We start from the raw sequence: 94,393 nt of genomic DNA, 5'->3' as shown, positions 1-94,393 counted from the left end.
GGGCTGTCTCTTATACACAAATCCCTGACGAATTTGTCGGGGATTTTTTTGAACTATTTTCCCGTCTGTTGATCTCTTCTGATATCTCTCTTTTCGGGTTTTTAGTATGGTGCTTTCTGATTGTTTTTCATGGGCTAAACACACTTTCGGGCTTGCGCAACTGGGTGACCCGCGGCGTACCCGCCGTCTCGTGACTGTAGCCGCCTCACTCACTCAACACCCCGGACTTTCTATCGTGAAATCATCCCTGTCTCCCGCCGAAGTTGAAGGCGCTTACCGCCTGTTGCGTAACCCCTGCGTCTTTCCTGACGCTATCGCTGAGGCAGGATTTATTGCCACGGCCAAAGCCGCCCGGGAGCATCCGCTTCTCCTCGCACTGGAAGATACAACGACCATCAACTTCAGCCATTCCAGCGCCTGCGATGAACTGGGCAACACCACCACCAGCCCGAAAACACGCGGCCTGCTTGCCCATTCGGTACTGCTCTACGCCCCGGACGGCGCCCGGATGGTGGGCCTTATCGACCAGCAACGTTGGAGCAGGGAGACCGCCACCTATGGCAAAAAACATCAACGAAAAGAGCGGCCTTATGAAGAAAAAGAGAGCTTTAAATGGCAGTTGTCATCTCAGTTGATGGCGCAGCGCCTGGGCGATATTCAGTCAAATGTTATCTCTGTGTGTGACCGTGAAGCGGACATCTGGCAGTACCTGAATTACAAAACCAGCCAGGGGCAGCGCTTCGTGGTCCGGGCCGCGCAAAACCGGCGACTGGAGGATGGCGCAGGCAAACTGTTCGACCTGCCTGAAAGGCTGACGCAGGCGGGAAGTCATACGCTGAATGTGGTTCAGAAAGGGGGGAGAGCGGCGCGCCAGGCACAGATGTTCGTCAGCTACAGCGCGGTGAATATTGCCGCACCGGACGGGTCGGGCGAACAGTTGCCGGTGACGTATATCTGCTGTCGGGAGGAAGAGGAAAGTGGGGCCTGCTGGCATCTGCTGACGTCAGAAAAAGTGGAGAGTGCGGAGCAGGCACGCATCATCATCAGCTATTACGAGCGCCGCTGGCTGATAGAGGAATACCACAAAGCATGGAAAAGCGGGGGCACCTGTGTGGAATCGCTTCGTATGCAGACACGGGATAACCTGGAGCGGATGGTGGTCATCCTCGCGTTTATCGCCGTGAGGGTACTGGCGTTGCGCCAGGGCGGGCTGAGTGAGGAAACGCTGAATGAGCCCTGCGAGCAGGTGCTGAGCCCAATAGAATGGAAGCTGCTGTGGGTAAAACAGGAAGGAAAAGCCCTGCCAAAGAAGGCGCCGAACCTGAAATGGGCGTATCTGGCACTGGCGAAAATGGGTCGATGGTATGACAGCAAACGAACAGGACGGGCGGGCTGGGTAGTGATGTGGGAAGGCTGGTTCAGGCTTCAGGATGTCGTTGAGGGGTACAAACTGGCGAAGTCTCTTGATCAGGAGATCTGATCAAGAGACAGCTGAAAGGGAGAGGGAGCAAGTCATCCCCTCGCCCCTTTGGGGAGAGGGTTAGGGTGAGGGGAAATCAGCGACAGACTATGCCGCATCTCCACGCACAACAGGTGCCAGCGCTGAAGCCAAATGCTTCGCCTCCTGCACCAAAGAATCACGGGAAATCTCGCTGATAGATTTTGCGCCGGTCAGCGTCATCGCCACTTTCATCTCTTTTTCGATCAGGTTCAGCAAGTTGGTGACGCCCGCGCCGCCATGCGTTGCTAGCGCATACAGATAAGCGCGGCCAAGCAGCACGCTGTCAGCACCCAGTGCAAGCATGCGCACCACGTCCAGACCATTGCGAATACCGCTGTCGGCCAGGATCGCGATATCGCCTTTTACTGCATCAGCAATGGCGGGAAGCGCACGAGCAGAAGAGAGCACACCATCCAACTGGCGACCACCGTGGTTTGACACCACGATACCGTCAGCGCCAAAGCGAACAGCATCGCGGGCATCTTCTGGATCGAGAATGCCTTTGATGACCATCGGGCCGTCCCAGAATTCGCGGATCCACTCCAGGTCTTTCCAGGAGATAGACGGGTCAAAGTTGTTCGCCAGCCAGCCAATGTAATCTTCCAGCCCGGTCGGTTTGCCCAGATAAGTCGAAATATTGCCTAAATCGTGCGGACGGCCATTTACGCCCACATCCCATGCCCATTGTGGGTGCGTGACGGCCTGCCAGTAGCGGCGCAATGCTGCATTCGGGCCGCTCATGCCAGAGTGCGCATCACGGTAGCGTGCGCCGGGCGTAGGCATATCCACGGTAAACACCAGCGTCGAACAGCCTGCGGCTTTGGCTCTTTCCAGCGCATTGCGCATAAAGCCGCGGTCACGCAGAACATAAAGCTGGAACCACATCGGGCGCTTAATGGTAGGTGCGACTTCTTCAATCGGACACACGGAAACCGTTGAGAGCGTAAACGGAATGCCTTTCGCATCGGCAGCCCCCGCCGCCTGCACTTCACCACGACGCGCGTACATGCCACACAGGCCGACCGGAGCCAGCGCCACCGGCATCGACAGTGTTTCGTTGAATAGCTTTGTTTCAAGGCTGAGGTCGGCCATGTTTTTCAGCACTCGCTGGCGTAGCGCGACCTGTGATAAATCCTCTACGTTGCGACGCAGGGTATGTTCGCTGTATGCCCCGCCGTCGATGTAGTGAAACAGGAACGGCGGCAGAATACGCTGAGCGGCGGCGCGATAGTCGCTGGCGGCAGAAATGATCATGGCTTGTTCTCCCTTATGGTTCGTCAGGATCGCCGGGCAGGCGGGTGATACGAGCCTGTCGGGCCCGGTCTTCATCAAACTGTTTAATGGTGGTGTGAACGAATCCCAGATGCGCCATCATCGCCTGGCGAGCAGATTCCGCATCGCCTGCCAGAATTGCATTCAGCACGGTCTGGTGTTGCTCGGTTAGCCCGGCAAACACAGGAGGCACGAGGTACATCCGCTGACGGCTCTTAATCACCGAGGATTGCAGCAGCTCGAAGAAGCCGCGCATGGTCTGAAGCAAAACGACATTGTGAGAGGCTTCGGCGATAGCCAGATGAAAACGGACGTCACCCTGTGCGGCGAGATCAGGATCTTCACTTTGTGAGGCTTCAAAGCAGAGCCGAAGTTTCTCTTTATCGGCATCGGTGGCTCGCAGCGCGGCATGCCACGCGGTACTGGCTTCGATGGCGTGACGGGCTTCGAGAATATCGAAGGTGTAATCCGGATCATCTGCCAACAGGCTTTTCAGCGGCTGCACAATGTTTTGTTCAGACCAGGGCTCGTGCTGCCAACGCACAAACGTGCCGCCGCCGCGACGGCTTAACAGCAGCCCTTCGCTCACCAGTCTTGCCAGCGCTTCCCGTAACGAATTACGAGACACGCCAAGCTGCACAGCCAGCTGGCGCTCGGCAGGCAGCCGCATACCGGCTTCCAGTTGCTGTTCTTCAATCAGCTTGCGCACACGGGTTGCCACCTCGTCTGCCAGACAGCGCGGAGCAGTGCTCATGTAAAATTGGTCCTGCCAATAGGGCGATGTGAGGATAATGCAGATGAATGGTTAACCATATATTGCTATCAGGCAACGTGAATATTGCCTGTGATGTGAGTTCTGTGAAGGGGAAGGCAAAATGGATAGGGATTGGTAGGGCCAATTTTGCTGGCCTTCTCCGTGTCGAGAGAAGGCCAGCGGCTGATCAGGCTGATATCAGTTCGGTTGATTCTGGTGCCACGAGCAGTAAATCATTGCGTAGCAATTTTCCTTCTGCAAGGCATTGACCAATGACATCAGCAATGGTGCGTTTGAGTGTGCTGCTGGTTGCTTTAAAACCCAACATTCTTGAGACTGAGGTGACTATCTCATCCTCGGTCGCCCCCAGATTGTGGGCGACAATGGCCAGCACCCCTTCTGCAATTTCCCGGGGATGTATCATTTCCGGTTTTCGCAGTCCTGCTGATGAAACATTTTGACGATTACGAATTTGGATTTCAGTTTCCTTATAGAGTAAGAAATCACCGTCAAAGGATATCAATCCTTTTTTGCAGGCGATGGCAGCGGCATTTCTGACCGTGGAGTCAATTCTCGCACCGGCACGCTGGAGTCCCCATGCCGTACGTAACCGCACTATTACCTCATTGATATGTACTGGTGATTCCTGAAGAACAATTTTTTCAATCAAATCTGACAATATGCCAACAGGGGTTTCATGAAGCTCATATCCGGAGCTCGCGACTGGTTCCGACTCACTGTAGTCTGCGGAAATATTCTCTTTTGGCTTCGCACTATCCAGGCCAATTTCAACAACATCTTCACGTTCTACAGTGACAATTTCCACCGGTACCGCACGCTGAGAGGCGTATCCTTGCTCTACACGTTGCGCGAAAGCTTTTTTAGCACTCTCAATAGCACTTAACACTCTCTGCAATTGTTCATCAGGGCGCTGGAACCAATCGGTACTCCAGATGCGATGAATGATCCAACCGTGATCTTCGAGAACAGCCTGACGAAGCCGATCGCGTTCGCGGGCAGAACGAGAGGAGTGATAAGCGCTGCCGTCGCACTCTATTCCTATCAGATACCGACCTGGCATCTCAGGATCGGCAATAGCAAGATCAATGAAGAATCCCGCGATGCCGACTTGCGCATGGACCTGATATCCTTTTTTCTGCAATGCCGAGGCGACTTGTTCTTCAAAAATACTGTCCATGGGTCTGCCAGACTGGTGCGCCAGGGAGAGTCTGCCAGTACGGGCATATTGCAGGAATAATTTGAAGGCGAAAACGCCGACACCTTTAGCCCTCTCAAGATCGATATCTTCATCTGTGATTGAGGCAAAAACCTCGCACCGCCGTTTGGCTCGGCTGATTAAAACGTTGAGACGTCTCTCACCTCCTTGCGACCCTAACGGACCGAATCGCATCGCGAGATATCCCTGCTTATTTCTCGCATAACCCACGGAGATCATGATGACATCACGCTCATCTCCCTGAATATTTTCGAGATTTTTGATGAAAAAGGGTTCGTTGGGATGGCTCACGAAGAACTCTTCACACTGCGGATTAAGCCTTCTGAGAAGTTCGAGCTCATCCTGAATGGCTTTTCGTTGCGAGACGGAAAAGGTTGCAACACCCAGCGACTGGCCTGGATTTTTTTGCGCGTGAAAGAGGATAGCGGCGGCTATTTGTTTTGCTTCAATCAGATTGGCATTACTGCCGCCTGAATCGAAGATACCCTCAGGAATATGATGAAACAGGAGTCCCATGCCCGCTTCCTGCGTATAAGGACTCGGTACGATAAACAGTTTATTTTCGTAGAATTGATTATTTGAAACGGCAATCAGTGACTGATGGCGGCTACGATAGTGCCAGCGTAGCATTCTCTGTGGTAATCCTCTTGCCACAAACAAACCGAGGATACTCTCAATATCAGCAACCTGGGACGAATCATCATCGTCGTTGCTGACCTCTGTCATACGTGAGAAAAAGCTGGTGGGGGGGAGTTGGCGCTCATCACCCACAACAACCACTTGCTGGCAACGTGCAATTGCGCCAATTGCGTCTACAGGTTGAATTTGACTAGCTTCATCCATGACCAATAGATCGAACTTTTGTTTTCCAGGGATAAGAAACTGTGCCACAGACAATGGGCTCATCATGATGACGGGTTTTAATGCCTGAATGGCAGGGCCTGCTTTCAACATTAGCTGCCTTATCGGCATATGGCCTCGTTTGCGCGCCATTTCAGCTCTCAGCACACCAACAGGGCCTGCGGCTCCTGTTTTTGACGGAATACGTCTGTGATGGGCTCTGACAACTTCAATGCTGGATGCTTTGATACGCCTGCGATCGAGGTCAGCAAAATAGCTGACTTTACGCGAGTGGAGCTCACCATCAAAACGTGCAAGAGAAGGCTCTTCTGCCACCATGAGACGAAGCAGAGATTCGTAGTAAGCGTATTCCACTGAAGATTGGCCTTGATGCAATGGCAGGCGACCATCTGCAAGTTGATCAATAACGGCTGTCAGTCCTTGCTGACATCCTTTAACAACACGGTGTTGCCACATAACCCATTTAGAGAGTTGTTCTGAGGAGAGGATCCAGGTTGATAGTTTCTCCCTCAAGTGCGTTATAGAGGGCGAGTTTTGTGCCCCAACATTGAATAAGCACTCCATCGTTGAAGCCAGGTCTCTGGCCAGCGTTCTGATATCCTCCTGGAGGTTGTTGCTGCGCTCGCACAGTGTGGTGGCTTGCTGGAGCAATGCCCCGCGATCGTCGATGGTTGCCGCGATGAAACGTAACTCTGGATTCTCTTTGATCCATTGATAGCTGATTTCAAGTGCCTGCCAGTCTGACTGAGGACCCTGCCAGAGCTCGGCAAACGCGGTTATCGCTAAATCCTGATGCGATGCGACGGAAGCCTTCAGGTATTGAAGACTGATGATTTCTTCAACTAGTAAGAGCCGTTCATCAAGATGCTCTGCGGGATCCCGGAGGACCTGATGGGACGTTGCCTCAATACGGACGAGTTTGTGACTCATCATACTGATAAATGCCAACGGAACTCTGTTGAAGGAAAAATGATTATCGAACCATTGCTCAGGCGAAATACCATGTGCTTTCCACAGGATCTTTAATGCGGATTGAACCTGCTCTGTGGTTTCTTTTAGCTGATTTGTCAGGTGCCTCAGCATGTCTCGATCTGACAGACGACTGGCGAGTTGGCGGGCTTCTGGTCCGACATCTTTCAATGTCGCCATCCACTCAACTACGGCCTTAAGTATGTCGCAATCGCTGTTTTCTCCACGCCAGTGATGGCTAAATGCATTCGCGCCAAAGTCGTTAGCTTCGGTAATTTTTTTCCTTAAGGCCTGGGCTTTGATCAGGTGTTCGAGCGTTTCAAGTTGTTGAGCCAGAGGTAGAGAAGGATCGCGAAGGAGACTGCGCACTACTGTCCGAGACTGCCGCCACTCCGCGTTCATAAAGCGTAACAAGCCTGTATGAACGGCCAGATTATGTCGAACCTGGCTAACGTCTATGTCCCAGGCGGTTTCAACGACCTGAGGCTCCATTTTAATTTTGATTTCTTTCAGTTGGATAATGTCATTAACCAGCCCGGACGCTTGTTCAACGCCATACTCCCAGACAGAGGCGATGAAAGCTTCAGGGCTTACATCTGGCGCATCAGCGACTCGTGAACTCAGTTCCAGCAGACGCGAGATATCTTTTAGGGAGTGGTAAATGGGTTGCGTTCCGAGCTCCTGCGTCAACCGCTCAACCTCAGCCTGAATTTTGGGGAGCAATACAATCAGCTGAGTTGCGCTTGAAAAGGCTGAGGGCTGCAGGTTATCCGGAACCGTTTTCAACTCATCACGAAGGGCCAGCAGGGGGGTGTCTGCCTGACCCGGATGAATTTTACTGTTAATGTCATCAAAGCATTCAGCGTAGTTTTTGCCTAAATCAATCATTGCTCTGATATCTGGCAATGAAGTTGACCACGCTGGGGACGCAAGGGCTAAGGGCGACAGGGCCGGCGCCTCGTGGATCTTTTTCGCGAGGGAGAGCAGCGTTCCTGCATCCGATAAACTATCAGGTTCAGGTGTCGCGGCGACTATTTTGGCTGTCGATTTGAGATCGTCACTCAAAATAAGCAGATGATTATTCAGTGTTTCCAGACGGGGGAGAAGTCTGTCAACCTCACCGGGTAATATTTCCTCCAGACCTACGCCGTACCACGGATGTTCACTCGGAAGGCCCATTTCCTCCAATCTTTCAACGAGTTCTTTGACTAATGCTAAGCGCTTTGCCAGGTCGCTGCTATTCCAGTTCTCAAATTGTTCCAGTTTAAGGTCAATAGGAGCCTGGCCTTGCTGTCGCAGACGAACTAATTGCCCCATAACCTGGAAGGGAGTCAGGCCTGAGGGGGAATACACTTTATGTAATCTGGCAGGGTGCGCGTTAAGCGAATCTCGGGCCTCGGTTAAATTTTCAATCAACTCGTCCGGATACTCGCCACGGGGGGAACCCAACTCCCAGACACGTTTTAATTCCTCCAGAAGCAGACGTTTATTCGCTTTATTGCTGTGCAATTCAAGACAGGCATCGCCAACGCCAGATTGGTCTAACCGACGTTTAACCACGTCGAGTGCAGCCATTTTCTCGGCGACAAAAAGAACTGTTTTTCCATCAGCTATGGCCGTTGCAATAATATTGGCAATAGTCTGAGATTTGCCGGTACCCGGTGGTCCCTGAATGACCAGGTTTTTACCCTGGCGCACATCATGAATGGCAAGTGTCTGCGAGCTGTCACTGTCCATAATGTGAAGCATCTCCTTCGGAGAGATCAGTGGATCAATCGGGCAATCTTCAGCAAGTAAATCCTCTTTTTCATCAAATCCATCTTCCATAAGTGCACTAATGATTTTTTTGTCGATAAGCGACTCATCGTCAGGCCAATTCTCAGGATCGAGATCTCTGTACATTAGAAACTTCGCATAGGAAAACAGGCCTAACGTTATATCGTTAGTTTTCACTTCCCAACCTGCTTTTAACGAAACCGCTTGAGCCACAGTGTCAATATATTCACTTACATTAATCTCATCGTTTTCATCAAGATGCATTTCCGGGAGGGTAATATGGTGAATACGTTCAAGGAAAGCTTCGAGAGAGAGGTTAGGTATAATTTCATCGGCACGTACTTTTAACTTAAACCGCTCTCCGGCATTGCCTCGCTCAAGCGTTACGGGGATAAGAATAAGGGGCGCATAGCGAATATTATCTTTGTTAATAGGATCAACCCATTTCAGCATCCCTAATGCCAGATACAGGAGGTTAACGCCTTGCTCTTCTTCGAGGGTTTTTGAATCGTGATAGAGATCGAGCAGGCGTTGTTGCAAGCCCTTGGGGGTTAACCTGGTTTGCAATCTGGTATCAAGATGCTGAGATTTTATGTCCAGACTGTCTTCATCGAAATGATAGACTGAATCATCTTCTTCCTGCTCCTGGTTTTCCGGGGTGTCAGTCTCTGCCTTGCCGGTTTTTCCATGCAGAAAGGTAAACGCTTTTTTTTCACTGACTAACAAACGGTAAATTTGTTCCGAGCGCTCATCGATAACATCAAGAAATCGAGAACTTTTGGAGCGCGGGATATTAAGTAGTCGGTTCCTGGCGCTAAGGTCAAGGAGTTCGGAGCGGGCTTTTTCTAGTTTTTGCGCTAATGAGAGACTGCTATCCTGGAATACAGGGGTTTCATTTGTTGTCATACGATCCATAGCCTGATCAATAATAAATTGATGAACTTTATGAGATATATACTCATAAGCATGCCGTGTGAATTGATTTTATATACAGAAAAGATGCGTTAACTCTACGCTCTATCATAGGCGTTGTGAATGAAATTTCACAATAAATATCATTGAGGTAGAGTGGATTTCAGGCATAAAATAGCCCAATATATTTACATGAATTATATATTGGGCTATTAACATTGTTGCAGTTGAATATTGACGATTACCTATTGCAAATTTTTAGTAATTAAAACTCCGTCTTCGAAAAGCCAGTCATCTCTTTCAGGCCCATTTCACGGCCCAGCGCGGTCATTGGGTGGATAACCACCAGGCCACGGACGCTTTTCTTCAGCTTGCCCATATCAGCCTGCTCTTTTTTGGTGATGGCGCGGCGGTACGGCATATCAGCCAGTTTCTGTGCTTCTTTGCTCAGCTTCTGGCCATACACTTCACGCAGGCGTGCGATTTCTGTTTCCAGCGTCGCTTTCTCTTTTTCCAGCTCGGCATACTTCTCTGCGTCATCCACCAGGGAGAGTGCTGGCTGCAGGTGACGAATAGCGTCCAGGCGGTCGCTCAGGCGTTTGATTTCGTTCTTTTCTACTTCTTTCATAGTCTGTGGCTTAGTGATGTAAAAGACGTTTGATACCCCATAGTATGCGCGTTGAGCGTTATTCCTGATAGTTAATTATCGATATTGTTCCGGCGAAGACGAGCGTTGATAGGATTTTATTAAGCCTAATAATATGAAAAATATAGAATTTTTTAGAAGTGTCTGTCTGATCGCATTTTTGCGCTTTAAGTGAACAAAAAGGCACATTTTCCTCAGCAAAAACGAAGCGACCGGACCAGGCTTAAAGAAGGTAACCGAAGAGGAGGGAAGATGATGGCTAAGATGGGTGAGAACATGCCGAAGATCATCGATAAAACGGTGGATTTCATGGCTTCCAGCCAGGCGTTTATGGAGTACCTGAAGAAGTCTTCGCCGCTGAATCACATTCCTGAGCATATCCCCGAGGAGAAGGCTCAGCTCTTTCGTGAACGGCTGGAATACTATCGGGATCTGTATAAACCGGTGTGTAAACGGGAAAGTGAAAACCAGGACTGAGCCGATTACTTCTGAAAGGCTTTTTTCAAGCTGATTCGGGAAATCAGCTCAGTGAGTGACAGCACCATGGTTGAGCGTACAACCTGCTGGTAGCGCTGCTTTTGCATGGCAAAGAGTTCGGCATCGCTGGTCTCAAAAAGCGGCTGCGGCGGCAGGGCGGCAACGCAGTGCAGTTCGCCAAAAGGGCCGAGGATTTCATCGTCCGTAAAGGCGTATTCATTGCCGTCGTGGTTGAGTTCTTCTCGCAGTGCCATCAGCAGTTCCGCATCTTCATACTCTGCACGGCTGATAACGCCCAGGCCGTAGATAAGTTTCAGACGCACAGACAAATCGCCCAGCGGCCCTTCGCCGTCCAGCAACGGTTCCACTGCGTATTTCACCGCGTAATCGTCTTTGCGGAAGACCTGAAGCACCAGCATGTTGACCGCCTCGGTCAGTAACTCGACGGCGGTAATCAGGAAGCTTCGAACGGTTTTGCCAGCATTCAGACGCTCAAGCACACGGTTTTCAAAGGCCTGGGTCTCTTCCATTATTGCCTGCATATCTGACAATCTTTTGTTGAGGTGCTGCTCCACGAGCAGCACCGGGTCGTGCATCATTTGATCGCGTGATATGCGTTAACCGCCTCCGCGACCACGTCGCTGTTGGCATCCAGCCCGGAGACTTGTGCCAACGCGGCCTGTGGGCCTTTCTCTTCGATAAGCTGGGCCAGTTCCAGCGCCTGTGGGTCTTCTTCACTGCGGTAGTGCATCGCACCCGCAATCCCTTTCACCAGATTTGCTTGCGGCAGGCCATATTCCAGCGTGCCGAGCAGCGGTTTAATCAGACGGTCACCCGCGCTCAGTTTACGCAGCGGCTGGCGGCCAACGCGCTCAACGTCATCTTTCAGATACGGGTTCTCAAAGCGACCGAGGATTTTCTGGATATAGGCAGCGTGTTTCTGCGCATCGAAACCGTAGCGCTTAATCAGCACCGCGCCGCTCTCTTCCATTGCGCCTTTCACCACGGCACGAATGTTTTCATCGAGAATCGCGTCGCGAATGGTCTGGAGACCAGCCAGCTTACCGAGGTAGGCGGTTATAGCATGCCCGGTGTTCAGGGTGAAGAGCTTGCGTTCCACAAATGCCATCAGGTTATCCGTTAATTCCATTCCCGGAATGGTTGGCAGGGTGCCTTTAAACTGGGTCTTGTCGACAATCCACTCACTGAAGGTTTCTACCGTCACTTCCAGAGGATCGTTAGTGGCGGAGGCAGAAGGCGGAACAATGCGGTCAACAGCGGAATCCACAAAGCCCACGTGCTCAGCAACCCAGGCTTTGTCTTCTTCGGCCAGCGCTGCATCAACGTGTCCTTTCAGCTGAGTGGTACCACGCACCATGTTTTCACAAGCGATGATGTTCAGCGGCGTATTGTTGCCAGCGGCTTTACGTTTCGCCAGGCCTTTAGCGATGGCCGGAGCAATGCGTTCAAGTACAACCGGGCCAACGGCCGTGGTCACCAGATCAACCTGAGCAATCAGCTCCACCACGTCATCGCCGATGCTGCTGACGGCATTTACGCCAGACACGGTTTCAACCTGCTCGTTCTCGCCAACCACGTGCACCTGATAGCTATGACGGGCATTCAGGGCATCCAGAACCACCTGATTCACATCGGCGAACGTCAGGGTGATACCCGCATCGGCCAACAGTTTGCCGATAAAGCCACGTCCGATATTACCTGCGCCAAAATGTAATGCTTTCATAGTCTTAACCTTCATCAATGTTTTTACCCGAGAGGGCTCGGGTGAGGGACTGCAATTGTTACCCCTCACCCGAACCCTCTCCCTTTCGGGAGAGAGTATCCCCGTCATACTTCAAGCCGCAGATGCGTTGGCTGTCCTCGCTCACCCCAGTCACTTACTAAAGTAAGCTCCTGGGGATTCTCTGCGGAGCCGCCTTTCTGCAACTCGAATTATTTAGGGGATAGTGTCCATTACGCTTTGTTACCCGAAATCAGGGCCAGCACTTCAGCCACGCTGTGGGTCGTCGCCAGGCGCTCGATAACAGATTCGTCATCCAGGGCGTTGGTCAGGCTGGTGATAACGTGAATGTGCTCGTTATTACGCGCCGCGATACCAATCACCAGGCGGGCAATGTCGTCTGGCTCATCACCAAATTTCACGCCGTCCGGGTACTGACAGAATACCACGCCGGTTTTCAGCACACGGTCTTTCGCTTCGATGGTGCCGTGCGGTACCGCAATAGACTCACCCAGATAAGTTGGGGTCAGTTTTTCACGTTCCAGCATCGCTTCAACGTATTCCGGCTCAACGTAGCCGCCTTTCACCAGTTGCTCACCGGCAAAACGAATCGCTTCTTCTTTGCTGAACGCTTTGCAGCCGAGGAAGATGTTTTCCGCGCCGAGTTTGAACAGATGGCTGTCGTCCTGCTCGAAACTGCCTTGCAGCGTTTCACGGACTTTTACTTCGTTGTCTTCGTGACGCTGTGCCGCAACCAGACGCTCAGTCAGGCTGGTGTACAGACCGCTGTCGAGGAAGTTGGTCAGCGAAATGTGCTGGGCCTGAGGCACCTGGCGCATTGCACGTTCGGTCAGATCGCGGTGAGTGATGACCAGGTCAACGTCTGGCGGCAGGTTGTTGATGGCGCTGTTGGTCACAGAGATGTGGGTCAGGCCCGCATCGGCGACTTTCTTACGCAGCACGCCTGCACCCATCGCGCTGGAACCCATACCGGCATCACAGGCAACGATGATTTTACGCACGTGGCTCAGGTCGTTAGTCACATCGCCTGCGGTCAGCGGGGTCGCTGCACCTTTAGACTCAGCTTTCATGTCCTGCATACGACGGGTCGCTGCTTCGATGTCGTCTTCTTCTTTGACTTTGCTGGTTTTCAGCAGGACAGCCGATACCGCGAAGGAGACCGCCATTGCTGCACAGATAGCCGCGATGTTAGCGAAGTACGCGCCTTTCGGGGTCATCGCCAGCACCGCCAGGATGGAACCCGGAGAAGCCGGAGACACCAGGCCGCCGTTCAGTATGGTCAGGGTGAAGACGCCAGTCATACCGCCGAGGATAACGGCCAGGATCAGACGTGGGTTCATCAGCACATACGGGAAGTAAATTTCGTGGATACCGCCCAGGAAGTGGATGATAGCCGCGCCGCCCGCAGACTGTTTCGCACTGCCGCGACCGAAGAACATGTACGCCAGCAGAACACCCATACCAGGGCCTGGGTTGGCTTCAATCAGGAAGAAGATAGATTTGCCGAGCTCATGGGACTGCTGAATACCCAGCGGCGAGAAGATGCCGTGGTTGATGGCGTTGTTGAGGAACAGGATTTTCGCCGGTTCAACAAAGATAGACGCCAGCGGCAGCATGTCATGGACAACCATGAAGTTAACGCCAGCCGCCAGCACTTTGGACAGCACTTCAACCGCAGGGCCAATGCCGAGGAACGCCAGAATGGCGAGGATCATCCCGATGATGCCAGCGGAGAAGTTGTTCACCAGCATTTCGAAACCGGACTTGATCTTACCGTCTACCCAAACGTCAAAGCGTTTAATCGCCCAGCCGCCCAGAGGACCGGCAATCATCGCGCCGAGGAACATCGGCATGTCTGCACCGACGATAACGCCCATGGTGGTGATAGCACCCACCACGCCACCGCGGTCACCGCCAACCAGACGACCCCCGGTATAACCGATGAGCAGTGGCAGCAGATAAGTGATCATCGGCCCGACCAGCTTCGCCAGCGTTTCGTTCGGCAACCACCCTGTTGGAATAAATAATGCGGTGATAATCCCCCACGCGATAAACGCGCCGATGTTTGGCATCACCATGTTGCTGAGGAAGCGACCAAAGCTTTGCACTTTGATCTTGATATCGGATGACATAAAAACACCCCTTCTTATGTTTACTGTCGCGCAGGCCAAAGCCCGAGGTTTGTTGTTAATTGGCGGCAGAGGTAGCCGGACCCTGTTGATGATGCGAAATCTGGCACTGAATCGTTCAACTGTCCAGTTAGCATCCTTTGCTGTGATCTTTGTCACGCTAATATAGGGTGGTAAGCGTTAAATGAGGTGATCTCAATCACAAAATGACTGTGTAAAAAAAGGACTAAGCGCAAAAAACAGTCCCAACAAGTCTATTAATGTGATTTGTCTCGCATTTTTTGGTGATGGGTTTGTTGTTAATGTGTGATTCTGGTCACAAAATATTTTTCCTTCAGACAAAGCCTGATGTGATCCAGGCCTAAATTTGCCCTAACCCGTTGCCACCGCTGTAACTGAATGACAAACGGCACAAGAAATAACCCGCTGTGGGCATAGCGAGAATAGCAAAGCCTTATTATGCTTGAGTGACAGTGGGAGAGGCGGTTCCCACCAGGGCACATTTCCTTTCCTTCTGAGCGTAATAAGAGGCAGCTATGTTTCTTAACTATTTTGCGCTGGGCGTTTTAGTTGTCGTCTTCCTGATTATCTTTTACGGGATAATCATTCTTCATGACATTCCCTATTTGATCGCGAAATCCCGTAATCATCCGCATGCCGATGCCATTCACGTCGCAGGCTGGGTCAGCCTGTTCACGCTGCACGTCATCTGGCCGTTTTTGTGGATCTGGGCCACCTTGTACCAGCCAGAGCGCGGCTGGGGGATGCAACAGGCACAAAACGACACGCTGGCGGATTTGAAGCGGCGAGTGGCGGCCCTGGAGCAAGAGAACAAGCAGTAGCACGCGTCGCGGAGACTGGTTATGGACTTGCTCATCATTTTGACCTACGTCGCACTGGCGTGGGCGGTATTTAAGATCTTCCGCATTCCGGTGAATAAATGGAGTGTGCCAACGGCGGCGCTGGGCGGTGTGTTTCTGGTCGGCGCGTTAATTCTGGGCATGAACTACAACCACCCTTACACCTTTACGGCGCAAAAGGCGGTGATCTCCATTCCGCTCACCCCGCAGGTGACGGGCGTTGTCAGCGAAGTGACGGATAAACAAAACACCTTAATTCGTAAAGGCGAGGTGCTGTTTAAAATCGATCCGACTCGCTACCAGGCTCGGGTCGATCGCCTGAAAGCCGATTTGACGACCGCCACACATAACGTTGATGCGATGAAAGGGCAGTTGGAAGAAGCCATCGCCAACACCACCAGAGTGTCAGCAGAGCGCGACCGGTTGTACAAAGACTATCAGCGTTATCTGCAAGGCAGCCGCGCTCGGGTGAATCCTTTCTCTGAAAGCGATATCGATAATGCCCGGCAGAATTACCTCGCGCAGGATGCGCAGGTGAAAGCTTCCGTGGCCGATCAGGCGCAGATAAAAAGCCAGCTTGAAAGCATGCAAAACGGTGAGCAATCGCAGATTGCCAGCCTGCGAGCTCAGCTGGCGGAAGCCACTTACAATCTCGATCAAACCACTATCCGCGCGCCCAGCGATGGCTATGTCACGCAGGTTTTGATTCGCCCCGGCACGTACGCCGCAGCGCTGCCTTTGCGCCCGGTCATGGTGTTCATTCCTGAACAGAAACGACAGATTATTGCCCAGTTCCGGCAGAACTCTTTGCTGCGCTTGAAACCCGGTGATGAAGCCGAAGTAGTGTTTAGCGCCCTGCCCGGCGAAGTGTTTCCCGGCAAGCTGACCAGTATTTTGCCTGTGGTGCCCGGCGGCTCTTATCAGGCGCAGGGTCAGTTGCAGTCGCTGACCATCGCCCCGGGCACTGACGGCGTATTGGCGGTGATTGAGCTACAGCCGAATGAGGAAGTGGATGCGTTACCAGACGGGATCTATGCCCAGGTGGCGGTCTACTCCGACCATTTCCATCATCTCTCCATCATGCGAAAAGTGCTGCTGCGTATGACCAGCTGGATGCACTATCTGTATCTCGATCATTAACCTGAATTTTTACGTCGCCTGCGCCATACTGATATTTTTGCTGAATATCAGGGAGCAGGCGATGAAACTGATTGGGAGTTACACCAGCCCGTTTGTGCGTAAAATTTCGGTGATCCTGCTGGAAAAGGGGATCACCTTCGAGTTTATCAACGAGATGCCTTATCACGCCGTCAACGGCGTGGCGCAGTACAATCCGCTTGGTAAAGTGCCCGCGCTGGTCACCGATGACGGTGAGTGCTGGTACGATTCGCCGATTATCGCCCAGTATATTGAGCAACTGAATATTGCTCCGGCACTGGTGCCGCGTGATGCCAAAGCCGCCTTGCATCTGCGCCAGCTTGAAGCGTTGGCCGATGGCATTATGGATGCGGGTCTGGTGTCTGTACGCGAACAGGCACGCCCGGCGGCGCAGCAGTCGCCGGAAGAGCTGGTGCGGCAGCGTGAGAAAATCAGCCGTGGGCTGGACGCGCTGGAAAGCTATGTGGCTGATGGCACGCTGAAGGTGGACGAGCTGAACCTGGCGACCATCGCCACGGCCTGCGCTGTGGGTTATCTCAATTTCCGCCACGTCTCTCCGGGCTGGTGCGCCACGCGTCCCCATTTGGTCAAACTGGTCGGGACACTGTTCCAGCGAGACAGTTTTGCCCGCACAGAACCGCCAAAAGCGTAACGCGATCAATAACTCTCAGGGCAAAAAAACAGTACAATTCCTGCACGTTGATTCCCCCTCTCCCGTCGGGAGGGGGCAAACCACAGGCTTATTCATGACCACCGAAACCCCTTCGCTGTTCAGTCAACTTCCCGCCACGGACCGCCTGTTGCGCGATCCGGCGTTTCTTCCTCTTATCGAGCATTTCGGCCACAGCCAGCTTGTCGCGGTATTGCGTCAGTTGCAGGATGAGGCACGCGACAGCATTCGTGAAAACAATGTACTGCCGGAGTGGTGCCAGAACTGGCATCAGGCGGCAGAGGCGCGCCTGGCCGGAGATACGCAGAGCAAGCTGCGTCCGGTGATAAACCTCACTGGCACCGTGTTGCACACCAATCTGGGCCGCGCTTTGCAGTCGGAAGCGGCTGTTGCGGCGGTGAGTGAAGTCATGCGTTCGCCCGTCACGCTGGAGTATTCGCTAGATGGTGCCGGACGTGGGCATCGTGATAGTGCGCTGGCTGAATTGCTGTGCCGTCTGACGGGCGCTGAAGACGCCTGCATTGTGAATAACAACGCCGCGGCGGTGCTGTTAATGCTGGCGGCAACGGCAAACGGCAAAGAAGTGGTGGTTTCACGTGGCGAGCTGGTGGAGATTGGCGGCGCGTTCCGCATTCCGGATGTGATGCGCCAGGCGGGTTGCACGCTGCATGAAGTGGGCACCACCAACCGCACTCACGCCCGCGATTACGTGAATGCCATCCACGATAACACAGCCTTGCTGATGAAGGTCCACACCAGCAACTACAGTATTGAAGGCTTCACCAAAGCGGTTGATGAAGCTGAACTGGCCTCCATCGGGCTGGAGAAAGGCATTCCGGTGGTGGCGGATTTAGGCAGCGGTTCGCTGGTGGATTTGAGCCAGTATGGCCTGCCGAAAGAACCGATGCCGCAGGAGCTGATTGCCAGCGGCGTGAGCCTCGTCAGTTTCTCTGGCGACAAGCTGCTCGGTGGCCCGCAGGCGGGCATTATTGTCGGCAAACGTGAGCTGATTGCGAAGCTGCAACAGCACCCGCTCAAGCGTGCGCTGCGCGCCGATAAAATGACACTGGCGGCGCTGGAAGCCACGCTACGTTTGTATCTGCATCCTGAAAAATTACCGCAGGCATTGCCAACCTTACGCCTGTTAACGCGCCAACAGGATGAGATTCGTGAGCAAGGCGAGCGCTTACTAGCGCCGCTGCAAGCGCACTATCCTGATTTCACCGTGCGCCTTGAGCCGTGTCTGTCGCAAATAGGCAGTGGTTCGCTGCCGGTTGATCGCCTGCCTTCTCAGGCAGTCACGTTCACGCCGAATGACGGACGAGGCAGCACGCTGGAAGCGCTGGCAGAAAGTTGGCGACAGCGTGAATTGCCGGTTTTAGGGCGCATTTATGACGGGCGTTTATGGCTGGATTTGCGCTGTCTTGAAGACGAGGCGCGCTTTCTGGAGAGTGTGTTGAAATGATTATTGCCACCGCCGGGCACGTTGACCACGGCAAAACCACCTTATTGCAGGCTATCACGGGCGTAAATGCCTCTCGCTTGCCGGAAGAAAAAGCGCGTGGCATGACCATCGATTTGGGGTATGCCTACTGGCCGCAACCCGATGGCCGCGTGCCTGGGTTTATTGATGTACCAGGCCACGAAAAATTCCTCGCCAATATGCTGGCGGGCGTAGGCGGTATCGATCATGCCCTGCTGGTGGTGGCGTGCGATGACGGTGTCATGGCGCAAACCCGCGAACATCTGGCGATTTTGCAACTGACCGGAAAGCCGACGATCACCGTTGCCTTGACCAAAACCGATCGCGTTGATAGCGCACGTATTGCCGACGTTCATCAGCAAGTCACCGACGTTTTGCGCGAATACGATTTCAGTGAAGCCACTTTGTTTGAAACAGCAGCCACGGAAATGCGCGGCATCGAGGCTTTACGTGAGCACCTGCTGAATCTGGCAGAGCGCCAGCACGCTGAGCACCAATGTTTCCGCCTGGCGATTGACCGGGCATTCACCGTGAAAGGCGCAGGCCTTGTCGTGACCGGCACGGCGCTGACGGGCGAGGTGAAGGTTGGCGATACGCTCTGGCTGACAGGCGTCAACAAACCCATGCGCGTGCGTGGGCTACACGCGCAAAACCAGCCGACAGAACAAGCACACGCCGGGCAGCGTATAGCGCTGAACATTGCCGGTGATGCGCAAAAAGAAGACATCACCCGCGGCGACTGGCTGCTGGTGCAACAGCCCGCAGAACCGTCAGAGCGCGTCATTGTTGAGCTGCAATGCCACACGCCGCTCACCCAGTGGCAGCCGCTGCATATTCACCATGCCGCAAGCCATATCACCGGGCGCGTCTCGCTGCTGGAAAATAATCTGGCGGAACTGGTCCTGGATACGCCGCTGTGGCTGGCAGATAACGACAGGCTGGTGCTGCGCGATATCTCTGCCAGAAGCACGCTCGCAGGGGCATGCGTGGTGACGCTGAACCCGCCTCGTCGCGGTAAACGTAAGCCGGAATATCTGCAGTGGCTGGCGCAACTCTCTCAGGTGAGCACGGACGCAGAAGCATTCGATGTCCACCTGCAACGCGATGCGCTGCGCCTGAGTGAATTTGGCTGGGCGCGTCAGCTTAATGACGAAGGCTTAGCACCGCTGCTTCAACAGCCGAACCTGCTGCGAGCGGGCGATAGCGTGCTGAGCGGCGCACTGAGCCAGCGCTGGCAGCAGAAGTTGATCAACGCCTTGTCCGTTTACCACGAACAGCATCGCGATGAGCCGGGGCCAGGCCGGGAACGTCTGCGCCGTATCGCGCTGCCGATGGAAGACGAAGCGCTGGTGCTGATGTTGATTGAGCAAATGCGCACGTCGGGGCTTATCAACAGCCACCACGGCTGGCTGCATCTGCCAGATCATAAAGCCGGATTTACTGACGAACAGGCTGTGTTGTGGCAAAAAGTTGAACCGCTGTTTGGCGATGAACCCTGGTGGGTTCGGGATTTGGCGAAAGAAACGGGCAGCGACGAACAGGTTATGCGCGTGACGTTACGGCAGGCAGCGCAGCAGGGGATGATTACGGCGATCGTCAAAGATCGTTATTACCGCAACGATCGGATTGTGCAGTTTGCCGGATTGATCCGCCAACTGGATCTGGCGCGGGGATCAGCCTGTGCGGCCGATTTTCGCGACAGCCTCAACGTGGGCCGCAAGCTGGCGATTCAGATTCTTGAATACTTCGACAGGATTGGCTTCACTCGCCGTCGCGGTAACGACCACCTCTTACGCGACGCGTTGCTGTTCCCGGCGGCAGAAAAATAATCGGCCAAAGGCGGCAGGTGAGAGGCCTGCCGCTTCACGTTATTTCTTCGTGTCGGCGTCAAAAAAGAGAGAGATATTCCCCGTAACCTTCCGCGGCTAAATTCGCTTTCGGGATGAAGCGCAGCGACGCGGAGTTAATGCAGTAGCGCAGGCCACCTTTGTCCTGCGGTCCGTCCGGGAACACGTGTCCGAGATGGCTGTCGCCGTGCTGAGAGCGAACTTCGGTGCGCACCATGCCGTGGCTTAAATCTCTGATGTTGCGAACATTGTCTTCCACCGGGCGGCTGAAGGCAGGCCAGCCACAGCCGGAATCAAACTTATCCAGCGACGAAAAAAGTGGCTCGCCGGAAACAATATCGACGTACAACCCCTCCTCAAAATGCTCATCATATTTGCCGGTGAACGGGCGCTCGGTGGCATTTCTCTGGGTGACGTTAAATTCCAGTTCGGACAGGGCCTGAACGGATTTCGGGTCTTTTTGATACGGGCGGCTCATGGTTATCTCCTGGTTGGGATCGCGTCAGTGAAAACGGAATAAGGCTGACGTGGAGTGATAATCAGATAATCACGGAGAAGAGAACGACGTCAAATTCCTCACAGAAAAGTTAACAATGGCGGCCGGTGTCTGCCGTCCGCAGTGAAACCTTTGTGGCTGTTTTAACGTCAAAAATGCCGGATGGCGCTACGCTTATCCGGCCTACAAAATCTTTCGTAGGCTCGGTAAGGCGTAGCCGCCACCGGGCAGTGAGAGTTAATGCCCTGCCGCAGGAGCGCCCGGAGCGCCTGAACGGACAAACGGCGGACGGGTAAACCAGATAATCAGGATCAACCCCATAAAGCCCCAGCCGAGCACCCAAAAATAATCAATTGTCGACATCATGTACGCCTGCTGCGTGATGCTTTGCTCAATCATCGCAAAGTGCTGCTGCGTTGGGCCACCCATCTTCTGCACATAATCCACCGCCGCCGGGTTATATTGCGACACGCTTTCCGTCAGATTAGCGTGGTGGAAAATCTCCCGACGCTGCCAAATCCAGGTGGTGAGCGACGACGCAAAAGAGCCGCCAAGCACGCGGAAAAACGTCGCCAGGCCTGAACCTTCCGCCACTTCATTGCCGTGCAGGTTCGACAGCACGATGGTGGTCAGCGGCATAAAGAAGAATGCCACGCCAATCCCCATAAACATCTGCACGCCCGCGATAGTGCGGAAATCCACATCAGTGTTGAATTGCGCGCGCATCAGGCACGACATGCCCATCGTCAGGAACGAGATGGAGCACAGCAGCCGCAAATCGACTCTCGTTGCGTAACGGCCAATGATCGGCGTCAGCAACAACGGCAAGAAGCCCATCGGCGCGGCCGCAAGCCCAGCCCAGATGGCGGTGTAACCCATCTGTGTTTGCAGCCACTGCGGCAAAATAATGTTGATGGCGAAGAACGCTGCGTAACCGAGCATCAGCGCGAGCGTGCCAATCGCGAAGTTACGCTCCTTGAACAGGCGCAAATTCACGATCGGGTGGCGCTCGCCCAGTTCCCAAATCACAAAGCTAATCAGGCTAATCGTGGACACCACCGACATCACGATGATAGGCGTCGAAGAGAACCAGTCTTCGTCATTCCCTTTGTCCAGCACCACCTGCAGCAGCCCGACGCCCAGCACCAGCAGCATGATGCCGATATAGTCGATAGGCGACGACTGCGTGGTTTCTTCTCTTCCTTTCAGCTGCGTCCAGACCACTATCGAGGCGAAAATCCCGATCGGCACGTTGATATAGAAAATCCACGGCCAGGAGTAGTTATCGGTTATCCAGCCGCCGGTAATCGGGCCGACAATAGGCGCGACAACGGTAACCATCGACAGCAGCGCGAGCGCCATGCTTCGCTTCATCGGCGGGAAGATGACCAGCAGCAGCGTCTGACACATCGGGAACATCGGCCCGGCGAAAAATCCCTGCAGCGCACGGAAGATGATCAGCTCCGTCATGCTGTGGGCAAAGCCGCACAGGAACGACGTGAGCGTAAAGAACACCACCGAGGCGATGAACAGCCGCAGCTGCCCAAAACGGCGGGTAAACCAGCCGGTTAGCGGCAACGCGATGGCGTTACACACTGCGAACGAGGTAATTACCCATGTGCCCTGATCCGAACTCACCCCGAGATTGCCGGAAATAGTGGGCAGCGCGACGTTGGCGATGGTGGAATCCAGCACCTGCATAAACGTGGCCAGCGACAACGCAAGCGTCGCGAGGAACAAGCTTGGGGGCGTATAGGCCGCCTTCGGCTCAGACATAGCTTCTCTCTTAACGCTGGGCTACGGCGCTGCTGTTGTCATGAAGGATTTTCGCCACCAGTTTATCGGCCGCTTCCATTGGCGTTTCATACACATCGGTGGTGAATCGCGGCTGATCGACGGTTTTTTGCGGCAGAAGATGACCATCAACATCACGGATATCCACCTTCGCGTTCATCGACAGACCAATACGCAGCGGATGCTTTTGCATGTCATGCGGGTCGAGCGTAATACGAACCGGCAGACGCTGAACAATCTTGATCCAGTTACCGCTGGCGTTCTGCGCAGGCAGCAGGGAAAACGCGCTGCCGGTGCCGATCCCTAAGCTTTCAATCGTGCCCTGATACTGCACATCGTCACCGTACAGGTCGGCATTCAGCGTCACTTTCTGCCCTAAACGCATATCCTGCATCTGGCTCTCTTTGAAGTTGGCATCAACCCAAACCTGATCCAGAGGCACGATAGCGAGCAGCGTGGTGCCTGAAGTGACGCGCATGCCGAGTTGCACAGCGCGCTTCGCCACATAACCGCTGACAGGCGCAACAATGGTGCTACGCGCGTTGTCCAGATAGCGCTGGCGCAGGGTCGCCACGGCCGTTTTGATTTCAGGGTGACTGTCGATAACGGTGTCATCCACCATCGCCTGATTGGTTTTCAATGCCTGTTGTGCGGCAACCAAATCGCTTTGGGCGCTGGTGACGGCATCGCGATAGTGCGCCAGATCTTCCGCAGCAATGGCACCGGTTGAGAAGATTTTGGCACGGCGAGCGTAGTCACTTTGCGCGGTTTGCAGGGCGACTCTTTTCGCTTCAACCTGCGCACGGTAGTTATCTGCGGTGCTGTACAAGCCGCGAACCTGACGCACGGTATTGGCGAGGCTGGCCTCAGCCTGCTGAAGCGCAATTTCAGTATCGCTTGGGTCGAGCAGAACCAGCGGCTGGCCTTTCTGCACGTAATCGCCTTCATCCACGGTGACCTGCGTGACCGTGCCGGCAATCTGCGGTGTCAGTGTGACCTGGTTACCGTTCACATAGGCATCATCGGTCGTTTCGTAATAACGAGCGTACAGCAGGTACCAGGCCAGACATCCGGCGGCCACCAGAATCAGGATCAGCAACAGGATCGCAAAATTGCGTTTACGTTTGCTCGGGCGTTTTTCAGGCGCCGGAGCGGTGTTTTCCATGGACATAGCGTGTGGCCTTAATTAGCGATGGGGGGCCGTAAATTCATCCGGCAGCATTTTGATAAGCAGGCCTTGTAACTGCCGGGATTCTTCAGGCGTCAGGTGGGCGGTTAAGTCCGCCAAAATGGTGGTCAGGGCTTCATTCTGAAACGTATTGCACAGCGTTTGCCCTTTTTCCGTCAGGGCCAGGATCACCTGACGTTTGTCCTGAGGATTAGGGTGACGTTCAATCAGGTCATTCTTGACCATCCGTTCAACCATCCGGCTCATCGCCCCGGTGTCCATCTGCAAGCTCTTGCAAATTTCAGCCGGGCTGGTGTTGCCTTTATAGATATTAATCAGAACCTTAAATTGCGGGGCGGTGATGCCGCTGCCAGAAAAATAGTGGCCGATAAGCTGGTCTTTAAACTGGTTTGCCAGATGAAAAAGCAAACCCAGATGCAGGTTTTTGTTTTGGGAAAGTGTTGAGGAATTCATGATAGCTGCCTGGTCAGTAATTAACTTTATGATTACTGCCTGGTCATCAATTGTCAAATTCTGTCAGCGTAAAGCACACAGATTGACAAATCAGAGGCGGGTCGCAAATGCCTGTGCAACGCTGCAGGCCGCTTAAGTTTCTTGCGTGTGGGTTTCAGGAAGGGGAATTCAATACGATGAATACTGTTTCGATTGCTGTAGGGTTTTGTAGGCCCGGCAAGCTTGCGCCGCCGGGCAAGAAAGCAGGAGCCAGAATATGTCAAATTACAGGCGTAGTTATCAGAATGGGGGCACCTGGTTTTTCACCGTCAATCTCAGGAACAGACGAAGTGATCTCCTGGTTCAACAAACAGGATTGCTGAAACAGTCGATTGCACGGGTGAAGTCTCGTAAACCATTTCATATCAACGCTTGGGTTGTCTTACCTGAACATATGCACTGTATCTGGACGTTGCCCGAGCATGATTGCGATTACTCCAGCCGCTGGCGGGACATTAAAAAGGGATTTACCCGAGGGTTGCAAATGTCTGATATCTGGCAACCACGCTTTTGGGAACATACCCTTCGTAGCGAAGAGGATTACCGTCGCCATATGGATTACATCTACATCAATCCCTTGAAACATGGCTGGGTAAAACAGGTGTCGGATTGGCCCTATTCGACCTTTCACCGTGATGTTCGGAATGGGCTTTATCCCTGGGATTGGGCCGGAAGTACCCTTGATATTTCGGCTGGGGAGCGGCCTTATTCGCCGGATGGCGCTGGCGCTTATCCGGCCTACAACACCCTGATACCCCGGAGGTCCGGCAGGTTTGTGGCACGATAAAGCCGGATGGCGCTAGCGCTTATCCGGCCTACAACACCCTGATACCCCGGAGGTCCGGCAGGTTTGTGGCACGATAAAGCCGGATGGCGCTAGCGCTTATCCGGCCTACAAAACCCTGATACTCCGGAGGTCCGGCAGGTTTGTGGCACGATAAAGCCGGATGGCGCTGACGCTTATCCGGCCTACAACACCCTGATACCCCGGAGGTCCGGGAGGTTTGTGGCACGATAAAGCCGGATGGCGCTAGCGCTTATCCGGCCTACAACACCCTGATACCCCGGAGGTCCGGGAGGTTTGTGGCACGATAAAGCCGGATGGCGCTGACGCTTATCCGGCCTACAACACCTTGATAATCATCATATCCCGTAGGCCCGGCAAGCTTGCGCCGCCGGGCAATTCGTCATCACCCCTCATTCACCCAAATACGCATTTCCCCTTCGCCGCGGTTGGCCCAACTGAACCACGGAATAAAGGTCAGGGTTTGCGATGTTGCTGAGGATGGCGAGTGGTCGTAGTGCCACAGCGACTGCTGTTCCGGGTTTGCCGAGCCTTTGCGGAGCCCTTCGGCCTGAATCAGGACTTTATGGGCAAAAAGACCTTTGCCTTCGAAGGCATTAAACGAGGCGTTCTCCGGCAGCCAGAGGTTGTGCAACGCTTCGCCGTTATCAGCTTGTTCCAGGCAATAGACCAGCGGCCCGCGCTGAACGGCAACTTTTCCCGCAACATGGCGTACCAGAGGATTGCCATAAACGCGGCGCACTGGCATGGGCAGCGTGAGCGTCAGGGTATCGCCTTCGTGCCATTCGCGGTTGATATGCAGATAGCCTTTGCGGATATCTTTCTTCACCTCGATACCGTTCAGTGTGACCTGTGGAGCGTCGCACCAATCAGGCAGGCGCAGCGCCAGTGTGTGTTGTACTGGTTTCGGTGAATCAATGGCGAGGGTGACTTTATCCTGCCATGGGAAATTACCGCTGATGCGCAGGCGCAGGGTGTCGTCACCCACCGAGACTTCCGCGCTATTACCGACGTACAGGTTGACGTACAGCGCATCCTCGCGTGGCGTGTAGATGTAATGGCCGAGCGATGTCAGCACGCGCGCGATATTCGGCGGACAGCAGGCGCAGCCAAACCAGCGCTGACGAACAGGTTTCACGTGATCGTAAATGTGATTGAACGGCAGCGTTTTCGGATGCACTTCCAGCGGATTGACGTAGAAGAAGTGTTTGCCGTCCAGCGCCATGCCGCCCAGCACCGTGTTGTACAACGCGCGTTCCATCACGTCGGCATACTGGCTGTCGGCTTCCATTTCCAGCATTCGGCGGGCGAACATCATCAGGCCAATCGAGGCGCAGCTCTCGGCATAGACGCTGTCGTTCGGCAGATCGTAATCGCTGCTGAATGCTTCGCCGCTGCTCTGTGAGCCGATGCCGCCAGTGATATAGAGCTGGCGCTGGGCCATGTTGTTCCACAATCGCAGGCAGTCCTGCCTCTTACTTTCATCCTGACTGAGCCGCGCCAGATGCGCCACGCCGGTCATCAGATAGACAAAGCGCACCGCATGGCCAATCGCAGTTTGTTGTTCAGCAAGCGGTTGATGTGCCTGGCTGTAGGGCTTGTCTTTCACCATCCACGCCGGGCCGTAAGTATTCCAGTACGAGGTCTTTCCGCGCTTTTCGTACTCAATGTCATAGAAATGGGGCTGCGTTCCCCGCTGTTCGACGAAGTACTTCACCAATGTTTGATAGCGAGGTTCTTGTGTGACTTCATATAAGCGCATTAACGCCAGCTCGATTTCCGGGTGCCCGGGGTAGCCGTGCAACTGGCTTTCGCCAGGGCCAAAAACGCTGTCGATGTGATCGGCGAGTTTACACACGACCTCCAGCAGACGGCGCTTGCCGGTAGCCTGAAAGAACGCAACGCCTGCTTCAATCATGTGTCCGGCGCAATAAAGTTCGTGGCATTCGGCCAGATTGGTCCAGCGCTCTTGCGGGGCTTTTACCGTGAAATAGGTGTTGAGATAGCCGTCATCGCACTGCGCGGCGGCAACCAGTTCAATCACCTCATCGGCCGTTTTTTCCAGCTCGGCGTCTGGCTTTTGGCAAAGCGACCACGCCACGGCTTCCAGCCATTTCGCCACATCGCTGTCCTGAAAGACCATGCCGTAGAACTCGCCCTGCTGAAGTCCGGCGGCGATACGGAAGTTTTCAATGGCGTGGCTGGGATCGGCTTCTGCGATGCGATCGTTAAGCGCATCCCACTGATAAGGGATCACGACATCACGAACCAGTTGCTGATACTGGCCCAGAAACGGATCGCTGATTTTGAGCTTATGCAGGTCGACTTCCATCACAGACATAGTGTTCTCCTTAAGACTGAACATGGCGCGCGCGAAGATCGGTACTGATGCGCGACATCATTGGATTATTGAGCTTGCAGGCGCGGATGGTGAAGGCCAGCAGCAGGTGGAAGAGGGCGGGCAGAAGTGTCTCCATCGCCGTCATGCCTTGCAGCGAAGCGGCGGTTTGATTGCCAGCTCCTGGTTGGTAGGCGACGAAAATAAACACCAGGCTGATTATCCCGGCGCTGGAGGCCCAGGCGAGCTTGATGCAGAACAGATTGAAGGCGAAGTTCATGCCTGAAGAGCGCACGCCGGTTTTCCACTCGCCGTAGTCATCGGCAAAAGCCATCAGGCCGAAATGCAGCGGCAGAGTGAAGCCGAGAATCACGCCGTTGCCGAGGATAACCGCCAGCCAGAGCGTCTGCCACGCCGGGCCCGTTGGCAGGAACCACATCATCACAGCCAGCGCGGCCAGCACGATATTGGTGTAGTAGTAGAGTTTAACGGTATCAATGCGTTTCGACAGCGGGCTGACCAGCACGGAGCCAAGAATCGAGGCGAAGGTCACCATGGTGAAAAACAGCGAGGTATACGCGGTGCTGCCTTTCAACACGTAGGTGATGAAATACATGTACCCGCCGCCACGAATGTTGAACACGTTAATCAGCAGGAAGGACATCAACAGCATCAGCAACAGTTGGTCATTGTTGCGCAGCCCGGCGAGGTGTTCGCGCAGGGTAAATTTGCCCATCGCGTCCAGCGGCACACGCTCACGCACCCAGAAGAAGCAGCACAGGAACATCACCACCGCCACGCCACACAGAATGCCGACACCCATTTGATAGCCGTGTGCGGCATCGCCTTTGCCAAGTGTTGAAACCAGCCACGGCAGCCCGACGGAAACCAAAAAGCCCGCCACGCCGCACAGCACAAAGCGCCAGGACTGGCAGCCGAGCACTTCCGAATGGCGAGTGGTCATGGTGTTGATCAGCGCACAATAGGGCACGTTGATGGCGGTATAGCTAACGGAAAGCAGCAGATAGGTACCAAATGCCCAGACGATTTTCAGGTTCATGCTGACATCGGGCACGGTGAAGGTCAGGAAGCCGATTACGCCAATCGGTACGGCGACCCACAATTGCCACGGGCGAAAACGCCCCCAGCGGCTTTGGGTTCGGTCGGCAATCACGCCCATTATCGGGTCGGAAATCGCATCAAACACGCGCAGAACGATAAACATCGTGCCGACCAGCGCGGGCGTCAGGCCAAAGACATCGGTATAGAAAAAGGTCAAAAAATTCATGATAAGGCAGGTGATTACCGTGCCACCGGCATCGCCTAACCCGTAACCAATTTTTTCCCGCAGCGACAGCGTTTCACTGGCGGCCTGACGGGCGATATCGGTTTGTGTAATCGGGGCAGAAGTCATCGAAAACTCCTTACGTAGGTCAGAGTGCGTGACCCGCATCGCGGCGGGCTTCTTGTTGGGTTTGCAAACACCCTGATTCATTCTGCCTGGAATTGCTGGGGCAACAAGGGAAGAGGAAAGTATAAAAAGATAACGATTCCGACCTGGTGGCTAAACTGTGATCGTGATCCGGTGATAATGCATTTTTTGATGAATAATCAAGATGAAAGCGCATTTATGACCAACCATAAAGTGGAAAAGTGAATATCCATGCTCGAATTATCCATAGCGTTTCCGATTCAGGTTCAAAATGGCGGATTGTTTATTTCCCGCGGAGTGGGGAGTCATCCTGCACGTACGCTGGCCTCCTGGGAGTTGATTTTTGTCGAACGGGGTCAGTTGCAAATCCGTGAAGAGGGCGAGCTGTTAACCGTCGCGGCAGGGGAGAGCTTGTTGCTTAAACCCGGGCGACGTCATGTCGGCGAGGGGGAATTTCCCGCAGACCTGAAATTTTACTGGCTCCATTTTGAGTGGCTGGGATCGCGACCCGATCCTGCATTACGGCAGACGTTGTTGACCCTTCCCCAACAAACGCGGGTGAGTGACGCGCAGTACGTCATTTCGTTGTTTCGTCAGTTTCTCAGCGAGCAGGAGAATATTCACCGCAGCATCGCGCTGGAGTGCATCTTATTGCTGATTTTACAGCAGATCAGTGCTTCAGGCTTGCAGGAGCACGCCGACGACAGCCCCGGCGTTGCGCTGGCGTACAAGGCGCAGCAGATTATTCGCACGCAATATCATCTGCCGCTTTCCACCTCACAACTGGCCCGTGAACTTCACTGTAACGCTGACTATCTGGGCCGCGTGTACCGCCGCGTCTTTCATCTTACGCTGACGGAAGCGCTGCACCGCCAGCGAGTGATGGCAGCAGAGAAGCTGCTCATCAGCGACTCCCGCTCACTGAAAGAGGTCGCTGAACAGTGTGGGTTTAGTGATACCGGCTACTTCCGGCAAATCTTCCGTAAACATACCGGGCTAACGCCTGCGGTGTGGAAGCGGCGTTACTGTAAGGAGCATATTAATTCGTGATATGAATATATAATTTAAATATATATTAAATGATTATTAATGCCCGTTGTTTCATAATTTCTAATGATTTTTGTGTTGCCAGCCCTATGGAGTCGTGTAAAACACTATGTCGAATTGATTCTGTATGTGCATGTATTTTTCACACACGCTGGATGGACATATCTTATGTGTACGTCATTTATGATTGGTAATGACCTATTGTTTGATAGCAATTGCATGCGCTTTTGTAATCTAACAAAGGGTGATGATATCTGTTTGCCGGGTGTAAAAGGCCGGTGTTTCAAATGTCTGGTCGTACATTCAAGGGAGGGGCTTGCAACGAGGAAACAGCTTTTTGAAGAAGTGTGGGGGGATTTCGGCTTATGTGTGAGCGACAGTAGTTTACTTCAAACCATTTATGCGTTACGCCGCGATCTGAAAGATTTTGGTATTCACGATCTCATTATTACGCATCCTCGCCTCGGCTACCAAATCAACCCAGCTTATGAAATATTACCTGTACATAAGCCTCCAGGTGATACTCCCTCATTGACAGCTCCAGCTCCAGCTCCAGCGCCGAGGGTTGATGAGCCAGACAGTTTGAAAGTAGAACTCATTAATAAACATAATGAAACTGAGCGAATATCCTCTAAAACTCAAACGGGGATTTCCGCGACTCTGGTATTGCATGGGCGGAAAGTACTGGTGATAATCCTGTTTCTTCTTATCGGGTTTGTCTTTTTTGTGCTCTCTTATCTTATTAGAAAAACTGAACATTATCATTATCGCCAGAATGGTGATGAGGGCGATGTCTATATTATTCAGAGCCCAGGGAGTTCCCTTTCTTCATGTCGATGTGTAAATAATAAGCAGATGGGAACTGTTGATATTCAGGGGTGTATTTGTGAAAGGGTTGATGAAGGGGAGTGAATATTTATTAGATGATAACTTTTGATGGTGTTTGACAATTTATTATTCTCTCGATGATGAATATGCCAGGCAGAATGGTGTTACTGCAGCATAACAATGCGCAGTGACTCTTATTATCTCTATTCTGCAATGAGGTGTTAACATGAAAAGCACAGATATTAATGTAATTGCTTACCCCGCGTGGGAAAATGGTGGTAGCGTCTGGTACAGCGTTTGTATGGTCACTCTCTATAATTGTACTGATGAAGATATACTCAACCCCGCTATCGCGTTCTCGGTGGACAGTTCGCAAAGCTTGTCCTCTTATACGAATTTTTCTTTCACTCAGAGTGGAACTACAGTGACGGGCTTTTTAACCGAACACAATGTCGTTCCTGCTGGAGGGTCTGTTTCTTTTGAAATAGGTGTCAGCAATAATTCTGGGGTTTCCATTGGGAATTTGCCTTTTGACTTTACTGTTAATGGTGAAGATGCGGATCCGCCTGCTGACGATCAGCCGCCGAGCGTACCGACTGGCCTGAACGCAACCTCAGTTGGCGCACAGACAATTAGCCTTAGCTGGGAACCTGCGACAGATAACGTCATGGTGGCTGGGTACCAGGTTCAATACAGTGCGAACGGCATCCCACCGGCGATTATTCAGGTGAGTGGCACCAGTGTGATTCTTTCGGCGCTGGTGCCGGAAACCGCCTGGAGCATTTACGTGTGCGCTTATGATCTCAATAACAATATGTCAGCATGGTCGGAACCTTTGCAGGTCACCACGACCAGCGCGCTTCCCGATCCGGGCCCCTGCACGATTTCTGCGGCACCTTATATTGACTATACCGCCTGGCCTACCCCTCAGTGCAGTAAGTACGGAAGTGAGTCCGGCTTGAAAAATTACATTTTAGGCTTCATTGTTACAGGCACCGTTGACGGTGAACCCCGTCCTTGCTGGGGGGGGCAGTCTGCGCTGTCTGATTCTAACGATCCGAATTCGGAAGCCGTCTATTCAGGCGATGCGACAATAAGCGAATATGGCAAAAGCGACATTGCCGCGCTGCGTGCCGCGGGTGGCGATATTGTGGTGTCGTTTGGTGGCGCATCAGGTCAGCTGATTGAAGAGACCATCACTGATATTCCTGCGCTTGTCTCGCTCTACTCGGGCGTCATTGAAAACTATGCTCTGACCATGATTGATTTTGACATTGAAGGGGCTGCATTGCAGCGTAAAGACATTCTTCAGCGTCATCTCTCGGTCATTTCACAGGTTCAGGCGCTCTATCCTCAGCTCAAAATCTCATGGACTTTGCCGGTAGATGGCCAAACAGATCCCGCATCCCAGGGTTTCAGCAGTTATGGTCGTGATTTCTTGTCAATGATTGCTGAGGCAGGTTTTTCGCCTTCAATGATCAACGGGATGACGATGGATTTTGGCGCCACCAACCCGCCGCCGGATGTTTATACAGGGTGTGTTTATGCGCTGAATGCCATGCAGGCACAGATTGCGGCTTATTTCCCTAAATGGACTGCGGCGCAAATCTGGCGGCGAATGGGGGCAACACCGATGTTCGGCATCAATGACAACGCCACCGACTTCACACCGGAAAACCAGCAACAGCTTCTCGCATTTGCACGCGAAAATAACCTTGGATGCTTGTCTGGATGGGACGCGACACGAGACTACAACCAGGGGTTGGCTATGTGTCATACCAGTACGCATAACAACGTTTATGCCTGTACTTATGAAGGAGACGACTCTTATATCTACAGTAAAATTATTGTTGAGTATCAGCATAATTAATTAGCGGGATCAGGCATAGAGTGATTTGCCCTATGCCTGTATTTCTTGTGATTACCGCAGATTGTTAAAATTCCACGTCAGCGTCAGGCTGTAACGCCAGTCTCGATTGTTATTGTCTGTTGGCACATCGCCGACGGGTTTTGCGGCTTCGACGCTGACGCTGTAATGGCGGTTATCGCCCACCATCACCCCGGCTGCGACTGAACCGAGGCGCTGATGGCGAAAGCCTGGTTGGTTGTACCAGGTTTGCGCTGTGTCGGTGAGCACATAGGGTTGAATGGTCGCAAGCCAGGTGCTGTCTTTGCGCATGTGCAGATAGCGCAGTTCAAGCTGGCCGCCGTAACCGTAATCGCCGCTGGCTTCGCTGTCCTGATAGCCTCGACCAAAATGCTGTGCGCCGAAGCTGACGCGTTCCGGCTCCGGCAAATCATTGTTCGACCAGTCTCCTTCCCATGACGTCGAAAGCTTCCAGTTTTCGGCCATCATCCACGCCGCATCCAGATACCCTTTCCACAGCGTAAAATTAAGGTCTGTTCCTTGTGAAGGCGCGGCATCAGCGCCCAGCCCATCAATGCCCTGGCGCAGCGTGAGGCGGCTGCTGACGCTGGCGGTGTCGAAATTGCGCGCGCCGTTAATGCCTAATTCGAAGGCCGGGTAACGCACGTGCTGGTGCTGAGTGTCGAGGCCGTAAGTTTGCCCGCCGAGTTTTGCCTGCAAATCGTAATCATCACGGCGATCGGTGTAATCGAAGCCGCCAGTGAGATTGAGCTGTTTTTTGCGGGTCAGGATCAGCGGATAGCCAAAGCTGACGCCGCCGTTGTACTGCGTCGATTTTTGTCGCGCATCCACGGTGATGTTGTTTGGCAGCGAGAGCAACGGCGTGAAATCCTGCGGATTTTCGCGGTAATAGCTGCCTTTAAGCTGCATGGTCAGCCCTTCGTCGTTCAAAAACTGCTGCCAGTTCAGGCCGAGGTAAGTCTTGCGCGTGTCTTTATCGAGCGGGATCAGCGTCGCCACGCCAAGCTGATCGCCATAGCTTGTCAGGTTGCTTAACGTGCCGTTGACCAGCGCCAGATTCTGGCCTTTACGTGTGTCGAGCGTGGAAGAGATATCCCAGATGTGCGGCTGCATGCCAGTGACTTGCATCGCGGCAGCACCATAAATGTTCTTCGGCAACTGGGCATTTGCTTCAATGGGCACGCCGGGTGTTTGGGTCATCAGCTGGCTGTAGCGGTCGAAAGTGTCCTGCGTGAGCGGCTTTTCCGCCATGATTTTTTCAGACAACCTTTTCAGGCGAGCGGCGACATCCGGATTGTTGCTGTTGATATCGCTGTGCGCGACGTAACCTTCAACCAGCACGATTTTGATGTTGCCGCCCTGAAAGTTGTTATCCGGCAGCCAGGCGTAGGAAAGTGGATAACCGTCAGCTTTGTAGCGCTGGGTGATATCGTTCACCAGCCCCGCCAGCGTCTTTAGCGGAATGGTTTTGTTCGCGTAGGGGCGAAAAGGTTGCAGCAATGACTTTAGCGGGTAAACGGTGCCGCCAATGAACTGAATATGATTGACCTGGATAGGCGTATCCGGCGTCAGTCTGGACTCCGGTTTTTGGACAGTCACTTTCGGCGCAGGGGTTGCAGGTGCAGGCGGCGCGATATCCGGCGCGGCTTTGGCCGGGTTGCTGGGGTCGATAATGGCGGGCAGAGTATCGGCGCGAGCCAGGCTCAGCAAGAGCAGAGCAGGCAGCGCAAAATAAGCGTGCTGTTTCATAGTGCAATCCCTGTTCTTAGTCCCGTCTTCGCGGGTGGTCACTGCTGTGAAATGTGCCCCCTGGCCCGGGGGCACAGAAAAGACCATCTTAGTTTTGTTTCGGTTTCAGAATGCCGCCGACAAGCGTATTCAGCCCGTTCAGCGGATTGGTGTTGGCGCTACTCTGCGTTGTTGTGCCTGCGCTGGCGGTCACACCTGCCGTAAGGGTATTGACGGTAGTGTTCACGTTGGCGACAAGTCCGTTGTTGTTGGTATTCACCGAGGCGTTGGCAGACACATTGCCGCCGCTGCTGGTGGACGATGAGGCTGGTTTAACGAGGCCACCGGTGTCCGTCACCGTTTGCCCAACGTTCTGAACCACCTGACCAACACCGTTCAACCCTGTGTTACTGCTGCCGACTTTGGTACCCACATCGCTGACGGTCGTGCCAACCTGAGTCAGCAGATTATTAACCGGTGCGCCAAGGCCAGTTGTGGTGCCGACTTCCTGAGTCACACCCTGCACGCCTCCGAGGGTTTTATCTACGACGGTAGTCGTGCCGGTAGTCAGTTTGGTCACGCCAGCGCTGTTCACTGTGCTGGTGAGGCCGGTACCGGTATTGCTGACAAGCTGTCCGGTGCTGTTAACAACATTGCCTGCAACGCCTGTCACACCGCCAAGCGGGGTGCCGGACGTGGTGCTGGCAAGATCGGTGCCGACCGTGGAAACCGTATTCCCAAGCGAGGTTACGGTGGTGGTCACACCTTTCACCGTGGTGCCGATGCCGTTAGGATTGGTTGGGTTGCCTATCCCGGTTGTGACACCCGTCCCGACGGTAGACACGGCATCACCCACGCCGGTGACTGTGGTGGAGACTGTTGAGGTCACCGGGTTATTGGTTGGCAACTGGCTGCCGAGGCTGTCGACTGTGGTGCCGACGGCGGTCACGGTTTTACCCGTATCGCTCAGGACATTGTTCAGCGCTGCCGTAGAGGTGCCTCCACCGGAGCCTGTTCCTCCGCCACCGGTTCCTGTGCCGCCACTGCCGGTACCCGTTCCTCCGCCACCGGTTCCGGTACCACCACTGCCGGTACCCGTTCCTCCGCCACCGGTTCCGGTACCACCGCCGCCAGTGCCTGTTCCTCCACTGCCGGAACCATTACCGCCACCATTATTGGCTGTCGTGCCGCCACCGCTGCCGTCATCGGAGCCTGATCCGCTGCTGCCAGTCGTTGGGTTTGTTTTTGCAGTTGAATGACTTCCGCCTCCGCTACCGCTGCAGGCGGAAAGAGAAAATGCGAGTAGCACCGCCACTGCGATAACGCTTAAGTGGCTAACGTTATTCGAGGCCATAACCATACTCCACTAAATAAAACGCCGGGCGGCGTATTAATGAGTGTATGTGGAAATAGAAGAGCTGCACTGGCCTAAGGAATGAGCAGAGAAAAAATTTCGGGTTTGTTGAAGTTTCATATAATAGGAAGATAACCGCTTCGTTATGGTGTTATTTTAAAACAACAGGTTGCGATTATTGTTTTAGTTAAGTGCAGCTAAATAGTGTGCTTTGTCATGGAGCGGTAATTAAATATCGGAGAAATTTAAGAGTAATCCTAATAAATGAACGAGGGTTTTAAATGAGGAATATATCTTTGTTTTACGCTGCCGATCACGGAAAAAAATGGGCCCTGTTATTCAGAGCCCTTTTATTTAACAACCGCTCTCTTGCCAGGCTAATTCTATTTCCTCGGCAAGAATTTTGACCCCCGCTTCGATTTTATCGGGCTCAGGGACATAATTCATGCGCATGCACTGATGCGTATGCGGCCACGGTTTATCGAGCCCTGGGAAGAAGAAATCACCCGGTACCATCAACACACCGCGCTTTTTCAGACGCTGATAGAGCACTTCAGTGGTGACTGGCAAGTCTTTAAACCACAGCCAAAGGAAAATGGCGCCTTCGGGCTTATGAATCAGGCAACGCTCTTCCGGCAAGTAACGGCGGATAATGGCGATAGTTTCCTGAACGCGCTGGTAATAGAAAGGCTTAATAACCGTTTCTGAAAGACGCAGCAGGTCTTTGCGCTTGATCATTTCGCACATCATGGCTGGGCCAATACCGCCTGGCGACAGGCTGATAATTCCGTTCATGTTGCTGATGGCGCTGATGATTTTCTCGTTGGCGATGATTATCCCGCAGCGGCTGCCCGGCAGGCCGAGTTTGGACAGGCTCATGCACAACACGATATTGGGGTTCCACAGCGGGCGCGCTTCGCTAAAGATAATGCCCGGGAACGGCACACCGTAAGCGTTATCGATAACCAGCGGAATGCCGTGTTGGTTGGCCAGCACGTCGAGCTTCATCAGCTCTTCATCGGTGATCACATTGCCCGTAGGGTTGGTCGGGCGCGAGACACAAATCATCCCGGTCTCTTCAGTGACACGCAGATGTTCAAAGTCCACGTGATACTTGAACTGGCCTTCTGGCAGCAGCTCGATGTTCGGGCGCGCAGAGACAAACAAATCGTCTTCGAGGCCAGAATCGGCATAACCGATGTATTCCGGCGTCAGCGGGAACAGCACTTTACGAGTCGAACCGTCGGCGCGGCGGCCGGCGAAGAGATTGAACAAGTAGAAAAACGCGCTCTGGCTGCCGTTTGTTAGTGCAATATTCTGTGGGTCGATATCCCAACCCAGTTCTTCACGCAGCATCTCCGCCAGCAGGGCCAGCAGCTCTGATTTCCCCTGCGGGCCATCATAGTTACACAGGGCTTCCGTGGCTTTACCGCTTTCCAGCATGTCCGCCAGCAGCTGATGAAAATAGGTGTTCATCTGCGGGATCTGCGCCGGGTTACCGCCGCCAAGCATGATGGCACCGGGCGTGCGCAGGCCATCGTTAAGGTCTTCCATCAGGCGGGTGATACCGGAATGACGGGTGAATTTGTCGCCAAAAGCTGAAAAAGTCATATGCAGGTGTGTAGTTGATCTGGGTTCAGGGGCTAACCATACCCCCTGCGCCAGTGAGGTGCAAACTGCCGGAGCGCGCCTGGTTCAGGCATTTGTGCTGAAGTTTTAAAGTGAGATGGACGATCCCTCTGCAGGCTGAAGAGGGATTTTGTTTTGGTCAGGGTTTTCCGGCCCAGACGACCATGACTTTATCTTCACCGCGTTCACGGACGAATCCATAGCCTTGTGATAAAGAGAGCGTGGTTTGCTTGCCCATCCCAATCGCCGGATGGCGGGCGCGGAACTGACCGAGTTTCTGCCAGTGAGCAACCGTTGCCGCGTTTTTGCCGCTAACATCCTGCCAGTTCATGTCTGAACGCGTGCCCTGTAACGGATCGGAACCGGTGGGCCCAAACGGACGATCAGATTCGTCACCATAGAAAATTTGCACAGCACCTGGGGCAAGCATCAGCAGTTCAGCCGCTTCACTTCCTCCATCACGGAACAGGCGAGTGTCGTGGGAAGAAAGATAACTCAGCACGTTGAAGCTCTGAAGGCTCTCGGCCATGTGCTGCCAGGTCATGTCGACAGTGGCGAAACAATCGACCGCTTTTGCCGCCTGGTCCTGGTAATCAAAGTTGATCATCGCATCGAAACCGTGGCGATAGTATTCACTTTGCATCACGCCGTGGCCCCAGGCTTCACCCGTCATCCAGAAAGGTGAGTTATCCAGGGCTTTGTCTGGATTCGCTTTTTTCCATTCTGCCAGCGCTGCTGTGGCTTGCGTTTTGAGCTGATCCCACGCCGGAAGTTCGACGTGTTTAGCGGTATCAACCCGGAAGCCATCAATGCCGTAATCCCTAACCCATTGGCTCAACCAATGAGTGAGATAATCCCGCGGCGTGTAGCCCGCGATCGCTTTGGCGGCGGTATCAGGTTTGTGCTGATAGAAAACAGGCAAGCCTGACACAGCTTTCGATTCGGTTTTCAGGTCAGGTAAAAAGGCGAGTGACATCCTCAAATCGTCAAAGCCGGGGTTGTCATAATCGCCGATATCGGTGCGAATCCACTGCTTGCCCCACCATTTGTCCCAGGCAGCTTTGTCGCTGAAGTTAATGTAATCATTAAAGCTGTGCCAGCTTTGCCCAGCGCCGGGCTTCCAGTCGGTCCAGTGTTCGCCCAGCGTTTTCTTCAACTCATCGCCTTGCAGATAAAGCGCGCCAAACTGGTATTGCTGCATATCAGCCAGCGTGGCGTAGCCCGTATGGTTCATCACGACGTCAAACAGCACGCGAATGCCGCGCTTATGGGCTTCGTCGACCAACTGGCGTAAATCGTCTTCCGCTCCCATATTGGCGTCGAGCTTTGTCCAGTCCTGCGGGTAGTAGCCGTGATAGGCGTAATGCGGGAAATCGCCCTTGGTACCGCCGCCCACCCAACCGTGGATTTGCTCAAGAGGGGAGCTAATCCACAGCGCGTTGATGCCTAACTGCTGCAGATAATCCAGTTTAGTCGTGAGCCCTTGCAGATCGCCGCCGTGGAATGTGCCTGTCTCCTGCATGCCGTCTTTATGGCGGCCATAGCTGTTGTCGTTGGCGGGATTACCGTTCACATAACGGTCTGTGAGAACGAAGTAGACGGTTGCGTTGTGCCAGTCAAAAGCGGCTGGTTCGGCTGTTTGCGCATTTTCCAGCAACAGCAGCCCGTTGCTGCTGGGATCGGGTTGAAGTGTGATTTTGCCATTGCTGACCACGACGGTTTGTCCGCTGTAAAAATCACGAACTTTGCTGCCTTCTGCAAACGTTTTGCTGACATCCACCGTGAGCGGTTTTCCATCCCAACGAGGGCATTGGCGAACTTCAACTTTTGCCGTATCTGCGGTGGCACTTTCCACACCCAACATCAGCGTTGGCGTGCCCGAGCGGGCATCGAGCGTTAACGTGTATAAACCGTCGCGAAAAAGCCGCCATTGTGGCGGAGTGCCATGGCAAGGTTCCAGCGAAAGCATCTCGTTCAGTTTGACAGTGCCGGAAGGCTGCCAGCACTGCTGGTCAAAATGTAAAGTTAAAGGACGAGTACCCTTCGCGAGCTTTTGCTGACTGACAAACTTCCCGGTGCCTTCCGGCGTAAAGGCGGGGAAATCCGCAGAAGTCCATGCCGCCAGCGCCATGCCGGGCAGCAGAAGAGGAAGCAGAGCGGCAAGTTTCATTCCGATCACCTGTTGTCAGTTTTTTCTCATTTTGCCAGCGTTATGCCAGCGCTAACTCCTCCTTGCAGGGGAATCCAGGGGAGGATGTGAAAGGGTGAGTGATCGGGCTCAAAAATGCCGTTAATTTTCTGCGATAAGCCGTGCAATTTCAGGAATATGAGGCGAAATAAAGCAAATCATGCATGACATCGTTTCAGATTTTGACTATTTCTTTGGGTGCGCCGGTGGGGTATTTTTGATATGATTTGTAATTCATTTCTCGAATTTACGAAAAATACAAGGTGTTGGAATGCATTTATCCGACCAGGAGACCTAATGATATCGACTCCCATTCGACAATATGGGGCTGCGATACTCATGTTACTCACCTGTGCATTTTCAGGTGGCGTGCTGGCAAAGACGCACACAGCAACAACGAGTCATAAAGCCCCGATAATAAAGACAAGCAGTAATAGTAAGGTTAGCAGTAAACAAGAGTATTCTCGCAATAGTGCAAAGAGTCGTTCACTTCCTGATTTGCGAAAATACCCTTCCGGGACACCAAGGAAAAAAGCGTTTCTCCGGACCGTAATGCCTTATATTACCAGTCAAAATGCGGCGATTACTGCCGATCGTAACTGGCTTGTGTCCAAACAGTATGACGGTCATTGGTCACCGTCCGAGCGTACGCGCCTGAAAGGGATTTCCCAGCGTTATAAAATTAGCTGGTCCGGGAATACCCGCAAAATTCCGTGGAACTCGCTGCTGGAACGCGTGGATATCATTCCGGGTAGCATGGTTGCGACCATGGCCGCAGCAGAAAGCGGCTGGGGCACGTCAAAACTCGCGCGTAGCAACAACAACCTGTTCGGTATGAAGTGTGGGCGCGGTAAGTGTCCGTCAGGAACGGGTAAAGTGAAGGGCTACTCTCACTTTGATTCAGTGAAAGAGTCTGTTGAAGCGTACGTGGTGAATCTGAATACGCACCCGGCTTATGCCTCTTTCCGTAAGTCCCGCGCGCAGTTGCGTAAAACGGACCAGGAAGTGACGGCCAGCGCGATGATCCACAAGCTGAAAGGCTACTCAACGCGTGGTTCAAGCTACAACAACTACCTGTTCAGTATGTACCAGGATAACCAGCGTCTGATTGCTGCGCATATGTAATGCAGCATTGCCGGGTGGCGCGATGCTTACCCGGCCTACAAAAACTGTAAGCCCGAGCAATGACTAGCGGCTAATATGCTGAAACGCCTTCCCTCCGGAAGGCGTTTTTGTTTCTGCAATAGGGCTAAACCAGCGCCTCACCGAAGCGTTCACGGTATTCCTTCGGCGTGGTGTCGTACTCTTTCTTGAACACCGAATAGAAATACTGCAACGACGGGTAGCCGCACATCTGCGAAATCTCATTGATTGACAGGGAAGTGGACACCAGCAGGCTGCGGGCTTTCTCCAGCTTTTCGCTGTGGATCACCGCATGAATGGTTTCCCCCACTTCTTCTTTGAAGCGTTTCTCCAGATTCGAGCGCGAGATGCCTACTGCATCCAGCACTTGTTCCACCTTAATTCCCTTGCAGGCGTTATTGCGGATGTAGTGCATCGCCTGAATCACCGCCGGATCGTCAAGCGAACGGTAGTCTGTGGAACGCCTCTCCACCACGCGAACGGGTGGCACCAGCAGGCGCTGCAATGGCAGATTTTCTTCATCCAGCAAACGGTGCAGCAACTTCGCTGCCTGATAACCCATTTGACGGGTACCCTGAGCAACAGAAGAAAGCGCCACACGAGACAGGTAGCGTGTCAGCTCTTCGTTATCGATGCCAATCACGCACAGCTTTTCGGGGACCGGAATATGCAAATGCTCGCAGGCCTGCAGGACATGGCGAGCACGCGCATCCGTGACGGCGATAATGCCGGTTTGCGGCGGTAGCGTTTGCAGCCAATCCGCGAGGCGGTTTTGCGCATGCTGCCAGTTTTCAGGCGCGGTTTCTTGCCCCTGATACACCACGCCGCGGTACTTCTCTTTGGCCACTATCTGGCAAAAAGCGTGTTCGCGCTCCACCGCCCAGCGTTTACCGCTGGAAGAGGGCAGACCATAAAAGGCAAAACGGTGAACACCTTTTTCTTTCAAATGCAGAAAGGCGGTTTCGACCAGAGCATAGTTATCCGTTGCGATATAGTGCACGGCCGGATAGTGCTCCGGGCGATGGTAAGAACCGCCGACGCCAATGATGGGAACCTCAACGTCTGCCAGCAGCGCTTCAATTTCGGGATCGTCATAATCAGCAATGACGCCGTCACCGAGCCACTCTTTGATATTTTCGATACGGGCGCGAAAATCTTCTTCAATAAAGATGTCCCATTCGGACTGCGAAGCCTGAAGGTATTCACCCACGCCTTCAACGACCTGTCGGTCATAGGCTTTATTGGCATTGAACAGCAATGTTATCCGGTGGCGCTTTTCAAACATGTTCAGCTTTCCTGGGAGCAAAGAGGGCGAAACCCGCAGGTCTCGCCATCATATCGGCCTTCACCGCGATCAGGCTCGTCGTTTGGTGGCGGAATCCATCCATACTGCCAGCAGTAAAATGGTGCCCTTCACGATATATTGCCAGAAAGTCGGCACGTCCATCATGCTCATTCCGTTATCCAGCGCAGACATAATAAACGCCCCCATCACCGCGCCAGCCACGCTTCCCACGCCGCCAGCGAGGCTGGTACCGCCAATCACACAGGCGGCGATGGCATCCAGCTCGGCAATGTTCCCGGCAGACGGAGAGCCCGCCCCCAGACGCGAGCTCAGAATAAGCCCGGCAATCGCCACCATCAGGCCATTGATGGCGAACACGGCAAGCTTAGTACGCTCCACGTTTATGCCCGACAGGCGTGCCGCTTCAATGTTGCCGCCGATGGCATAAATGCGCCGCCCAAATGCCGTGCGGGTCGCCATAAACATGCCTGCCAGAAGCAGTAACGCAAGGATCAGCACCGGTGTGGGGACTCCGCGATAATCGTTCAGCATCCAGATAGCACCCAGCGCAATCACCGCCGTCAGCGACTGGCGAGCGACCACGCCTGACGATGCAGGTGTTTGCAAGCCCAGCGCCTGACGGCGCATGCGCCCACGCCATTGCCAGGCCACGAAGGCCATCAGGCCGACGACGCCAATCACGAAGCCAATGCCATCCGGTAAATAGCTCTGCCCGATTTGCGACATGGCCGGGCTGGTGGGCGACACTGTCGTGCCATTGGTGATACCAATCAGAATGCCGCGAAACGCCAGCATACCGGCGAGCGTAACGATAAATGATGGAACTTTGCGATAAGCCACCCACCAACCGTTCCATGCGCCAAGCACCAGGCCCAGTACCAACGTCACCACGATGGTTAAGGGCAGCGGCCAGCCCAGCCAGACGTCAAAAATGGCCGCCACGCCGCCCAGCAGACCCATCATTGAGCCCACGGACAAGTCGATTTCAGCCGAGACAATCACGAACACCATGCCGACTGCCAGAATGCCGGTGATGGCGGTCTGGCGTAGCAGGTTCGAGACGTTACGGGCGCTAAGGTAAGAGCCGTCGGTGGTCCAGGTGAAAAACAGCATAATGGCGATAATGGCCGCTATCATCACAAAGACCTGCAGATTGAGGTTTTTCAGCCCCGCAAAGGCGGCGGGCGCCTGCGCGTTAAGCTTCAGTTCAGACGGGCTGTTTTTCGACATGTCGTTCACTCCTGAGGGCCGCTTCCATCACTTTCTCCTGGGTCAGTTGATGGTTGACCAGGTCCGCTTTCAGTTTGCCTTCGTGCATCACCAGCACGCGGTCGCTCAGGCCAAGCACTTCCGGCAATTCAGAAGAGATGACGATCACCGCGATGCCTTGCTGCACCAGTTGGTTAATCAGTTTGTAGATTTCATATTTCGCCCCGATATCGATGCCGCGCGTCGGTTCGTCGAGGATCAGGATGCGAGGGTTGAGCAACAGGCAACGTGCCAGAATGGCTTTCTGCTGGTTACCGCCGCTGAGTCGGCCAATCGCCAGCTCTGGCGATGAAGTTTTCACTTTTAATCGCTGGAGGGATTGCAGAATGCAGTGTTGTTCCCCGGCATCGTCTAATGCGCTGAGCGGCCCGGTAAACTGACTGAGTGCGGCGAGCGTGATGTTTTTACCCACCGCCATCACCGGCACAATGCCGTCTTTCTTACGGTCTTCCGGCACCATCGCAATGCCGTGGGCGATGGCTTGCTGACAGGAATTGATGGTTACGGGCTTACCGTCGATAAAAATTTGTCCCTCCCAGCGCCCGCGCCACACACCAAACAGGCACTGCACCGCTTCAGTTCGCCCGGCACCCACCAGGCCAGCAATCCCCAGAATTTCCCCGCGCTTAAGTGAAAATGAGATGTCATTAACCCGTTTGATATGGCGATTCACCGGATGCCAGGCGGTAAGGTGCTCCACGCGCAGGATTTCTTCGCCAGGCGTATGCGGTTCGTTGGGATAAAGCGCCGTCAGCTCACGACCGACCATCATGGTGATGATGTCGTCTTCACTCATGCCGCTGGCATCCCGGGTACCGATGTGCTGCCCATCGCGAATCACGCAGATGGTGTCCGAAATGGCCTTCACTTCATTGAGTTTGTGCGAGATGTAGATGCAGGCAATATCGTGGTTTTGCAGGTCGCGGATGATATTCAGCAGCACTGCCGTTTCCTGCTCGGTGAGCGAGGCAGTGGGTTCATCGAGGATCAGCAGGCGCACCTGTTTGTTTAGCGCCTTTGCGATCTCAACCAGTTGCTGCTGCCCCAGACCTAAATCCCCCACTCGCGTATCCGGAGAAATGGCAAGGCTAACCTGCGCCAGCAGCTTCTCGCAGCGCACGGTCATTTGGTCGTAATCGAGCACGCCATAGCGGCTTATTTCGGCACCGAGAAAGATATTTTCCAGTACGGTCAGGTGCTTAACCAGTGCCAGTTCCTGGTGAATAATGGCTATACCCCGGCGTTCGGTATCGCGAATATGCGCGGCCTGCAGCGGTTCCCCGGCAAAGACGATATCGCCGTCAAAGCTGCCATGAGGATAAATGCCGCACAGCACTTTCATCAGCGTTGATTTGCCCGAGCCGTTTTCGCCGCACAGGGAAACGACTTCCCCGGCGTTCAGGCGCAGGCTAACGTTATCGACGGCTTTTACCGACCCGAAAGCTTTGGTAATGCTCTTCATTTCAAGTAAATAAGGCATAACGACTCCACGTAGCGTTCCGCGTAAAAGGAATCAGCCCCCCGTCAGAGGGGCTGCGCGATCACAGCTCGCTTTTCTTGTGGAAGCCGTCCTTGATAACCGTCTGGTCGATATTGGTTTTGTTGACTTCAATCGGCGTCAGCAAACGGGCGGGAACCTCTTTGAGGCCGTTATTCAGCGTCGCATCTGATTTTGGCTGCTGGCCGTTACCCAGCTCTACCGCAATTTCTGCGGCCGTGGTGGCAAGTTGCGTAATTGGCTTATACACCGTCATGGTTTGCGTGCCGGAAATAATGCGTTTTACCCCCGCCAAATCGGCGTCTTGCCCGGAAATGGCCACTTTACCTGCCAGGCCTTGTGCGCTCAGTGCCTGAATCGCACCGCCCGCAGTGGCATCATTGGAAGCGACCACGGCATCAATATTGTTATTGTTCGCAGTCAGGGCGTTTTCCATGATTTTCAGGGCATTTTCTGGCAGCCAGCCATCCGCCCACTGATCGCCAACCACTTTAATTTTGCCGCTGTCGATATAAGGTTTTAAGACCTTCATCTGCCCGGCGCGGAACAGTTTGGCATTGTTGTCCACCGGTGAACCGCCCATCAGGAAGTAATTGCCGGTAGGGACTTTATCGACCAGGCTCTGGGCCTGCATTTCGCCCACTTTTTCATTGTCGAAAGAAATATAAAAATCGATATCTGCGTTATTAATCATACGGTCATAAGCCAATACTTTAATGCCTTCTTGTTTGGCTTCTTTAATAACGTTACTTAATACCTGGCCATTATAAGGAATAATAACAAGGACATCCACGCCGCGGTTGATCATATTTTCAATCTGCGACATTTGGGTTTCTTCATTACCGTTAGCCGATTGCACAAATACTTTGGCACCTAAGGATTCGGCTTTATTGACAAATATGTCGCGATCTTTTTGCCAGCGCTCCAGGCGCAGGTCATCGATAGCCATACCGATCTTCACTTCTTTTGCGATGCCTGCAAAGCTTGTCAGCAGCAGGGAAGCGCAGAGGGTCAGGCAAAGGTTCTTTATCTTCATCATCGTAGGGCCTTTTTGTAAGAATGTCAGTGTGGTGAGATTGGCGATAAAAGAAACAAATACGACGGGTACGGAGCAAATTTTTAGCACGGGGAGAGATTCTGGCAATTACAGATTTTTATCTTCTGATTATGATATTTGGTTTATTTCCTGATTTATGACCGCGATCGGCTTTTACATCGTTTCAGCAATTTGTTTCATCATTTTCATGGAGCCAGGCCGCAACGTTCATTTGAGTTGAAATATTTTGCGAGCCAGCGCACGTTTGCGCATTCTCTCAACCTCAGTGTGAAATAACGTAATTGAGCAACCGCGATTCCAGTAACAGTATTACGGCACAACCTGGTATTCGCCGCGTCTAATGGAGTTCAATTATGCAAGCTTATTTCGACCAACTCGATCGTGTTCGTTATGAAGGCCCGAAATCGCAAAATCCGCTGGCTTTCCGCCACTACAACCCGGACGAGCTGGTGCTCGGCAAACGTATGGAAGACCATCTGCGCTTCGCGGCATGCTACTGGCATACCTTCTGCTGGAACGGGGCCGACATGTTTGGCGTCGGCTCTTTTGATCGCCCATGGCAGCAGCCTGGTGAAGCTATCGCGCTGGCAAAACGCAAAGCCGACGTGGCCTTTGAGTTCTTCCACAAGCTGAATGTGCCGTATTACTGCTTCCACGATGTTGACGTTTCTCCGGAAGGCGCTTCGCTGAAAGAGTACCTGAACAACTTTGCGCAGATGACCGATGTGCTGGCCGAAAAACAGCAGCAGAGCGGCGTGAAGTTGCTGTGGGGCACGGCGAACTGCTTCACCAACCCGCGTTACGGCGCAGGTGCGGCGACCAACCCTGATCCAGAAGTGTTCAGTTGGGCGGCTACTCAGGTCGTCACCGCGATGAACGCGACCCATAAGCTGGGTGGTGAAAACTACGTGCTGTGGGGCGGTCGTGAAGGCTATGAAACTCTGCTGAATACCGACCTGCGTCAGGAGCGCGAGCAAATCGGCCGCTTCATGCAGATGGTGGTTGAGCACAAACACAAAATCGGTTTCCGTGGCACGTTGCTGATCGAACCCAAACCGCAGGAGCCGACCAAGCACCAGTACGATTACGATGCGTCTACCGTGTATGGCTTCCTCAAGCAGTTCGGCCTGGAAAAAGAGATTAAACTCAATATTGAAGCGAACCACGCGACGCTGGCAGGGCACTCTTTCCATCATGAAATCGCCACTGCCATTGCGCTGGGTCTGTTTGGATCGGTCGATGCTAACCGCGGCGACGCGCAGCTGGGCTGGGATACCGACCAGTTCCCGAACAGCGTGGAAGAAAATGCGCTGGTGATGTATGAAATTATCAAAGCGGGTGGCTTCACCACCGGTGGCCTGAACTTTGATGCCAAAGTACGCCGTCAAAGTACCGACAAATATGATCTGTTCTACGGCCATATCGGCGCGATGGATACCATGGCGCTGTCGCTGAAAGTCGCTGCACGCATGATTGAAGACGGCGAGCTGGATAAGCGTGTGGCGCGTCGCTACGCGGGCTGGAATGGTGAACTGGGCCAGCAAATCCTGAAAGGGCAGATGTCGCTGACCGACATCGCGAAGTACGCTGAACAGCATAACCTGTCTCCACAGCATCACAGCGGACACCAGGAACTGCTGGAAAACCTGGTGAATCATTACCTGTTTGATAAATAACCTCTGATTGCCCGGTGGCGCTACGCTGACCGGGCCTACAGGGTTTTGTAGGCCGGTGCAAGCGCAGCGCCACCGGGCATTGACGCTTAAGGAACCCACTCATGTATATCGGGATAGATCTCGGCACCTCCGGCGTAAAAGCAATTTTGCTTAGCGAGCAGGGCGACGTACTGGCTTCACAGACCGAAAAACTGACTGTCTCTCGTCCTCATCCGTTGTGGTCTGAACAGGATCCCGAACAATGGTGGCTGGCGACGGATCGCGCGATCAAAGCGTTAAGCACGCAACATTCGTTAGCGGAAGTGAAAGCTCTGGGCATTGCCGGGCAGATGCACGGTGCCACCTTGCTGGACAAACAACAGCGCGTGCTGCGGCCAGCCATTTTATGGAATGACGGTCGCTGTGCTGAAGAGTGCTCGCTGTTGGAAGCGGCGGTTCCACGTTCAAGGGAAATCACCGGCAACCTGATGATGCCGGGCTTTACCGCACCAAAATTGCTGTGGGTTCAGCGGCATGAACCGGACGTTTTTAACCAGGTTGATAAAGTACTGCTGCCGAAAGATTATCTGCGTCTACGAATGACCGGCGAGTTTGCCAGCGATATGTCCGATGCGGCGGGCACGATGTGGCTGGACGTGGCAAAACGAGACTGGAGCGACGACATGCTGCAGGCGTGCGGGTTGAGTCGTGACAACATGCCCGCGCTGTTTGAAGGAAGCGAGATAACAGGCACGCTGCTGCCGGCTGTTGCTCAGGCGTGGAACATTCCCGCCGTGCCTGTTGTGGCTGGCGGGGGGGATAACGCGGCGGGGGCGGTTGGCGTTGGGCTGGCAGATGCCGGGCAGGCCATGCTCTCGCTCGGCACGTCCGGGGTCTATTTTGCCGTGAGCGAAGGTTTCCTTAGCAAACCTGAAAGCGCGGTGCACAGTTTCTGTCACGCGTTGCCTGGGCGCTGGCACCTGATGTCGGTGATGCTGAGTGCCGCCTCCTGTCTTGATTGGGCCGCAAAATTAACAGGCCTGAATGACGTGCCTGCATTACTAGCTGCTGCGCAGAAAGCCGATAAAAATGCCGATCCGGTGTGGTTCCTGCCCTATCTTTCCGGCGAGCGCACTCCGCACAATAACCCGAATGCCAAAGGCGTCTTTTTCGGGCTGACTCATCAGCATGGCCCAGCAGAACTGGCGCAAGCCGTACTCGAAGGCGTGGGGTTTGCGCTGGCTGATGGAATGGATGTGGTTCACGCCTGTGGGATCACGCCGAAAAGTGTGACCCTGATTGGCGGCGGCGCACGCAGCGCGTACTGGCGACAAATGCTGGCCGATATCAGCGGCATTGCGCTGGATTACCGCACCGGTGGCGACGTTGGCCCGGCTTTAGGGGCGGCACGCCTTGCTCAACTGGCGATGAATCCAGGAAAACCGTATTCAGGTTTATTGCCTCAGTTGACGCTGGAGCAAACACATCAGCCCGATACCGCGAAAGTAGCCGCGTATGCACCCCGTCGGGAAATGTTCCGTAAGCTTTATCAACAGCTAAAACCGTTAATGTCCTGAAGCGACGGTTAGCTGTCCTTTTTTGACCTTCGCGTGACTCCTGTTTGTTGCCAGACTTGTTCTACACTGACCTCAACAGGAGTTGCATCATGTCCCGCACCGCTCTGATTAACATCGATACGCAGCAGTCTTTTGAACAGCGTCCATTTTGGCAGGCCGCTGATTTACCAGCATTTCAGTCAGTCATGTTGCAACTGATTGATGGCTGCCAGCAGCGTGATATTCCTGTGGTCGACATCTTTCATGTCGACAGTCAGGGGCCATTTTCCCTGGAAAGCGGCTTCGTGAAACCGATGTCCTTTTTGCGCCATCAACCTGACGTGACGTTCTTTAAGCATGTTCACAACGCTTTCACCGATACCGGGCTCGACTTCTGGCTGAGAAGCCGCGATATCAATCACCTGATCATTTGCGGATTACGCACCGAACAGTGCTGTGAAACCACGACGCGTGTGGCCTCCGATCTTGGCTATCAGGTCACGTTTGTCACGGAAGCGACGCTGACCTTTCCGATGACCCACAAAGGCGTTACGCTGGATGTTGAAACGCTGCGCCATAGGACGGAAACTGTGCTGGACGGGCGTTTCGCTACCCTCAAAACTGTTGCGGAGACGCTTGAATCGCTATGACCACCGATGTCTGGTTCGTGATGTTGCCGGGTGTGCTATCGCAATCATTTGCATCCTGCCATTCATCGTGCGCAGGACGCATTAACGGCGGTTCCGCAGTATTCATGGTCGCTGGCAGGCATCGCCGAGCGAGCCCATGTCACCCCTCGGCACCTCACTCGCTTGTTCAGACAGCATTTGGGTATCAGCGTCAGGGATTACCTTGAACAGCTCAGGCTGGCGTTAGCAGAACAACGGCTGTTGCAAGGCAGTGGCGTGGAACAAGCCGCGCAGGCGGCGGGGTTCAGCTCTGCCCGGCAATTACACCGGGCACGTCATCGCGCTTTAGCTGACTAACCGGCGAGTGTCGATTTTCTGCACCAGCAATGACAGCAACAGGCTGCCGGCAAGCGTGGCGCTGAAAATCCAGAGGATATCTAACAAAGGCCAGCTTTTGAGTTCCAGGCCGCTGGAACGCAGCGCATGAATCAGCAGGGCGTGGAATCCGTAAATACCTAAGGAGTGCTGAGAGATAGTGCTTAAACCCGGAAGTTCGCGGCCATTTAGCGTATTTTTCACCACAATCAGCAACGTGACCGCGCAGATAAAGACCATCGGCCCCGCGTAAAGATACCAGGTGTCGGCAAAGTTACCGCGCCATTTCAGTTCATGCAGCGTTCCCCGGGAAATCACCCACACCGAAGCGAGGAACAGCCCCGCGCACAGCAGTGTCAGCGGTTTTTTATCGGTATTCATCATCCCCAGCGCCCGGCCCAGCAGGCCATAAAGAACGTAATAAAACGTATCGCCATCGATGTACAGATTCACCGGAAGCCACTCAAATCCGCTTGTTTTGACCGGCACCGTGTTGGGGTTGGCGACTATCCCGAGAACCACCATCAGCGCCAGCAGCATCCAGCCGTTGACGGCTTTAACCTGAATCAGTGGGGAAAGCAGGTAAATTACGAAAATCGCGAAGAAAAACCACAGATGATAGAAAACAGGTTTTTGCAGCAGATTCTTCAGTGAAAGCTCAATGTTGATGTGGGTGAAAAGCAGGATATAGAGCAGCGCAATGGCACTGTAAAACAGCAGACACAACCCGATTCTCAGGAAATGGCGCGGTTGGGCGCTGCGCTCGCCGAAGAACAAATAGCCTGAAATCATGAAAAACAACGGAACGCTGACGCGAGAGGCTGAATTCAGCAGGTTGGCGATATCCCAGTTAAACAGGCTGGTGCTGTGTGAGTGGGTCACATACCAGGTAGTGGTGTGGATCATCAGCACCATCAGGCAGGCAATCCCTCGCAGATTGGTTATCCAGTTAATCTTTCCCGACATCAGTTCCTCAGTATTAGGGTGAACAGTAAGTCTGACCCGCAAACACCGCGCCTGTCTTGTTAGAAAAATCTGATTTGACTCAGGTGTCTTACTGTGGGTCGAACGGATTGGGCAAATCCGTGTCAGAATAATCGTCCAAAAATAAATTATGACAATAACAGCCAACGATTAAGGCCGTAACGAAAAATGATGATGAAGTATTTCTCCCTGTTGCTGGTGGTCGTCGCCCTCGCAGGGTGTAATTCCCCTCAGGCTCCCGAACAAAAGGCGCAACGAGCAAAGATGGACCCGTCTCGCTCGCTGGAAATGGAGCAGCTGTGCAAAGGCCAGGCCGCAAAACGCTATAACACGGGCGCGCAGAAGATTGATGTCACCGGCTTTGAGCAATTTCAGGGCAGCTACGAGCTAAAAGGGTATACGCCCCGGAATGAGAGTTTCATCTGCTCATTTGATTCAGAAGGCCAATTTTTACACCTTTCGATGCGCTGATGGCCTGCGGGAAGGGGGCGAAAAGCACTGCCTTCCCTCAATTTTTCCTGAAACAACGCCCATTCATACTGTATATCTCACAGCCAGCGGGTATACTTGACGCTTCCTTAAATCCACACGTATCCAGCACGAAAATATATGCAAAAGTTTGATACCAGGACTTTCCAGGGCCTGATCCTGACCTTACAGGATTACTGGGCTCGTCAGGGCTGCACCATTGTTCAACCTCTGGACATGGAAGTCGGCGCTGGCACCTCCCATCCGATGACCTGTCTGCGCGCGCTCGGCCCAGAGCCGATGGCCACTGCTTATGTGCAGCCATCCCGCCGCCCGACCGATGGTCGATACGGTGAAAACCCGAACCGTTTACAGCATTACTACCAGTTCCAGGTGGTGATTAAGCCGTCTCCGGACAACATTCAGGAGCTGTATCTCGGTTCCCTGAAAGAGCTGGGCATGGACCCGACCATTCACGACATTCGCTTCGTGGAAGATAACTGGGAAAACCCAACACTGGGTGCCTGGGGTCTGGGTTGGGAAGTGTGGCTGAACGGCATGGAAGTGACGCAGTTCACTTACTTCCAGCAGGTTGGCGGCCTGGAGTGTAAGCCGGTGACCGGCGAAATCACCTACGGTCTGGAACGTCTGGCGATGTACATTCAGGGCGTAGACAGCGTTTACGACCTGGTCTGGAGCGACGGCCCGCTGGGTAAAACCACCTACGGCGACGTGTTCCATCAGAACGAAGTGGAGCAATCCACCTACAACTTCGAATACGCAGACGTCGACTTCCTGTTCTCCTGCTTCGAGCAGTACGAGAAAGAAGCTCAGCAGTTGCTGGCGCTGGAAAACCCGCTGCCACTGCCTGCTTACGAACGTATTCTGAAGGCCGCCCACAGCTTCAACCTGCTGGATGCGCGTAAAGCCATCTCCGTCACCGAGCGTCAGCGCTACATTCTGCGCATTCGCACCCTGACCAAAGCCGTGGCAGAAGCTTACTATGCTTCCCGTGAAGCCCTGGGCTTCCCGATGTGCAACAAGAATAAATAAGAGGCGGCCATGTCTGAAAAAACTTTCCTGGTGGAAATCGGCACCGAAGAGCTGCCACCAAAAGCCCTGCGCAGCCTGGCGGAATCTTTTGCTGCCAACGTGACTGCGGAACTTGATGCCGCTGGCCTCGCCCACGGTAACGTAGAGTGGTTTGCTGCTCCACGCCGTCTGGCGCTGAAAGTGGCCAATCTGGCGGGATCTCAGCCGGATCGCGAAGTCGAAAAACGTGGCCCGGCGGTCTCTGCAGCGTTTGATGCAGAAGGCAAACCGAGCAAAGCGGCAGAAGGCTGGGCGCGCGGTTGCGGTATTACCGTCGATCAGGCTGAGCGCATGGTCACCGACAAAGGTGAATGGCTGCTGTATCGCGCGCACGTGAAAGGCGAAAGCGCCGAAGCGTTGCTGCCGAACATGATTGCCACCTCGCTGACCAAGCTGCCTATTCCAAAACTGATGCGCTGGGGCGCGTCCGACGTGCAGTTCGTGCGCCCGGTTCATACCGTGACGCTGCTGCTCGGCGATAAAGTCATTCCGGCAACCATTCTGGGTATTCAGTCCGATCGTGTGATTCGCGGCCATCGCTTTATGGGCGAACCGGAATTCACTATCGACAATGCCGATCAGTATCCGCAAATCCTGGCTGAGCGTGGCAAAGTCATTGCGGATTACGAACAGCGTAAAGCCAAAATCAAAGCCGATGCTGAAGAAGCGGCTCGCAACATTGGCGGTAACGCCGATCTGAGCGAAAGCCTGCTGGAAGAAGTGGCCTCCCTGGTGGAATGGCCGGTTGTCCTGACGGCGAAATTCGAAGAGAAATTCCTCGCCGTGCCTGCGGAAGCGCTGGTCTACACCATGAAAGGTGACCAGAAATACTTCCCGGTGTATGGCAACGACGGCAAACTGCTGCCGAACTTTATCTTCGTGACCAACATCGAATCGAAAGATCCGCTGCAGATTATCTCCGGTAACGAGAAAGTGGTTCGTCCACGTCTGGCAGATGCCGAGTTCTTCTTCAACACCGACCGTAAAAAGCGTCTGGAAGACAACCTGCCACGTCTGCAAACCGTGCTGTTCCAACAGCAACTGGGTACGCTGCGTGACAAAACTGACCGCATTCAGGCCCTGGCGGGCTGGATTGCCGGGCAGATTGGTGCAGACGTCAACCACGCGACTCGTGCGGGCCTGCTCTCCAAGTGCGACCTGATGACCAACATGGTGTTCGAATTTACCGACACTCAGGGCATCATGGGCATGCACTATGCGCGTCACGACGGTGAAGCCGAAGACGTTGCAGTGGCGCTGAACGAGCAGTACCAGCCGCGTTTCGCGGGTGACGAACTGCCGTCCAACCCGGTGGCCTGTGCTGTGGCGATTGCCGATAAGATGGATACCCTCGCGGGCATCTTTGGTATTGGCCAGCATCCGAAAGGCGACAAAGACCCGTTTGCGCTGCGTCGTGCGGCGCTCGGCGTGCTGCGCATCATCGTTGAGAAGAACCTGAATCTCGATCTGCAAACGCTGACCGAAGAAGCGGTGCGTCTGTACGGTGACAAGCTGACCAACGCGAAAGTGGTGGATGAAGTTATCGACTTCATGCTGGGTCGCTTCCGTGCCTGGTATCAGGACGAAGGCTTCAGCGTGGACACCATTCAGGCCGTACTGGCGCGTCGTCCGACTCGTCCGGCAGATTTTGATGCGCGCATGAAAGCAGTCTCTCACTTCCGTACCCTGGAAGAAGCGGCAGCGCTAGCGGCAGCTAACAAACGTGTGTCGAACATCCTGGCGAAATCCGAAGAGACCCTGAACGACATCATTCACGCCTCTGTGCTGAAAGAAGCGGCAGAAATTAAGCTGGCAGGCAATTTGGTCGTGCTGCGCGACAAACTGCAGCCGTTCTTCGCTGAAGGCCGTTATCAGGAAGCGCTGGTTGAACTGGCAGCCCTGCGCGAGCCAGTGGATGAGTTCTTCGAAAACGTGATGGTTAACGCCGACGATAAAGACGTGCGTATCAACCGTCTGACACTGCTCAGCAAACTGCGCGAGCTGTTCCTGCAAGTTGCGGATATTTCCCTTCTTCAGTAATCCGGCTTTACGCATAAAACGAACCCGCCTGTGGCGGGTTTTTTTATGGGTGTGGTTTCTCAATTCTTTCATTCTTCATGTCTCAATTAACTGTAATGTGATTGATCACATACAACAAAGGGAACAGGAACCTATAGAATTCGGTATCTAAGAGTTTATTTTTATGCTTATTTAAAAAAATGAATAGATGTCAGTGATTGATAATAATTATGTATGTTTTAAAGGAATGAATTATGTCCATTTATGACGTCAGCACCAAAATATTCTCCAATGTTTCTCCTGATGAAATTATTTATGATCTTTGTATTTATCGTATGGGGCCGAACAGAACTAAAAAAATCATCCTTGATGTCAGGCAGCAGCCACTAGCAGATAATTATGAAACGCAAAAGCATAAAACAGAGAATACTGAGGATGCATTGAGTGTTATTTATATGATGGAGGTAATGCTCTACAGTAAAAAAATGTTGAGTACTGAACGGCTTTTTTCAACACCTTTCACGTGGATGTATACTCTGCAGGAATTCAGTACAGGACGTTCCTGGTCTTCAGTCAAACGAGAAAACCCTTGCTACTTTATCACTACCGGAACAACACACCCTGCAAGCGAAAGGTCTAATGTCAAAACGATTAAAATATCACGACCGGAAAGAGGATTTATTGCAAAAGAATATTCACCGGAAAGTCCGCTTGATCCCTTTGCTAAAAAAGAGATAGAAAAAGCGATTCAGGAGCGCTTCTTACAGCAAAGTCATCCGGCACAAGGTGATACCAGTTTATGTGGTCCAGCTGCATTTTTCTATTGCTTGCAACACGACAGGCCAGATGTTTACGCTCAGGCTGCCAGAGACCTCTGGCAGTTTGGTAAAACAAAGATAGGAGAGCTGGAAATTATACCTGGTGATGGCTGCCGTCATCCCTCAGGAACATTTCATGATGAAAATGGACCGAGAATTTATGGAATAGACTGGATGATGTTGGCTGGACTCAGGGATTCAGAGAATGTTGTTTTGAGTTATGACTCGGTAAGTTCTCCTGTAGCAGGGATCACGATGTGGAACACATTAACGTTATGGTTTGAAAAAGCGGGGTACGAGTTAATTTTCAGCAATGTTGGTGCTACTCAGGTGGGTATAGAGGGCATTAATAAGCTTAATGAGTATGCGCGAAAGGGATACAAGGTCGTGACTTTAATTAATGACGGACTCCTGGAGAGAGGAAGTTCAGCATTAACGATCCCAACACACTGGATTGTATGGGATGGTGCCATTACCGAGGACTCAAGAGGGAGCATTCAATTGCAATTATTCTCATGGGGAAATGTTTATGAGCAGATTAAAAAGCCCGCAGATATCTATTTTTTTCTTAATCGATTTTTTGGAGGGATGGTTTTCAAGCCATTAAAATAAAATGATTGTATCATTTAAAAAAATAAATTTATTATTGCCAGTGACTTTAATTTTATCTGCATGCAGTACTAAGGCAGAATTTACCCCGGGTGGCGATGAACTAACAGAGGCTATTGTGGGAGTCCCTTATCTTGGGAAGATAGAAATTCTGGGCGGCAGAGTTATTTATTTGAGAAAAGATGGGAAAGTTAATGGATCGTTGACACCCGAAAATTCGGGGCTCAGGCTTGAATATTGTGATATCCCTGCCTGGCGACTTTCTGAAACATCAGGCGGTCTTAAGGATGCAAATTGTGTTCTGCTAAAAGGAACGCCAGTCAAAGCTGGGAGGATAAAGATCAATCTTCATGGAAAATTCTACGGCAATATGCTTTTCGGTTCGGACTCTTTCAGCAAAGATTTTGTAGTTCAGGTTGCAGATCATTGACAGCGAAACTTTATGGGCTAAAGCATCAATTCGCGGAAGGAATATTATGGCTTCTCAAATTCTAACTAAAAGAACAATCAATATAGCTGAGTTTAAGCGAGACCCCATGGGGGCATTTCTTGCCGGCAAAGGCAAACCTGTAGCCGTTAGTCATAACAATAAATCTGTGTTTTATTGTGTGTCTCCTTACCTCTATAACAAGTTGATGGATGTGCTTGAGGATAATGATCTGGCTCGAATCGTTGAAGAACGTAGAGATGGCGTTGTCGTCAGAATCAGCATAGATGACCTGTAAGTTGATGTGGTGCGCTGAAGCTCACACATGCGCTTGAATGGCGGGAAACCGGCTGGGTATTTGGGGCGATATAAACAAAAACCCCCGCAGAGGCGGGGGCGGGTACAGAGAACATGTTGTCAGTCGATAAGCTGTTGGCTGATAACCGGATTTGCCTGCAACAGGCGCATCAGTCTGAGCTCGGTGGGCGATGGTTTCTCTCGTCGCGATTCCCACTCCTGCACCATCGCCACGCTCACACCCATGGCTCTGGCAAATTCTTCAACTTTCAGGCCGGAGCCTTTACGCAGTTGCTCAAACTCGGTAAAGGCTGTGGGCTTTTGGGTCAGGGCAACACTCTTTGAATCATCTTTAAAAACAATGTGTTCCAGACTGCTCAGCAGTTCAAACATCGGATCTTTATATTCCATTGAGAACTCCTCTGGAAGGTCTGAGGGATCGTTATTATGGTAAAGCTCATTAAGCTTAGTCAGTAAAATGGGTGAGGGATCGTTACGAGAGTGACTATTCGTGCGATCTATTTTTCCTGATGCGTTTCAGCAGCCGTGCAGGCAGGACTAATTATTTGATAAAGAAACGAGAACGTTATTCAGTACTTTTTTTGTAAATTGATAGTAGAAAAATGAGAAAGGGTGGGCATTGCACCCGCCGTTCCGCTATCAGGCTTTCTGGGGGCTTTCGCCAACAGTACCTGGCTGCTGGCGGAGAAAAAGAGGCAACGCCGTAATGGTGATGCATGCAACAAATATTTAACATTTTTTAGGGGCAGGATCACCTGCGATTTTTCCGGTCCTGGATGCAGGAAAGGGTATCTTGCGAGGCGCTCGTGGACTATCCTTGTCAGCGTCAGGCACGTGTGTGCCCGTTTGCGCTTTTTTTGGTTGAAGGAGTAATAAAATGGCGACAGGAAAGTCCTGCTCTCGCTGGTTTGCGCCTGTTGCGGCGTTATTGATGGTTGTTAGCCTGAGTGGGTGTTTCGATAAAGAAGGCGATCAGCGCAAAGCGTTCATCGACTTTTTGCAGAATACCGTGATGCGTAGTGGCGAACGTCTGCCGACGCTGACCACCGATCAGAAAAAACAATTTGGCCCGTTCGTGTCCGATTACGCTGTCATCTATGGTTATTCACAGCAGGTGAGCCAGGCGATGGATGCAGGTCTGCGTCCCGTGGTCGATAGCGTGAACACCATTCGTGTGCCGCAGGACTACATGACTCAGCGTGAACCGCTGCGCCAGGCAAACGGCTCGCTCGGCGTACTGAGCCAGCAGCTGGAAAACGCCAAAATGCAGGCGGATGCTGCGCACTCAGCGTTGAAGCAGAATGAAGATCTGAAACCGGTGTTTGATCAGGTGTACAACAAAGTGGTGACGCTGCCAGCGAACGCCCTGCAGCCTCTGATCCCCGCCGCGCAGATTTTCACTCAGCAACTGGTTCAGGTGGGTGATTTTGTGGCCCAGCAAGGGACTCAGGTTAGCTTCGTCGCGAACGGTATTCAGTTCCCGACCTCTCAGCAAGCCAGCCAGTACAATCAGCTGATCGGCCCATTGGCTTCTCAGCACCAGGCGTTTAATCAGGCCTGGAGTGCGGCGGTTAACGCGACGCGTTAATCGTCATTGCCGGGTCAGGCGAAGCCGCCGCCCGGCATGTTCCTTCCTTCAAAGCACCTGCGGGTTCACGCAGTTCTTCTCGACTTTCCCTTCCAGTGCCGCAATCAGGTTATCCACCGCAGTGGCCGCCATGTTGTAGCGTGTCTCATGCGTCGCGGAGCCAATATGCGGCAGCGCCACCACGTTTGGCATTTTCAGCAGCTCAGAAGAAACCGGCAGCGGTTCCTGTTCAAAGACATCCAGCCCTGCGGCATGAATGTCGCCGTTTTTCAGCGCAGTCATCAGCGCCTGTTCATCCACCACCGGGCCACGTCCGGCGTTGATGAAGATGGCGGATTTTTTCATTTTGCTGAATTGCTCTGCGCCAAAAAGATGTCGGGTTTCTTCCGTGAGTGGCAGGATGGAACAGACAAAATCGGCTTCCTGTAACAAGGTGTCCAGCGAGCAATAGCGAGCGTTGAAGCGCTCTTCTGCTTCTTTATGCTGGCGACGCGCGTTATAGAGCACCGGCATGCCAAAGCCAAAGTGCGCACGTTGCGCCAGCGCCAGGCCGATGCGCCCCATCCCAACAATGCCGATGGTTTTATGGTGCACATCCGTGCCAAACCAGTCCGGGCCGATACCTTTGGTCCATTCGCCTTTTTTCACGCGTTCCGCCACTTCCACCACGCGACGAGCGCTGCTCAGAATGAGTGCCATCAGGGTATCGGCGACGGTTTCAGTCAACGCTGTTGGGGTGTGCATCAACAGAACTTTACGGGCATTCAGCGCATCCACATCGAAATTGTCGTAGCCCACGGAAATGGTCGACGTTGCCCGCAGAGCAGGCATTTTCTCCAGTAACTCGCTCCCAACAGTTTCGCTGGAGCCGAGCAGGCCTTCTGCGGTGGCAAATCCCTGTGCATGGGTGCGAACGGTATCGGGATGTAAATCGGAAACCTGAAGGACAGTGAAGTGATTTTGCAGACGCAGCAGCAAATCGTCAGGCAGCGGTTTATAGAGAACAACGGACGGCTTCATTCAACTTATCTCCAATGATTAGCAGGCTTTGTAATCAGTTAGCCACAGGAAGATAAGATGCACCAGCCCTGATTTTAGGCGGAAAGTTGCCGGGCGAACGTCACCCGGCAAGGTGAAACGGCTCAGGACAGTGGAGTCAGCGTGATTTCTACGCGACGGTTCTGTGCTTTGCCTTCGGCGGTGCTGTTGCTGGCGACAGGATTCGCCGGGCCCATGCCGGTGGTACGAATACGGTTGGCTGATACGCCCTGAGTGATGAGCGAGCTGGCAACAGATTCAGCACGCTGCTGAGACAGACGCATGTTCAGGTCCTGGCTGCCGGTGCTGTCGGTGTAGCCGACCACGTTCACGGCGGTTTTCTCATACTCTTTCAGCACCATCGCCACGCCCGTCAGCGTGTTAGCACCCGCAGGTTTCAGGTTCGCGCTGCTGCTGTCAAAGGTGACGTTATTGGGCATGTTGAGTACGATGCTGTCGCCATTACGCGTAACGCTGACGCCAGTGCCCTGCATTTTTTCACGCAGTTTTGCTTCCTGCACGTCCATGTAATAACCGACGCCACCGCCGACAGCAGCGCCTGCTGCTGCGCCAATCAGCGCGCCTTTGCCACGGTCTTTCTTCGACGACGAGAGCATGCCGATACCGGCCCCGGCCAGTGCGCCAATGCCTGCGCCAATGCCGGATTTACCGGCTTCGCGCTCACCGGTATAAGGGTTCGTCGTACAGCCTGACAGGGCCAGCGCGCCGCTGACCATAGCGGCAATCATGATTACGCGTTTTTTCATCTTCTTTCCTTAATCCTTTTTATTCTTTGCCACGGCGTACGTGGCGGTTGATTATGACGCGGGAAAGTGATGAAAATTCCAAAAGCTTTTTATAAATTTGTAAATAAATCGAACGGCAGTGACAAAACCGCCGTCGCACCACCTGCATCAGTTAACCGGGAGCCTGTTTTGGCCAATTCATCTGCAACAAAAACCATTCTGACCGCGGCCCACTGGGGGCCAATGCTGGTTGAAACCGATGGCGACACGGTGCTTTCTTCCCGTGGCGCTTTGGCGGGCACCTTTGAAAACTCGCTGCAAAGCGTGGTGCGCGACCAGGTTCACAGCAAGACGCGTGTGCGTTACCCGATGGTGCGCAAGGGGTTCCTGGCTTCGCCAGCCAGCCCACAAGGTGTGCGCGGGCAGGATGAGTTTGTGCGGGTAAGTTGGGATGATGCGCTGAATTTGATTCACTCTCAGCATCAGCGCATTCGCGAAACTTACGGGCCTTCGTCGATTTTTGCTGGCTCTTACGGCTGGCGTTCCAATGGCGTGCTGCACAAAGCCGCCACGCTGTTACAGCGCTACATGAGCCTCGCGGGCGGGTATACCGGGCATCTTGGTGACTATTCTACCGGCGCGGCGCAGGCCATCATGCCTTATGTCGTGGGCGGCAACGAGGTGTACCAGCAGCAAACCAGTTGGCCGCTGATTCTGGAAAACACCGACGTGGTGGTGCTGTGGAGCGCCAATCCGCTCAATACTTTGAAAATTGCCTGGAATGCCTCGGATGAGCAGGGCATTCCTTATTTCGACCAGTTGCGTAAAAGCGGCAAGACGCTTTTCTGTATCGACCCGATGAGGTCGGAAACCGTCGATTTCTTCGGCGACTCGATGGAGTGGATTGCGCCACACATGGGCACCGATGTGGCATTGATGCTCGGCATCGCCCATACGCTGGTGGAAAACGGCTGGCACGATACTGATTTCCTCGCGCGATGCACGACAGGCTATGAGCATTTTGCAGAGTACCTGACGGGTGAACGCGATGGGGTAGCAAAAACCGCAGAATGGGCAGCGGAAATTTGCGGCATTAATGCAGATAAAATCCGTGAACTGGCGGAAATATTCCACGAAAATACCACCATGTTGATGTCTGGCTGGGGCATGCAGCGTCAGCAGTTTGGTGAGCAAAAACACTGGATGCTGGTGACACTTGCCGCCATGCTCGGGCAAATCGGGACGCCGGGCGGCGGGTTCGGTCTCTCTTATCACTTTGCCAATGGTGGTAACCCGACGCGTCGTTCCGCCGTACTGGCCTCAATGCAGGGCAGCGTGGCGGGTGGCACAGATGCGGTGGATAAAATCCCGGTGGCGCGAATTGTTGAGGCACTGGAAAACCCCGGCGCACCTTATCAGCACAACGGGATGGACAGGCATTTTCCGGACATCCGTTTTGTCTGGTGGGCGGGCGGGGCGAATTTCACCCATCATCAGGACACCAACCGTCTGATTCGTGCCTGGCAAAAACCTGAGCTGGTGGTTATCTCCGAATGCTTCTGGACTGCCGCGGCACGCCACGCTGATATCGTGCTGCCCGCGACAACGTCGTTTGAGCGTAATGATTTGACCATGACCGGTGATTACAGCAACCAGCATCTGGTGCCGATGAAACGTGTCGTGCCGCCGCGCGATGAAGCGCGTGATGACTGGGACGTTTTTGCCGAACTGAGCGAACGCTGGGAAGCTGGCGGCCGTGAGCGCTTTACCGAAGGGAAGAGCGACCTCGAATGGCTGGAAACCTTCTATGACATCGCCGGGCAGCGCGGGGCCAGCCAGAAGGTGACGCTGCCGCCGTTCAGCGAGTTCTGGCAGGCCAATCAGCTTATAGAAATGCCGGAGAGCGAGCAAAACACCCAGTTCGTTCGCTTTGCCGCCTTCCGTGAAGATCCGCAGGCGAATCCGTTAAAAACCGACAGCGGCAAAATCGAAATCTTCTCCCAACGCATCGCAAGTTATGGCTATGCAGATTGTCCGGGGCATGCGACGTGGCTGGAGCCGGACGAGTGGCATGGCAATGCGCGGGCGGGGCAGCTTCAGTTGCTGTCAGCGCATCCGGCGCATCGCTTGCACAGCCAGCTTAATTACACCGCCTTACGCGAGCGTTATGCGGTTGCCGGGCGTGAACCACTGACGTTACATCCGCAAGATGCCGCCGAACGTGGCATTGCTGACGGTGATTTGGTTCGGGTGTGGAACGGCCGTGGACAAGTGCTGGCTGGCGCCGTGGTGACGGAAGGTATTCGTCCTGGCGTGATTTGCCTGCACGAAGGCGCGTGGCCGGACCTGGATAGACAGGCTGGTGGCATCTGCAAAAACGGGGCGGTCAACGTGCTGACCAAAGATCTCCCCAGCTCGAAGCTGGGGAATGGCTGCGCGGGCAATACGGCGCTGGTGTGGCTGGAGAAGTACAGCGGCCCGGTGTTGCCGCTTACAGCATTCGATCCGCCTGCCAACGCATAATCCAGGTCGGCTGCCGGGTTTCATCCTGCCATGCGCTGTCTTCAATACGAAAACCCTGCGCATGGTAGAAGTTCACCGCCCGGCTGTTCTTCTGATACACCTCAAGGCTTAAATCCGGGTAACGTTCGCAGACCCACGCGAGCAGCGCCCGGCCAATACCTTTTCCGATGCTGTCGGGCGCAACAAACAGCGCGCCGACAAAACGTTGGTCCATCACGCTGATAAAGCCCTTCACCACGTCATCTTCTTCCCACACCCAGGTTTGCGCCGAGGGCAGGTACACGTCGCGCACAATCGGCTCGCTTTCATACCAGTAGCGCTCTTCAATAAAAGGGTGAGCGAAGATAGTGCTCTCAAGCCACAGCGTCAGCAGAGGCCGGGTATCATGACTTTGCCACTTGTGGATCATCTCCACCTCCCGGGTAGCAGAAACAGGTGCTGACGTGATCGTTGACCAGACCGCACGCCTGCATAAAGGAGTAGCAAATGGTCGAGCCGACAAATTTGAAGCCGCGTTTTTTTAGGGCTTTAGAGAGCGCATCAGACGCAAGCGTGCTCACGGGAATATCTGACAGCGCCGCGGCACGGTTCAGTTGCGGCTTGTTATCGACAAACGACCAGACGAAATCATTGAAGGATTCGCCCTTAGCTTCCATTTCCAGAAAGGCTTTTGCGTTGCCAATAATGGCCTGAATTTTCCCACGATGGCGGATAATTCCGGCATTTTGCACCAGCTTCTCCACATCTTCTTCGGTCATCGCCGCGACTTTTACCGGATCAAAATGGTGGAAAGCCTCACGATAATTTTCACGTTTCCTCAGCACCGTAATCCACGAGAGTCCAGCCTGCTGGCCTTCAAGGCAGATCATCTCAAACAGCTGCTGGTTGTCTCGCTGTGGCACACCCCATTCGCTGTCGTGGTAGGCAATATAAAGCGGGTCCTGACTGACCCAACCGCAACGTTCCATCCTGTTCTCCCACTTTTTTGATGTCGATGAAGAAATGTTCAACCTGCCTTGACGACAGAAATAAAATGACAATATTTAGTAATACGCAGTGCGTAAAAAAATCATAACAACAATGCCGGATTCGGCTCTTTCGGAGTCGCCATAATGATAGTTAAGAGATGCAATGGCTACCGGGGTAGGGTCTACCCGGTTTCTGTTTTTGTCGGGATGTTTTTCGCGACATCCGCATTTGCCTGGCAACAGGAATATATCGTTACTGACCCACAAAGTAATACGCCGGAACGTTATACCTGGGATAGCGATCACCAACCGCGTTACGATGATATTCTCGCGGAGCGTATCAGCGCGTCGCAACCTCAACCCGGTGTGGCGATGAATACCCCCGATGAAACGCCAATCGAGACTACTCGCACGCTTAGCGTGGGCTGGAACATTCCGCTCAGCGCGATGTTTTCTACCGGGCCGGTGGCAAGCTGGCATTATGACGGTTCGGCCACGTCCATGTGGAACGAATTTGGCGACAGCGGCTCCACCGCACTGACTGACCCGATGTGGCACGCCAGCGTGAGTTCGTTGGGCTGGCGTTTTGATGCCCAGCCGTTGTGGGGCGTGCATCCCTGGGCGCAAATCAGCTACAACCAGCAGTTCGGCGAGAATCAGTGGAAATCACAGTCGGGCCTGAATCGCACGCCCACTTCAGCCCAGGACGGAAGCTGGACCGATGTCACCGTGGGGGCCGATATGCTGCTGAGCCAACATATTGCGGCTTATGCTTCGTTGTCACAGGCGGACAATATGAACGAAGGCGCTAACACGCTTTACATCATGGGCGTGAGCGCTCGTTTTTAACATTCTCCCGTTCAGAGAACACATTTGTTTTACGTTAAAATTACAATTAACACGCCTCTTTTGGTGATAGTAACCGCTCACTTATCGCTGTTTCATTTTCTGGCAATGTTATTCATTCCTTCTTCAGTGCATTATAATCTGGCGAAAAACTACGGCGTGATTTACCTCGGTTTTGGGATTGGCAGCATTTGCGGGTCCATCATTGCCTCGCTGTTCGGCGGATTCTATGTAACTTTCTGTGTGATTTTCGCCCTGCTAATTCTCTCTCTTGCGCTGTCCACTACGATTCGCCAGCCGCAACGTGAGGTGCTGCAACAGGCACATGCTTAACGTAAAGCTGTAATTTATTGCTCTAACAAACCATGAAATCCGGGTGATTAATTTTGTAAATATTGCCCGGATCACACTTCCTGCTGACACTTTTCCCCCGCGCTATGGTCTACTTGTCGCGCTTATAGACGTTTCCGATAACCGTTTCTGACGCAATAACTTAATCTGCTTGTTGTCATTCCGGCAACCAAGTCGGTTTTTTGATTTCCCTTTCCCAGGGTTTAGCTTGCATGAATTACATAAAATCGCTGACGCAGCAAAGACTTTGCTTATTCCTTGCTGTGTATATCGGCCTGTTTCTTAACGGTGCTGTTTTAGTCCGCCGCGTTGAGGTTTATCTCGAACATCTCACGGTCAGAAATGGAATTTTTGCCCTCATTGAGGTGTTTGGCTCCTTCCTCGCCACCTTCTTCCTGCTTCGCCTGTTGTCACTCTTTGGCCGCCGAGTCTGGCAAGTCCTGGCTTCGCTGGTGGTGATCATTTCCGCCGCGGCCAGCTACTACATGACTTTCATGAACGTGGTGATTGGCTACGGGATTGTGGCCTCGGTCATGACCACCGATATCGATTTATCGAAAGAAGTGGTAGGTCAGGGCTTCATGATGTGGACCGTGCTGTCCAGCCTTCCGCCGCTGCTCTTCATCTGGAGCAACCGTTGCCGCTACACCCTGCTGCGCCAGCTTCGCACTCGCGGGCAGCGTGTCCGTAACATTGCCGTCGTGCTGATGGCGGGCCTTCTGGTTTGGGCTCCGATTCGCGTGATGGAACAGCAACAGAAGAAAATCGAAAAAGCCACCGGTGTGGATATGCCGAGTTATGGCGGGGTGGTGGCGAACTCGTACCTGCCATCAAACTGGCTTTCTGCGCTGGGGCTGTACGCCTGGGCGCAAGTCGACGAGTCATCGGATAACAAATCCCTGATCAACCCTGCCAAAAAGTTTACCTATGTGGCGCCAGGTCATGAGCTGGATGACACCTACGTGGTGTTCATCATCGGCGAAACGACGCGCTGGGATCATATGGGGATTCTGGGTTACGACCGGGACACCACACCGAAGCTGGCTCAGGAGAAAAACCTGGTGGCTTACCGTGGTTACTCGTGCGATACCGCGACCAAACTCTCGTTGCGCTGTATGTTCGTGCGTCAGGGCGGCGCCGATGAGAACCCGCAGCGTACGCTGAAAGAGCAAAACGTCTTTGCCGTGCTCAAGCAGCTTGGCTTTAGCTCTGATCTGTTCGCGATGCAGAGCGAGATGTGGTTCTACAGCAACACCATGGCGGATAACATCGCTTACCGCGAGCAGATTGGTGCCGAGCCGCGCAACCGTGGCAAAGACGTGGACGACATGCTGCTGCTCAATGAGATGTCTCTCTCGCTGGAAGGCCATCCTAAAGGTAAGCATTTGATTATTCTGCACACCAAAGGGTCGCACTACAGTTACTATCAGCGCTACACCCGTGATTTTGCCAAATGGAAACCGGAGTGTGTGGGGATTAATGGTCAATGCAGTAAACAAGAGCTGATCAACGCTTATGACAACTCCGTGCTGTATGTGGACACCTTTATTAGCAAAGTGCTCGATCAGTTGAGAGATAAAAAAGCCATCGTGTTCTATGCCGCAGACCACGGTGAGTCGATCAATGAGAGAGAGCACCTGCACGGCACTCCGCGTAAGCTCGCGCCGCCAGAGCAGTTCCGTGTGCCAATGCTGGTATGGATGTCGGATAAATATCTGGCCAACCCAGCCAACGAACAAGCATTCCAGCACCTGAAGCAACAGGCTGAAATGAAGGTGCCGCGCCGCCATGTGGAGTTGTACGACACCATTATGGGCTGCCTGGGCTACACCTCGCCGAACGGTGGCATCAACGAAAACAGCAATTGGTGTCACGTCCCGGCAAAGGTTCAATAACAGCTGGCGAGTTTCTCACCGACTGAATCGGCTTTTGGCTAAAAGGGATTGACGGAGTAGCATCGCAGCAGATAAGATGCGCTCCGCATTCGGCGAGTAGCGCAGCTTGGTAGCGCAACTGGTTTGGGACCAGTGGGTCGGAGGTTCGAATCCTCTCTCGCCGACCACATTCGAAAAACCTGCTTTTAAAGCAGGTTTTTTTTCGTCCTGTGCAGTTTGGTCCGGTACATTTACAGCCAGATATTTTAGTTATACGTTTTGTTATACATCCCCGACATAGCAATGGAACGTATAACATAGCGCGAGTCACCCATCCCCTTACCGCAACTGAAGTCCGTGCGGCGCATCCAGCACAAAAGGAATTCACTCTTCAGGATGGCAACGGACTGTATCTGCTGGTCAAACCCAACGGTGCTAAAATCTGGCGTTTCAACTATGTGCGTCCCGGCGATAAAAAACGGGCGCTGGTCAGTTTCTGCTCTCTGGATGATGTACCGCTGGCGGATGCCGTAAACGTCGCGATGAATACCGCGCAATGGTCGCGCAGACACTGACCCGCAGCACCATCAGCAACAGCAACGTGAATCCGAGTTACTGCGCCGGGGGGCATACCTTTCGTAAAGTGGCTGCTGACTGGCATTACACAGAGTGCATGTGACAGAAGAAATCCTGTTAAATGGCCTTTTGTACCATCATCGCGATAATCTGCCTGTCTGAATACTGCATGGCATGACACGCCAGTGCACAAAGGTTGTTGAGCGAATGTTCAACCTCATCGCAGACAATCCCTTCCCGGCCCGTTACCGCTGTGCCATCCAGCGCCATCAGTACCGCTTTAAATGCGGAAGCGGCCCCGGTGGAGACTTTCATGGCGCAGCTGTTGGATGCACCGTCGCAGATAATCCCGCTGACGTCGCCGATCATGCTGTTGACTGCCATTGAAATGGTGTTCAGATTACCGCCCAGCAGCCACGCCATACCCGCCGCAGCGCCCATCGAGGCGGTGGATGCTGCGCAGAGTGCCGAAAGCGTAGGAAGTTTGCTATGAATATAGACTGCAGTCAGGTGCGAAAGTATCAGTGCCCGTGCCAGTTGCTCCTGATCGGCAACCACATGTTCAGCCACGACGACTACCGGCAGGGTGGCGGCAATGCCCTGATTGCCAGATCCCGAGTTACTCATGGCGGGGAGTGGTGCGCCTCCCATTCGGGCATCTGAAGCCGCAGCCGTGCGGGTAAGTATATCGGACAGCAATCCAGTTCCAATAATCCCTTGCCTGCTCTGTCGCGCCAGCGTCGCACCAACATGCAGCCCCCATTCATTATGGAGTCCTTCCTGCGACAGCGCGTCGTTGAGCTCCGCCGCATCGAGAATAAACTCAAGATCGCTGAATGCGGCTTTTTCTGCGAAGAGCAGAATGTCGCTCAGTGTGACAGGCCGGAAGACATCTGGCAGATTAAGCGTGCTGGATTGCGGCGCGCTGTTATCGCCCCGAAATACCACGATATCATCCTGCGCGATGTTGATGATATTGGTATGCTCGCCAGCAATCGTGACCGTGGCATGATGCTCACCCTGCCAGACCCGCACCCGCGCATAAAGCACTTCAGTACAATCGTGATCAATGCTGACCCGCACTTGCTTCTGCGCAATCATCCGGCAGGCCGCGTCAACATTGGGTGGAGTGACATTTTTCAGCACCTCCAGCCCGGCCTTTGCCTCTCCGCATAATGCTCCCAATGCTGCTGCAACCGGAAGGCCCGTCATACCCGACCCTGGCATGGTCACGCCCATGCCATTTTTCATCAGATTAGGGGATACCCAGGCTTCCACCTTTTGTACCTTGCCCGGCAGATGTGCTGCCGCGGTGGCTGCTGCCAGCGCCAGTGATACCGGCTCGGTACAGCCCAGCGCGGGCTTCACTTCCGATTTAACGATACGGAGAAAATTCTCCCACAGTGCAGTCGTGTGTGTGTCTTTCATATCTTCAGTTCTCATCCTGATTAAGCAAAGGCCAGGAACGGCGAGACGCAGAGCAGTAACCCGGTGATGATAATCACCACCAGTGAGACGCCTTTGTATTTGTGTAACGCAGGGACTTTCAGTACCAGCCAGGCCGGAATAAGGCAGCCGACCAGACCAAATATCGGACTACAGATGGAGGTAAAACTTAAGACCGGTGCATTAAGGGCAACGGCACTCCAGGCCAGCACGATGGCAAACAGCATGATGCCCCGCTGAACCCAGACCTCATTAATTTTATCGGCAGGCATTTTGCGACGAAGCAGGTTCATCACGATGCCCTGTGTGGCTTCGCGAAAACCCAGATACACACCAAAGAAAGCCGTCATGACGGCAAAGATATTCAGAATGACGCTGACCACTTTCACCCATGAACCGCCGTCACTGATGAACTGCGCCGCAATCGCCAGTGCAGAAATATTCTGCTGGTATGCCTTAACGGCTTCATCATGGCCCATCGCCAGTGTGAACGACACGGCATAGAAAAAGACCGTCACAAACAGGATGCCGAATGCAATATTCATCGCCCGCAGGGCCTTGAAACGGGCCACCTCGATATTCTTTTCACGGGAGCGGTAAGAAATGACCATTGGGCTGAGTGTCTGAATAAACAGAATGGAGGTCAGCGTAAATGGCAGGGTAATGATGGCGTTCTTAATCAGCATCCCCGTTGGCGGCAGCGTGCCTGCATGGTAAAGATGCCACATACCCACCATCGACACACCCAGGGCGGCAACCACCAGCAATTTGGTCAGCACCATGCCGGTGGAAACTTTAAACAGTAACTTTTCGCCGCGAGAGGAAATGGCCACCAGCACGCAGATCAGTGCCAGGCCGTAGAACGGGCTGTCAGAGAGCAGACCTTTTGTCACGCCGAAGGTGTGCAGATACGATGCGCTGTCGTTGGTGATTGCTGTGGAATAAACAAACATCCAGATAACCAGCATCACAAAATACAGTGCTCCAAGCAGTATGCCCCAGTTTTTGCCGAGATAACCGCTGATAACGCCGGGATAGTCTTTGCATTCCGGAGACTCCGCCAGTGTGTTAATGAAAAGGCGCTGAAATAAGTACATCGCCGGATAGCCGATAATGGAAGATAACAGGAACACCCACAGCCCCATTAATCCCACCTGAACAGGCAGGAATACTATCCCCGCTCCGATAGCCATCCCGATACTCATGATGACCCATCCCCGGTCGGTGCTGTTGAACTTAATGGCTTCGCGCCATTCACTTTCTGTCATTCCGGCCCGTCGGGCCTGCGGAGAGGTATTGGTAATAACGCTGCTGTCTGTTGTTTCCAGTGTCATAAAAAACTCCTGCCGAATGTGTAGGGTAAACATGTTGTCGTTTTAATGGCGTTGCCGGAGAGATAAACCAGCACGTTGATGTAGGTGCTTATAAGAATGAGCAAAGAATAAAGCGGATTTGGGAGGTGTTTTTTCTGCTTTTTACTGTGAAATTGCTTATTGGTAGAAAATGGTTCTCCATTCAGAAGTAAATAGTTTATTTCTATTCTTCTTATCGCTGACTGGCAAAGGAATTGACGCTAACGCTCAAACAGGATGGTGAGTAATGCATTGTTTTTCTTGAAATAAGTTTTGTTGCTTTCATGTGTCTGATTATGTTTTTGATGAAAACCTGTGAACTCGCAGAGCAATATTGGATATTATCAATTCATTAACATTGTGCCTGGATTTCATTGCTTCGATCACAGCTCAGATAAAGGGCACCCCTCCATTCGGAATATTATTCTGTTCTTTGTAATGAAATTGTCTATTTCTGGCATGACTCACGGTTGTTGCGGGTTATTTCTGTGATGGATTTCCGCCTGTCCTGGGGATAAGCTTTTTTATCTTTCTTTTATTATTAACGAAGTGAACAGAGCGATGAACGTGATTAATACCAGCAAGGCACCTGCGGCAATCGGGCCTTATATTCAGGGTGTGGAACTCAGCAACACAGGACAGATGGTGATAACGTCAGGCCAGCTCCCTGTGGACCCTGCTACCGGGCTGATGCCGGAGAATGTAGCAGCCCAGGCCCGACAGTCACTGGAAAATGTCAAAGCCATTGTTGAGGCTGCCGGGCTGAATGTAGGCAACATTATCAAGACCACTGTGTTTGTGAAGAACCTGGATACGTTCGCTGTTGTCAATGAGGCTTACAGTACGTTTTTTACTGAGCATGGCGCAGGTTTTCCGGCTCGCTCCTGCGTTGAAGTTGCCAGACTGCCAAAAGATGCGTTGGTGGAAATAGAAGCCATTGCCGTACAGTCGCCATGCCGCAAAACCTCTTAGTGATTCATACTGTTGAGTGAAATTATTTTCGCGCTACAACAGTATGGTGGTGCCAGAACTTTCTGCCAGAAAGAAGCGGGCAGATGCACTGGGACATCCGATGAATCTCTCGGACCACATTCGAAAAGCCTGCTTTTAAAGCTGGTTTTTTTCGTCTGGAGCCGGGGTGGCGAGCGGTTATTGTAGGCCCGTGCCAGCGCATCCTCTGGCACCGACAAAATTTGAAAAACCTTGCTCAAGAGCGGTTTTTTTTGCGCCTAAAAACAGTAAGCTGGCGACAGCATTGGGTTCATTTGAATATGAAGTCCATGTTTCAGGGAAGATACATCGACGAAAGATAAGCGTCAGATCGAGGGAAAGATGAAAAGGTTTTATCTGAGTTTTCTCATTTGCTTATACGTACATCCTACCAGCGCATCCTCCGTTTCTGAGGGGCCTGAAGTTGAACGATGTGAGAATGAAGCAAAGCAACATCCTGAAGATCCCGATGGATTCATGTCGACCTTCGATTGCCTGTCTCGTCAACTTGGTCACTATCAAAGCTTGCTAAAAACAGAATACCAACATCGACTCGTGTTGATGGACACCAATGACTATTACGATATTCCTGAGTCGACGGCCGCTGACGCTAAAAGTACCCGCACGGAGATTAAGCGCAATTTTATTGCTTCGCAAAATGCCTGGCAGCAATATGAAACCGCTTTTTGCGCTGCAGTTGCACCCATCCGCCCGATTGGGCATGGCAATGCGCTTGAACTTGCTCAGTGCCAAATCACGCTGCTCAAAAGTCGAATTGATGAAATTCAGCGCATGACGGAAGCGTGGCAATTGGAAGCCCAATAACGCCGAAGTCAGGGTTATTGCAGCCATGCGATTCTGGCCGCATCTCTTCGGGCATCTTTATTAGGGCGTAGGGCATTGAGCCATTTCACAAGCTCAGCCTTTTTCCCCTGAGAGATGATCTCCGCCATTTTTCCAGCACCGGTATTTCCTTGATAAAGGGTGTCGTAAAAAACATCTTTCACCTTTTGCTCAACGAATGCCCATGGCAGGCCACGTGGGCTCACTCGGGAATAGATCCTTTCCGCGCTTGAAACATAAGTTTTGAATGAGATGTTGAACAGATTGACCTGCTGTTGATGGGTAATCTCTCCGACCATCGGGCCATATGTCTCGATGAAGGAAACACAAGACCTTCCTTTCAAATTTGCTGCGCGACGACAAAGTTCCGCTTTGTAATCCTCGAACGCAGCGTATTTCAGCGTACTGTAAGCGTGCCCTGAGTATTGGCAGGACGCCAGTATGGGCCCATGCGATGGAGGGCTTCGATAAAAGCCACATCAACCGGGCTAATTTCAGACAAAACGAACGGAGGTACTGCCCGTGACGGGCTGTGAGTGCGTGTGCTTAGCGATTCTGAGGCAGAGATTTGCAGGCTAACCGCCGTTTTACACCTTCAGCCGCGATTTTGTGACATATTCCATTGTATTTTTTTATATTTGATTAGCTCAAATCTTGCGTTACTTATGGATAAGCTCAGCATTTTCGCCTGTGCGTTTTAGCGTTCACGCTATTAATCGCTCAGATTATCGCCATCTCGCAAGAATTTTTTGCCAATTCGCGCAATTGTTAATCACTGGTTATTGCAAGGTGTGAAGATGATTGTGCTGCTGTTAAGCGCGTAGCATAAATTTCCCTGCTGAAAACATGCCTCTGAAGTTTTTTTAATCTTTGTTTGTCAATTCTCACCCCTGATGTAAATCCCGGTTACCTGTATTGACGTTTGCACATCTTGTTGACAGATTGTAGGGCATGAGGGGCATTTCAGGGAGAATCTGCGCTGCAACTCAGTCGCTCTTCTGAAAGGAATCTCCAACCCTTTTAACGCCTTCGGGCACTACCGACCAGACCGGGTAAAAAACAAATAAAGGCCTGGCGGAAAAACACAACAAACATCACATTTGGAGCAGAATAATGAGTATTTCCTTGAAAAAGTCAGGGATGCTGAAGCTTGGTCTTAGCCTGGTGGCACTGACTGTAGCGGCAAGCGTGCAGGCCAAAACCCTGGTTTACTGTTCTGAAGGCTCGCCGGAAGGCTTTAACCCACAGCTCTTCACCTCTGGTACCACCTACGATGCCAGCTCCGTTCCTATTTATAACCGTCTGGTTGAATTCAAAACCGGGACCACGGAAATCATTCCTGGCCTGGCAGAGAAATGGGACGTTAGCGCCGACGGCAAAACCTACACCTTCCACCTGCGTCAGGGCGTGAAGTGGCAGGACAACAAAGATTTCAAACCGACTCGCGACCTGAACGCAGATGACATCGTCTTCTCCTTCGACAGGCAGAAGAATGACAAAAACCCGTACCACAAAGTCTCTGGCGGCAGCTATGAGTACTTCGAAGGTATGGGCCTGCCGGACCTGATAAGCGTTGTGAAGAAAGTGGACGACAACACCGTTCAGTTCGTGCTGACTCGCCCGGAAGCGCCGTTCCTTGCGGATCTGGCGATGGACTTCGCGTCTATTCTCTCCAAAGAATATGCTGACAACATGCTGAAAGCCGGTACGCCGGAGAAAGTTGACCTGAACCCAATCGGTACCGGTCCGTTCCAGCTGCTGCAGTACCAGAAAGACTCCCGTATTCTGTACAAAGCGTTCCCGGGCTACTGGGGCACCAAGCCACAGATTGACCGTCTGGTCTTCTCTATCACCCCTGATGCTTCTGTGCGTTACGCCAAACTGCAGAAAAACGAATGCCAGGTCATGCCATACCCGAACCCGGCTGACATCGCTCGCATGAAGCAGGACAAGAACATCAACCTGCTGTCTCAGGCGGGTCTGAACGTGGGTTACCTCTCCTTCAACACCGAGAAGAAGCCGCTGGATGATGTGAAAGTTCGTCAGGCGCTGACCTATGCGGTGAACAAAGAATCCATCATCAAAGCCGTTTATCAGGGCGCAGGCGTTGCCGCGAAAAACCTGATCCCACCCACCATGTGGGGCTATAACGACGATGTGAAGGATTACACCTACGATCCTGAGAAAGCCAAAGCGCTGCTGAAAGAAGCGGGCCACGCAGACGGTTTCACCATCGACCTGTGGGCAATGCCGGTTCAGCGTCCTTACAACCCGAACGCTCGCCGTATGGCTGAGATGATTCAGGCTGACTGGGCGAAAGTGGGCGTGAAAGCCAACATCGTGACCTACGAGTGGGGCGAGTACCTGAAACGTGCGAAAGCGGGTGAGCATCAGTCTGTAATGATGGGCTGGACCGGCGACAATGGGGACCCGGATAACTTCTTCGCCACCCTGTTCAGCTGTGCAGCGGCGAAAGATGGTTCCAACTACTCTCGCTGGTGTTACAAGCCGTTTGAAGACCTGATTCAGCCGGCGCGTGCGACCGACGATCACAACAAGCGTGTTGAACTGTACAAACAGGCTCAGGTAGTGATGCATGACCAGGCTCCGGCGCTGATCATCGCTCACTCCACCGTGTACGAGCCAGTGCGTAAAGAAGTCAAAGGCTATGTGGTGGATCCGTTGGGTAAACACCACTTCGAAAACGTCTCTGTCGAATAATTAAAAATGTAAGGGGCACTCACGTGCCCTTATGCCCGGCGGCGCTGTGCTTGCGCGGGCCTACACAAGTAGGCCGGGTAAGCGGCAGCGCCACCCGGCAGTTGTGAGCAATACAGACGAGCAGTTCCAGGCTGAGCGTCTTTAGAGAGAGTACGTGTTATGTTGCAGTTCATCCTCCGACGTTTGGGATTAGTCATCCCGACCTTTATCGGTATCACCCTCCTCACTTTTGCCTTCGTCCATATGATCCCCGGCGACCCGGTGCTGATCATGGCAGGTGAGCGTGGTATCTCCCCTGAGCGTCACGCCGAGCTTCTGGCCGCTTTAGGCCTGGATAAGCCGCTGTGGCAGCAGTATCTCCACTATGTCTGGGGTGTGCTTCATGGCGATTTGGGTATTTCGCTGAAGAGCCGCCTGCCGGTGTGGGACGAGTTCGTGCCTCGCTTTAAAGCGACACTGGAACTCGGTGTCTGCGCCATGATTTTTGCCGTTGCTGTCGGCATTCCCGTTGGCGTGCTGGCTGCCGTCAAACGGGGCTCCATCTTCGACCATACCGCTGTTGGCCTGGCGCTGACCGGTTACTCCATGCCTATCTTCTGGTGGGGCATGATGCTGATCATGCTGGTCTCCGTGCAGCTGAACCTCGCGCCGGTTTCCGGGCGTATCAGCGATTCGGTGTTCCTCGATGACACGCTGCCGTTAACCGGTTTCATGCTGATTGATACCGCCATCTGGGGCGAACCGGGCGACTTTATCGACGCGCTGGCGCACATGGTGCTGCCTGCGGTGGTGCTCGGCACCATTCCGTTAGCGGTGATCGTGCGTATGACCCGTTCGGCGATGCTGGAAGTGCTGGGCGAAGACTACATTCGTACCGCGCGTGCGAAAGGGCTGACGCGTATGCGTGTGATCATCGTCCATGCGCTGCGTAACGCGATGCTGCCGGTGGTGACAGTTATCGGTTTGCAGGTCGGCACGCTGCTGGCGGGCGCTATTCTGACTGAAACCATCTTCTCCTGGCCGGGTCTTGGACGCTGGCTGATTGATGCGTTGCAACGCCGTGACTATCCGGTGGTGCAGGGCGGGGTGCTGCTGGTGGCGACGATGATTATTCTCGTCAACCTGCTGGTCGACCTGCTGTACGGCGTGGTGAACCCGCGTATTCGACATAAGAAGTAAGGGGCCATCATGTCACAAGTCACTGAAACTAAAGTTACTGCTCCGGTGCCCATGACCCCGTTGCAGGAGTTCTGGCACTATTTCAAACGCAATAAAGGCGCGGTGGTCGGGCTGGTGTATGTGGTGGTAGTGATGTTCATCGCTATCTTCGCCAACTGGATTGCGCCGTATAACCCGGCGGATCAGTTCCGTGATTCGCTGTTAGTCCCGCCGTTCTGGCAGGAGGGCGGCACGCTGTCGCACCTGCTCGGTACCGATGACGTAGGCCGCGATGTGCTTTCGCGTCTGATGTACGGCGCGCGTCTGTCGTTGCTGGTTGGCTGTCTGGTCGTTGTGCTGTCGCTGGTGATGGGGATTGTCCTCGGACTGGTGGCGGGCTACTTCGGCGGTATCGTCGATAACATCATCATGCGTATCGTCGACATTATGCTGGCGCTGCCAAGCCTGCTGCTGGCGCTGGTATTGGTGGCGATTTTCGGCCCGTCGATAGGTAACGCCGCGCTGGCGCTGACGTTTGTCGCCCTTCCTCACTACGTGCGTCTGACGCGTGCGGCGGTGCTGGTGGAAGTGAACCGCGATTACGTGACCGCATCGCGGGTGGCGGGTGCCGGTGCGATGCGCCAGATGTTCGTCAATATTTTCCCAAACTGCCTTGCGCCGCTGATTGTTCAGGCGTCGCTCGGTTTCTCGAACGCCATTCTCGATATGGCCGCTCTTGGCTTCCTTGGCATGGGTGCGCAGCCGCCAACACCGGAGTGGGGCACCATGCTCTCCGACGTGTTGCAGTTCGCGCAGAGCGCCTGGTGGGTCGTGACCTTCCCGGGTCTCGCTATCCTGCTGACGGTGCTGGCATTTAACCTGATGGGCGACGGTCTGCGCGACGCGCTGGATCCGAAACTGAAGCAGTAAGAGGCACGAGATGGCGTTATTAAATGTAGATAAATTATCGGTGCACTTCGGTGACGAAGGTACCCCGTTCCGTGCCGTAGACCGCATCAGTTACAGCGTTAAGCAAGGTGAAGTGGTCGGCATCGTGGGCGAATCCGGCTCCGGTAAATCCGTGAGTTCGCTGGCTATCATGGGGCTGATTGATTACCCGGGCCGCGTGATGGCTGAAAAGCTGGAATTTAATGGTCGCGATTTACAGCGCATTTCCGAAAAAGAACGCCGCCAGTTGGTGGGCGCGGAAGTGGCGATGATTTTCCAGGACCCGATGACCAGCCTGAACCCGTGCTACACCGTCGGTTTCCAGATAATGGAAGCGATCAAGGTGCATCAAGGCGGGAACAAGAAAACCCGTCGCCAGCGTGCGATTGATTTGTTGAACCTGGTGGGCATTCCCGATCCGGCATCACGTCTCGATGTCTATCCGCACCAGCTTTCCGGTGGGATGAGCCAGCGTGTGATGATTGCGATGGCGATTGCCTGTCGTCCGAAGCTGCTGATTGCCGATGAACCGACCACCGCGCTGGACGTGACCATCCAGGCACAGATCATCGAGCTGCTGCTGGAGCTTCAGCAGAAAGAGAACATGGCGCTGGTGCTGATCACTCACGATCTGGCACTGGTGGCCGAAGCGGCACATAAAATCATCGTGATGTATGCAGGTCAGGTGGTTGAAACGGGCGCGGCGCAGGATATTTTCCGTGCTCCGCGCCATCCTTATACTCAGGCATTGCTTCGTGCGTTGCCGGAGTTTGCGCAAGATAAAGCGCGTCTGGCCTCGCTGCCGGGTGTGGTACCGGGTAAATATGACCGTCCGAACGGTTGTCTGCTCAACCCGCGCTGCCCGTACGCGACGGACAAATGCCGCAGCGTTGAACCTGAACTGAATCTGGTGGATAACGGACGTCAGTCTAAATGCCACTTCCCCCTCGATGATGCCGGGAGGCCGACACTATGAGTACGCACGAGGCCACCTCGCAGCAGCCGCTGTTGCAGGCTATCGACCTGAAAAAACACTACCCGGTGAAGAAGGGGATTTTCGCCCCGGAGCGCCTGGTGAAAGCACTGGACGGCGTTTCCTTCACGCTGGAACGGGGCAAAACGCTGGCGGTAGTAGGGGAATCCGGCTGTGGAAAATCCACGCTCGGTCGCCTGCTGACCATGATTGAAGTGCCGACCGGCGGCGAGCTCTATTATCAAGGGCAAGACCTGCTTAAGCCTGATGTCAGCGCAGAAAAACTGCGTCGTCAGAAGATTCAGATCGTGTTCCAGAACCCGTACGGTTCTCTGAACCCGCGTAAAAAAGTCAGCCAGATTCTGGAAGAGCCGCTGCAAATCAACACCACGTTGAGCAAAGCAGAGCGTAAGGAAAAAGTGCTGGCGATGATGGCGAAAGTTGGCCTGAAAGCCGAACATTACGACCGCTATCCGCACATGTTCTCTGGTGGTCAGCGCCAGCGTATCGCTATCGCCCGTGGCCTGATGCTTGACCCGGACGTGGTGATTGCCGATGAACCTGTCTCCGCGCTGGACGTGTCCGTGCGTGCGCAGGTGCTGAACCTGATGATGGATTTGCAGCAGGATATGGGCCTGTCGTACGTGTTTATTTCACACGACCTGTCGGTGGTAGAGCACATCGCTGATGAAGTGATGGTGATGTACCTCGGTCGCTGTGTGGAGAAAGGCACCAAGGATCAGATCTTCAACAATCCCCGTCACCCGTATACGCAAGCGCTGCTCTCTGCTACTCCGCGTCTGAATCCAGATGAGCGCCGTGAGCGTATCAAGCTGACCGGCGAGCTGCCAAGCCCGCTGAATCCGCCGCCAGGCTGTGCGTTCAACGCGCGTTGCCGTCGTCGTTTCGGGCCTTGCACGCAGTTGCAGCCACAGTTGAAAGAGTACGGTGGGCAACTGGTCGCCTGCTTTGCTGTCGATCAGGATGAAAACGGCGAGAAGCCGCTGGCTTAATTTGCTTTAAGTTATTTACGACAAAGCCGGAGCCTTTAGCTCCGGTGAGACTGATGACAAACCTCTAACGAATACCGTTTTGTCATGGGTGGCAGAACAAAAAATAAGGAAAATCAATTCATTGATTTTCGGCTGCTCACCACAAAGAAGGAAAAACCACGCTTTTTCCTTCTTTGTCAGCAATCTGGCCGGAGCCTTCAGCTCCGGCTTTTTTATTGGCGGCAAAAGAGGGCTTTCCGTTAATTAATTAAATGTAACAATAAATTTCAGTTAATGTAAAAAAGTTTCCATAAAGAAAAATAACGCTAAAGTATTAGTCCTGATATCTGCCGTTTTTCATCAAACTCTATTACGGTTTGAGGATTAAGCAGTATGTTCTATTGCTGATAAGGTAAATAAAAAGTACAAAACACTGTGCTATTTGAAAGCAGAAAAAAAGATGGCGGCGGTTCACTTTCCAGGTGAATATTGCGCTAAATAAAACCTGCCCTTAATTAACAGTAAATCCGTGCTTAATAGTTACGCACGGCAATTAATTCCTCAACGGGCTTAGCGTTCGCATTTTAACAAAATACACTATGCTGTCATTGGATGGACTCCGCATAAAACAGCAAGTTACTGTCGTAATATATTTGTGAATCATGGGGTTACTATGAACCATTATGATGATTTGCAGCGCTTTAAGGACAAAACGCGTACGCAAACCTTCGACTTCAAGGATCTTTCTGCGCAAACCGCTGCCAGCGAGCGCGGTGATTGGGCGATCCTTGATCAGCTGTCACCGTCCACTGAAAAAGAAGCCACGCTGGCGATGGGCGGTTCTGTCTCGCAAATCGTCCCGCAGCCGGTTTCTGCCGATGCCTTTGTTCCACATGGCGTTCCGTCAGCGCGCACCGTTTCACACGCCGATGCGCCGCACGAGACACGTTCAGCTTCGATTATGCAAAGCGTCACGGCGCAAATGACGCCTCAGGCTGAACCTGAGGTCGTCCCGGAAAGCGCACCGCAGGCCGTTATTCAACCGCAACCGGCACCAGCCATTGCTGCGCCATCTGTGCCACAGCCCGCGCCTGTCTCAAGACCGTCTGCACCCGCCGCTTCGAGTGACGCGGTGAACTACTCTCGGCTCTTCGCGCCTAAAACCGCCGACATTCCGGGTAAAGCTGAAAAAGAAGAGAAAGATCAGCCCTTAAAATCATTGCTGGAAAGGATTGCTTCATGCCGTTAATTTGCGTCTGCTCCCCGAAGGGAGGTGTAGGTAAAACAACTCTCGCGGCTAACCTGACTTATGCGTTAGCGCGTGCAGGCAGTAAAGTGCTGGCGATTGATTTCGACGTGCAGAATGCGCTGCGTCTGCATTTTGGTGTGCCGCTTTCCGATGAACGCGGCTATGTGGGCAAATCGTCTGAGTCCTTTGACTGGAACCAGCATGTGTTGGGCGCGGGCAGCAACATGTTTGTGCTGCCCTATGGTGAAGTGACCGAACAGCAGCGCGTTGAATTCGAAGACAAATTGACCAACGATGAACATTTTCTGGCTCGCGGCCTGGGCACGTTGCTCAACTACCCTGGGCTGATTATCGTGGCCGATTTCCCTCCTGGCCCGTCCGCGGCGCTGAAAGCCATGACGCCGCTGGCGGATATTCATCTGGTGACGCTGCTGGCCGACACGGCCTCGATGTCACTCTTACCGCATGTGGAAAACAACCGGCTAACCGGTGAAGCGCTAAACCACAAGCATGGTCATTTTTTTGTTGTTAACCAAAGCGATAGCCGCCGACAAATCAGCCGTGATGTGACCGCCTTTATGGAAGAGCGGCTGGGTGAGCAACTGATCGGCATCATTCATCGCGATGAAAGCGTGATTGAAGCTAACGCCTCACAGAAATCGATATTTGAATTCAGCCCGGCGTCTGCCGCTGCGTTTGATATTGAAATCATTGCTAAAAAAGTTGCCGCCAAGCTGGGCATCAACGTTGGGGATGGCACGGTTCATAACATGCCACGCATGTCAGCCGGGCTTTAATACATTCAGGGTCGCCTATGAAAAAGTTTCTCTTTTGGTTGCTGGTGTTGGCACTGGCACCGATTGCCATACTTGTGATTGCTACGCCCATGGACAGCCAGAAACAGTCTATTTTCGGCTTGCTGAGCATTGGCATTCTTTTCCTGATGGGATTCAGTAAACGGCGCAGTATCTCCGTTATCATGGTGGTGACGTCGCTGCTGATGTCGACCCGATATATGTATTTTCGCCTGACGCAAACGCTGCATTTTAATTCAGAAATAGAAGCCATCCTCGGAACAGGGTTATTTCTGGCGGAAGTCTATATCTGGATAATGCTGCTGCTGAACTATTTGCAGACCGTCTGGCCTTTAAAGCGCGATATTACGCCGCTGCCGGATGATATGTCGCTGTGGCCAACGGTGGATGTCTATATTCCAAGCTATAACGAACCGCTGGAAGTGGTACGCGATACCGTGCTGGCGGCGCAGTGTATCGACTACCCGAAAGACAAAATCAAAATCTACCTGCTGGATGACGGCAAGCGTAGTGAATTTGCGGTGTTTGCCGCCGATGTGGGGGTGGGCTATATCACCCGTCCGGATAACAAACACGCCAAAGCGGGCAACCTGAACCACGCGATGAAGCTCACCAAAGGCGAGCTGATTTGTGTTTTCGACTGCGACCACGTAGCAACGCGAGTTTTCCTGCAGGCGACGGTTGGCGGCTTCTTAAAAGACCCGAAACTGGCGCTGGTGCAAACGCCACACTACTTCTACTCGCCAGATCCGTTTGAACGTAACCTTTCCGTAGGCCGCAATATTCCTAACGAAGGGATGCTGTTCTACGGGCCCATTCAACAGGGCAACGACAACTGGAACGCGACGTTCTTCTGCGGTTCCTGTGCGGTGATCCGCCGCAGCGCGCTGGAAGAGATTGGCGGTTTTGCGGTAGAAACCGTCACCGAAGATGCGCACACCGCACTGAAGATGCAGCGTCTTGGCTGGAAATCTGCATTTATCGATATCCCGCTGGCCGCAGGGCTTGCGACAGAGCGTCTGGTTCTGCACGTTATCCAGCGAACCCGCTGGGCGCGCGGCATGACCCAGATTTTCCGTATGGATAACCCGCTGTTTGGGCGTGGGCTCACTTTCCAGCAGCGCCTGTGTTATCTCAGCGCCATGATGTACTACCAGTTTGCTCTGCCGCGTGTGGTGTTCGTTACCGCGCCGCTGGCGTATCTGCTGTTTAACCTCAACATCATTCACTCTTCCGCGAGCCTGATTGTCGCTTACGCCTTGCCACATCTGTTCCTGGCAATCTACGTCGGATCGCGAATGAACGGCCGTTATCGTTACAGCTTCTGGGGCGAAATCTACGACATCGTGCTGGCCTTCCACCTGGTGTTGCCGACGCTTATCACCATGATTTTCCCGAAACGCGGCAAGTTCAACGTGACCGACAAAGGCCAGTTGCTGGATGTGGGTTATTTCGACTTCACGGTGGTGCGCCCGCATCTGGTGGTGGCGTTCTTGCTGGGGGCCGCGGTGATTGCCGGTATTGTCAGGGCCATCGGTCATGACTACTTCGGCTCAGACCCGAGCGTTATCGCCCTGAACGTGGGCTGGGGCGCTTACAGCCTTATCTTCCTGCTGGCGGCCATCGCGGTGGCGCGTGAAACCAAACAAACCCGTAAAACTATCCGTATCGATGTCGATATTCCGGTGTTGATCCACTATGCCAGCGGCATTGTCTCCCGCAGCACCACCGCTGACCTGTCGATGGGCGGCTGCCGCGTGGTGGTACAGGATGAGCGTCATCTGAAGGATGAGATTGAAGAAGTGGAACTGATCCTCGGCTCCGGCGCGATTTCGATTCCGGCAAAAATGATTGCCTCGGACGAGCGCTATATTCGCCTGATGTTTGAAGAAAACATGCCGCTCTCGCGCCGCCGTGAGCTGGTACGTGTGGTGTTGTCTCGTGCCGATGCCTGGATCAACCCGCCGCGTCCGCAGGACAACCCGTTCCGCTCGTTCGTGACCATTTTACGCTGCGTCTTTGACCTGTTCTGGCTGTCCTGGAAATCGCGTAAGGAGAATCGTCGCGCGCGTGCGGCGATGGCAAAAGGGGAAGGCCGAGTATGAAACGAATGACGACGCTGGCGTTGCTGATGGGCACGCTGCTGGCGCCTTCTGTCCACAGCGACGACACGCCATCCGCGCCGATGAGCTTCCCGTCTCCGATTGCCGAAAGCGGGGATGCTGCACCTGACAGCCAGAGTGCGCCTGCAACCCGTGCGACTGAGCCTGATGCGGCGGCGGCTGAAGGTGATGCTGCACCAGATTCAACGCCAGCACCAGATACCACGACAACCGCGCCTGAAACCACTCCGGCACCGGAGGCAAGCAGCGCGCCTGATGCGGTCGTTCCGCCTCCGTCTATGCCACCCGTTCAGGATGACACCACGCCAACGCTCGGTGGCCTGGTTCCCTCAATGGTCAGCAGCCTGAACCTGTCGCAGATGGGGATGCCGGAAGGGGTGATCCTTAGCGGCGGGCAGCTCCAGGGCGGCGCTGATTTTACGCTGCCGGGTGACCAGGTGGTCACCACCGCACAACTGAATCTCGATGTGAAAGTTTCGCCAGAAATGGCGACCCGTAACGCCACGCTGCAATTAATGCTCAATGGCCAGCCGTTAGGCACTGTGCCATTGGGTGCGGCGGAGAATGACATTTCCCACTATCAGCTCGACGTTCCGGCGGCGTTGATGGTGTCGAGCAACAACCTGAGTTTCAAAATTAACGACGGCGATGCTCAGCAGTGTCTGCGTGACCTGACGGATAAATACCGTGTGGTGATCATGCCGACTTCACGCTTTAACTGGGAAGGCCAGCAACTGGATATCGGCTCGGATTTGAGCCACTTCCCACGCCCGTTCTTCGACAGCATGCAGATGACGCCAGCCAGCGTTTCCGTAAGCTTCCCGGCACGCGTGACGCCTGATGAAGTGGGCGCAGCGGCGATTGTTTCTTCCTGGCTGGGGATTCAGGCGGATTACCGTGGGATCTCCTTCGATGCGCTGCATGACCGTCTGCCGGATAAACACGGCATTGTGATTGGGCATCCTGGCGAGCAGGTGGGTGGGCTGACGTTGCCGCAAACCAGCAAGCCGCTGCTGAAAATCATTCCGAACCCGGCGAACCCGGTTTATAAACTGCTGCTGATTGTCGGCAACGATGAAACCGCGCTGCGTGCGGCGGCCTGGCGGCTGACGAAGGGCAATTTTGCCCTGCAAACAGCCAGCAGCGATATCGATCCGCAGGCGATCCCCGTGAGCCGTCCTTACGATGCGCCGCGTTGGATCGCAACCGATCGTCGGGTGAAAATCAGCGATCTGATCCGCAAAGATCAGAGCACGACCGTTAGCGGGGTATGGCATGAGCCGCTGCGCGTGGCGTTCCGTGCAGCGCCAGATTTGTACTTGTGGGATGGCGAAACGATACCGCTGCAGATTGGCTACCGTTTCCCGTCTGAAAGCTGGATTGATGAGCAGAAATCCTTGCTGAGCGTGACGCTCAACAACACCTTCCTGCGCAACCTGCCGATGAACAAACAAGGGCTGCTGGAGTCGCTGTGGCACAAGCTCGGCGGCGATGCCCGCCAGGAACAGTTCACCATTCCGCTGGAGCCGTACCTGATTTACGGTGACAACCAGATGTCGCTCTATTTCAACGTGGTGCCGAAAGACAGCGCCCCGTGCAGCGTGTTGCTCAACAACAACATCAAGAGCCGGATAACTGACGACTCGTGGATTGATTTGAGCCACACCCGCCACTTCGCGCTGCTGCCGAACCTGTCGTATTTCGTCGGGGCTTCGTTCCCGTTCACGCGCCTCGCGGATTACTCGCAGACCGTGTTACTGCTGCCGGAAAAACCGTCTGAAATGCAGATTACCACGTTGCTGAACATGACTGCGCGTTCCGGTAATGCCACCGGAACGGCACTCGGTAACAACAAAGTAGTGATGGGCATTCCGGCAGGCGGGGCGAATCTGGAGTATCTGCGTAACCGTGATGTGCTGGCGGTCAGCGGTCTCGATCAGAAAGCCTTCAACCAGAGCTTGCTAGAGAACTCGCCTTATACCGTCACCGACAACACCCTTGGCGTGCGCGGTGCCACCACGTGGCAAAAACTGCAGCGCTGGATGGTTGGCGACTGGACAGCAGATGGGGTTGACGCAGACCGTTACTTCTCCTCCAACAGTTCGTGGCGTGGCTTTATCAGCTATCGCTCGCCGTGGAACAGTGATCGTCTGGTGGTGACCGCCATCGGCAGCAACGACGATCAGCTGTCGCACTTGTACGACGACCTGAATTCACCGCGCATCAACGCCGGGATCCGCGGTGACACCTCTATCATCACCAATGAAAACGGGGTGCGCAGTTTCCGCGTCAGCACTCAATTCCCAAGCGGGCAAATGCCGTGGTACATGATGGCTATCTGGTATGCCAACCAGCACTCCGGACTGCTGGCGATTCTGGGGCTGATTGCCACCACGATAATGGGCGTGGCGCTCACCGCCATGTTCCGCCGTCATGCTCGTAAGCGCCTGAATCCGGGGGAAGATAAATGAAAAGAGCCACCCCAATGAAAACACCTAAGTTGCGCAGGCTTTCCACGCTGTGCCTTTCCGGCGCATTGGCGTTCGGGGCGATGGACAGCGCCCTGGCGGCGGGCAACGATGCGGCGATGAAAGCGCTGTTCGATCAGGCGCAGTACTGGCATGAAAAATCCCATGACGACCTGGCGATGGACTCGCTGAAGAAAGTGCTAATGGTCGACCCCAACAACACTCAGGCACTGTACCTGATGGCGTTGTGGAACCAGCAGAGCGGCAACATGCAGGCGTCCGCGCAGTGGCGTGAACGTCTGGCGAAAGCCTCGCCGAATGACAACGGCTTACAGGAACTGGATAACGCCCGCAAAATGGCGAAAGTGCCGCAAGGCCAGCTGAATCTTGCCCGTCAGCAGGCGCGTAGCGGCAATATTCCCGCGGCGCTGACCACCTGGCGCAGCATGTTTAACGGCGACCAGCCGCCTCAGGCGCTGGCGGCGGAATACTACATGACCATGGCGAGCGACAAGTCGCTCTATCCTCAGGCATTAAGCGAGCTACGTGGCTACGTGGCGCAGCATCCGCAGGATAACGCCAGCCGTGTGGCGCTCGGCAAAGTGCTGACCTGGCGTGAAGACTCACGCCGCGAAGGTATCGAGATGCTGGAGCCGATGGCGAGCGGCAACAAAGAAGCGGATGCCGGGTTACGTCAGGCGCTGTTGTGGCTGGGGCCGCAATCGGGCGACGATCAGTATTACAACACCTGGATGCAGCGCCACCCGCAGGATTCGGCGGTACAGGCGTATTACCGTGAACACGTGGGCGGGCTGGCAAAAGGCCAGGGGTATACCGATCTCAACAGCGGTAACACCGCGGGCGCGAAACAGCAGTTCGAGCAGGTTCTACAGACCAACCCGGAAGATGCCGATGCGCTGGCGGGAATGGGCTATATCGCTCAGCGTAATGGCGATTATCAGGCGTCGGCGCAATATCTGAACCGTGCAGCCGCGCTGGGTGGCGATGCTTCCGCATCACGCAAAGAACAGGCGCTGGATGCGCAATTCTACGGGCAACTGGCACAGGCACAGGCGGCTTATAAGCAAGGCAACGTCAGCCAGGCGCTGGCGCTGTCGGCTCCGTTAGCAGAACAAAGCGGCACGCGGGGTACTGCCGCGAAGCTATTCCGCGCCGATGTGCTGCGTCACAACAAAGATTATCCGCAGGCGGAACAGACGCTGCGCTCGTTGCTTAACGATCAGCCGCAAAACGCCTCCGCGCGTGAAAACCTGTATTACGTGCTGCGCGATCAGAACAAAACGGAAGAAGCCCAGGCGATGCTGCGCACGTTGCCAGCCAGTTTGCAGGCTAAGCTGTCGCCAAAAGTGGTGACTGGCGTGCCGGGGGATGGCATTCGCCGTCAGGCACAACAGCTGGCGATCAACGGCAATACGCAGCAGGCAATTACCACGCTGCAACAGGGCGTGGCGCGTTATCCGGACGATCCGTGGATGCGTCTGGACCTCGCACGTTTGCTGCATAAATCAGGCAACAGTGGCGAAGCCGCTTCGGTAATGGCGGCCGCCTATCGTCCGGGGGCCAGCAATAACTCTTTATATGCTGCCGCGCTGTTTGCCAGCGAGCAGGGGGCGTGGCAGCAATCGCAGTCACTGTTGTCACGTATTCCAGGTTCCGCGCAAACTTCACAAATGCGAGATTTGCGCCAGCGCGTGAACTACAACCTGCAAATGGCGACGGCACAAAGTTATCTGGCGCAAGGCAATACCGTCGCCGCCGCAAACACCCTGAAAGCGCTGGCTGCGACGCCGCCGAAAGATCCGGCGGATGTCGGCAAACTGGCACGGATGCTGGCGGATAGCGGTGATATGAATACGGCTGTTTCGCTGGTGCGGAACAACATCAGCCAGGGCGTGCAGGGCAACGTGGGCGATTACGCCGACCAGGTGACCGTGCTGAATCAGGCCGGGTTGACGCGTGAAGCGCAGACGCTGCTGTCAAATCCGACCCTACAGGCCAGCAGCACGCCGACTCAGCTGGCAAGCATTCGTAATGGTTACGTGATCAACGATGCCGATAGGCTGCGCGAGCAAGGTAACTATGCCGGGGCTTACGACAAACTGATTGGCGCGCTGCAAAACGATCCGCAAAACACCGACCTGATGTTTGCCATGGCGCGCCTGTATCAGACGGGCAAGATGAACAAAGAAGCGGGTGTCGTTTACGATTACCTGATGACGCGCGATACGCCAACCCAGGATGCTCGCGCCGGCGCAATCGACGTAGCGCTGGCACAAGGCAATGACGATCGCGCCGCGGATTTGGCGAAAGGGCTGCGCAATGACAACTCGCCGGATCGCTTACTGCTGTTGGCTCGTGTGGAAGAAGCGCAGGGCCACCATCAACAGGCCATGACTTACCTGCGCAGTGCGCGCGGCAAGCTGGTGGGGCTGGAGTCCTCCAACAACGCTCAGACGCCAACGGTGGGCGGTTTGCTGATGGCAGATAACCCGTTCATCGGCACCTCGAAAACACAGGTGCCGCCGCGCACGGCTTCAGCCTATGGCACCACGCTGCCGTGGCAGGTCGGGCAGGTGGCTGCCGATCCGGGCACGGCGTATCCGGGCACTCAGCGTACTGATTTGCCAGTGGATACCGCTCAAACCCGCACGCTGCGCCAGGTTGATACCATGATGCAGCAGCTCGAAGAGAAAACCGGCACCTGGCTGCAAGCGGGCATGCAGGTTCGCAGCCGCGATGGGGAATCGGGCACCAGTAAACTCACCGAAATGAAAGCGCCGCTGACGTGGTCTTCTTCGCCGTTTGGCGATGCACGCTTTGATTTCACTGTCACACCAATAACGCTTAGCGCAGGGGCGGCAACCGGCGATGCCTGGCGTCGCTACGGTTCGAATCCGCTCTCAAACGCGGTATCGAACATCACCACCACGGCAACGAACGAGCAGAAAGCCATTGCGAATATGACGGCCGCAGAGCGCGCGACCTATTTCGCTGCGAATCCTGGCGCTGCCGCGCTGGCCGGATTGGGCACGCTCGACCCGGCAGATTTCAATGCTACCACCGCAAGTGGAATGGAAAATCTGGCGAAACTCGGGGCGTATGACGGCGGCAATGTGGCGTCTTATCTTGCGGCCTCCAACCAGAAGCCGAACGTGAATCAGCCGGGCGATGTCTCGACCGATTCGCAAAAGGCCAATGGCGTTGAGCTGGGGATGGCGCTAAGTGGCGATGATTACAAGATTGATATCGGCAGTACGCCGCTCGGGCAGGATCTCAATACGCTGGTCGGCGGCGTGAAATGGTCACCGAAGCTGACCAACTATCTGTCGCTTATCTTTACCGGCGAGCGCCGTTCGCTGACCGACAGCTTGCTCTCGTATGTTGGGCTGAAAGATCAGTATTCCGGCAAAACCTGGGGCCAGGTGACGAAAAACGGCGGTGATGTTCAACTGAGCTATGACGATGGTGATGCCGGGTTCTATGTGGGTGCGGGTGGCTACAGCTATCTCGGCGACAACGTGGAAAGCAACACCAGCTTCAATGCCAACGCCGGGGTCTATCTGCGTCCGTATCACGACGAATACCAGACGCTGCAAACCGGGCTCAGCATGAGCTACATGGACTTCTCGAAGAACTTAAGCCAGTTCACCTTCGGGCAGGGCGGCTACTTCAGTCCGCAGAACTATGTCAGCGTGTCGCTGCCGGTGGATTTGACGCAGAAATACAACAACTGGACGCTGAAAGTGGGTGGGGCGCTCGGCTATCAGTCCTACAGCCAGGATGAAAGCCCGTACTTCCCAACGCAGTCCGGCTGGCAGCAGTCGTTAGAAAACGCTGTGGCTAACGGGTTCGCGAAAGAGGCGTACTACAAGGGCACCACCGAAAACGGCATGGGTTACACCGTGCGCGCGGGTGCAGATTATAAGGTCAATCATCAGATGACCATTGGCGGTCAGGTGGGTTACGACACCTTTGGCAGTTATAACGAAAGCACCGCCGCGCTCTACTTCCGTTACATGTTGGGAGATTATTAAAATGACGGACAACACCGCCTCCACCGCGTTGGCGTGGTTTCAACAGCAACAGACACCTGCAGGCTGGTTTGATCTCCTGACCATCATGGTCGATGGGATGGTTCGTAATGCGGGCGAAGTGGAAAGTCAGCCGTTTCTGCGTCAGATGGGCCAGCAGCTTGCGGAGCGTTGGCCGCTGCCCGAATCGGAAACGCTGGGGCAACTGGAGAGCAACATCAACCACTTCCTGACGTTGTTCAAGTGGGGCGTTATCACCCTGCACACCGGCGAAAACGGCATTCTTATCCGCCATCAGGCGTTGCCCGTCAGCCGTGATGAGGAACAACAGATGCGCTGGTGCAACGCATTTTGTACGATACTGGAAGGGCTTTACGCACGCTGGCTGCAGGCGCAGGGCGGCGGCGACCATGTGCTGCTACAGCGGGAACGGATTTGGTCCGTGGCCGATGTGCAGTTCCGCTACTTCAATCCATAAGAGTGACTGCTATGCTGGTGCGACTGCTGATAGCGATGACCGTGTTAGTGTCGGGTTTTGCCCGGGCGGATGCGTGGGAGAGTTACAAAGCCCGCTTTGTGATGCCTGACGGGCGGGTGGTGGACACCGGCAATGGCAATGTTTCGCACACGGAAGGCCAGGGGTTTGCCATGTTGATGGCGGTCAATCTTAACGACCGCCCGACGTTTGATAAGCTCTGGCAGTGGACGAGTGCCACGCTGAAAAACAAGGATAACGGCCTGTTTTACTGGCGCTACAACCCGGTTGCGGCAGACCCCATCACCGATAAAAACGATGCCACCGACGGCGATATGATGATTGCCTGGGCGCTGCTGAAAGCGCAAAAGCAGTGGCGGGAAAACAGCTACGGTATCGCCTCCGATGAGATAACCCGCTCGCTGCTCAAACACACCGTGATTACCTACGCGGGCTATAAGGTCATGTTGCCCGGAGCAAACGGCTTTAATCTCAACAGCTACATCAATCTTAACCCTTCCTATTTTATCTTCCCGGCCTGGAAAGCGTTTGCCGACAGAACGCATCTGCTGGCATGGCGTGAGCTGCAGCGAGACGGGCAGAAGCTGCTTGGCAAAATGGGCTGGGGCAATGCCAACCTGCCGACAGACTGGATCAGCCTGAGCGCGGACGGTAAAATGAAACCCGCCGACCAGTGGAAACCCCGGATGAGCTACGACGCTATCCGCATTCCGCTCTACATCCGCTGGCAAGACCCGCAAAGCCCGCTGCTGACACCGTGGAAAGCCTGGTGGGGACGCTATCAGCGTGAAAAAACGCCAGCCTGGGTGAACGTGCTCAGCAATGAAACCTCGCCTTATCCGATGAACGGTGGCCTGCTGGCTGTGCGTGATTTCACGATGGGCAATAACCCCGGCGAACCGCAAATTACCGCGCAGGATGATTACTACTCCGCCAGCCTGAAAATGCTGACCTGGATGGCTGAACGGGATATCACTCGCTGATTGTTGCGTTTTGCCCAGGATGAAGGATCGAGGGGTCTCTGATGCCATTAAAGGTAGCCAGTTTTTTCACCGGGCAAGAGAGACCCGACCTCCTTCTGTCAGAGCTATCATTTTTTCGCATCGTTCTCGCCTGCGGCATCTTTCTCTTTTGTGACTTTTTCTACGTGCCCGTTTGCATATTTAAATCGCAAGTTGTTATCAATCACGATGATGGCGTTAGCTTTTCCCCAGGACACCCAGGTGATGGTTGAGTCACCCCATCCGGAAAAAAAAGGATTGGAAATAACAGGTTTACCACTGGTGAGATCGAGAACAACATTCATAGCACAGCGTGCACCTGTTGTATCAGGCACACATCTGTCATTCGATGTATAAGAAATTATCGCTTTTGTTATAAGATACTTTTTATTTTTAAAAACACCGTCATCGTTGCCTATTACAATATAGTCATCGTTAGCTTTGTATATTTCTTTGCCGTTGAGAAGTAAGTGTGAATACCCGTCTTTGGCTTCGGATTCAGTTATTTTATCCAAAGGGCCAAGAATGGTGTTCATACACTCTTCTGAAGACTTTTTGCACTCAGATGCTTTCACTGTAAATGCCAACAGTAAAAAAAATACCAATAATATGTTTTTTTTCATGATAAATCCTAAGTTATAATTTAGCTATGGTGAGTTTTAAATAAGCGTCTTCTTGCATAGGAGGCTTAGTTAACTCTAAACAATAATAATTATAAAGATTAATGTGGTTGTCTATGTAATATATTAGCCACTCCCTGTGCGCCTCAACATAGCTCCCTTCCCGTTGGCATCTTCTTTCTGCTGATGTCTTCCCTACCTGAGCAATAAGCAACATCCTCGCTTCATCTTCTTCGATGGCATTTTGTATAAATAAGTCAGCATTTTTTAACCCCAGGTGGTGTGTCAGATAAATCAGCCTGGATTTTTCTGCATCGTTGAGGCTGTCAATGTTATAACCCCGGTTTTTTAACGAAGTTAAATTAGCCACGCCGTAATATACGGTTGCCGAATTGAGGATCGACATTCTCAGGCCACCACTGTCATTTTTTTGCATCGTTTTCACCTGCGACATCTTTCTCTTTTGTGACTTTTTCTACGTGCCCGTTTGCATATTTAAATCGCAAGTTGTTATCAATCACGATGATGGCGTTAGCTTTTCCCCAGGACACCCAGGTGATGGTTGAGTCACTCCATCCGGAAAAAAAAGGATTAGAAATAACAGGTTTACCACTGGTGAGATCGAGGACAAGGTTCATAGCACAGTGTCCTCCCGTTGTATCAGGAATGCATTTTTCTTCCGATGTGTAAGAAAGGATGGATTTCGTGATAAGATACTTTTTTTTATTAAAAACACCATCATCATTGCCTATTACAATATAGGATGTGTTGGCTTTGTATATTTCCTTTCCGTTAAGGGTTAAGTGCGAGTAACCATCTTTTGACTCCACTCCTGTCGTTTGTTTCAAAGTGCCCAAGATAGTGTTCATACACCTTATTGAATTATGGCTGCATTCAGCTGCCTCTGCTGAAGTAAGAAAAAACAAAGCCAAGCTGATTAATACATTTATTTTCATGAAAAAATCCAATGTTATAGTTTGGTTATAATAAGTTCGAGATCAATATCTTTTTGTTTAGGAGGATGAGTTGCTTCTAGACAATAATAATCATAAAGATTAATGTGGTTGTCTATGTAATATATTAACCACTCCCTGTGTGCCACTACATAGCTCCCTTCCCGTTGGCATCTTCTTTCTGCTGATTTTTTCCCCACCTGAGCAATAAGCAACATCCTCGCTTCATCTTCTTCGATGGCATTTTGTATAAATAAGTCAGCATTTTTTAACCCCAGGTGGTGTGTCAGATAAATCAGCCTGGACTTCTCGGCATCGTTGAGGCTGTCAATGTTATAACCCAGGTTTTTTAACGAGGTTAAATTAGCCACGCCGTAATCTACAGTCGCCGAATTGAGGATCGACACTCTCAGGCCACCACCGTCATTTTTTTGCATCGTTCTCATCTGCGGCATCTTTCTCTTTTGTGACTTTTTCTACATGCCCGTCTGCATATTTAAATTTTGATTCATCTTTAAATACAATGATGGAATTAGATTTTCCCCATGAAACCCAATCTATATGTGAGTCTCCAGTCTCTGAAGTAAAGGTATTTGATACTATTGGTTTGCTATTCGTTAAGTCAATTATAATGCTAATATTGCAATAGAAAATTGGATTGAATTGATTGCAGGGAATGTGTGATGTGTAAGAGATAACTGCTTTTGTCATCAAATATTTTTCATTTCTTAAAGTAGTATCGTAATCATTAATAACCATGTAATCAGTTTTTGCTTTATATATTTCTTTTTTGTCAAGTGTGAAATGAGAAAAACCATCCTTAGCCTCTGATTTTGTTGTTTGCCTCAGAGGGCCTAATATCGTGCTCATACATCTTAGTGAATTATGGCTGCATTCTTCAGCATCCGCTGAAGAAAAGAAAAAAATAAGTAGTGCGATTGTTAGATGTTTTTTCATGGTTCATCCGGTTTTATAGTTTTACAATAATAGGTTCAATGTCGACATCTTCTTGTTTAGGAGGGGTAGTCAGTTCTAGACAATAATAATTTCTAAGATTGATATTGTCGTTTATATAAGATATTAACCACTCCCTGTGAGCCACAACATAGCTCCCTTCCCATTGGCATCTTCTTTCTGCTGATTTTTTCCCCACCTGAGCAATAAGCAACATCCTCGCTTCATCTTCTTCGATGGCATTTTGTATAAATAAGTCAGCATTTTTTAACCCCAGGTGGTGTGTCAGATAAATCAGCCTGGATTTTTCTGCATCGTTGAGGCTGTCAATGTTATAACCCAGGTTTTTTAACGAGGTTAAATTAGCCACGCCGTAATCCACGGCCGCCATAATCGCGTACTCTGGCTCAAACCTGAGGTTCAGCCATTGCTGCAGGCTGGTTGTTGCCCGGTGGGGATAAGGTGTCACCCCGGTAATGAAGTGTTTTTTCCTGAGTCCCTGCAGGCTTTCCCAGATGTCTGGCGCAATCTGGAATTTCCTGGTGGTGATTATCTCTCCCTGTTTATTGTTAACCGGCTGACCTTTTTTATCGAACAGAGGTACATCTGCGATTAACCCCTGAGAGGATGCCTGCTCATACAGATAGGTGCCTTCGCGGAAGGTTTCCGACATCCATGTTCCGTTCAGGAATTGTGTCATACCGGCCGCGGAGCTTTTGTAAACCGTGATCCCCTCTGTGGATATTGCCGAATTAATGCAGACAGACGTGGGTTTCCATACGCCATCACGTTCTTTTGCAGCTTCTGCGTTAATGACTGCCGCAATACATTGCGGGATGATGCCACTTCGCTCAGAGGCCGCAATAATTTGATCCCAGTAAATAATGTTTTTATTTAACATCAGATCATAATTGTTGGGGCAGATGTGATCTATGTGGATCCGTGGCCCGCCCTGCGAATCGCGACCCACGCTGACATTGTTTA

General features: G+C 53.3%; 79 protein-coding genes, 1 tRNA gene and 3 pseudogenes. 47 read left to right on the top strand and 36 right to left on the bottom strand.

Annotated features, from left to right (window positions below; genetic code table 11):
• The coding region (locus ACLW56_RS16375) for a hypothetical protein (RefSeq protein ID WP_330984809.1) at nucleotides 1-194 on the top strand (194 nt) is incomplete at its 5' end.
• Nucleotides 107-1,480, top strand: coding sequence for an IS4 family transposase (locus ACLW56_RS16370; RefSeq protein ID WP_330982379.1), 1,374 nt, complete (start codon nucleotides 107-109; stop codon nucleotides 1,478-1,480). The genes ACLW56_RS16375 and ACLW56_RS16370, both read left to right, overlap by 88 nt.
• Nucleotides 1,481-1,567: 87 nt before the next feature.
• On the opposite strand, the gene lldD is transcribed toward ACLW56_RS16370, so the two are convergent.
• The 4 genes from lldD to ACLW56_RS16350 form a co-directional block, all read right to left on the bottom strand.
• A complete protein-coding gene (lldD, locus tag ACLW56_RS16365; protein WP_330984805.1) occupies nucleotides 1,568-2,755 on the bottom strand; it encodes an FMN-dependent L-lactate dehydrogenase LldD in 1,188 nt (395 codons plus the stop codon).
• A gap of 13 nt (nucleotides 2,756-2,768) precedes the next feature.
• Nucleotides 2,769-3,527, bottom strand: a complete 759-nt coding sequence (lldR, locus tag ACLW56_RS16360) for a transcriptional regulator LldR (protein ID WP_330984804.1) — start codon at nucleotides 3,525-3,527, stop codon at nucleotides 2,769-2,771.
• A gap of 187 nt (nucleotides 3,528-3,714) precedes the next feature.
• Nucleotides 3,715-9,276: a DUF3320 domain-containing protein gene (locus ACLW56_RS16355; RefSeq protein ID WP_330984803.1), complete on the bottom strand. Its 5,562-nt coding sequence runs from the start codon at nucleotides 9,274-9,276 to the stop codon at nucleotides 3,715-3,717.
• A gap of 271 nt (nucleotides 9,277-9,547) precedes the next feature.
• Nucleotides 9,548-9,910, bottom strand: a complete 363-nt coding sequence (locus ACLW56_RS16350) for a YibL family ribosome-associated protein (protein ID WP_330984802.1) — start codon at nucleotides 9,908-9,910, stop codon at nucleotides 9,548-9,550.
• A 273-nt stretch (nucleotides 9,911-10,183) separates the two neighbouring features.
• On the opposite strand from ACLW56_RS16350, the gene ACLW56_RS16345 reads away from it, so the two are divergent.
• Nucleotides 10,184-10,405, top strand: coding sequence for a hypothetical protein (locus ACLW56_RS16345; protein WP_330984801.1), 222 nt, complete (start codon nucleotides 10,184-10,186; stop codon nucleotides 10,403-10,405).
• Between the two features lie 5 nt (nucleotides 10,406-10,410).
• Here the strand turns inward: ACLW56_RS16345 and mtlR are convergent, their stop codons facing one another.
• The 3 genes from mtlR to ACLW56_RS16330 form a co-directional block, all read right to left on the bottom strand.
• Nucleotides 10,411-11,001 carry a mannitol operon repressor MtlR gene (gene mtlR / locus ACLW56_RS16340; RefSeq protein ID WP_330984807.1) on the bottom strand — a complete coding sequence of 197 codons (591 nt, stop codon included), beginning with the start codon at nucleotides 10,999-11,001 and terminating at the stop codon, nucleotides 10,411-10,413.
• On the bottom strand, nucleotides 11,001-12,164 hold the full coding sequence (mtlD, locus tag ACLW56_RS16335) for a mannitol-1-phosphate 5-dehydrogenase (RefSeq protein ID WP_330984800.1): 1,164 nt from the start codon (nucleotides 12,162-12,164) through the stop codon (nucleotides 11,001-11,003). The genes mtlR and mtlD overlap by 1 nt, the downstream gene beginning before the upstream one ends.
• A 215-nt stretch (nucleotides 12,165-12,379) precedes the next feature.
• Nucleotides 12,380-14,299 (bottom strand): PTS mannitol transporter subunit IICBA, encoded by a 1,920-nt coding sequence (locus tag ACLW56_RS16330; protein WP_330984799.1) that lies wholly within the window; start codon nucleotides 14,297-14,299, stop codon nucleotides 12,380-12,382.
• A gap of 533 nt (nucleotides 14,300-14,832) precedes the next feature.
• On the opposite strand from ACLW56_RS16330, the gene ACLW56_RS16325 reads away from it, so the two are divergent.
• The 5 genes from ACLW56_RS16325 (at nucleotide 14,833) to selB (ending at nucleotide 20,296) form a co-directional block, all read left to right on the top strand.
• A complete protein-coding gene (locus ACLW56_RS16325) occupies nucleotides 14,833-15,138 on the top strand; it encodes a DUF3302 domain-containing protein (RefSeq protein WP_330984798.1) in 306 nt (101 codons plus the stop codon).
• A gap of 21 nt (nucleotides 15,139-15,159) precedes the next feature.
• Nucleotides 15,160-16,296: an HlyD family secretion protein gene (locus ACLW56_RS16320; RefSeq protein WP_330984797.1), complete on the top strand. Its 1,137-nt coding sequence runs from the start codon at nucleotides 15,160-15,162 to the stop codon at nucleotides 16,294-16,296.
• 61 nt (nucleotides 16,297-16,357) lie between these two features.
• A complete protein-coding gene (locus ACLW56_RS16315; protein WP_330984796.1) occupies nucleotides 16,358-16,966 on the top strand; it encodes a glutathione S-transferase in 609 nt (202 codons plus the stop codon).
• Nucleotides 16,967-17,060: 94 nt separating this feature from the next.
• On the top strand, nucleotides 17,061-18,449 hold the full coding sequence (gene selA / locus ACLW56_RS16310) for an L-seryl-tRNA(Sec) selenium transferase (RefSeq protein ID WP_330984795.1): 1,389 nt from the start codon (nucleotides 17,061-17,063) through the stop codon (nucleotides 18,447-18,449).
• Nucleotides 18,446-20,296: a selenocysteine-specific translation elongation factor gene (gene selB, locus ACLW56_RS16305; protein ID WP_330984794.1), complete on the top strand. Its 1,851-nt coding sequence runs from the start codon at nucleotides 18,446-18,448 to the stop codon at nucleotides 20,294-20,296. Before selA ends, selB begins: the two co-directional genes overlap by 4 nt.
• A gap of 58 nt (nucleotides 20,297-20,354) precedes the next feature.
• Here selB and msrB read toward each other — a convergent pair whose 3' ends face one another.
• The 4 genes from msrB to ACLW56_RS16285 all read right to left on the bottom strand — a co-directional run bounded on the left by msrB (nucleotide 20,355) and on the right by ACLW56_RS16285 (nucleotide 24,246).
• Entirely contained in the window at nucleotides 20,355-20,792 is a 438-nt protein-coding gene (gene msrB, locus ACLW56_RS16300) for a peptide-methionine (R)-S-oxide reductase MsrB (protein WP_330984793.1), read from the bottom strand.
• A gap of 255 nt (nucleotides 20,793-21,047) precedes the next feature.
• Nucleotides 21,048-22,586 (bottom strand): DHA2 family efflux MFS transporter permease subunit, encoded by a 1,539-nt coding sequence (locus ACLW56_RS16295; protein ID WP_330984792.1) that lies wholly within the window; start codon nucleotides 22,584-22,586, stop codon nucleotides 21,048-21,050.
• A gap of 10 nt (nucleotides 22,587-22,596) precedes the next feature.
• The gene (locus ACLW56_RS16290; RefSeq protein WP_330984791.1) at nucleotides 22,597-23,775 is read right to left on the bottom strand and encodes an efflux RND transporter periplasmic adaptor subunit; all 1,179 of its coding nucleotides are present in this window, start codon (nucleotides 23,773-23,775) and stop codon (nucleotides 22,597-22,599) included.
• Between the two features lie 15 nt (nucleotides 23,776-23,790).
• Nucleotides 23,791-24,246: a MarR family transcriptional regulator gene (locus ACLW56_RS16285; RefSeq protein WP_330984790.1), complete on the bottom strand. Its 456-nt coding sequence runs from the start codon at nucleotides 24,244-24,246 to the stop codon at nucleotides 23,791-23,793.
• Between the two features lie 256 nt (nucleotides 24,247-24,502).
• On the opposite strand from ACLW56_RS16285, the pseudogene ACLW56_RS16280 reads away from it, so the two are divergent.
• Nucleotides 24,503-24,988, top strand: a pseudogene (locus tag ACLW56_RS16280) (REP-associated tyrosine transposase); the annotation flags it as partial.
• 487 nt (nucleotides 24,989-25,475) lie between these two features.
• Here the strand turns inward: ACLW56_RS16280 and ACLW56_RS16275 are convergent.
• Together ACLW56_RS16275 and ACLW56_RS16270 are read right to left on the bottom strand one after the other, a co-directional pair.
• The gene (locus tag ACLW56_RS16275; protein WP_330984789.1) at nucleotides 25,476-27,431 is read right to left on the bottom strand and encodes a glycoside hydrolase family 127 protein; all 1,956 of its coding nucleotides are present in this window, start codon (nucleotides 27,429-27,431) and stop codon (nucleotides 25,476-25,478) included.
• Nucleotides 27,432-27,441: 10 nt separating this feature from the next.
• Complete coding sequence (locus ACLW56_RS16270; protein WP_330984788.1) at nucleotides 27,442-28,842, bottom strand: MFS transporter; 1,401 nt, start codon at nucleotides 28,840-28,842, stop codon at nucleotides 27,442-27,444.
• A gap of 24 nt (nucleotides 28,843-28,866) precedes the next feature.
• On the opposite strand from ACLW56_RS16270, the gene ACLW56_RS16265 reads away from it, so the two are divergent.
• From ACLW56_RS16265 to ACLW56_RS16250, 4 genes are all read left to right on the top strand, one after another.
• On the top strand, nucleotides 28,867-29,085 hold the full coding sequence (locus ACLW56_RS16265; protein ID WP_330984787.1) for a hypothetical protein: 219 nt from the start codon (nucleotides 28,867-28,869) through the stop codon (nucleotides 29,083-29,085).
• Nucleotides 29,086-29,091: 6 nt separating this feature from the next.
• Nucleotides 29,092-29,910 carry a helix-turn-helix domain-containing protein gene (locus ACLW56_RS16260; protein WP_330984786.1) on the top strand — a complete coding sequence of 273 codons (819 nt, stop codon included), beginning with the start codon at nucleotides 29,092-29,094 and terminating at the stop codon, nucleotides 29,908-29,910.
• Nucleotides 29,911-30,090: 180 nt separating this feature from the next.
• Complete coding sequence (locus ACLW56_RS16255) at nucleotides 30,091-30,819, top strand: winged helix-turn-helix domain-containing protein (protein WP_330984785.1); 729 nt, start codon at nucleotides 30,091-30,093, stop codon at nucleotides 30,817-30,819.
• Nucleotides 30,820-30,961: 142 nt separating this feature from the next.
• A complete protein-coding gene (locus ACLW56_RS16250) occupies nucleotides 30,962-32,605 on the top strand; it encodes a fibronectin type III domain-containing protein (RefSeq protein WP_330984784.1) in 1,644 nt (547 codons plus the stop codon).
• Between the two features lie 51 nt (nucleotides 32,606-32,656).
• On the opposite strand, the gene ACLW56_RS16245 is transcribed toward ACLW56_RS16250, so the two are convergent.
• From ACLW56_RS16245 to ACLW56_RS16230, 4 genes are all read right to left on the bottom strand, one after another.
• A complete protein-coding gene (locus tag ACLW56_RS16245) occupies nucleotides 32,657-34,372 on the bottom strand; it encodes a ShlB/FhaC/HecB family hemolysin secretion/activation protein (RefSeq protein ID WP_330984783.1) in 1,716 nt (571 codons plus the stop codon).
• Between the two features lie 88 nt (nucleotides 34,373-34,460).
• Nucleotides 34,461-35,705, bottom strand: a complete 1,245-nt coding sequence (locus ACLW56_RS16240) for a collagen-like triple helix repeat-containing protein (protein WP_330984782.1) — start codon at nucleotides 35,703-35,705, stop codon at nucleotides 34,461-34,463.
• Between the two features lie 354 nt (nucleotides 35,706-36,059).
• Entirely contained in the window at nucleotides 36,060-37,316 is a 1,257-nt protein-coding gene (avtA, locus tag ACLW56_RS16235) for a valine--pyruvate transaminase (RefSeq protein WP_330984781.1), read from the bottom strand.
• Between the two features lie 157 nt (nucleotides 37,317-37,473).
• A complete protein-coding gene (locus ACLW56_RS16230; RefSeq protein WP_330984780.1) occupies nucleotides 37,474-39,504 on the bottom strand; it encodes an alpha-amylase in 2,031 nt (676 codons plus the stop codon).
• 315 nt (nucleotides 39,505-39,819) lie between these two features.
• On the opposite strand from ACLW56_RS16230, the gene ACLW56_RS16225 reads away from it, so the two are divergent.
• Nucleotides 39,820-40,647, top strand: coding sequence for a protein bax (locus ACLW56_RS16225; protein WP_330984779.1), 828 nt, complete (start codon nucleotides 39,820-39,822; stop codon nucleotides 40,645-40,647).
• A gap of 124 nt (nucleotides 40,648-40,771) precedes the next feature.
• Here the strand turns inward: ACLW56_RS16225 and xylR are convergent, their stop codons facing one another.
• The 4 genes from xylR to xylF form a co-directional block, all read right to left on the bottom strand.
• A complete protein-coding gene (gene xylR / locus ACLW56_RS16220; protein ID WP_330984778.1) occupies nucleotides 40,772-41,950 on the bottom strand; it encodes a D-xylose utilization transcriptional activator XylR in 1,179 nt (392 codons plus the stop codon).
• Nucleotides 41,951-42,019: 69 nt separating this feature from the next.
• Nucleotides 42,020-43,201, bottom strand: coding sequence for a xylose ABC transporter permease XylH (xylH, locus tag ACLW56_RS16215; protein ID WP_330984777.1), 1,182 nt, complete (start codon nucleotides 43,199-43,201; stop codon nucleotides 42,020-42,022).
• Complete coding sequence (locus tag ACLW56_RS16210; protein ID WP_330984776.1) at nucleotides 43,179-44,720, bottom strand: xylose ABC transporter ATP-binding protein; 1,542 nt, start codon at nucleotides 44,718-44,720, stop codon at nucleotides 43,179-43,181. Before ACLW56_RS16210 ends, xylH begins: the two co-directional genes overlap by 23 nt.
• A gap of 61 nt (nucleotides 44,721-44,781) precedes the next feature.
• Nucleotides 44,782-45,774, bottom strand: a complete 993-nt coding sequence (xylF, locus tag ACLW56_RS16205; RefSeq protein ID WP_330984806.1) for a D-xylose ABC transporter substrate-binding protein — start codon at nucleotides 45,772-45,774, stop codon at nucleotides 44,782-44,784.
• Nucleotides 45,775-46,148: 374 nt separating this feature from the next.
• Between xylF and xylA the strand changes: the two genes are divergently transcribed.
• From xylA to ACLW56_RS16185, 4 genes and pseudogenes are all read left to right on the top strand, one after another.
• Nucleotides 46,149-47,471 (top strand): xylose isomerase, encoded by a 1,323-nt coding sequence (gene xylA, locus ACLW56_RS16200; protein ID WP_330984775.1) that lies wholly within the window; start codon nucleotides 46,149-46,151, stop codon nucleotides 47,469-47,471.
• A 101-nt stretch (nucleotides 47,472-47,572) separates the two neighbouring features.
• Nucleotides 47,573-49,027 (top strand): xylulokinase, encoded by a 1,455-nt coding sequence (xylB, locus tag ACLW56_RS16195; protein WP_330984774.1) that lies wholly within the window; start codon nucleotides 47,573-47,575, stop codon nucleotides 49,025-49,027.
• Between the two features lie 89 nt (nucleotides 49,028-49,116).
• Nucleotides 49,117-49,656, top strand: coding sequence for an isochorismatase family protein (locus tag ACLW56_RS16190; protein ID WP_330984773.1), 540 nt, complete (start codon nucleotides 49,117-49,119; stop codon nucleotides 49,654-49,656).
• Nucleotides 49,657-49,692: 36 nt separating this feature from the next.
• Nucleotides 49,693-49,992 (top strand): annotated as a pseudogene (locus ACLW56_RS16185) (helix-turn-helix domain-containing protein); the annotation flags it as partial.
• Here ACLW56_RS16185 and ACLW56_RS16180 read toward each other — a convergent pair.
• Nucleotides 49,981-50,976, bottom strand: coding sequence for an acyltransferase (locus tag ACLW56_RS16180; protein WP_330984772.1), 996 nt, complete (start codon nucleotides 50,974-50,976; stop codon nucleotides 49,981-49,983). The pseudogene ACLW56_RS16185 and the gene ACLW56_RS16180 sit on opposite strands and share 12 nt — an antisense overlap.
• Nucleotides 50,977-51,162: 186 nt before the next feature.
• Between ACLW56_RS16180 and ACLW56_RS16175 the strand changes: the two genes are divergently transcribed.
• The 6 genes from ACLW56_RS16175 (at nucleotide 51,163) to ACLW56_RS16150 (ending at nucleotide 56,725) form a co-directional block, all read left to right on the top strand.
• Nucleotides 51,163-51,465 carry a YsaB family lipoprotein gene (locus ACLW56_RS16175; RefSeq protein ID WP_330984771.1) on the top strand — a complete coding sequence of 101 codons (303 nt, stop codon included), beginning with the start codon at nucleotides 51,163-51,165 and terminating at the stop codon, nucleotides 51,463-51,465.
• A gap of 138 nt (nucleotides 51,466-51,603) precedes the next feature.
• Nucleotides 51,604-52,515, top strand: a complete 912-nt coding sequence (gene glyQ / locus ACLW56_RS16170) for a glycine--tRNA ligase subunit alpha (protein ID WP_004126458.1) — start codon at nucleotides 51,604-51,606, stop codon at nucleotides 52,513-52,515.
• 9 nt (nucleotides 52,516-52,524) lie between these two features.
• Nucleotides 52,525-54,594, top strand: coding sequence for a glycine--tRNA ligase subunit beta (gene glyS / locus ACLW56_RS16165; protein WP_330984770.1), 2,070 nt, complete (start codon nucleotides 52,525-52,527; stop codon nucleotides 54,592-54,594).
• Between the two features lie 233 nt (nucleotides 54,595-54,827).
• The gene (locus ACLW56_RS16160; RefSeq protein ID WP_330984769.1) at nucleotides 54,828-56,003 is read left to right on the top strand and encodes a hypothetical protein; all 1,176 of its coding nucleotides are present in this window, start codon (nucleotides 54,828-54,830) and stop codon (nucleotides 56,001-56,003) included.
• A 1-nt stretch (nucleotide 56,004) separates the two neighbouring features.
• On the top strand, nucleotides 56,005-56,430 hold the full coding sequence (locus ACLW56_RS16155; protein WP_330984768.1) for a hypothetical protein: 426 nt from the start codon (nucleotides 56,005-56,007) through the stop codon (nucleotides 56,428-56,430).
• 46 nt (nucleotides 56,431-56,476) lie between these two features.
• Nucleotides 56,477-56,725 (top strand): plasmid stabilization protein, encoded by a 249-nt coding sequence (locus ACLW56_RS16150; protein WP_330984767.1) that lies wholly within the window; start codon nucleotides 56,477-56,479, stop codon nucleotides 56,723-56,725.
• 119 nt (nucleotides 56,726-56,844) lie between these two features.
• Here ACLW56_RS16150 and ACLW56_RS16145 read toward each other — a convergent pair whose 3' ends face one another.
• Nucleotides 56,845-57,135 (bottom strand): HTH-type transcriptional regulator, encoded by a 291-nt coding sequence (locus ACLW56_RS16145; protein WP_330984766.1) that lies wholly within the window; start codon nucleotides 57,133-57,135, stop codon nucleotides 56,845-56,847.
• 487 nt (nucleotides 57,136-57,622) lie between these two features.
• Here ACLW56_RS16145 and ACLW56_RS16140 point away from each other — a divergent pair, with 487 nt between their 5' ends.
• Complete coding sequence (locus ACLW56_RS16140) at nucleotides 57,623-58,333, top strand: DUF3053 domain-containing protein (RefSeq protein WP_330984765.1); 711 nt, start codon at nucleotides 57,623-57,625, stop codon at nucleotides 58,331-58,333.
• 48 nt (nucleotides 58,334-58,381) lie between these two features.
• On the opposite strand, the gene ghrB is transcribed toward ACLW56_RS16140, so the two are convergent.
• Nucleotides 58,382-59,353, bottom strand: coding sequence for a glyoxylate/hydroxypyruvate reductase GhrB (gene ghrB, locus ACLW56_RS16135; RefSeq protein ID WP_330984764.1), 972 nt, complete (start codon nucleotides 59,351-59,353; stop codon nucleotides 58,382-58,384).
• A gap of 122 nt (nucleotides 59,354-59,475) precedes the next feature.
• Nucleotides 59,476-60,138, bottom strand: a complete 663-nt coding sequence (locus tag ACLW56_RS16130) for an OmpA family lipoprotein (protein WP_330984763.1) — start codon at nucleotides 60,136-60,138, stop codon at nucleotides 59,476-59,478.
• 168 nt (nucleotides 60,139-60,306) lie between these two features.
• Between ACLW56_RS16130 and ACLW56_RS16125 the strand changes: the two genes are divergently transcribed.
• Nucleotides 60,307-62,640 (top strand): molybdopterin guanine dinucleotide-containing S/N-oxide reductase, encoded by a 2,334-nt coding sequence (locus ACLW56_RS16125; RefSeq protein WP_330984762.1) that lies wholly within the window; start codon nucleotides 60,307-60,309, stop codon nucleotides 62,638-62,640.
• Here ACLW56_RS16125 and ACLW56_RS16120 read toward each other — a convergent pair.
• Entirely contained in the window at nucleotides 62,609-63,049 is a 441-nt protein-coding gene (locus ACLW56_RS16120) for an N-acetyltransferase (RefSeq protein WP_330984761.1), read from the bottom strand. The genes ACLW56_RS16125 and ACLW56_RS16120 overlap by 32 nt on opposite strands.
• Nucleotides 63,024-63,608, bottom strand: a complete 585-nt coding sequence (gene tag / locus ACLW56_RS16115) for a DNA-3-methyladenine glycosylase I (protein WP_330984760.1) — start codon at nucleotides 63,606-63,608, stop codon at nucleotides 63,024-63,026. The genes ACLW56_RS16120 and tag overlap by 26 nt, the downstream gene beginning before the upstream one ends.
• A 144-nt stretch (nucleotides 63,609-63,752) precedes the next feature.
• On the opposite strand from tag, the gene ACLW56_RS16110 reads away from it, so the two are divergent.
• The 6 genes and pseudogenes from ACLW56_RS16110 to ACLW56_RS16085 all read left to right on the top strand — a co-directional run bounded on the left by ACLW56_RS16110 (nucleotide 63,753) and on the right by ACLW56_RS16085 (nucleotide 67,358).
• A complete protein-coding gene (locus ACLW56_RS16110) occupies nucleotides 63,753-64,457 on the top strand; it encodes an autotransporter domain-containing protein (protein ID WP_330984759.1) in 705 nt (234 codons plus the stop codon).
• A gap of 135 nt (nucleotides 64,458-64,592) precedes the next feature.
• Nucleotides 64,593-64,787 (top strand): annotated as a pseudogene (locus ACLW56_RS16105) (oxalate/formate antiport family MFS transporter); the annotation flags it as partial.
• 230 nt (nucleotides 64,788-65,017) lie between these two features.
• Entirely contained in the window at nucleotides 65,018-66,700 is a 1,683-nt protein-coding gene (gene eptB / locus ACLW56_RS16100; protein ID WP_330984758.1) for a kdo(2)-lipid A phosphoethanolamine 7''-transferase, read from the top strand.
• 90 nt (nucleotides 66,701-66,790) lie between these two features.
• Nucleotides 66,791-66,867 (top strand) — tRNA-Pro (locus ACLW56_RS16095).
• Between the two features lie 42 nt (nucleotides 66,868-66,909).
• Nucleotides 66,910-67,254: an integrase arm-type DNA-binding domain-containing protein gene (locus tag ACLW56_RS16090; protein WP_330984757.1), complete on the top strand. Its 345-nt coding sequence runs from the start codon at nucleotides 66,910-66,912 to the stop codon at nucleotides 67,252-67,254.
• Nucleotides 67,236-67,358 carry a hypothetical protein gene (locus ACLW56_RS16085; RefSeq protein WP_330984756.1) on the top strand — a complete coding sequence of 41 codons (123 nt, stop codon included), beginning with the start codon at nucleotides 67,236-67,238 and terminating at the stop codon, nucleotides 67,356-67,358. The genes ACLW56_RS16090 and ACLW56_RS16085 overlap by 19 nt, the downstream gene beginning before the upstream one ends.
• A 14-nt stretch (nucleotides 67,359-67,372) precedes the next feature.
• On the opposite strand, the gene ACLW56_RS16080 is transcribed toward ACLW56_RS16085, so the two are convergent.
• On the bottom strand, nucleotides 67,373-68,683 hold the full coding sequence (locus ACLW56_RS16080; RefSeq protein WP_330984755.1) for a serine dehydratase subunit alpha family protein: 1,311 nt from the start codon (nucleotides 68,681-68,683) through the stop codon (nucleotides 67,373-67,375).
• Between the two features lie 20 nt (nucleotides 68,684-68,703).
• Nucleotides 68,704-70,035, bottom strand: coding sequence for a hypothetical protein (locus ACLW56_RS16075; RefSeq protein WP_330984754.1), 1,332 nt, complete (start codon nucleotides 70,033-70,035; stop codon nucleotides 68,704-68,706).
• A gap of 579 nt (nucleotides 70,036-70,614) precedes the next feature.
• Here ACLW56_RS16075 and ACLW56_RS16070 point away from each other — a divergent pair.
• Complete coding sequence (locus ACLW56_RS16070; protein ID WP_330984753.1) at nucleotides 70,615-71,025, top strand: RidA family protein; 411 nt, start codon at nucleotides 70,615-70,617, stop codon at nucleotides 71,023-71,025.
• 360 nt (nucleotides 71,026-71,385) lie between these two features.
• Entirely contained in the window at nucleotides 71,386-71,868 is a 483-nt protein-coding gene (locus ACLW56_RS16065) for a lysozyme inhibitor LprI family protein (RefSeq protein ID WP_330984752.1), read from the top strand.
• Between the two features lie 14 nt (nucleotides 71,869-71,882).
• On the opposite strand, the gene ACLW56_RS16060 is transcribed toward ACLW56_RS16065, so the two are convergent.
• On the bottom strand, nucleotides 71,883-72,230 hold the full coding sequence (locus tag ACLW56_RS16060) for a hypothetical protein (RefSeq protein ID WP_330984751.1): 348 nt from the start codon (nucleotides 72,228-72,230) through the stop codon (nucleotides 71,883-71,885).
• A gap of 769 nt (nucleotides 72,231-72,999) precedes the next feature.
• Between ACLW56_RS16060 and dppA the strand changes: the two genes are divergently transcribed.
• From dppA to ACLW56_RS15995, 13 genes are all read left to right on the top strand, one after another.
• A complete protein-coding gene (gene dppA / locus ACLW56_RS16055; protein ID WP_330984750.1) occupies nucleotides 73,000-74,607 on the top strand; it encodes a dipeptide ABC transporter periplasmic-binding protein DppA in 1,608 nt (535 codons plus the stop codon).
• A 159-nt stretch (nucleotides 74,608-74,766) separates the two neighbouring features.
• Nucleotides 74,767-75,786: a dipeptide ABC transporter permease DppB gene (gene dppB, locus ACLW56_RS16050; protein ID WP_330984749.1), complete on the top strand. Its 1,020-nt coding sequence runs from the start codon at nucleotides 74,767-74,769 to the stop codon at nucleotides 75,784-75,786.
• A 9-nt stretch (nucleotides 75,787-75,795) separates the two neighbouring features.
• Nucleotides 75,796-76,695 carry a dipeptide ABC transporter permease DppC gene (gene dppC, locus ACLW56_RS16045; protein ID WP_330984748.1) on the top strand — a complete coding sequence of 300 codons (900 nt, stop codon included), beginning with the start codon at nucleotides 75,796-75,798 and terminating at the stop codon, nucleotides 76,693-76,695.
• Between the two features lie 10 nt (nucleotides 76,696-76,705).
• Nucleotides 76,706-77,689, top strand: coding sequence for a dipeptide ABC transporter ATP-binding protein (gene dppD, locus ACLW56_RS16040; RefSeq protein WP_330984747.1), 984 nt, complete (start codon nucleotides 76,706-76,708; stop codon nucleotides 77,687-77,689).
• Nucleotides 77,686-78,699 carry a dipeptide ABC transporter ATP-binding subunit DppF gene (gene dppF, locus ACLW56_RS16035; RefSeq protein ID WP_330984746.1) on the top strand — a complete coding sequence of 338 codons (1,014 nt, stop codon included), beginning with the start codon at nucleotides 77,686-77,688 and terminating at the stop codon, nucleotides 78,697-78,699. Before dppD ends, dppF begins: the two co-directional genes overlap by 4 nt.
• 88 nt (nucleotides 78,700-78,787) lie before the next feature.
• Complete coding sequence (locus tag ACLW56_RS16030) at nucleotides 78,788-78,946, top strand: hypothetical protein (RefSeq protein WP_330984808.1); 159 nt, start codon at nucleotides 78,788-78,790, stop codon at nucleotides 78,944-78,946.
• A gap of 405 nt (nucleotides 78,947-79,351) precedes the next feature.
• The gene (bcsO, locus tag ACLW56_RS16025) at nucleotides 79,352-79,927 is read left to right on the top strand and encodes a cellulose biosynthesis protein BcsO (protein ID WP_330984745.1); all 576 of its coding nucleotides are present in this window, start codon (nucleotides 79,352-79,354) and stop codon (nucleotides 79,925-79,927) included.
• Nucleotides 79,918-80,724, top strand: coding sequence for a cellulose biosynthesis protein BcsQ (bcsQ, locus tag ACLW56_RS16020; RefSeq protein ID WP_330984744.1), 807 nt, complete (start codon nucleotides 79,918-79,920; stop codon nucleotides 80,722-80,724). Before bcsO ends, bcsQ begins: the two co-directional genes overlap by 10 nt.
• A gap of 17 nt (nucleotides 80,725-80,741) precedes the next feature.
• Nucleotides 80,742-82,847, top strand: coding sequence for a UDP-forming cellulose synthase catalytic subunit (gene bcsA / locus ACLW56_RS16015; RefSeq protein ID WP_330984743.1), 2,106 nt, complete (start codon nucleotides 80,742-80,744; stop codon nucleotides 82,845-82,847).
• Nucleotides 82,844-85,336, top strand: a complete 2,493-nt coding sequence (bcsB, locus tag ACLW56_RS16010; RefSeq protein WP_330984742.1) for a cellulose biosynthesis cyclic di-GMP-binding regulatory protein BcsB — start codon at nucleotides 82,844-82,846, stop codon at nucleotides 85,334-85,336. The genes bcsA and bcsB overlap by 4 nt, the downstream gene beginning before the upstream one ends.
• The gene (locus ACLW56_RS16005; RefSeq protein WP_330984741.1) at nucleotides 85,333-89,388 is read left to right on the top strand and encodes a cellulose biosynthesis protein BcsC; all 4,056 of its coding nucleotides are present in this window, start codon (nucleotides 85,333-85,335) and stop codon (nucleotides 89,386-89,388) included. The genes bcsB and ACLW56_RS16005 overlap by 4 nt, the downstream gene beginning before the upstream one ends.
• 1 nt (nucleotide 89,389) lies before the next feature.
• A complete protein-coding gene (bcsD, locus tag ACLW56_RS16000; protein WP_330984740.1) occupies nucleotides 89,390-89,863 on the top strand; it encodes a cellulose biosynthesis protein BcsD in 474 nt (157 codons plus the stop codon).
• A gap of 11 nt (nucleotides 89,864-89,874) precedes the next feature.
• On the top strand, nucleotides 89,875-90,864 hold the full coding sequence (locus ACLW56_RS15995; RefSeq protein ID WP_330984739.1) for a glycosyl hydrolase family 8: 990 nt from the start codon (nucleotides 89,875-89,877) through the stop codon (nucleotides 90,862-90,864).
• A gap of 107 nt (nucleotides 90,865-90,971) precedes the next feature.
• On the opposite strand, the gene ACLW56_RS15990 is transcribed toward ACLW56_RS15995, so the two are convergent.
• From ACLW56_RS15990 to ACLW56_RS15965, 6 genes are all read right to left on the bottom strand, one after another.
• Nucleotides 90,972-91,505 (bottom strand): hypothetical protein, encoded by a 534-nt coding sequence (locus ACLW56_RS15990; RefSeq protein ID WP_330984738.1) that lies wholly within the window; start codon nucleotides 91,503-91,505, stop codon nucleotides 90,972-90,974.
• A gap of 13 nt (nucleotides 91,506-91,518) precedes the next feature.
• Nucleotides 91,519-91,938 carry a hypothetical protein gene (locus tag ACLW56_RS15985; RefSeq protein WP_330984737.1) on the bottom strand — a complete coding sequence of 140 codons (420 nt, stop codon included), beginning with the start codon at nucleotides 91,936-91,938 and terminating at the stop codon, nucleotides 91,519-91,521.
• A complete protein-coding gene (locus ACLW56_RS15980) occupies nucleotides 91,925-92,458 on the bottom strand; it encodes a hypothetical protein (protein WP_330984736.1) in 534 nt (177 codons plus the stop codon). The genes ACLW56_RS15985 and ACLW56_RS15980 overlap by 14 nt, the downstream gene beginning before the upstream one ends.
• Before the next feature lie 14 nt (nucleotides 92,459-92,472).
• The gene (locus tag ACLW56_RS15975; protein WP_330984735.1) at nucleotides 92,473-92,892 is read right to left on the bottom strand and encodes a hypothetical protein; all 420 of its coding nucleotides are present in this window, start codon (nucleotides 92,890-92,892) and stop codon (nucleotides 92,473-92,475) included.
• Nucleotides 92,879-93,412 carry a hypothetical protein gene (locus ACLW56_RS15970; protein ID WP_330984734.1) on the bottom strand — a complete coding sequence of 178 codons (534 nt, stop codon included), beginning with the start codon at nucleotides 93,410-93,412 and terminating at the stop codon, nucleotides 92,879-92,881. The genes ACLW56_RS15975 and ACLW56_RS15970 overlap by 14 nt, the downstream gene beginning before the upstream one ends.
• A 13-nt stretch (nucleotides 93,413-93,425) precedes the next feature.
• Nucleotides 93,426-94,393: peptidoglycan-binding protein (locus tag ACLW56_RS15965; protein WP_330984733.1), on the bottom strand; the 968-nt coding region annotated here is incomplete at its 5' end.

Origin of the sequence: Pantoea sp. sgz302252, from assembly GCF_047713085.1 — a bacterium.
In the GTDB taxonomy this organism is placed as follows: domain Bacteria; phylum Pseudomonadota; class Gammaproteobacteria; order Enterobacterales; family Enterobacteriaceae; genus Scandinavium.
The sequence above is the reverse complement of the archived record's forward strand: the minus strand, read 5'-3'. Positions and strand labels throughout refer to the sequence as shown.

Coding starts and splice junctions, on each gene's coding strand:
- ACLW56_RS16370 (WP_330982379.1), top strand. CDS start 107: ATGGTGCTTTCTGATTGTTTTTCATGGGCTAAACACACTTTCGGGCTT.
- lldD (WP_330984805.1), bottom strand. CDS start 2,755: ATGATCATTTCTGCCGCCAGCGACTATCGCGCCGCCGCTCAGCGTATT.
- lldR (WP_330984804.1), bottom strand. CDS start 3,527: ATGAGCACTGCTCCGCGCTGTCTGGCAGACGAGGTGGCAACCCGTGTG.
- ACLW56_RS16355 (WP_330984803.1), bottom strand. CDS start 9,276: ATGACAACAAATGAAACCCCTGTATTCCAGGATAGCAGTCTCTCATTA.
- ACLW56_RS16350 (WP_330984802.1), bottom strand. CDS start 9,910: ATGAAAGAAGTAGAAAAGAACGAAATCAAACGCCTGAGCGACCGCCTG.
- ACLW56_RS16345 (WP_330984801.1), top strand. CDS start 10,184: ATGGCTAAGATGGGTGAGAACATGCCGAAGATCATCGATAAAACGGTG.
- mtlR (WP_330984807.1), bottom strand. CDS start 11,001: ATGCACGACCCGGTGCTGCTCGTGGAGCAGCACCTCAACAAAAGATTG.
- mtlD (WP_330984800.1), bottom strand. CDS start 12,164: ATGAAGGTTAAGACTATGAAAGCATTACATTTTGGCGCAGGTAATATC.
- ACLW56_RS16330 (WP_330984799.1), bottom strand. CDS start 14,299: ATGTCATCCGATATCAAGATCAAAGTGCAAAGCTTTGGTCGCTTCCTC.
- ACLW56_RS16325 (WP_330984798.1), top strand. CDS start 14,833: ATGTTTCTTAACTATTTTGCGCTGGGCGTTTTAGTTGTCGTCTTCCTG.
- ACLW56_RS16320 (WP_330984797.1), top strand. CDS start 15,160: ATGGACTTGCTCATCATTTTGACCTACGTCGCACTGGCGTGGGCGGTA.
- ACLW56_RS16315 (WP_330984796.1), top strand. CDS start 16,358: ATGAAACTGATTGGGAGTTACACCAGCCCGTTTGTGCGTAAAATTTCG.
- selA (WP_330984795.1), top strand. CDS start 17,061: ATGACCACCGAAACCCCTTCGCTGTTCAGTCAACTTCCCGCCACGGAC.
- selB (WP_330984794.1), top strand. CDS start 18,446: ATGATTATTGCCACCGCCGGGCACGTTGACCACGGCAAAACCACCTTA.
- msrB (WP_330984793.1), bottom strand. CDS start 20,792: ATGAGCCGCCCGTATCAAAAAGACCCGAAATCCGTTCAGGCCCTGTCC.
- ACLW56_RS16295 (WP_330984792.1), bottom strand. CDS start 22,586: ATGTCTGAGCCGAAGGCGGCCTATACGCCCCCAAGCTTGTTCCTCGCG.
- ACLW56_RS16290 (WP_330984791.1), bottom strand. CDS start 23,775: ATGTCCATGGAAAACACCGCTCCGGCGCCTGAAAAACGCCCGAGCAAA.
- ACLW56_RS16285 (WP_330984790.1), bottom strand. CDS start 24,246: ATGAATTCCTCAACACTTTCCCAAAACAAAAACCTGCATCTGGGTTTG.
- ACLW56_RS16275 (WP_330984789.1), bottom strand. CDS start 27,431: ATGTCTGTGATGGAAGTCGACCTGCATAAGCTCAAAATCAGCGATCCG.
- ACLW56_RS16270 (WP_330984788.1), bottom strand. CDS start 28,842: ATGACTTCTGCCCCGATTACACAAACCGATATCGCCCGTCAGGCCGCC.
- ACLW56_RS16260 (WP_330984786.1), top strand. CDS start 29,092: ATGCTCGAATTATCCATAGCGTTTCCGATTCAGGTTCAAAATGGCGGA.
- ACLW56_RS16255 (WP_330984785.1), top strand. CDS start 30,091: ATGATTGGTAATGACCTATTGTTTGATAGCAATTGCATGCGCTTTTGT.
- ACLW56_RS16250 (WP_330984784.1), top strand. CDS start 30,962: ATGAAAAGCACAGATATTAATGTAATTGCTTACCCCGCGTGGGAAAAT.
- ACLW56_RS16245 (WP_330984783.1), bottom strand. CDS start 34,372: ATGAAACAGCACGCTTATTTTGCGCTGCCTGCTCTGCTCTTGCTGAGC.
- ACLW56_RS16240 (WP_330984782.1), bottom strand. CDS start 35,705: ATGGCCTCGAATAACGTTAGCCACTTAAGCGTTATCGCAGTGGCGGTG.
- avtA (WP_330984781.1), bottom strand. CDS start 37,316: ATGACTTTTTCAGCTTTTGGCGACAAATTCACCCGTCATTCCGGTATC.
- ACLW56_RS16230 (WP_330984780.1), bottom strand. CDS start 39,504: ATGAAACTTGCCGCTCTGCTTCCTCTTCTGCTGCCCGGCATGGCGCTG.
- ACLW56_RS16225 (WP_330984779.1), top strand. CDS start 39,820: ATGATATCGACTCCCATTCGACAATATGGGGCTGCGATACTCATGTTA.
- xylR (WP_330984778.1), bottom strand. CDS start 41,950: ATGTTTGAAAAGCGCCACCGGATAACATTGCTGTTCAATGCCAATAAA.
- xylH (WP_330984777.1), bottom strand. CDS start 43,201: ATGTCGAAAAACAGCCCGTCTGAACTGAAGCTTAACGCGCAGGCGCCC.
- ACLW56_RS16210 (WP_330984776.1), bottom strand. CDS start 44,720: ATGCCTTATTTACTTGAAATGAAGAGCATTACCAAAGCTTTCGGGTCG.
- xylF (WP_330984806.1), bottom strand. CDS start 45,774: ATGAAGATAAAGAACCTTTGCCTGACCCTCTGCGCTTCCCTGCTGCTG.
- xylA (WP_330984775.1), top strand. CDS start 46,149: ATGCAAGCTTATTTCGACCAACTCGATCGTGTTCGTTATGAAGGCCCG.
- xylB (WP_330984774.1), top strand. CDS start 47,573: ATGTATATCGGGATAGATCTCGGCACCTCCGGCGTAAAAGCAATTTTG.
- ACLW56_RS16190 (WP_330984773.1), top strand. CDS start 49,117: ATGTCCCGCACCGCTCTGATTAACATCGATACGCAGCAGTCTTTTGAA.
- ACLW56_RS16180 (WP_330984772.1), bottom strand. CDS start 50,976: ATGTCGGGAAAGATTAACTGGATAACCAATCTGCGAGGGATTGCCTGC.
- ACLW56_RS16175 (WP_330984771.1), top strand. CDS start 51,163: ATGATGATGAAGTATTTCTCCCTGTTGCTGGTGGTCGTCGCCCTCGCA.
- glyQ (WP_004126458.1), top strand. CDS start 51,604: ATGCAAAAGTTTGATACCAGGACTTTCCAGGGCCTGATCCTGACCTTA.
- glyS (WP_330984770.1), top strand. CDS start 52,525: ATGTCTGAAAAAACTTTCCTGGTGGAAATCGGCACCGAAGAGCTGCCA.
- ACLW56_RS16160 (WP_330984769.1), top strand. CDS start 54,828: ATGTCCATTTATGACGTCAGCACCAAAATATTCTCCAATGTTTCTCCT.
- ACLW56_RS16155 (WP_330984768.1), top strand. CDS start 56,005: ATGATTGTATCATTTAAAAAAATAAATTTATTATTGCCAGTGACTTTA.
- ACLW56_RS16150 (WP_330984767.1), top strand. CDS start 56,477: ATGGCTTCTCAAATTCTAACTAAAAGAACAATCAATATAGCTGAGTTT.
- ACLW56_RS16145 (WP_330984766.1), bottom strand. CDS start 57,135: ATGGAATATAAAGATCCGATGTTTGAACTGCTGAGCAGTCTGGAACAC.
- ACLW56_RS16140 (WP_330984765.1), top strand. CDS start 57,623: ATGGCGACAGGAAAGTCCTGCTCTCGCTGGTTTGCGCCTGTTGCGGCG.
- ghrB (WP_330984764.1), bottom strand. CDS start 59,353: ATGAAGCCGTCCGTTGTTCTCTATAAACCGCTGCCTGACGATTTGCTG.
- ACLW56_RS16130 (WP_330984763.1), bottom strand. CDS start 60,138: ATGAAAAAACGCGTAATCATGATTGCCGCTATGGTCAGCGGCGCGCTG.
- ACLW56_RS16120 (WP_330984761.1), bottom strand. CDS start 63,049: ATGATCCACAAGTGGCAAAGTCATGATACCCGGCCTCTGCTGACGCTG.
- tag (WP_330984760.1), bottom strand. CDS start 63,608: ATGGAACGTTGCGGTTGGGTCAGTCAGGACCCGCTTTATATTGCCTAC.
- ACLW56_RS16110 (WP_330984759.1), top strand. CDS start 63,753: ATGATAGTTAAGAGATGCAATGGCTACCGGGGTAGGGTCTACCCGGTT.
- eptB (WP_330984758.1), top strand. CDS start 65,018: ATGAATTACATAAAATCGCTGACGCAGCAAAGACTTTGCTTATTCCTT.
- ACLW56_RS16085 (WP_330984756.1), top strand. CDS start 67,236: ATGGTCGCGCAGACACTGACCCGCAGCACCATCAGCAACAGCAACGTG.
- ACLW56_RS16080 (WP_330984755.1), bottom strand. CDS start 68,683: ATGAAAGACACACACACGACTGCACTGTGGGAGAATTTTCTCCGTATC.
- ACLW56_RS16075 (WP_330984754.1), bottom strand. CDS start 70,035: ATGACACTGGAAACAACAGACAGCAGCGTTATTACCAATACCTCTCCG.
- ACLW56_RS16070 (WP_330984753.1), top strand. CDS start 70,615: ATGAACGTGATTAATACCAGCAAGGCACCTGCGGCAATCGGGCCTTAT.
- ACLW56_RS16065 (WP_330984752.1), top strand. CDS start 71,386: ATGAAAAGGTTTTATCTGAGTTTTCTCATTTGCTTATACGTACATCCT.
- dppA (WP_330984750.1), top strand. CDS start 73,000: ATGAGTATTTCCTTGAAAAAGTCAGGGATGCTGAAGCTTGGTCTTAGC.
- dppB (WP_330984749.1), top strand. CDS start 74,767: ATGTTGCAGTTCATCCTCCGACGTTTGGGATTAGTCATCCCGACCTTT.
- dppC (WP_330984748.1), top strand. CDS start 75,796: ATGTCACAAGTCACTGAAACTAAAGTTACTGCTCCGGTGCCCATGACC.
- dppD (WP_330984747.1), top strand. CDS start 76,706: ATGGCGTTATTAAATGTAGATAAATTATCGGTGCACTTCGGTGACGAA.
- dppF (WP_330984746.1), top strand. CDS start 77,686: ATGAGTACGCACGAGGCCACCTCGCAGCAGCCGCTGTTGCAGGCTATC.
- bcsO (WP_330984745.1), top strand. CDS start 79,352: ATGAACCATTATGATGATTTGCAGCGCTTTAAGGACAAAACGCGTACG.
- bcsQ (WP_330984744.1), top strand. CDS start 79,918: ATGCCGTTAATTTGCGTCTGCTCCCCGAAGGGAGGTGTAGGTAAAACA.
- bcsA (WP_330984743.1), top strand. CDS start 80,742: ATGAAAAAGTTTCTCTTTTGGTTGCTGGTGTTGGCACTGGCACCGATT.
- bcsB (WP_330984742.1), top strand. CDS start 82,844: ATGAAACGAATGACGACGCTGGCGTTGCTGATGGGCACGCTGCTGGCG.
- ACLW56_RS16005 (WP_330984741.1), top strand. CDS start 85,333: ATGAAAAGAGCCACCCCAATGAAAACACCTAAGTTGCGCAGGCTTTCC.
- bcsD (WP_330984740.1), top strand. CDS start 89,390: ATGACGGACAACACCGCCTCCACCGCGTTGGCGTGGTTTCAACAGCAA.
- ACLW56_RS15995 (WP_330984739.1), top strand. CDS start 89,875: ATGCTGGTGCGACTGCTGATAGCGATGACCGTGTTAGTGTCGGGTTTT.
- ACLW56_RS15990 (WP_330984738.1), bottom strand. CDS start 91,505: ATGAAAAAAAACATATTATTGGTATTTTTTTTACTGTTGGCATTTACA.
- ACLW56_RS15985 (WP_330984737.1), bottom strand. CDS start 91,938: ATGCAAAAAAATGACAGTGGTGGCCTGAGAATGTCGATCCTCAATTCG.
- ACLW56_RS15980 (WP_330984736.1), bottom strand. CDS start 92,458: ATGAAAATAAATGTATTAATCAGCTTGGCTTTGTTTTTTCTTACTTCA.
- ACLW56_RS15975 (WP_330984735.1), bottom strand. CDS start 92,892: ATGCAAAAAAATGACGGTGGTGGCCTGAGAGTGTCGATCCTCAATTCG.
- ACLW56_RS15970 (WP_330984734.1), bottom strand. CDS start 93,412: ATGAAAAAACATCTAACAATCGCACTACTTATTTTTTTCTTTTCTTCA.